Source organism: Marinimicrobium alkaliphilum, from assembly GCF_003259155.1.
Classification (GTDB): domain Bacteria; phylum Pseudomonadota; class Gammaproteobacteria; order Pseudomonadales; family Cellvibrionaceae; genus Marinimicrobium_A; species Marinimicrobium_A alkaliphilum.
The window spans coordinates 460568-575910 of the sequence record NZ_QGMQ01000001.1 but is presented as its reverse complement, the minus strand read 5'-3'; the positions used below and the strand labels follow the sequence as shown (position 1 = coordinate 575910).

General features: G+C 58.5%; 94 protein-coding genes, 1 tRNA gene and 1 riboswitch (1 of these 96 cut by a window edge). Of the genes, 32 read left to right on the top strand and 63 right to left on the bottom strand.

The genetic code is table 11. The features are described from left to right. A protein-coding gene (locus DKW72_RS02615; RefSeq protein WP_232522288.1) for an efflux RND transporter periplasmic adaptor subunit crosses the window boundary here: on the bottom strand, positions 1-310 show its start. Its footprint begins 878 nt before the window's first position; only the first 310 of its 1188 coding nucleotides appear in the window; its start codon is at positions 308-310; its stop codon lies beyond the left edge, outside the window. Positions 311-680: 370 nt separating this feature from the next. Here DKW72_RS02615 and DKW72_RS02610 point away from each other — a divergent pair, with 370 nt between their 5' ends. Next, positions 681-1613 (top strand): pirin family protein, encoded by a 933-nt coding sequence (locus DKW72_RS02610; RefSeq protein ID WP_111640737.1) that lies wholly within the window; start codon positions 681-683, stop codon positions 1611-1613. A gap of 423 nt (positions 1614-2036) precedes the next feature. On the opposite strand, the gene DKW72_RS02605 is transcribed toward DKW72_RS02610, so the two are convergent. The 14 genes from DKW72_RS02605 to adk form a co-directional block, all read right to left on the bottom strand. Further along, positions 2037-2591, bottom strand: coding sequence for a flavodoxin domain-containing protein (locus tag DKW72_RS02605; RefSeq protein WP_111640736.1), 555 nt, complete (start codon positions 2589-2591; stop codon positions 2037-2039). Positions 2592-2611: 20 nt separating this feature from the next. Further along, positions 2612-3439, bottom strand: a complete 828-nt coding sequence (locus DKW72_RS02600; RefSeq protein WP_111640735.1) for a DUF4198 domain-containing protein — start codon at positions 3437-3439, stop codon at positions 2612-2614. Positions 3440-3610: 171 nt separating this feature from the next. Further along, complete coding sequence (locus DKW72_RS02595; RefSeq protein ID WP_198411191.1) at positions 3611-4129, bottom strand: DUF2271 domain-containing protein; 519 nt, start codon at positions 4127-4129, stop codon at positions 3611-3613. 9 nt (positions 4130-4138) lie between these two features. Continuing rightward, a complete protein-coding gene (locus tag DKW72_RS02590) occupies positions 4139-4714 on the bottom strand; it encodes a PepSY-associated TM helix domain-containing protein (RefSeq protein WP_232522287.1) in 576 nt (191 codons plus the stop codon). 55 nt (positions 4715-4769) lie between these two features. Next, positions 4770-7130: a TonB-dependent receptor domain-containing protein gene (locus DKW72_RS02585; RefSeq protein ID WP_111640733.1), complete on the bottom strand. Its 2361-nt coding sequence runs from the start codon at positions 7128-7130 to the stop codon at positions 4770-4772. A gap of 407 nt (positions 7131-7537) precedes the next feature. Beyond that, positions 7538-8548, bottom strand: a complete 1011-nt coding sequence (locus DKW72_RS02580; protein WP_111640732.1) for a tryptophan--tRNA ligase — start codon at positions 8546-8548, stop codon at positions 7538-7540. Positions 8549-8607: 59 nt separating this feature from the next. After that, positions 8608-9720, bottom strand: coding sequence for a tRNA-queuosine alpha-mannosyltransferase domain-containing protein (locus DKW72_RS02575; RefSeq protein WP_111640731.1), 1113 nt, complete (start codon positions 9718-9720; stop codon positions 8608-8610). 12 nt (positions 9721-9732) lie between these two features. Continuing rightward, entirely contained in the window at positions 9733-10746 is a 1014-nt protein-coding gene (locus tag DKW72_RS02570) for a cyclic nucleotide-binding domain-containing protein (protein ID WP_111640730.1), read from the bottom strand. Positions 10747-10829: 83 nt separating this feature from the next. Next, a complete protein-coding gene (locus DKW72_RS02565) occupies positions 10830-11489 on the bottom strand; it encodes a hypothetical protein (protein WP_111640729.1) in 660 nt (219 codons plus the stop codon). Positions 11490-11518: 29 nt separating this feature from the next. Beyond that, positions 11519-12862 (bottom strand): magnesium transporter, encoded by a 1344-nt coding sequence (mgtE, locus tag DKW72_RS02560; RefSeq protein WP_111640728.1) that lies wholly within the window; start codon positions 12860-12862, stop codon positions 11519-11521. Between the two features lie 42 nt (positions 12863-12904). Next, positions 12905-14212: a M18 family aminopeptidase gene (locus DKW72_RS02555; RefSeq protein WP_111640727.1), complete on the bottom strand. Its 1308-nt coding sequence runs from the start codon at positions 14210-14212 to the stop codon at positions 12905-12907. 32 nt (positions 14213-14244) lie between these two features. Continuing rightward, complete coding sequence (tsaB, locus tag DKW72_RS02550) at positions 14245-14946, bottom strand: tRNA (adenosine(37)-N6)-threonylcarbamoyltransferase complex dimerization subunit type 1 TsaB (RefSeq protein WP_111640726.1); 702 nt, start codon at positions 14944-14946, stop codon at positions 14245-14247. Positions 14947-15117: 171 nt separating this feature from the next. Beyond that, positions 15118-15831 (bottom strand): hypothetical protein, encoded by a 714-nt coding sequence (locus DKW72_RS02545; protein WP_111640725.1) that lies wholly within the window; start codon positions 15829-15831, stop codon positions 15118-15120. 235 nt (positions 15832-16066) lie between these two features. Continuing rightward, positions 16067-16720, bottom strand: coding sequence for an adenylate kinase (gene adk / locus DKW72_RS02540; RefSeq protein WP_111640724.1), 654 nt, complete (start codon positions 16718-16720; stop codon positions 16067-16069). A 248-nt stretch (positions 16721-16968) separates the two neighbouring features. On the opposite strand from adk, the gene DKW72_RS02535 reads away from it, so the two are divergent. Together DKW72_RS02535 and DKW72_RS02530 are read left to right on the top strand one after the other, a co-directional pair. Next, a complete protein-coding gene (locus DKW72_RS02535) occupies positions 16969-17304 on the top strand; it encodes a pilin assembly protein (RefSeq protein WP_111640723.1) in 336 nt (111 codons plus the stop codon). Positions 17305-17401: 97 nt separating this feature from the next. After that, positions 17402-17866 carry an Lrp/AsnC family transcriptional regulator gene (locus DKW72_RS02530; protein WP_111640722.1) on the top strand — a complete coding sequence of 155 codons (465 nt, stop codon included), beginning with the start codon at positions 17402-17404 and terminating at the stop codon, positions 17864-17866. A gap of 28 nt (positions 17867-17894) precedes the next feature. Here DKW72_RS02530 and DKW72_RS02525 read toward each other — a convergent pair whose 3' ends face one another. Beyond that, positions 17895-18425 carry a shikimate kinase gene (locus DKW72_RS02525; RefSeq protein WP_111640721.1) on the bottom strand — a complete coding sequence of 177 codons (531 nt, stop codon included), beginning with the start codon at positions 18423-18425 and terminating at the stop codon, positions 17895-17897. Positions 18426-18469: 44 nt separating this feature from the next. Continuing rightward, entirely contained in the window at positions 18470-20185 is a 1716-nt protein-coding gene (locus tag DKW72_RS02520; protein ID WP_111640720.1) for a potassium/proton antiporter, read from the bottom strand. 124 nt (positions 20186-20309) lie between these two features. Here DKW72_RS02520 and DKW72_RS02515 point away from each other — a divergent pair, with 124 nt between their 5' ends. Together DKW72_RS02515 and DKW72_RS02510 are read left to right on the top strand one after the other, a co-directional pair. Further along, positions 20310-22340 (top strand): VacB/RNase II family 3'-5' exoribonuclease, encoded by a 2031-nt coding sequence (locus DKW72_RS02515; RefSeq protein ID WP_111640719.1) that lies wholly within the window; start codon positions 20310-20312, stop codon positions 22338-22340. Between the two features lie 2 nt (positions 22341-22342). Further along, on the top strand, positions 22343-22804 hold the full coding sequence (locus DKW72_RS02510; RefSeq protein ID WP_111640718.1) for an EVE domain-containing protein: 462 nt from the start codon (positions 22343-22345) through the stop codon (positions 22802-22804). Between the two features lie 278 nt (positions 22805-23082). Here the strand turns inward: DKW72_RS02510 and guaA are convergent, their stop codons facing one another. Together guaA and guaB are read right to left on the bottom strand one after the other, a co-directional pair. Beyond that, entirely contained in the window at positions 23083-24660 is a 1578-nt protein-coding gene (gene guaA / locus DKW72_RS02505) for a glutamine-hydrolyzing GMP synthase (protein WP_111640717.1), read from the bottom strand. 108 nt (positions 24661-24768) lie between these two features. Beyond that, positions 24769-26244 (bottom strand): IMP dehydrogenase, encoded by a 1476-nt coding sequence (gene guaB / locus DKW72_RS02500; protein WP_111640716.1) that lies wholly within the window; start codon positions 26242-26244, stop codon positions 24769-24771. A 124-nt stretch (positions 26245-26368) separates the two neighbouring features. Here guaB and xseA point away from each other — a divergent pair, with 124 nt between their 5' ends. From xseA to DKW72_RS02455, 9 genes are all read left to right on the top strand, one after another. Beyond that, a complete protein-coding gene (xseA, locus tag DKW72_RS02495; RefSeq protein ID WP_456298941.1) occupies positions 26369-27736 on the top strand; it encodes an exodeoxyribonuclease VII large subunit in 1368 nt (455 codons plus the stop codon). A gap of 240 nt (positions 27737-27976) precedes the next feature. Further along, positions 27977-28093: riboswitch (TPP riboswitch) on the top strand. Between the two features lie 72 nt (positions 28094-28165). Beyond that, a complete protein-coding gene (thiO, locus tag DKW72_RS02490; protein ID WP_111640715.1) occupies positions 28166-29266 on the top strand; it encodes a glycine oxidase ThiO in 1101 nt (366 codons plus the stop codon). Further along, on the top strand, positions 29263-29481 hold the full coding sequence (gene thiS, locus DKW72_RS02485; protein ID WP_232522286.1) for a sulfur carrier protein ThiS: 219 nt from the start codon (positions 29263-29265) through the stop codon (positions 29479-29481). The genes thiO and thiS overlap by 4 nt, the downstream gene beginning before the upstream one ends. Position 29482: 1 nt before the next feature. Beyond that, complete coding sequence (locus tag DKW72_RS02480; RefSeq protein ID WP_111640714.1) at positions 29483-30289, top strand: thiazole synthase; 807 nt, start codon at positions 29483-29485, stop codon at positions 30287-30289. A gap of 375 nt (positions 30290-30664) precedes the next feature. Then, positions 30665-31681, top strand: coding sequence for a DUF2515 family protein (locus tag DKW72_RS02475; RefSeq protein ID WP_111640713.1), 1017 nt, complete (start codon positions 30665-30667; stop codon positions 31679-31681). Continuing rightward, positions 31665-32561, top strand: a complete 897-nt coding sequence (locus DKW72_RS02470) for a hypothetical protein (protein WP_111640712.1) — start codon at positions 31665-31667, stop codon at positions 32559-32561. The genes DKW72_RS02475 and DKW72_RS02470 overlap by 17 nt, the downstream gene beginning before the upstream one ends. A 187-nt stretch (positions 32562-32748) precedes the next feature. After that, positions 32749-33012, top strand: coding sequence for a DUF2515 family protein (locus DKW72_RS02465; RefSeq protein WP_111640711.1), 264 nt, complete (start codon positions 32749-32751; stop codon positions 33010-33012). A gap of 109 nt (positions 33013-33121) precedes the next feature. Next, entirely contained in the window at positions 33122-33931 is an 810-nt protein-coding gene (locus tag DKW72_RS02460) for a hypothetical protein (protein WP_111640710.1), read from the top strand. A 53-nt stretch (positions 33932-33984) separates the two neighbouring features. Further along, on the top strand, positions 33985-34770 hold the full coding sequence (locus DKW72_RS02455; protein ID WP_111640709.1) for a fatty acid desaturase family protein: 786 nt from the start codon (positions 33985-33987) through the stop codon (positions 34768-34770). Here the strand turns inward: DKW72_RS02455 and DKW72_RS02450 are convergent. From DKW72_RS02450 to trmJ, 20 genes are all read right to left on the bottom strand, one after another. Further along, on the bottom strand, positions 34767-35666 hold the full coding sequence (locus DKW72_RS02450; RefSeq protein WP_111640708.1) for an AEC family transporter: 900 nt from the start codon (positions 35664-35666) through the stop codon (positions 34767-34769). The genes DKW72_RS02455 and DKW72_RS02450 overlap by 4 nt on opposite strands. Positions 35667-35679: 13 nt before the next feature. Beyond that, positions 35680-37161 (bottom strand): ribosome biogenesis GTPase Der, encoded by a 1482-nt coding sequence (gene der / locus DKW72_RS02445; RefSeq protein WP_111640707.1) that lies wholly within the window; start codon positions 37159-37161, stop codon positions 35680-35682. A 70-nt stretch (positions 37162-37231) separates the two neighbouring features. Then, on the bottom strand, positions 37232-38374 hold the full coding sequence (gene bamB / locus DKW72_RS02440; RefSeq protein WP_111640706.1) for an outer membrane protein assembly factor BamB: 1143 nt from the start codon (positions 38372-38374) through the stop codon (positions 37232-37234). Beyond that, positions 38374-39081 carry a YfgM family protein gene (locus tag DKW72_RS02435; RefSeq protein WP_111640705.1) on the bottom strand — a complete coding sequence of 236 codons (708 nt, stop codon included), beginning with the start codon at positions 39079-39081 and terminating at the stop codon, positions 38374-38376. The genes bamB and DKW72_RS02435 overlap by 1 nt, the downstream gene beginning before the upstream one ends. A 65-nt stretch (positions 39082-39146) precedes the next feature. After that, the gene (hisS, locus tag DKW72_RS02430; protein WP_111640704.1) at positions 39147-40415 is read right to left on the bottom strand and encodes a histidine--tRNA ligase; all 1269 of its coding nucleotides are present in this window, start codon (positions 40413-40415) and stop codon (positions 39147-39149) included. Positions 40416-40448: 33 nt separating this feature from the next. Then, entirely contained in the window at positions 40449-41573 is a 1125-nt protein-coding gene (gene ispG, locus DKW72_RS02425) for a flavodoxin-dependent (E)-4-hydroxy-3-methylbut-2-enyl-diphosphate synthase (RefSeq protein WP_111640703.1), read from the bottom strand. Between the two features lie 40 nt (positions 41574-41613). After that, on the bottom strand, positions 41614-42513 hold the full coding sequence (locus tag DKW72_RS02420; RefSeq protein WP_111640702.1) for a RodZ domain-containing protein: 900 nt from the start codon (positions 42511-42513) through the stop codon (positions 41614-41616). 14 nt (positions 42514-42527) lie between these two features. Then, entirely contained in the window at positions 42528-43295 is a 768-nt protein-coding gene (pilW, locus tag DKW72_RS02415; protein ID WP_111640701.1) for a type IV pilus biogenesis/stability protein PilW, read from the bottom strand. A 34-nt stretch (positions 43296-43329) separates the two neighbouring features. Further along, positions 43330-44484 carry a 23S rRNA (adenine(2503)-C(2))-methyltransferase RlmN gene (rlmN, locus tag DKW72_RS02410; RefSeq protein WP_111640700.1) on the bottom strand — a complete coding sequence of 385 codons (1155 nt, stop codon included), beginning with the start codon at positions 44482-44484 and terminating at the stop codon, positions 43330-43332. Positions 44485-44508: 24 nt separating this feature from the next. Beyond that, positions 44509-44937 (bottom strand): nucleoside-diphosphate kinase, encoded by a 429-nt coding sequence (gene ndk / locus DKW72_RS02405; protein WP_111640699.1) that lies wholly within the window; start codon positions 44935-44937, stop codon positions 44509-44511. Positions 44938-45042: 105 nt separating this feature from the next. Beyond that, on the bottom strand, positions 45043-45468 hold the full coding sequence (locus tag DKW72_RS02400; RefSeq protein ID WP_111640698.1) for a SufE family protein: 426 nt from the start codon (positions 45466-45468) through the stop codon (positions 45043-45045). Positions 45469-45600: 132 nt separating this feature from the next. Beyond that, positions 45601-46140, bottom strand: a complete 540-nt coding sequence (gene sufT, locus DKW72_RS02395) for a putative Fe-S cluster assembly protein SufT (RefSeq protein WP_232522285.1) — start codon at positions 46138-46140, stop codon at positions 45601-45603. Between the two features lie 2 nt (positions 46141-46142). Next, entirely contained in the window at positions 46143-46508 is a 366-nt protein-coding gene (locus tag DKW72_RS02390; RefSeq protein ID WP_111640697.1) for a HesB/IscA family protein, read from the bottom strand. Positions 46509-46975: 467 nt separating this feature from the next. Beyond that, complete coding sequence (locus DKW72_RS02385; protein WP_111640696.1) at positions 46976-48235, bottom strand: aminotransferase class V-fold PLP-dependent enzyme; 1260 nt, start codon at positions 48233-48235, stop codon at positions 46976-46978. After that, on the bottom strand, positions 48228-49532 hold the full coding sequence (sufD, locus tag DKW72_RS02380; RefSeq protein WP_111640695.1) for a Fe-S cluster assembly protein SufD: 1305 nt from the start codon (positions 49530-49532) through the stop codon (positions 48228-48230). Before sufD ends, DKW72_RS02385 begins: the two co-directional genes overlap by 8 nt. Positions 49533-49535: 3 nt before the next feature. Continuing rightward, entirely contained in the window at positions 49536-50285 is a 750-nt protein-coding gene (sufC, locus tag DKW72_RS02375) for a Fe-S cluster assembly ATPase SufC (RefSeq protein ID WP_111640694.1), read from the bottom strand. A gap of 383 nt (positions 50286-50668) precedes the next feature. Further along, positions 50669-52108, bottom strand: coding sequence for a Fe-S cluster assembly protein SufB (sufB, locus tag DKW72_RS02370; protein ID WP_111640693.1), 1440 nt, complete (start codon positions 52106-52108; stop codon positions 50669-50671). Positions 52109-52219: 111 nt separating this feature from the next. Further along, positions 52220-53401, bottom strand: coding sequence for an IscS subfamily cysteine desulfurase (locus DKW72_RS02365; protein WP_232522284.1), 1182 nt, complete (start codon positions 53399-53401; stop codon positions 52220-52222). 14 nt (positions 53402-53415) lie between these two features. After that, positions 53416-53889, bottom strand: coding sequence for a Fe-S cluster assembly transcriptional regulator IscR (gene iscR, locus DKW72_RS02360; protein WP_111640692.1), 474 nt, complete (start codon positions 53887-53889; stop codon positions 53416-53418). 424 nt (positions 53890-54313) lie between these two features. Beyond that, a complete protein-coding gene (gene trmJ / locus DKW72_RS02355) occupies positions 54314-55111 on the bottom strand; it encodes a tRNA (cytosine(32)/uridine(32)-2'-O)-methyltransferase TrmJ (RefSeq protein ID WP_111640691.1) in 798 nt (265 codons plus the stop codon). A gap of 172 nt (positions 55112-55283) precedes the next feature. Here trmJ and DKW72_RS02350 point away from each other — a divergent pair, with 172 nt between their 5' ends. Further along, positions 55284-56087: an inositol monophosphatase family protein gene (locus tag DKW72_RS02350; protein WP_111640690.1), complete on the top strand. Its 804-nt coding sequence runs from the start codon at positions 55284-55286 to the stop codon at positions 56085-56087. A 175-nt stretch (positions 56088-56262) separates the two neighbouring features. On the opposite strand, the gene DKW72_RS02345 is transcribed toward DKW72_RS02350, so the two are convergent. The 5 genes from DKW72_RS02345 to queA all read right to left on the bottom strand — a co-directional run bounded on the left by DKW72_RS02345 (position 56263) and on the right by queA (position 63840). Next, positions 56263-58263: a hybrid sensor histidine kinase/response regulator gene (locus DKW72_RS02345; protein ID WP_111640689.1), complete on the bottom strand. Its 2001-nt coding sequence runs from the start codon at positions 58261-58263 to the stop codon at positions 56263-56265. 21 nt (positions 58264-58284) lie between these two features. Further along, positions 58285-59451, bottom strand: a complete 1167-nt coding sequence (gene secF, locus DKW72_RS02340; RefSeq protein WP_232522283.1) for a protein translocase subunit SecF — start codon at positions 59449-59451, stop codon at positions 58285-58287. A gap of 13 nt (positions 59452-59464) precedes the next feature. Next, the gene (gene secD, locus DKW72_RS02335; protein WP_111640688.1) at positions 59465-61342 is read right to left on the bottom strand and encodes a protein translocase subunit SecD; all 1878 of its coding nucleotides are present in this window, start codon (positions 61340-61342) and stop codon (positions 59465-59467) included. 143 nt (positions 61343-61485) lie between these two features. Continuing rightward, positions 61486-62601, bottom strand: a complete 1116-nt coding sequence (gene tgt / locus DKW72_RS02330; protein ID WP_111640925.1) for a tRNA guanosine(34) transglycosylase Tgt — start codon at positions 62599-62601, stop codon at positions 61486-61488. A 183-nt stretch (positions 62602-62784) separates the two neighbouring features. Continuing rightward, positions 62785-63840 carry a tRNA preQ1(34) S-adenosylmethionine ribosyltransferase-isomerase QueA gene (queA, locus tag DKW72_RS02325; RefSeq protein ID WP_111640687.1) on the bottom strand — a complete coding sequence of 352 codons (1056 nt, stop codon included), beginning with the start codon at positions 63838-63840 and terminating at the stop codon, positions 62785-62787. Between the two features lie 214 nt (positions 63841-64054). Here queA and DKW72_RS02320 point away from each other — a divergent pair. From DKW72_RS02320 to DKW72_RS02295, 6 genes are all read left to right on the top strand, one after another. Further along, positions 64055-64141, top strand: a tRNA-Leu gene (locus DKW72_RS02320). Positions 64142-64240: 99 nt separating this feature from the next. Next, positions 64241-66790, top strand: a complete 2550-nt coding sequence (locus DKW72_RS02315; protein WP_111640686.1) for a hypothetical protein — start codon at positions 64241-64243, stop codon at positions 66788-66790. A 242-nt stretch (positions 66791-67032) separates the two neighbouring features. Continuing rightward, the gene (locus tag DKW72_RS02310; RefSeq protein WP_232522282.1) at positions 67033-68676 is read left to right on the top strand and encodes a pectate lyase family protein; all 1644 of its coding nucleotides are present in this window, start codon (positions 67033-67035) and stop codon (positions 68674-68676) included. 154 nt (positions 68677-68830) lie between these two features. Beyond that, positions 68831-69460 carry a CDP-alcohol phosphatidyltransferase family protein gene (locus DKW72_RS02305; protein WP_111640684.1) on the top strand — a complete coding sequence of 210 codons (630 nt, stop codon included), beginning with the start codon at positions 68831-68833 and terminating at the stop codon, positions 69458-69460. Positions 69461-69466: 6 nt separating this feature from the next. Continuing rightward, complete coding sequence (locus DKW72_RS02300; protein ID WP_111640683.1) at positions 69467-70063, top strand: lysophospholipid acyltransferase family protein; 597 nt, start codon at positions 69467-69469, stop codon at positions 70061-70063. Continuing rightward, entirely contained in the window at positions 70060-71004 is a 945-nt protein-coding gene (locus DKW72_RS02295; protein WP_111640682.1) for a phosphatidate cytidylyltransferase, read from the top strand. The genes DKW72_RS02300 and DKW72_RS02295 overlap by 4 nt, the downstream gene beginning before the upstream one ends. Positions 71005-71056: 52 nt before the next feature. On the opposite strand, the gene DKW72_RS02290 is transcribed toward DKW72_RS02295, so the two are convergent. The 3 genes from DKW72_RS02290 to DKW72_RS02280 are packed head-to-tail and all read right to left on the bottom strand — an operon-like array spanning position 71057 to position 75434. Next, positions 71057-72310: a sensor histidine kinase gene (locus DKW72_RS02290; RefSeq protein ID WP_111640681.1), complete on the bottom strand. Its 1254-nt coding sequence runs from the start codon at positions 72308-72310 to the stop codon at positions 71057-71059. After that, complete coding sequence (locus tag DKW72_RS02285; protein ID WP_111640680.1) at positions 72310-73014, bottom strand: response regulator transcription factor; 705 nt, start codon at positions 73012-73014, stop codon at positions 72310-72312. Before DKW72_RS02285 ends, DKW72_RS02290 begins: the two co-directional genes overlap by 1 nt. Positions 73015-73025: 11 nt before the next feature. Beyond that, complete coding sequence (locus DKW72_RS02280) at positions 73026-75434, bottom strand: TonB-dependent receptor (protein ID WP_198411190.1); 2409 nt, start codon at positions 75432-75434, stop codon at positions 73026-73028. Between the two features lie 153 nt (positions 75435-75587). On the opposite strand from DKW72_RS02280, the gene DKW72_RS02275 reads away from it, so the two are divergent. Then, on the top strand, positions 75588-75806 hold the full coding sequence (locus DKW72_RS02275; RefSeq protein ID WP_269777873.1) for a phosphatidate cytidylyltransferase: 219 nt from the start codon (positions 75588-75590) through the stop codon (positions 75804-75806). Between the two features lie 172 nt (positions 75807-75978). On the opposite strand, the gene DKW72_RS02270 is transcribed toward DKW72_RS02275, so the two are convergent. The 7 genes from DKW72_RS02270 to DKW72_RS02240 form a co-directional block, all read right to left on the bottom strand. Further along, positions 75979-77523 (bottom strand): tannase/feruloyl esterase family alpha/beta hydrolase, encoded by a 1545-nt coding sequence (locus tag DKW72_RS02270; protein WP_198411188.1) that lies wholly within the window; start codon positions 77521-77523, stop codon positions 75979-75981. Between the two features lie 102 nt (positions 77524-77625). Continuing rightward, positions 77626-80874: a type I restriction endonuclease subunit R gene (locus tag DKW72_RS02265; RefSeq protein WP_111640678.1), complete on the bottom strand. Its 3249-nt coding sequence runs from the start codon at positions 80872-80874 to the stop codon at positions 77626-77628. A gap of 3 nt (positions 80875-80877) precedes the next feature. Then, positions 80878-81993, bottom strand: coding sequence for a Fic family protein (locus DKW72_RS02260; RefSeq protein WP_111640677.1), 1116 nt, complete (start codon positions 81991-81993; stop codon positions 80878-80880). A gap of 130 nt (positions 81994-82123) precedes the next feature. Then, positions 82124-83500 (bottom strand): restriction endonuclease subunit S, encoded by a 1377-nt coding sequence (locus DKW72_RS02255; protein ID WP_157960371.1) that lies wholly within the window; start codon positions 83498-83500, stop codon positions 82124-82126. Continuing rightward, positions 83497-85599, bottom strand: a complete 2103-nt coding sequence (locus DKW72_RS02250) for a type I restriction-modification system subunit M (RefSeq protein ID WP_111640676.1) — start codon at positions 85597-85599, stop codon at positions 83497-83499. The genes DKW72_RS02255 and DKW72_RS02250 overlap by 4 nt, the downstream gene beginning before the upstream one ends. A 158-nt stretch (positions 85600-85757) precedes the next feature. Continuing rightward, positions 85758-88397 (bottom strand): AAA family ATPase, encoded by a 2640-nt coding sequence (locus DKW72_RS02245; protein ID WP_111640675.1) that lies wholly within the window; start codon positions 88395-88397, stop codon positions 85758-85760. Then, on the bottom strand, positions 88394-89542 hold the full coding sequence (locus DKW72_RS02240) for a metallophosphoesterase family protein (protein ID WP_111640674.1): 1149 nt from the start codon (positions 89540-89542) through the stop codon (positions 88394-88396). The genes DKW72_RS02245 and DKW72_RS02240 overlap by 4 nt, the downstream gene beginning before the upstream one ends. A gap of 266 nt (positions 89543-89808) precedes the next feature. On the opposite strand from DKW72_RS02240, the gene DKW72_RS02235 reads away from it, so the two are divergent. Further along, positions 89809-90711: an adenylate/guanylate cyclase domain-containing protein gene (locus DKW72_RS02235; protein WP_198411187.1), complete on the top strand. Its 903-nt coding sequence runs from the start codon at positions 89809-89811 to the stop codon at positions 90709-90711. Between the two features lie 29 nt (positions 90712-90740). Further along, the gene (locus DKW72_RS02230) at positions 90741-91217 is read left to right on the top strand and encodes an RDD family protein (RefSeq protein WP_111640672.1); all 477 of its coding nucleotides are present in this window, start codon (positions 90741-90743) and stop codon (positions 91215-91217) included. On the opposite strand, the gene lptG is transcribed toward DKW72_RS02230, so the two are convergent. Next, a complete protein-coding gene (lptG, locus tag DKW72_RS02225) occupies positions 91214-92272 on the bottom strand; it encodes an LPS export ABC transporter permease LptG (RefSeq protein ID WP_111640671.1) in 1059 nt (352 codons plus the stop codon). The two genes, DKW72_RS02230 and lptG, sit on opposite strands and share 4 nt — an antisense overlap. After that, entirely contained in the window at positions 92265-93392 is a 1128-nt protein-coding gene (gene lptF / locus DKW72_RS02220; protein ID WP_111640670.1) for an LPS export ABC transporter permease LptF, read from the bottom strand. Before lptF ends, lptG begins: the two co-directional genes overlap by 8 nt. A gap of 303 nt (positions 93393-93695) precedes the next feature. Between lptF and DKW72_RS02215 the strand changes: the two genes are divergently transcribed. Genes DKW72_RS02215 through DKW72_RS02205 form a run of 3 tightly spaced genes read left to right on the top strand, consistent with a single transcriptional unit; the run spans position 93696 to position 96098 of the window. Next, a complete protein-coding gene (locus tag DKW72_RS02215; protein ID WP_111640669.1) occupies positions 93696-95192 on the top strand; it encodes a leucyl aminopeptidase in 1497 nt (498 codons plus the stop codon). A gap of 1 nt (position 95193) precedes the next feature. Then, on the top strand, positions 95194-95631 hold the full coding sequence (locus DKW72_RS02210; RefSeq protein WP_111640668.1) for a DNA polymerase III subunit chi: 438 nt from the start codon (positions 95194-95196) through the stop codon (positions 95629-95631). A 23-nt stretch (positions 95632-95654) separates the two neighbouring features. After that, positions 95655-96098, top strand: coding sequence for a hypothetical protein (locus DKW72_RS02205; protein ID WP_111640667.1), 444 nt, complete (start codon positions 95655-95657; stop codon positions 96096-96098). Positions 96099-96118: 20 nt separating this feature from the next. Here DKW72_RS02205 and DKW72_RS02200 read toward each other — a convergent pair whose 3' ends face one another. Then, complete coding sequence (locus DKW72_RS02200; protein WP_157960370.1) at positions 96119-98059, bottom strand: carboxypeptidase-like regulatory domain-containing protein; 1941 nt, start codon at positions 98057-98059, stop codon at positions 96119-96121. 984 nt (positions 98060-99043) lie between these two features. On the opposite strand from DKW72_RS02200, the gene DKW72_RS02195 reads away from it, so the two are divergent. Next, positions 99044-99946: a hypothetical protein gene (locus DKW72_RS02195; protein WP_157960368.1), complete on the top strand. Its 903-nt coding sequence runs from the start codon at positions 99044-99046 to the stop codon at positions 99944-99946. Between the two features lie 14 nt (positions 99947-99960). Here DKW72_RS02195 and nfuA read toward each other — a convergent pair whose 3' ends face one another. From nfuA to DKW72_RS02175, 4 genes are all read right to left on the bottom strand, one after another. Beyond that, positions 99961-100548, bottom strand: coding sequence for a Fe-S biogenesis protein NfuA (nfuA, locus tag DKW72_RS02190; RefSeq protein ID WP_111640664.1), 588 nt, complete (start codon positions 100546-100548; stop codon positions 99961-99963). A 105-nt stretch (positions 100549-100653) separates the two neighbouring features. Then, positions 100654-101538: an ArsA family ATPase gene (locus DKW72_RS02185; RefSeq protein ID WP_157960367.1), complete on the bottom strand. Its 885-nt coding sequence runs from the start codon at positions 101536-101538 to the stop codon at positions 100654-100656. An 8-nt stretch (positions 101539-101546) separates the two neighbouring features. Continuing rightward, positions 101547-101831: a cory-CC-star protein gene (locus tag DKW72_RS02180; protein WP_198411186.1), complete on the bottom strand. Its 285-nt coding sequence runs from the start codon at positions 101829-101831 to the stop codon at positions 101547-101549. After that, the gene (locus DKW72_RS02175; RefSeq protein ID WP_111640661.1) at positions 101824-103515 is read right to left on the bottom strand and encodes a carbon starvation CstA family protein; all 1692 of its coding nucleotides are present in this window, start codon (positions 103513-103515) and stop codon (positions 101824-101826) included. The genes DKW72_RS02180 and DKW72_RS02175 overlap by 8 nt, the downstream gene beginning before the upstream one ends. Positions 103516-103683: 168 nt before the next feature. Between DKW72_RS02175 and metH the strand changes: the two genes are divergently transcribed. The 3 genes from metH to DKW72_RS02160 all read left to right on the top strand — a co-directional run bounded on the left by metH (position 103684) and on the right by DKW72_RS02160 (position 108368). Further along, positions 103684-107394, top strand: coding sequence for a methionine synthase (metH, locus tag DKW72_RS02170; protein ID WP_111640660.1), 3711 nt, complete (start codon positions 103684-103686; stop codon positions 107392-107394). 110 nt (positions 107395-107504) lie between these two features. Then, on the top strand, positions 107505-107885 hold the full coding sequence (locus DKW72_RS02165; RefSeq protein WP_198411185.1) for a DUF6152 family protein: 381 nt from the start codon (positions 107505-107507) through the stop codon (positions 107883-107885). Positions 107886-107891: 6 nt separating this feature from the next. Next, a complete protein-coding gene (locus DKW72_RS02160) occupies positions 107892-108368 on the top strand; it encodes a DUF6644 family protein (protein WP_111640658.1) in 477 nt (158 codons plus the stop codon). Positions 108369-108414: 46 nt separating this feature from the next. Here the strand turns inward: DKW72_RS02160 and DKW72_RS02155 are convergent, their stop codons facing one another. Next, positions 108415-108852, bottom strand: coding sequence for a GFA family protein (locus DKW72_RS02155; protein WP_111640657.1), 438 nt, complete (start codon positions 108850-108852; stop codon positions 108415-108417). Between the two features lie 272 nt (positions 108853-109124). On the opposite strand from DKW72_RS02155, the gene DKW72_RS02150 reads away from it, so the two are divergent. After that, positions 109125-111836 carry an exo-rhamnogalacturonan lyase family protein gene (locus tag DKW72_RS02150; RefSeq protein ID WP_111640656.1) on the top strand — a complete coding sequence of 904 codons (2712 nt, stop codon included), beginning with the start codon at positions 109125-109127 and terminating at the stop codon, positions 111834-111836. Positions 111837-111951: 115 nt separating this feature from the next. On the opposite strand, the gene DKW72_RS02145 is transcribed toward DKW72_RS02150, so the two are convergent. Next, positions 111952-114924: a TonB-dependent receptor gene (locus DKW72_RS02145; protein ID WP_111640655.1), complete on the bottom strand. Its 2973-nt coding sequence runs from the start codon at positions 114922-114924 to the stop codon at positions 111952-111954. Positions 114925-115343: the final 419 nt, after the last annotated feature.

The following is a 115343-nucleotide window of genomic DNA, read 5'->3' as shown; positions in this document are numbered from 1 at the left end:
CATCCACGCGGGCGGCGTAGACAGTCGCATCAATCTCTGCCAGCAGGTCACCCCGGCTCACCCCATCGCCCACCTCGACATGAATGCGATCCAGTTGCCCGGAAACCTGTGCGCCCACATCCACAAAGTTACGCGGCTGAAGCACCCCGGTGGCCGTCACCAGTACCCGGATATCGCCGCGCTCGACGGTGATGGCGTTTACGCCTTGCGCCTCGTCATCGGTGCGCGTCAGCCAGAAGACGGCGGCCACAAGGGCGAGCAGGGTCAGGCCCGATAACAGGGCGTTTTTGACGCGTTTCTGGGTGAGCAAGATTGAATTCCTTTTGTAGTTTGGATTTTCGGTGTTGTTTAGTTTAGTGCGGTGCCTCACTGTCGGATTACGCTTCGCTAATCCGACCTACTCGAACAATGGCACGCTCCATCGTGTAGGGCGTAATCCGACAAAACGGCACCCAACCCAAAATTGCACCACCGCTCATGTAGGTCGGATTAGCCGCAGGCGTAATCCGACACCTGAGGCACCCAAGACAACATCAGACTATCACCCCATTCTTGCAAGCTCATCCGTCACTTTCAGCCCTTTTTACAGGGCTTTACACAACCCCCGGATCATGCAGAAAATGTGCAGATGCCCCCTACCGTGCCATACTTTACCCACAATTGCCCCGTCTGGAGTCACAATGAGCACCACCCAAGCTAACGCCGATAGCGCCGACCGCGAATGCCCCCTGATCGATGGCCGCCGCGAAATCCAGAAACTGACCGCCCGCAGCTCCGATGTGGGCGGTATTCCTGTAGCCCGGATGCTGCCCTCCCGTCATCGCAGGACCATCGGCGCCTGGTGTTTTCTCGACCACGCAGGGCCGGTGCGTTTTGCCCCCGGTGAGCAGGGGTTACAGGTGGGTCCACACCCGCACACCAGCCTGCAGACGTTTACCTGGATGATTACCGGCGAAGCTCTGCACAAGGACAGCCTGGGCTCGGAGCAGGTCATTCGCCCGGGCCAGGTCAATTTGATGACCGCAGGCAAAGGTATCACCCACACCGAGCAATCCCTCAATCCCGAGCTGGGTCTGCACGCCGCGCAGTTGTGGATCGCCCTGCCCTATGCCGAACGCCACTGTGAGCCGCGTTTTGATCATTACCCGGAGCTGCCGCGCTTTGCCTTGGGCGAACTTGAGGCGACGCTGCTGATGGGTGAGTACAACGAACGGCAGGCACCCACTCTGGCTTACTCACCGCTGGTCGGGATGGACCTCCAATGGCAGCAGGCGGGCTCACAAATCCTTGAGCTTCGGCCAGATTTTGAATATGGCGTGGTGGCACTGGAGGGGGATCTCGAACTCGACGGGCATGCGCTTGCAACGGATGAGTTAGCCTATCTCGGAATCAACCGGGAGTCCGTGACACTGACCGTGAAAGACCGAGGCCGGGCGCTGTTGATTGGCGGCACCCCGCTGGAGAAAGCCCCGGTGATCTGGTGGAATTTTGTCGGTTACAGCAAGGATGAGGTGAGTGAAGCGCAGCGGCAGTGGGAGCTCGATGATGGGCGGTTTGGTGCGGTGCATGATAATGCGTTGGCACGGATGAATCCGCCCGCGATTCCGTGGTGATTCGAGGCACGGTTTAGGTTTGGGTGCCTCAGGTGTCGGATTACGGCTTCGCCTAATCCGACCTACGCAAACAGTGGCACGCTGCATCCAGCAGGTCGGATTAGCCCGCAAGGCGTAATCCGACAATGTGGCACCCACCCCAAACAACGGCACGCTGCACCCAGTAGGTCGGGTTAGCCCGCAGGGCGTAATCCGACAGTGTGGCACCCACCCCAAACAACGGCACGCCGCATCCAGTAGGTCGGATTAGCCCGCAGGGCGTAATCCGACAATGTGGCACCCACCCCAAACAACGGCACGCCGCATCCAGTAGGTCGGATTAGCCCGCAGGGCGTAATCCGACACCCCAAACAACGGCACGCTGCATCCAGTAGGTCGGATTAGCCCGCAGGGCGTAATCCGACAATGTGGCACTCACTTCTATCACAAGCACGTGAGAAGGTCTTCCCATCCGGCCAGTGCGTCCGGATCTTCACGATCTACACAGACCAACGCGAACTCAGGTACGGCTTTTCGGGCCTTGAGACCGTCGTAGAGCGCATGGCCAAAAGCGCAGTAGGCGCTATAACGTTTGTCCCCCAACGCCAGTACCGCAAAGCGCAGCCCGGGCAGGTCTTCCGCCCGGTGCAGACTGCGCCGGGCAAACACCGCGCCATTGTCCGGGGGCTCGCCTTGGCCATAGGTACTGACCACAAAAATCACGCGCTGCGCCCGCTGCAACTGGCGTTCGCGCAAGCCGTTGGCCGTCAGCAGCCTGACGCTGTGGCCATTGGCTCGCAACGTGTCGGCCGTTCCCCTGGCATGGCGCTCAGCAGCACCGTTCTGGCTGGCATAGCAAACCAGACAATCCGGCCCGCGCCCGGACGTCGCAACACCTTCCGTCTCCGAAACGCCGGCACGATGACGCCGCCAGATATGTGCACAGAAAATCGCATAGCCCAACAAAATACCGAGGGTCTGCAATAACGGTGAGGTCATGACGGCTCCTCAATGCTGACTTACAGCGGCAGCACTTCAAACACGGCCGTGTAATCGCCGGTACGGACCGTGGCGGGCGCCTTGGCCTGTTCATCGCGGTAGCTGGCGTTGAAGTAGTACATGCCCGCACGCGGCCAGTCGATGGTGACTTTGCCCTGGGCATCGGTCGTCAGCTCAATGGCGTCCTGAGCGTTGCGATAACGCATGGCATCGGGGATCACGGTCACGCTGGCGCCTACGGCCGGTTCACCGTCGATCAGGATTTGAAACTGCGCGGCTTCGCCGGCAAAGAGATCGTTGGGGTGTGTGATGGCTAGCAGCTCGATTCCTTCGCCGCTGGGCTTGAGCGTCTCCTTGGTGGGCGCGCCGGCGGTGACAAAGGTTTCTATACGACGAGAGAACTGGGTCACTTCGAGATTAGCGGCATTTTCGGGTACCGCCTGGGCATAGCCTTCAGGCGTGTAGGCCTGGCCACGGCCGGGATAGCCGCGGCGCTCGCCGTTTTCTTCCCAGCGGGCGCGCAAGCCGTTGCTGGCGTTGGCGATTCTGTAAGTACCCGTCGCCGTCAGGTTGAGATCGAAAGTGGTGCGGAAACGCCCGGTGTGCAGATTCTGGACATCGACCGTTTCACCGCCAGGCGCAATGACCTGGAAGTTACCGCGCATCGCGTGATAGTCGGTGTAGAAGATGTCATTGGAGATGGCCGCGTCAAAAGTGACCCAGGCGTCTTCCGCGGAATGTACCGTTGCCCCCGGTTGAATCCAGGCGCGGTGGGCGTGAGCCGTCGTGGCCAGGGCGCCCATAAAGGCGACGACCAGGAAAAGTGGAATGGATTTTTTGAGAGTCATAGCGTTTACCCGTTTTTGGTGGATGAATATTTTGTTGGTGGTGATTCTTCGGTTGGGTGCCTCAGTGTCGGATTACGGCTACGCCTAATCCGACCTACGCCGACAATGGCACGTTGTTTCCCGTAGCTTGGATTAGCCCGAAGGGTGTAATCCGATACTGAGGCAGCGAACTCAATCGGCGTTGATAACCAACCGAATGTTTCCCAGCTCCTCGCTGCCGCTGTCGGCATAATCACCGGACGCGGGCCAGGTGAAGGGAATGGACAACAGCTCGCGGCCGCCCACTTCCCGGGCGGCCTCGACCCAGAGCACATAGTCGCCTTCAGCGAGATCACCCAGGGGCGGCTCGCCACTGACAAAGGTCAACTGATGTGTGCCCGGAGCGCGGGTTGCGCCGGTCACGCCATCGATGGGCATGGTTTGGCTGCGACCGCTGCGGCGCCACCATTGGCGCATATCCTTGAGCCATTTTTCCCCTTCGTTGTTACGCAGCTCAAGGTCGTACCAAACGGCCAGGTCGCGCACCACCTGATGGTTTTCCCGCGCGATCCACACGGCCACATAGGGACGGTGATACTCGGCGACTTGCAGTCGCGGAATGTCGAGGGTAATGGTCATCTCTGTTGCGTGCGTGCCCATGGTCACGAACAACAGGATGCACACGGCCGCTAATTTTCTTACGGTGTTCATGATTAATCCTCAGTGCAGTAAAAACACAATTAGTATCCAGGGAATAACGAGTCCCAATCCGACAAGAGGCCAGGTTGTCGGCCGATTTGCCGCGTGACGTTTGAGCAGCACTAATCCAGTGATCGAGAAGATCACGCAGGCGACCGCAAAGATATCGATAAACCAGGACCAGGCTGTGCCGGTATTGCGCCCCTTGTGCAAGTCATTGAAGAGCGCTATCCAACCGCGATCGGTGCGCTCGTACAACACGTCACCGGTCACCCGATCGATACTCAACCAGGCATCCCCGCCGGGGCGAGGCAGACTGAGATAGACTTCGTAGCCATCCCATTCGGCGGCGCGCGCTGGCAAGCGCAGCTGCCACTCATCGGCAAACCACGCCCGCAAGTCATCGGGCAGCGGCGCGCGTTCAGCGTGAACTGCCTCAAGGGACAGCAGGCGCTCCGACGGCAACTCTGCCTCGAGGGTCGTCACCTGCGGGCTCGCCTCGATACGGCCAGCGTGGTTGAGGGTGATCCCGGTCAGGGCAAACATCAGCATTCCCACCAGGCACACCGCTGAACTGATCCAATGCCACTGGCGCACACTGCCTATCCAGTTCAGCGGGCTTATGGCGCTAACAAGGCTCCTCATGCTCGCGTCAGAAACTCATATCTGCCGAGAGCCACAGGCTGCGCGCCTTCTCCGTGGTGTTGTAATCCGGAATGCAGTTGTAGCCACTCTGGGTATCGTTGAGGTTACAACTGCGCCCGGACAGGTCATCGTTCAACACATTGTTGATGCGCGCGTTGATCGCCAGGGAATCGCTGGCCTGATAGCGTGCGGACAGGTGGAAGAGTTCGTAAGCTTTGTAGTAATGCCACTGCTCCATTTCCTGCCCGGTGCTGGTGACGGTGCGGAAGCGTTTGCTGCGCACTTCGCTCACCAATGACAGCGTCAGAGGCTCCAGTGCCTGCCAACTGAGCGTGGCGTTCGCCATATGCTCGGGTGTATTCATGATGGGGCGACCGGCGTTGTTGCCACTTTTTTGCTCACTGTCGGTCCAGGTGTAGTTGGCGCGCAGCATGACGGATGGGGTGAACGCGATGCGGGTACCCACCTCGACACCGGTAGAAACCGCGCGGTCGATGTTGGTGCTCTGACCGAAGCTGGTGAAACCCAGCTCGGCCCAGCCCGGACCGATATCTACGCAGCCGGCGTCATTGACGCGATTACCACTGGCGTCGAAGCAGTTGGGTACGGCGTCGGCACGGGCAATTTTGTCTTCAAACTCGGTGTGGAAGACAGTGACGTTGGCGCTCAGGCCGCGCTGATTATCAAAGTAAGCCGCGACTTCGTAATTGAGGCTGGTTTCTGGCTGCAGATCCGGCGACCCCACAAAAGGACTGACGCCCTGACCACCAAAGCCAGTGATACCCGGGTACAACTGATCCGGGCGCGGGGCAATATAACCGGTACTCACACCGCCTTTTAATGACCAGTCGCTGCTGGCCTGCCAGTTGATATAGCCCCGGGGACTGACATTGCCACCGAACATATTGTGGTCGTCATAGCGCGCGCCCAGAGTCAATGTCAGGTCGTGTCGGAGGCCCCAGTGGTCTTCGGCAAACAGCGCCCACTGGCGATGAGGTTGAACCACGCCCTCCTGAAAACCCGCACCGTCCATACCAAAGGTGCCGTCTTTCATTTCGGCATCAATATACTGGGCACCAAAGGCGAGCGTATGGGCTCCCAACTGGGTGTCCAGACGTGTATCAACCGTAGTATTGCTGCTTTCCAGCGTACGCAGGGGCCGAGGCAAAAACACTTCCGCCAGCGTATTGGCCACGCCCTCCGGCATAATGAACTGACTGTTGGAGACCCGACAATCATCAAGGGCCGGGCAGCTGTCATTCCAGATCTGTTGCAGCGCCTGGCGCTCGGCAATGGTCAACGGCAGCGAACGACCCAGGTTGCTGCTGGTGAGCCGGGAAACCGAGGCCTCTGTACGGCCAAAATCCCAGCGCCCTCTGTGGGTTAACGCCCATTGTTCGCGCTCAAACCGTTGGTACTCTGTGTAACCCACCCGGGGCTGGACGATACCGGCGTTGGAAACACGCCACAGACTTTCAACACCATCGAGTGTGCCGGTCTGCCCCTGGGTGTTGTCGTAACGCTGTTTGGCGACGTCGTAATCAAGCAGCAGCTCCTGCCCTTCGCTCACGACCCATGCCAGGGTTGTGCCCAGATTCCAGGTTTGCGCTTCAACAATCTTCCGATCGCCAAAGCTGCCCGTGTCTTCCCAGAACGGCGGGTTGGGATTGCCGTCTACATCGGTTTCCGGCAGCGGCAACCGGTCACTGTATCCCGGGTCACTCTCTTCGCGGTTGTAGAGGCTACCGCGCACGGTCAAACCCAGATGGCCATCGATAAGCGGACCACTGGCATAAAACTCGGTTTTGCGGTCATCGCCAAATTGTGAATCTTCTTGCAGGTTCAGGCTGGTGGTGATGGAGCCAGCCCAGCTCTCGCTCACCGTGCGGGTGATGATGTTGATGACGCCGCCAATGGCATCCGAGCCATACAGCGTCGACATGGGGCCTCGCACCACCTCGATCCGCTCAATGGCCGACAGAGGCGGCATGTACATAAACTGACTGTTGCCAAAATTGTTCGGCCCGATGTTGCCGACGTCGTTCTGGCGCCGACCGTTAATCAGTACCAGGGTGTAATCCGCAGGCAGACCGCGCAGGGTAATGGACATGTTGCCGTTCTTATCCAGACTGCTGCCAACATCAATACCCTCAACATCGCGCAAGGCGTCCGCGAGACTGGTGTAGGGTTTGCTTTGCAGCTCTTCGCGGCTGACCACGCTGACGCTCGCGGGTGCATCGGCGATTTTCTGTTCAAAACCGGCGGCCGAGATAACGGTGCGGCCCAGGTCGATGGTCTCTGCCGAAGCCCCTGCCCCCAAGCTGGTCACGACGGCGGCGATAAGTCCCAATGAATGTTTTTTACGCATATTTCCCCCTTTTTTTGGGTGCGACGATGGCCGCACCGCGTTAACGCGAATGATAATACATCTCATTAGCGGGAAATATCAACAGTAATGAGAATTATTTTTATTTGCAGAAAAGGGAGGCTGTGATTTTTTTGGGGGGGGAATCGTGTGTAATGGCTTTGGGGTTTGGGTTTGGGGTGCGGGTGTGCAGATGGTCGGGATGGTTAGATATAGATCGCTGCCTCAGGTGTCGGATTACGGCTGCGCCTAATCCGACCTACGCAAACAGCGGCACGTTGCATCCAGTAGGTCGGATTAGCCCGAAGGGCGTAATCCGACAATGTGCCACCCACCCAAACAATGGCGCGTTGCATCCGACAATGTGGCACCGATCCGAATCAATGTGCCATCACTAAAAGCGCTCGGTTTTACCCGTGCAGCGGCCGAATGCCAACGGCGGCACGGGCTTTCGCCAACAACGGGCGGCTGACGGCGCGGGCCTTCTCGGCACCAGCCTGGAGCACGGCTTCGATCTGTTCGCCGTCGGCGAGCAAAGCGTCATAACGTTCGCGCGCGGGGGCAATCTGCTCGTTGATCAACTCAAACAGCTGCTTCTTGGCCTCGCCCCAGGCGATACCGTCAGCAAAAGCCTGGCGCATCTCGGCGGTCTGTTCATCCGTCGCAAACGCTTGCCAGATCTGAAACACCGTGGAGGTATCCGGATCTTTCGGGTCGCCCGGCTCCAGCAGGTTGGTTTTGATTTTATTGATGTGTTTCTTCAGTTTTTTCTCGGGCAAAAACAGCGGAATGGTATTGCCGTAACTCTTGCTCATTTTGCGCCCGTCGAGCCCCTGCAGCACCGCTACTTTGTCGTCCACTTGGGCTTCGGGCAGCACGAAGGTGTCGCCATAAATGTGATTGAAGCGCGCGCCGATGTCACGCGCCATTTCAATATGCTGAATCTGATCGCGGCCGACCGGCACTTTGTGCGCATTGAACATCAGAATGTCCGTCGCCATCAGCACCGGGTAGCTGAACAGGCCCATGGAGACGCCGTAGTCCGGATCTTCACCCGCCTCACGGTTGGCATCCACTGCCGCCTTGTAGGCATGGGCGCGATTCATCAGGCCTTTGGCAGCGACACAGGTCAACAACCAGCAGAGCTGGGGAATTTCCGGCACATCGGATTGGCGATAGAACACAGAGGTGTTGGTGTCCAACCCCAGAGCCAGCCAGGTGGCCGCAATCTCACGGGTTGACTGGTGAACCAAGTCGGGCTCCTGACACTTGATCAGCGCATGGTAGTCGGCAAGAAAATAAAAGGTTTCCACATCCTGACGCTGACTCTCGGCAATTGCCGGGCGGATGGCGCCTACGTAGTTGCCCAGGTGCGGGGTACCGGTGGTGGTAATACCGGTGAGAATCCGTTGTGTGCTCATGGTCTGTCACTTATTCCGGTGCTTGCGATAAAGGCGGCTATGATACAGGCTCGCGCCGCTCACTGCACCTGGGCGACAGCACTCAGGCAACGCCGGTACTCCGGTTCGAGAGCCTCCCAGCTTAACGCCGCCACCGAGGGTTCGCTGGGCAGGGTGCCGCTATACCACTGACAGGCTCGCCGGTACAGCTGTTCGGCGGCAGCTTCAGCTTCACGCTCCGGGTGTTCGAGATGACTCGCATAGCACCAGGGTTCGGCAAACCAGTCCGGGTAGGCCAGGCGAGCGGGCACCAACGGAATGCAGCCCGCCGCCACGGCTTCGAGCACCGATAGCCCCTGAAAGTCATGCACCGCTGTGGACAATACCCCATGACTCCGGGCCAACAGTTGCCGGTACTCCCCTGCCCCTTCGACATACCCCCAACGTCCGAGCGCCCTATGCTGCTCAAGCAACTCGGCCACGGCCGCGAATGCCGGCGGTTGCTGTCGGAATTGCTGACCTACCACATGCACGTTGAGCGCAGGCGCATTGGGCCGTGCAAAGTAGGTGCGCAGTAAGCTCAGCAACCGCTCGGGCCCCTTGTCGTACTCCCAGCGGTGGTTCCACACCAGGGAAAAACAGGTTTCTGACGAAGTTTTATCCGTAAAACAGTGATCCGCCAGGGGCACGGGAATAACCGCCGATTTGGCTTTGATCTGATCGACAACCCCCTCTGGCACCTGGTCTGGCAGGCGGTTGAGCAGTGCCTCACAGCCCTCAAAAAAGGACTGACTGTTGTAGGGCGAGTTAAACAGCACGCGGTCGGCACAAAGCGCGCTGTACAGGGAGATGACTTGCGGCTCCACCGGACTCAACTGCGTCTGCCGCACAGGGTAGGCGAACTGATTTTCGTGGAAGTAAAGCACCGTGGGAATACTCGCCAGCGCTGGTACCAGGCCGCGCAGGGCCGACAAGTCAGTCATGGAGGTGGCGATAATCAGGTCATAGCCAGCGTTCAGGGTCTGCGCGTTTTCCTGAGACCAACTCAGGCTGTTGCCCCGCACCCGCCAACGAAAGTGACGTGGGGGTAAAGCCAATTGGGTCCAATGCCAGTCGTCCAGGTGGCGGGCAAGATCCAGACGCCAGCGGCGGTGGCTATCGGCGTCATAGGCAGAGAGCAGCAGGACCCGCACGCGCCCGCCTGGCTAGTAATGCTCGCGGGCGTTTTGCAACACCAGGGTTTCAAAGCCACCTTGGGCGAGTAGCTGCGCGGCGACGTCGGTGCGCCGGCCGGCATCATCGGTGACCACATAACAGGTGTTGTGGTCCAGGTCGGGCAACGCATTGCGCAATTTGCTGAGCGGGATATTGCGGCTATTGGCGACCTTACCGAAGCGCCGCTCTACCGCCAGGCGGACATCAATCAACGCGTAGCCACGCTGCTCTTCATCGCGCTGCTGCAGCGCCTCCAGAGAGGTGGCACGCACCACCGGCGCTAGCAACAGATTCTTGAAATCTTCTTTCCCCAGGCGCATCAGCCGCCCGGCACGGGTCATCAACACCGTGGCATTGCGGGTGGTATCGCCCACCAGGGCCTCCTCGCCAAAATACTGACCGGGAATCAGCTCCGCCAGGGTAGCACCAGCCTTGTCCACAACCTTGGCCCGGCCGGTTTCGAGCACATAAAAATAATCGCCCGGCTCACCCTCGCGCACCACCGACTCGCCCTTCTTGAACTCCACCGACTCAAAACGCACGAATAGCTGCTGAATATTGCCCGGCGGAATTTTAGTGAACAGCGGCGCTTCGAGCAGGTTTGACATCCAGTCGTGCTCTTCCTCGTCGCCTTCCGCTTTGTTACCGCTTTCGCTCCAGGCCATGACCAGGTCAAGAAAGTCGTTTTCCAGACAAAGCAGTTTGACGTTGGATTTGGCAACGGCGGACATTTGCGTGGGGTTGCCCACACTGACGGTTAACGGGTGGCGGCGCAGGTCAGCGTCTTTATGGTTGACCGAGGTTGTGGAAAACTTGGCATCAATCAGGTCGACCTGGCCCTCGAGCAGATACAGGGCTTCAGTCAGGCTTTTGCCGCGCTGGAAGATCAAGGTGCCCTTTTGCACCTCGCGCAGCTGCACTTTGTCCCCGACTTTGGCGAGGTACTCGTCGCTAAGGCTATCGAAGGGGGACAGGGCGCGCAGGGCGCTTTGGCTGATGCTCATAGGCTGGGGGTCTCTCCGAATACAACGCGGGATAGCCCCCGAGTATAGCAGATCAGGCGCTATCCAGTAGACCGTGGCTTGGGCTAGAACAGGCTCGGAATGTTCAAGCCCAGCGTATAGTGGTTGTCTCCGGGGCCCGTGTCATGGGCAACGCCCAGGTCCAGGGTCCAACTGGTACTGCCGATATGGTAGCGCAGCCCCGCCGCAACGATCGGGTCGCCCTCTTCCTCATTATAGACTTCGGCAATCAGACGCGGGCCGGCCAGGCGAATATTCAGAGCGGCGCCATAGGTCAGATAGGTATCTTCGAGCACGCGGTTGTGTTCAACGCCGCCATTGAGGTGCAGCACTACGCTCTCACTCAAATGAAAGCTCACGGGTACATTGGCATACACCGCGTCGAGCCCGTCGCGGCTCAGGCTGTACTCGGCCCCCAGACTGAAGGCGATAGCCGGACCCCGCAGTGGCCGGTAAAGCATGGCTTTACGCTCAATACTCACGGAATCAAATTCATCGGATTGGAAGTTGTATACCAGCGGCATTGACCACTCGGCACCCATGAAGTTACACCCCGGACTCAGGGTGCCCCAGGTCGTCGGACTGGAGCGGGTCGCCCACAGCTCAAGCTCGCAGGTGCCTCGCGGCACAATGCTGGCATCGTCCACCAGAAAGTGGCCGCCGCTGGCACTGGCGGTGAGCGGCGTCAGGGCCAACAGCAGCGGCCCCATCAAACGTTTATACATAGCGGTTCCTCGTCCCTCCGCCCTGCCCCTCAGGGAAACAGGACCAGGGTGGCAATGCTGAAATAAATAATCACACCCACGCCGTCGGCGATGGAGGTCACCAGCGGCGCTGATGCCGTCGCCGGGTCCCAGCCCAGGCGGTGCAAAATGAAAGGTAGAATCATACCAACCAAACTGCCGATAATCACAATGGCAACCATCGAAAATGCGACCACCTTCACAACATCCACTTCCGTGCGCAATACCCCGATGACTGATACCGCCAAGGCCATGCTGAGCCCCAGACCGGTAGCAACCAGCAGCTCACGCCCGAGTAAGCGACCCCAGTCGCGCCCACCGACATCACCGGTGGCGAGACCGCGCACCATCAACGTCGCCGCCTGGGCCCCGGCGTTACCGCCACTGGCGATCAGCAGGGGCAGGAAAAAGAGCAGTGCAATGTAGGCCGAAATGGTCTCTTCAAAGTGGGCGATCCCTGCGCCGGAAAAAATGTTCACAAACACCAGCAGTACTAGCCAGCCGATGCGCTTGCGATAGAGCATAAACAAGCCCGACTCACCGACCCCGGTCTCGAGCTTACCGACGGTGGCACTTTTGTGGATGTCTTCAGTGGCCTCAGCTTCGGCCACGTCCATGGCATCATCGTAGGTCACAATACCCACAAGGCGCTCGCGTTCATCGAGCACGGGCAGCGCCAGAAGGTCGTAGCGGGAGATCAGCTTGGCCACCTCTTCCTGGGACATGTCGGTAGGCGCGCTGATGATCTCGGTACTGATCAGGTCGTGGATGCGGGTATTGGGGCGCGCGAGAATAATATCCCGCAGCGAGACTACACCCACCAACTTGCCCACACCATCGATCACATACAACTGATAGATGGTTTCCGCTCGGGGCGCAGTGTAGCGCAGAATTGCCAGCGCATCGGAGGCCGCCACACGGGAGGGAATGGTGACATAACCGCTGGTCATGACCGCCCCGGCCGTTCCTTCCGGGTAGCTCGACAAGTGGATCAGCTCTTCCCGGGACTGGTAGGTCATAAACCCCATGACGGGCTCGCGCCGGGGAGCGGGCAGCAGATTGAACAAATCCGCACGTTCATCCGCATCCATGTTATCGAGCAACGCCGCCAAATCATCATCGGGCATCAGGGCGGCAATAGAGAGCTGCTGTGTGATCGACAGGTGCCCCAATACCAAAGCCCCGTGGCGCGCCGGCAAGAGCGCCAAGGACTCCAGGGCATCTTCCGGAGCCTGCATCTGTAAATAGTCTGCAAAGTCCGCCGGTTTGAGTTCATCCAGCAGCGCCTGCAAGGCGTCGGCGTCTTCATTCTGCATGGCAACATGCAGATCGGCAATTAGGTTCTCATAACTCATTGCCCGGAATCCTCACTCGGGTTGTTGGCGTTTACGGTCACGTTAAAACGTCAGCGCGTCGGAGTAGTCATAAAAGGCATCAAGCACCTGATTGAGGTACCAGGCATCCTTGTCGCCCGCCAGCTCTCGAATGGAGTGCATGGCATAGGTGGGGACCCCGACATCCAGGGTCTTAACCCCGACCTCGGAGGCGGTAATCGGGCCGATGGTGCTGCCGCATTCCATATCTGTGCGCGTAACGAAGGCCTGCACGGGCACGCTCCGGGACTCACACAACCAACGGAAGAAGCCACTGGTCTCACTGGTGGTTGCGTAGCGCTGGTTGGCGTTGACCTTGATCACCGGGCCGCCATTGAGGCGTGGGCCGTGGTTTTCGTCGTGCCGGTCGGCAAAGTTGGGGTGCAGCGCGTGCGCATTGTCCGCGGATATCAACAGGGATTTATCGAGCATGCGCAGCCGGGCCTCGGTGTCGGGTACCAGGCGCTGCAGGAACTGCCCGAGCATGGGCCCGCGCGCGCCGCAGGCCGAGGCGCTGCCCACTTCTTCATGATCGTTGCACACCAACAGACAGGACTGCTCGCCGTCGGCGTTGATCAGCGCCTCCAGGCCCACAAAACAACTGAGGAGATTGTCCAGGCGCGCACTGGCAAGCAGTTCGCGCTGCAAACCGATCTGCGCCGGGGCCTGGGTATCGTAAAAGCACAGATCGTAATCGAGCACCGCACTGTCGGTGTCGAGCCCCAGGGTGCTGGCCAGTAGTGCACGAAAATTGGGTTTGTCGCCACTTTCAGGGAGAAACGCCAAGAGCGGCGGCAATTCTTTTTGGGGATTGATGCTGCGGCTGCGATTGGCCTCCCGGTCCAGGTGAATGGCCAGGCTGGGCACGGTGGCGATGGGCGCTTCAAAATCCAGCAGACGACTGTAAAGGCGCCCCTCACCGTCGCGGCAGGTCACCCGCCCGGCGAGCGAAAGGTCGCGATCAAACCAGGGCGCCAGCAGTGCGCCGCCATAGACCTCCACACCAAGCTGAAAGCAACCATGCTGATGACGCTCCGGTGACGGTTTCACTTTCAGGCAAGGGCTGTCGGTGTGCGCACCCACCAGGCGAATACCCCGCTCCGCCAGGGACTGCCGACCGTAGACAAACGCAATGATCGAGGAGTCGTTGCGGGTGACGTAGTATCGCCCCCCGGGTTTGAGTGACCAGTGCTCGCCCTCGGCCAGGGCGGTAAAACCGTTTTCGCGCAGTCGCTCAGCCATCTGCGCCACCGCGTGGAAGGGTGACGGCGAACGCTGAATAAACGCGAGCAGGCGCGCGTTAAAGGAATCGGTAGCACTGGGTTGAACCATAAATCGGCCTCGATCAAAGTTTGTCATGCCTATTAACGACGAATACGTTCACGCTTTTTCCAGGACACGGTATCGCGCAAGTACAGCGGCTCAGCCTGATCTGCCGCCTGAACCGCTCCTTGCGCCAGTGCGCGAGCGGCCAACACCACCAGTGCCCGCGCGTCAGGATACCACTGTTGCTCACAGGAGAGCGGTTTGAGTGACTGCAATGGCGGATAATGCCAGCCGGCGCCGCAACCCGTGAAGGCATCCAGAGACTGCCCTTGAACGGCGTCGACGACTGCCTCGGGAGCGCTGACCGCCTCCTTAACCATAGCCTCGGCCACGCCGTCATGCCACTGATAAAGCCCCCAGTACACTTCGCTCATGCGCGCGTCCAACGCTGGCAGAACCGGCCACTGTTGGCGCTCTGGCCGAGCCGACAGCCAACCTTGAGCCATGCCCTGCAATGTCGACACCGGCACCACCGGAAGATCAGCACCAAAGGCGAGCCCCTGCACGACCCCAAGACAGATGCGCAAGCCCGTGAACGAGCCCGGCCCTCGGCCATAGGCAATCGCGTCGAGCTGGCTCAAGCTCAGACCGGCTTCGGAAAGTACCTCATCGACCATCGGCAACAGACGTTGGGTGTGGCTTTTGGCGGCCAGTTCAAATTGTCCTTCGACCCGCCCATCGCACCAGAGGGCGACGGAACATGCATCGGTGGAGGTATCGAGGGCTAGAATCCGGGACATAAGGAGAACCTGGTCGATGATCAGATGTCGGAGGACGGCTGCGCCTGATCCGACTTACATGGGCGCTTATCAGCGCGGGGCATTATACCTAAAAACAAAAACCCCCCGCGACCCGGTCGCGGGGGGTTTATGAGCCAATACCCCACTAACGGGGCGTTGAATCAGCGGCACTTACTTCTTGCGGGTGCGCCGACGCGTCGTGCTCTTGGCCTTGGCGGTTACCTTGCGGGCCGTCGCCTTGGCTTTGCGCGCTGCCGGTTTGGCCTTACGCTTACCGCGCGTTGCGGCCTTTTTGGCTTTAGCGGCGGCTTTTTTCTCCAGGGCCATGACCTTGCTTTTGGCTTTTTTAGCTGCTGCTTTGGTCTTCACAGCCAGCTTCTTGGCTTGGGCACGCACCTTTTTGGCATTGGCAGCGGCACGCTGTTTACGCCATTTGACCTTATAGGCCGCCAACGCCTTCTCCAGATCCTCCTCGGATTTGGCCTCCAGACGGGCTTCAACTTCCTGGAGTTTGGCGTTCGCCGCTGCTTCGGCTTGCTTGATAGTGCTGATGGCCTTGGCCTTTTGCACATCCAGCTTGGCCTCAGCCAGCTTCACGCGCGCATCGCGCATTTTGTCGGATTGGGTCATCACCGCTTTGGTGGCGTTTTCCGCCACGCGGGTATCCGTCACGCGCTTGCTCTTGCGAGCCTTGGCTTTGGCGGATGAGGCTTTTTTGCGCGCGGCGTCAACTTTCTTCACCTGCGCGTCCAATGCCCGCTGCAGTTTCTCGACTGTGGCCTCAGCCTTCGCAACTGCGGGCTCGACAACGGTCGTTGCTACAGAACGTTTGGCAGCAGCGCGTTTTTTCGCCGGTGCCTTTCTCTTTTTCGCAACTCGTGCCATAAAAATTCTCCTCGCTTTCCTAATAAAAGGTGTGCCTAGTTAACGTTAGTTTCGGATGCACTTTTATTAAGCACCAAGGGTGCTAACAAGATACTATTTAATTATTCGTCGTTTTGCACGTTTTTTGGCCGTTTTTTTTCAAAAAGTGTACTGAATAGGCAAAAAAAATCCCTCAGCCGTTTCCAGTCGAGGGATTTTCGTGCGCTAGTGCGCGGTGACATTCACCGGCGTGCGCTCAACGCAAAACCGCGAGCAATTGTTCACGAATGCTGTCAACGCTGCCGACACCAGCAATTGAGGTGTATTTCGGCGCAGACTCATCACCCGCTTCAGCGAGTTTCTGGTAAAAACCCACCAGCGGTTTGGTTTGCTCGTGATAGACCTGCAAACGCTTGCGCACTGTTTCTTCCTGGTCATCAGAACGCTGCACCAGGGGTTCACCGGTAGCATCATCGAGACCTTCTTCTTTCGGCGGATTATGTTCGACGTGGTACACCCGGCCAGAGGGCTCATGCACACGCCGGCCACTCAAGCGCGCGACAATTTCTTCGTCCGCGACATCAATTTCAATAACGTGATCGATATGAATGCCGGCTTCGAGCAACGCCTCCGCCTGGGGAATCGTGCGCGGAAAGCCGTCAAACAAAAAACCTTTGGCGCAATCGGGTTGGGCGATCCGCTCTTTTACCAGTGCAATGATCAGATCGTCGGAGACCAGGCCACCCGCCGCCATCACATCTTTGGCTTTTTTACCTAACTCGGTACCCGCTTTTACCGCAGCCCGGAGCATATCGCCGGTGCTGATCTGGGGGATGCCAAAGGTTTCCATAATCAGTTGCGCCTGTGTGCCTTTGCCGGCGCCAGGCGCGCCCAAGAGTATGATTCGCATGGGGTTTTGCTCCTAAATAGAGACGACTGCTGAACGGCCGGCGGGCCCGCTTTCGCGCACCCGGTTCGGTCTGTTGCCGCCATAATGTCGATTAAAAAGGCGTTACCTTACACCGGCGGCCCAGCAATCACAATAAGGGCGGGCGATGCTGGCAAGTCGGCCCAGATCAGCTATACCTTTAAGTAGGGCGCCGTCGCGCCCCGAATGCCCCCACGAGGGATGAATGCTAGCCATTGTGAGGTAACGCTATGAAGGTCAATGAGCTGATGAAAATGTGGGACCGGAACGCCAGCGGCGAACTGGCAGAAAACCACTACACCGTGCGCCTGCCGGTGGAGGACGCTGCCAGAATAGCCGCTCTGTGCGAAATGTACCCCAAGCGCTCAGCCGAAGACTTTATCACCGATTTGCTGTCAGCCGCGCTCAGTGAGATCGAAGGCGGTATGCCCTACATTAAAGGCGATGAGGTGATCGCCGAGGACGAAATGGGTGATCCCATTTATGAAGACGCCGGTTCCACCCCCCGCTTTCTGGCCCTGAGCCAGAAACACCTCAAGCGTCTAAAGGCCCAGCGCAACGGTTAACAGTATTTGCTCTGGGCGCACGCGCTCCCTAGAATAGCGGCTATTCAGGCCGCTCACATGACCGTCGGCGGCGCCTACCGAGGAGACCCTCAGGCTTATGGCCCTGGAACTCGACGATTTTGACCGCAACATTTTGCGCATCTTGCAAGAAAATGCCGATTGCTCCATGGCCGAGCTGGGCGAGAAGGTGGGTCTGTCACATACCCCCTGCTGGCGCCGCGTCAAACGCCTGGAAGCCGAGGGTATTGTGCGCCGCCGGGTGACTCTGCTCGACCCGCACAAGCTCGGTCTGGGGGTCACTGTGTATGCTTACATCATCATTAAAAGCCATGACGAAGAGTCGCTCAACGCCTTTGAATCGGCGGTGCACGCGATTGCGGAGATCGTGGAGTGCTACTCCACCAGTGGCGACAAGGACTATGTATTGCGCATTGTGGTGGACAGCGTGGAGCACTACGAACAGCTGCTGAAGCGCTCGCTGGTGCACCTGCCCAATGTGGCCTCGGTCAACTCAACGTTTGCACTCAAACAGGTGAAGTACACCACACAGCTTCCCATTTAGCCGTCCCCTTTACGGGGCTGAGCCTGTATCAGGCATCCATGTCGGCGTAAGTATCGGCCTCGGCGGCGATGATTTCACCGAGAATCTGTTCCGGAGGTTTGTCCCGACAGTTAATGGTGATGTCGGCATAGCGCTGATAGAGCGGACGGCGCTCGGCGAGCAGTTCGCTAAAGCTTTGACCCGGCTTACAGGCGACCCCACGACTGCCAAAATTGTTTATCCGCGCCTGAAGTTCCGCCTCGGGTACATCCAGAAACACCGCCGGACCAAAGCGCTTCAGGCGGCGCATTCCGGCATCGCTGTAGACAGCACTGCCCCCGGTAGCGATGACATGGTTGGGGTAGTCGGCACCGAGCAGCACCTGCTCCTCAATTTCCCGCAACTTCAGGTAATCGTGCTCGTAAATGATTTCCTGCAATGCTTTACCTTCGCGATTCTGGATCAGAATGTCGGTGTCAACAAAATCCTTGACCAACATCTTGGCCAATAACAGGCCAATGGTGCTCTTGCCCGCGCCGGGCATACCGATCAGGATCAGGCTGTTGCTAAAATCTGTCATCTGAGTCTCCAGGTCTGGCTTTGGTCAATCGCGCCGGGCGCTGATTATTTGTGCAGCTTCAGGCTGACTTTGAGCAGGCGATTATCCCGCATTTCGAGCACCACGAATTCCACTTGCCCAAGCTTCACCCGGTCACCTACCACCGGGTAGCGATATTGGCTGTAAATATAGCGGGCAATACTCCAGCTCGCCTTGTCGCTGGGCACCTCAAAACTGTACAGCAAGGCCAAATCAGCCAATTTGGCGCGCGGCGTGATCACAAATTCACCGAAGAAAGCCTGCGCGCTCAAACGTTCGGGCTCCGCCACCCCGACAAAGATTTTGTCCAGAGAATCCAGCTCCAGCGGCGTCGCCAGCAAGTAGACGTGGTCGCCCTCGGCAAAGGTATCCCCGGCTTCGAGTGTAGCAGGCTGGCCGCCGCGCATCACGCACAGCAGGCTGGCCCGGCCTGGCAGCGGTAAGGTCGCACTGGTGAGCTTGAGTGCCGGACTGTCGTGCGCGAGCTTATAGCCCACAAATTCGTAATGATCCTGTCCCGGTACGCCCAGCTCGACCCGCTGGACCCGACTGGACGTGGTAGGCACATCCAGATTCAGTCGGCGCGCCAGGGGCGATACCGTCCAGCCCTGCAGCACCAACGACACCAGCACCATGACAAAGGCGATATTGAAAAAGAACGGCCAATTCTCAAAGCCTGCCAGCCAGGGGAACATCGCCAGCACGATGGGCACTGCCCCGCGCAGCCCCACCCAGCCGATAAAAAGCTTTTCCTGCCAAGAAAACTGGAACGGCAACAAGCACAACCACACCGCCAGGGGGCGTGCGACAAAAATCAGGAACAGTGCCACCAGCAGAGCCGCCGAGGCGTAGCCAATCAGCGATACCGGCGACACCAGCAAGCCGAGCATCAAGAACAGGCTGATCTGTGCCAGCCAGGCGATACCGTCGTGGAAGCGCTGGATGTTATAGAGGCCTTTGGAGACCCGGTTGCCCACGACCAGCCCCGCCAGATAAACCGCGAGGAAGCCACTCGCCTGAAGAACGGCTGCCGCACCAAAAATGGAAATACCGCCAAACAGCGCCAACAACGGATAAAGGCCCGGGCTGAGGGCCAGACGCCCTACCCCGAGGGCCAGCAGGCGCCCGCCGAAAATACCTATGGCCGCACCGGCACCCATTTGCCAGAAGAACTGGGTCAACATCATCCAGCTGAAACCGGACTCCTGGGATACCATCAGCTCGACCAACAGAATCGTAAGGAAGATGGCCATGGGGTCGTTCAGGCCCGACTCGATTTCCAGGGTTGCACCAACCCGGGTCTTCAGGGCCAACCCCTGCATATTGAGGACCGAGAACACCGCGGCGGCATCGGTGGAGCCCACAATGGCCCCAATCAACAACCCCTCCAGCCAACCGATGCCCAGAACCCAGGCCGCAAAAGCACCGCATAAGGCGCTGGTGGCCACCACCCCAACGGTGGCCAAGCTCAAGGCCGGACGTAGGCCCACCCTGAAATTGTGGATATCGGTGCGCAAGCCGCCGTCGAACAGGATCACAGCCAGTGCCAGCGCCGCCAGAAAATACGCGGACTCGACATCGTCAAACTCGATGCCGCCAATACCGTCCTGCCCGGCCAGCATACCGATAATAAGAAACACCAGCAGCAGGGGCATACCCACCCGCGGCGACAAGGTACTGGCAAGAATACTCACTAAAAAGAGCACCCCGGCCAGTAAAATCAATTGATTGAGAACGTCCATGCCCCTAATACTACTACACATTTCCGCGCGCAGTGAGCACTATGAGGGCATCCGTCAGTAACGTCGGGCGGCTTTTCCTGCTATGATGTCCGCTCAATTTTTTAGATGCCGACAAGTAGTTTTCATGCTGAATTCCGATGCCCTGCAACAGCTCTCCCAGCTCAAAACCGATATCCGCTCCGAACGCGACCTGGCCCAGGGGCTGGTACGTGGCACCACCAAACGCTTCGGCTTTGTACGCCTTGACGATGGCCGCGATGCGTTTCTCAACCCGGAGCAGATGCAGCGGGTACTGCCGGGCGACCGGGTCGAGGTTGCACTCAAAACCAATGCCCGCGATCAGCTGGAAGCCGAGCTGGAACGGTTGCTGGAAACCGAGCTGGATACCTTTGTCGGGCGCTATATGACCAAGGGTCAGGCCCACTTTGTCGAGCCGGACCTGCCGTTTTTTAACCGCTGGATGTTTGTGCCTCCACGCGAGCGCGCCCAGTGCGCCGAGGGCGACCTGGTGCTCTGCCAACTGCTGCGCCACCCCTACAAAAACGAGGGTAAAACCCAGGTCAAGATTCTGGAACGTATCGGTCGTAGCGATGAACCGGGTATCGAAGGCCGCTACATTGTCGCCAAACACCAGCTGCCCCATGCCTGGAGCGACGCTGCCAGCGCTCAAAGCCATGACATTCAGGCCATTGAGCCGAGCAGCGATGAAGCCCCCGAAGACTTGAGCACGTACACCTTCGTCACCATTGACGCCGAAAGCACTCGGGATATGGACGATGCCGTTTATGTAGAGCCCCGCGACGACGGCTGGCACCTGATTACGGCGATCGCCGATCCCACGCGCTATATTCCCGTGGACAGTCCCCTGGGGGAGACTGCCCGCACCCGGGCCAGCACAGCCTATCTGTTGGGCCACACCCTGACCATGCTGCCACCGGAGCTGTCCCACGACACCTTTTCTCTGGTGCCGGAACAGCGTCGACCGGCCCTCCTGTGTCATATGGACATTGCCAGTGACGGCAGCATTACCGATTGCCGCTTTCGCGAGGGCATTGTCTGCTCTCACTACAAGCTGAGCTATCAGGGCGTTACCGACCTGATCGAGGGCACCAGTGACTACGATGTACTGCCCGATGCCATCAAGGAGATGCTGCGCCAGTTGCATGAGCTGGCCCTATTGCGCACCGAGTACCGGCGTGAACATGCGCTGGTGATGGACGACCGCGCCGATTATTTTCACCAGCTCAACGACCAGCGCAAAATCGAGCGCATCGATAAGCGCGAGCGCAACCTCGCCCACCGCATTGTCGAAGAGGCCATGCTGGCCACCAACATCTGCGCCGGTGAGCTGCTCGCCCAGTACCCGGGCTACGGCATTTTCTCGACCCACGCGGGCTTCCGCAGCGAGCAGCTGGAAGAGATCCAGTCACTGCTGGACGAGGACCTGCCGGAACAGTTTGAGAACCAGGATTTTGGCGAGCTGAGTCACTTTCAGCAGTTGATGCGCCAGCTGCGCGAACACAAGGCCGACAGCGAAACCCACGCCGCCCTGCTGGCTCTGCTACAGCGCAAACTGCAACCGGGCGAGCTATCCCTGACACCGGCACCGCATTTTGGCCTGGGCTTCCGCTATTACGCCACCGTGACATCGCCGATTCGTCGCTATAACGACTTCCACAACCACCTGGCAATCAAAGCCATTTTGCGCAAGCACAGCGGGCCTAGTGTGGACGACGAGGCTATTGCCGCACTGCAGGCGCAATTAATGCGCGGACGCCAGGCCTGTCGCCAGTTGGAACAGTGGCTGTGCTGTCAGTATCTGGCCGATCATATCGGCAGTGTTCATACGGGACGCATTACCCAGGTCAACGCCAGCGGCATCGGGGTGCGCCTGGACGACTCCGGTATCGAGGGCTTTGTCATGCTGAAAAAGCGGGAGAAGTCGCCGGATGCCACACCGAAAAAACTCGAATTTGATGCCCGTCGCCTGACCCTGAGCACACCCGAGCAGCGCTTCCGCCTGGATGAAACCGTGGCCGTCATGGTTGCCGAGGTCGATGTCGCCAGCCGTCGGGTGAGTCTGGAACTGGTGGATGAAGCCACCGCCGAGCGCCTGAAGGTCTGGCAGGAAGCCGACCTGCCCAAGGATGCCTGATCATGGCCCGGGGCTACTGGCTGTTGAAAAGCGAGCCGGATGTCTACGGTATTGAGCATCTGGCCGGGGAGCCCAAACAGACTGCGCGCTGGGACGGCATTCGCAATTATCAGGCGCGCAACTTTTTACGCGACCAGGTACACGAAGGCGACCGCGCCTTTATCTACCACAGTCAGTGCAAAACCGTAGGCATTGCGGGCACCGCCCGTGTGGTCAAGGCCGCCTACCCGGACCCGGCCCAGTTTAACCCGGACAGCCCCTACTACGACCCCAAGGCCACCGAGGACAAGCCCCGCTGGTTTGCGATTGATATCGCGCTGGATGAAGTGTTTGATGCGGTGATTCCGCTCAAGCGGATCAAGCAGCAGGCAGCGCTGGAGGACATGGTGCTGCTGAAACAGGGGCGACTGTCGGTACAGCCGGTGACCCCGGAAGAATGGAAAGAGATTCATCGCCTACGCTAAGGTGCTTTTGCTGCCAGCGATGGAGGTTGGGGCGGCGCTTCCGGCACCCGCCGTAAATACCTCCCTGTAGGCTCGAGCGCAGCATCCCTGCTGCGCACGGTCCCGGAAGCACCGCCCCAACCTCCTCCAACATCTCAGTGGGCACAGAGGGCGGTGAAGCCGGAGGCGCCTTTGGCAACCCTCGCGTCATGGATGACGCGTGGGAGCTACAGGGATGTATTCACCGCGTTTGCCAAAGGCGCCTCCGGCTTCACCGGCCGACGACCTACTGGCATCACCTACTCCCACTCAATCGTGGCGGGTGGTTTGCTCGACACGTCGTAGGTGACGCGGGAGACGCCGTCGATTTCGTTGATGATGCGGTTGGAGACTTTCTCCAGCAACTCGTAAGGCAGGTGTGCCCAGCGGGCGGTCATAAAGTCGACGGTTTCTACCGCACGCAAAGCGATGACCCACTCGTAGCGACGGCCGTCACCCACGACACCCACGGACTTGACCGGCAGGAACACGGCAAAGGCCTGGCTGGTTTTGTGGTACCAGTCCGCCGCGCGCAGCTCCTCGAGGAAAATCGCATCCGCCTCACGCAGGATATCGGCGTATTCCTTTTTCACCTCACCCAGAATACGCACGCCCAGGCCCGGCCCCGGGAAGGGGTGGCGGTAGACCATATCGTAGGGCAGACCCAGTTCCAGGCCGATGGCCCGGACTTCGTCTTTAAACAGTTCGCGCAGGGGTTCCACCAGTTCCAGGGCCATATCGTCCGGCAGGCCGCCGACATTGTGATGGGATTTGATCACATGGGCTTTGCCGGTTTTGGCGGCCGCCGATTCGATCACGTCCGGGTAGATGGTGCCCTGGGCGAGCCACTTCACGTCTTTGATGCGGGTCGCTTCGATGTCGAAAATATCAATGAAGGTGTTGCCGATGATCTTGCGCTTGCGCTCGGGATCGTTCTCACCTTTGAGCTTGCCCAGAAACTGCTCTTCGGCATCGACGCGCACGACCTTGACACCCATGTTCTTGGCGAACATGTCCATCACCTGGTCGCCCTCTTCCTTGCGCAGCAGACCGTTGTCCACAAACACGCAGGTGAGCTGATCGCCAATGGCTTTGTGCAACAATGCCGCCACCACCGAGGAATCAACGCCACCGGACAGGCCCAGAAGCACCTTATCGCCGCCCACCTGTTCCTGCACTTTGCGGATCGCGTCTTCGACAATATTGGCCGGTGTCCACAGCGCCTCGCAGCCGCACAGCTTGAGCACAAAATGCTCAAAAATACGCTTACCTTGTAAGGTGTGCGTCACTTCCGGGTGGAACTGTACCCCGTAAAAATCTTTCTCGTCACAATACATGCCGGCAATCGGGCACGAAGGCGTCGACGCCATCACTTCGAAGCCGGGGGGCACTTCACTGACCTTGTCGCCGTGGCTCATCCAGACGTCGAGCAGGCCGCCGCCGTCGTGGTCAACGTGATCTTTGATCTCGTGCAGAAGCGCGCTCTGACCGTGAGTTTTGACCTGGGCATAACCAAATTCGCGAATGTTGGAACCCTGCACTGCACCACCGAGCTGTTCGGCCATGGTCTGCATGCCGTAACAGATCCCCAGCACCGGTACACCCAGGGTGAAGACCAGCTCCGGAGCTCGCGGCGACTTACCGGCCGTCACCGACTCGGGACCGCCGGCCAGGATGATACCGCTCGGATCGAACGCGCGAATTTCTTCGTCGCTCATATCAAAAGCGCGAATCTCCGAGTAAACGCCAATCTCGCGCACGCGGCGCGCGATCAATTGGGTGTACTGGGAGCCGAAGTCGAGAATGAGAATACGCTGAGCGTGAATGTCCTGAGTCATGAATACTTCACTGTCGCAAGTGGTTCGAAAAGTTTATCGGAAAAGGCCGTGCTTTAACGACAAGGGCGGCACTGCTGCCGCCCTCGCCGCGCACTGATCAAACCCCGGTTAGCGGCTGCCCACAGGATAGTTGGGCGCTTCTTTGGTGATCTGTACATCGTGCACGTGGCTCTCGCCCATACCCGCCGAGGTCACACGTACAAATTGCGGCCGGGTGCGCATCTCTTCCATAGAGGTGCTACCGGTGTAACCCATGGCCGAGCGCAAACCGCCCATCAACTGATGCACGATGGCGGCAATCGGGCCCTTGTAGGGTACCCGGCCTTCGATGCCTTCGGGCACGAGCTTCTCGGCACCTTCACTGGCATCCTGGAAGTAACGGTCGCTGGAGCCTTGTGTCTGGCTCATCGCGCCGAGTGAACCCATACCGCGGTAGGCTTTGTAGGTCCGGCCTTGATACAACTCCACTTCACCCGGCGCCTCTTCGGTACCGGCAAACATGGAACCCATCATGACCGAGTCGGCACCCGCGGCAATGGCTTTGGCCAGGTCGCCGGAAAAGCGAATACCGCCATCGGCAATCACCGGGACGTCGGTGCCCTTGAGTCCGTCAACCACGTTAGCGATGGCACTCATTTGCGGCACGCCAACACCGGATACAATGCGGGTGGTGCAGATGGAACCTGGGCCGATGCCCACTTTGACCGCATCCGCACCGGCGTCGGCAAGTGCTTTGGCCGCCTCACCGGTAGCGATGTTGCCACCGATGACCTGAACGTCAGGGAACTGCTGCTTGATGCGCCGCACCCGCTCGATCACATTGCGTGAATGACCGTGCGCGGTGTCAACGACCAACACATCAACACCGGCTTCCACCAATGCCGCAACGCGTTCGTCAGTTTCCCCGCTGGTGCCGACGCTGGCTCCCACACGCAGGCGCCCTTCCGGATCTTTGCTGGCGTTGGGGTAGCGCTCAGCTTTGTTGATATCCTTGACGGTAATCAGGCCACGCAACTCAAATTTGTCGTTGACCACCAGCACTTTTTCGATGCGGTGCTTGTGCAGCTGCGCGCGCACTTCGTCGGCATCAGCGCCTTCAAGTACGGTCACCAGTTTTTCTTTCGGGGTCATGATGCTGGACACGGACGCATCCAGGTTGGCTTCGAAGCGCACGTCACGACCGGTGACAATCCCTACCAGGTCACCCTTGTGCAGCACCGGCACACCAGAAATATTGTTTCTGCGCGTCAGTTCAAGCAACTCGCGAATGGTGGCGTCCGCATCGATGGTGATCGGATCTTTGACCACGCCGGACTCGAACTTTTTCACCGCCCGCACTTCCCGCGCCTGCTTCTCGATGGACATGCTTTTGTGGATGATGCCGATGCCGCCCTCCTGGGCCATGGCAATGGCCAGACGCGCTTCGGTGACGGTATCCATTGCCGCCGACATCAGGGGAATGTTCAGGTGAATGGCGCGCGTCAGCCGGGTCTTCAGGGAAACATCCTTGGGAGTCACCTCCGAGTACCCGGGTACCAGCAAAACGTCATCAAAGGTGAGAGCTTCTTCAGCAATGCGCAACATAGACCTGCTAACCTCTATCCACAGAGAAATAAACGCGAAATTATACGCTTTTGGCGCTATCCGGTAAACCAGAATCGGCGCCGAAGGGCAACCATCCGACCACATTGGCACGCTTTCCGCTACAATGGCCACCATGATCACAGACAACACCCCAAATCCGGGCGCCGAGCGTCGAATTTTCTCCGTCAGCCAACTCAACCGCCAGGTGCGCCAGCTGCTGGAAACCCACCTGCCCCTGCTCTGGGTGGAAGGCGAAATCTCCAACCTCGCGCAACCCTCTTCCGGGCACTGGTACTTCACCCTCAAGGATGATCAGGCCCAGGTGCGTTGCGCCATGTTCCGCAACCGCAATCAGCAGGTGCGTTTTCGTCCGGGCCACGGCCAGCAGGTGCTGGTGCGCGCCCGGGCAGGCCTGTACGAAGGTCGGGGCGAATACCAGCTGGTGGTTGAGCACATGGAGGAGGCGGGCTACGGCGCCTTGCAGCGAGCCTTCGAAGCGCTCAAGCACTCGCTTGCCGAGGAGGGCCTGTTTGCCCCGGAGCGCAAACGTCCCCTGCCCAGCCTGCCCCGCCATGTGGCCCTGATCACCTCACCCACAGGGGCCGTTATCCGGGATATGCTCACGGTCTTCAAACGCCGCTTCCCCGGCATTCCTCTGACCGTCATTCCCGTCGCTGTACAAGGCAAAGAGGCCGCACCCCAGATCGTCAAGGCCCTGACCCTGGCCAATGCCGCCGGGCTCTTTGACGCCATCATTCTGGCGCGCGGCGGCGGCTCCCTGGAAGATCTCTGGCCCTTCAACGAGGAGATGGTAGCGCGCGCCATCGCCGCCAGCGAACTGCCGGTGGTGAGTGCCGTCGGTCACGAAGTGGACGTCACCATCGCCGATTTTGTCGCCGACATGCGCGCCCCGACACCCTCGGCCGCCGCCGAACTCCTGGCCCCGGACGCCAGTGAGTGGCAGGCCCGCTTTGCCCACTTCCAACACCAACTCGGCGCGACCTTGCAGCGCCGCCTGCACCTGGAGCGCCAGCGGGTGTTGCACTTACGCCAGCGCCTGCGCCACCCGGGTGAACGCCTGCAACAACAAAAACAGCACCTGGACCAACTGGAACTGCGCCTGAGCCGCAGCATGGCCCGGCAACTGGTGCGCCAGCGCACCCGCCTGGACAACCTGGTCGCCCGCCAAAAGCCCCTGCGCCCGGCCCGACGCCTGGCGCAACTGCGCGAGCAATTGCAGCAACTGCACTCCCGCCTGACGCGCGCCGAACAGCAACAACGGCAACGCAAGCAACAGCGCCTGAGCGAGGCCGCACGCCTGCTCAACACCGTCAGCCCGCTCAATACCCTGGAGCGCGGCTACAGCATCACCCGCACCCCGGAGGGCGCCGTACTGACCCACCACGACCAGGTCAAGACCAATCAGGATCTGGTGACCCACCTGGCGCATGGGAAGATCTACAGCAAAGTCACCTCCGTAAAACATGACTAGCGAGCCGAATCGCACCGAACTCTGAGGTCAGGAGCGGGCACCTGCTCCTACTAGTCTGATAGCAACGCCTGAGTCGGGTATCCCTGTCCGGGACACGCCGTGAACCCATCCCTGGGGGCTCGACTGCCGCCGTCCAGGCGGCAGACGGTCCCGGACAGGGATACCCGACTCAGGCTAGTGCCAACTGCAGACCCCCTGCCCTCGACCGATTGAAGTTACATTCGCTCACGAGTATATTAGGGGTTCTTGTCGGGGCGCCTTGGCAGCGTTTGCTGTTCGGAGGCTGAGATCGGTACGGCCGAACCCGTTGAACCTGAACAGGTTGATACCTGCGGAGGGAACAAGGCCGTGTGGACACCCCCGCCCTGACCTTGCTACCTCCCTGCCGAATCCGCCTGTATCACTCGACTGATTTTGTTGCGAGGTGCCATGACACTCACAGCACATGCCCGCATTGCCGTGGCCGGCGGCGGCCTGCTGGGTCGCCTGTTGACCTGGCAGCTGCTGCGCCGGGGCCACAGCGTCAGCCTGTATGAAGCGGGCAGCCTGAGCGAACCCAAAGCCGCGGCCTGGACCGCCGCGGGCATGATCGCCCCGCTGAGCGAGGTGGTGGTCTCTGAGCGCTCTGCCTATACCATGGGTCTCTACGCCCTGGCCCAATGGCCCGAATGGCTGGCCTCCCTACCCGCGCCCGACACCGGCAGCCCCCTGTTTAGCCGCAATGGCAGCCTGCTGGTGGCCCACAGCCAGGACCTGAGCGAGCTGCGCCAGTTTGAACAGGAACTGCATCATCAGGTGCAGGATGCCCGCTACCGGCGCCTGTACGGGCGCGAACTGCTGGACCTGGAGCCGGATCTCAACCCCCAGTTTCAACAGGGGCTGTTACTGGAAGATGAAGGCCATCTGGACAACCGCAATGTGCTGCGTGCGCTGCTCGCGGCACTCACGGCATTGGGCGCCGAATTGCACGAGCATACCCCTGTCAGTCTCGCACCCCAGTGTGTCACCACCGAGCGCGAAACCCATCGCTACGACCTGGTGCTCGATTGTCGCGGCGTCGGTGCCAAGGCTCAGCATTCGGCGGTGCGCGGTGTGCGCGGTGAAGTGCTGGGCGTGCAGACTACGGAAGTCACCCTGCAGCGCCCGGTGCGCCTGATGCACCCGCGCTACCAACTGTATGTGGTGCCCAAGCCCAATCACTGTTTTGTCATTGGTGCGACGCAAATTGAAAGTGAAGATCTGTCGCCGGTGAGCCTGCGCTCATCTCTGGAGCTGAGCAGCGCCCTCTACACCCTGGCGCCGGCGTTTGCCGAGGCGCGAATTATCGATCAGGGGGTTAATTTACGGCCCGCATTTATGGACAATATGCCGCATGTCACCAAGTCCGAGGGCCTTATCACCGCCAACGGCCTGTTCCGCCACGGTTACCTGCTGGCCCCTGCGGTGGTCAATCACATCCTCGCCTACCTGGACGGCGAACCCGAGCTACCTTTTGCCGACGATCTGACGCCGGCACCGGAGAACCCATGACCGAGAGAGCTATGATAGACGTCAGCCTCAACAATGAACGCACCCAAGTCGCCCCAAAGCGCCTGCTGAGCGACGCCCTGAACGATTGGGGCTACGGCGGCCAGAAGGTTGCCATCGCCATCAACGGCGAATTTGTCCCCCGCTCCCGCTACGCCGAGCAGGAGCTGACTCAGGGCGACAAAATTGACATCGTAAAACCCATTGGGGGCGGCTGATATGAATACCGAAATCCAACACGATCCCTTGGTGCTGTACGGGGAAGCCTTCGAAAGTCGTTTCCTGTTGGGCACGGCGCTGTACAGCTCGCCGGATATCATGCGCGATGCCATCGAACGCTCCCGTTGCGATATCGTGACCCTGGGCCTGCGTCGGCAGAACCCTGCCAATCGCGACGGCGATACTTTCTGGCGCCATATCGAGGCCAGCGGCTGTCGCCTGCTGCCCAACACCGCCGGCTGCAAAAGCGTGAAAGAAGCGGTCACCCTGGCGGAAATGTCCCGGGAGATGTTCGACACGCCGTGGGTCAAACTGGAAGTGATCGGCGACGACTACAACCTGCAGCCCGACCCCTTCGGCCTGGTAGAGGCGGCGGCGGGCCTGATCAAAAAGGGCTTCAAGGTACTGCCCTACTGCACCGACGACCTGATCCTCGGGCAGCGGCTGCTGGATGTGGGCTGCGAAGTGCTGATGCCCTGGGGCTCACCCATCGGCACCGGCCAGGGACTGCTCAATCGCTACAATCTGCGCACCCTGCGCGAACGGCTGCCGACAGTGCCGCTGATTGTCGATGCCGGCCTGGGCGCACCGTCGCAGGCGGCGGAAGCCATGGAAATGGGCTTCGACGGTATCCTGCTCAACACCGCCGTAGCCAAGGCGAGCGAGCCACCACTGATGGCCGAAGCCTTTGCCGACGCCATCGACGCCGGGCGCAAAGCCTACAAAGCCGGCCTGATGCAGACCCGCCAGACCGCCAGCCCGAGCACACCCACGCTGGGCCAGCCGTTCTGGCATACGACTTCGTAGCTGAGCAGGGAGCAGGGGAACCTGTCCCGGACACGCCGTAAACCCATCCCTGGGGGCTCGACTGTCGCCGTCCAGGCGACAGACGGTCCAGGACAGGTTCCCCTGCTCCCTGCTTAATCGCCATCATTCCCGAGGCCCGCATCGTCCGAGTTTACGGCGTGTACCGGAAAGGTCTCCCCCCTCGCGGCGGGCTCTGCCGGCCGGCACTCGCGCCGGAAACGTGACCCTGATCACGCTTTCGGCACTGCGACGCGTGTTTATTTGCCTCTTCTGCGCATATCCCTTATCTTCGACAGCCTGTGAACCACACCGGTGGCTCGCAATGAGCAAGTGGCACAAAAAGCATCAAGGAAACGTCATTGAAGGATCACGCGCATGCCCACTGATGAACCTATCGCTATCTGCAACGACACCCCCGCGCAAGAATACGAAGTTACCGTTGGCTGTAGCCTGCTCTGGTCGCAGGCGCAGGAATTTTCCTATCTGCGGCTTTCGGATAAGAATGGCGACAACGAATACGAACTGATCGGCCTGTATGCCGTGCGCGCGCGTCGGATCGCCGCAACTTACGCACGCTTTTATCTGGAAACCGAAGACGGCGGCGACCCAAGCAAACTCGGGCGCTACTACTGGATGGCACTGGGAGCATTTGCCAGCAAAACCGTTGCCTGCTTACTGGAGCTTCGACGAGTCCGACTCTCCAACACCCTCGGAAGACGATCCATGGGCACATTCGAAGCCCACGAGATTGCAGAAGGGCTGGGCAAAGGCAATCTCTGGCTATTCAGTGACATCGCGCCTCCACACTGGTTTTACAACCACTACCCTGAACATTTTTTCGACGGGATGGCGTGTATCCATGAGCGCAGCGCTGATAGTTTGGAAGAGCCAGTGCAGAGCACGCTCTACGAGCTTCCATGGGCAAGTGAGTCACTCAAACGAATTCAGCAACTCAATGCTTCAGATGACCTTATCAAAGGCTTTGAATACGTTGCTGATTTGGAGCAAACTCGGGGAAGACAGCAGCGCCTCGAGTTACAGTTTGATCATCTCATGGCTATCGCCAACCACGAGCAGGGCGAAATTTTGCAGCCGCTGATTTATGACGACGAAATATTCAGCAGCTGGACAAAAAGACAGCGAGAGAACTTCATCCTGAGGTGGGCGTCCCCCAAGTTTGAGCTAACCTTTACGCATCAGTGCACAGAGAAAGATGAAGATCTGAGATCAGAAGCCCCGAAAGGCATGGTGGTAGAAGACTTCGAAAGCCGTATGACCTGGATTGAACAGGTGGCAGAAATGTTCCACAACCTTATGCAAAATAGAACTGATTACATGACTTCAGAGCTGACGTCAATGAGCGAATGGGTAAACTATGGTGGCGCTGATTAGCTTTCTTCGGAATGCAGTTATTATATTTCTGACACTCGGAATGCTATTTGGCTGCCAGCAGGAAAAAGGGCATAAAAACATGACATCAAATGAGATCACAATCGCGCTCGGAACCCCCACCCAAGAACTCATCGACAAACATCCGTCTAAAGGTTACAGTCGAATTGACAAACAACCAGCCGGATTAAACTTCTATAAAATAAACTGGAACACCAACGACCGGGGCACGGTCCATATTAATCACGGTAACCACAGTCTTACGATACCCTACGCAACCAGCGTCACTGGAACAGAAGATACAGATCGACCAGAGCTTGGCATTCAGGACTTCCTCATCACCGCAGGCTTAAACAGTAGCGGAGAAATCAGTCACGACGACGCACTCAAAACCCTCAGCTCGCTTATATCTAATTTATTAGACGTCGGGTGGAAGCCTTTGTTATGGTTTGACGATCCACGCTTAAGCGGCGCAGAGGCTTTCAAGTACTATCAAAAAAATCCATCCTACGGCATCCCTCCTGACTACAGGTTGTGCCTTGATGAATGGATGGCTCTGAGGCGCTCAATCCGTTGGCGATTGTTTGCAGGCGACGCAACACTGTCTATACGTTTCCAGCGCGACAGCCAAAGATTGGATATCGAGCAGCCTGGCAGCTACCTGATTAGCTTCAACCTCTCTACAACGGAGAAGCTGGCAAAGAATCACTTTGAGCAAAGCGAGCAAAACGACTGGAAGGCGCTCTGGCCAGACATGATCAAATCCCTTAAGCGGCAGCGCTACGCCAAAGAAGCCATTCTCGAAGAAAAAGGCTTTACCATTAATCATGACTACCAGGACCCAATTATTCACCCGGATGACCCTATTGAAGTGGAAGACTGAAGGAAGCGTCATTGAAGGATCACGCGCATGCCCACTGATGAACCTATCGCTATCTGCAACGACACCCCCGCGCAAGAATACGAAGTTACCGTTGGCTGTAGCCTGCTCTGGTCGCAGGTGCAGGAATTTCCCTATCTGCGGCTTTCGGATAAGAATGGCGACAACGAATACGAACTGATCGGCCTGTATGCCGCGCGCGCGTCGGATCGCCGCAACTTACGCACGCTTTTATCTGGAAACCGAAGACGGCGGCGACCCAAGCAAACTCGGGCGCTGCTACTGGATGGCACTGGGAACATTTGCCAGCAAAACCGTTGCCTGCTTACTGGATACCTGGCAGCTGAACGCCTCCTACGCCGAGCACTTTTTCGACGGCATGGCGTGCATTCACGAGCGCGACGCCAACGACCTTGAAGACACGGTACGGGAAACTTTCAACGACTTGCCTTAGGCCAGCGCTGGCTACTGCTTCGCTGGGTTTACTAGACGTGCGCGCACTTATTGCCATAGGTTTACTGCTCTCACTATCAGCGTGCGAGCAGGTTCACGAGGATACACAGATGGAACCGAATACTGTTGCCGTTGAAATAGGCATGACAGGAGAGCTGTTTCTGGAGAAAAACGGTTTATCCCCAGAAGACAATGTTGATCGGCAACCGGCTGGTATCAATTTCTATCAGCACAGATGGAGGCAGGACGACTTAGGCATCGTTCAAATCCATCATGGTGATTACGGATTCAGAATTCCTTTTGTTTTGGGCTTTACCGGTGCCGAAAACACCGAAAGGCCTGACAACGGTATCGGCTCTTTCAGCGTCAGAGCAGGCATTACTGAGTCTTCAGATGTTTCCCACGACGAAGCGCGCATCACGTTAATGAGATTTCTTTCCGCCTTACGTAAGAAAGGCTGGCGACCCCTGATCGATTACAACCAACCCCGACTGGGCGGGGAGGAGGCCTACCAGTACTTCGCAAAAAACCGGAGCTTTGGTACGCCTGCTGATCATCACCTGACCCTTGAACAATGGATGGCCCTCGGGCGCTTTGCCAATTGGTACCTGTACGCCGACGACATCACCCTTACCATCCGCTTTAACCGCGACAGAACGCGGATGGACCCCGATAAGGCGGGGGCCTATCTTTTCAGCTTCGATTTATCAACAACCGAACGCAGAGCCAAAGGTTACTTCAGTCCCGAAATACGGGACGACTGGCAAGATCTATGGGCTGATAAAATCCGTGGTTTCAAAAGAGAAAGGCTGGCGAAAGAGGCCATTCTCGAAGAAAAAGGTTTTACCATCAACCGGGACTACCAGGACCCGATTATTCACCCGGCTGATCCCATTGAGTTAGAAGAGATCACACCGTAATCACGTACCGCCGGCGCGCCCGGCGGCAAGCACAAGATTGATGGAGGCGTGCGTTGCACATTCAAGGGAGAAGTCACTTCAAAGCCGTTCAGTGGCGAGATTTACTGCACCTCAACCGTCGGGAAATTATTGTCGAGTTGTCGCTCTCACTGCCTTGGCTCCTTAGCTCCTGCTTGGCGGCGGCTTGGGGGTACTATCCGATTGCCCTCCTCTGCTCCTTTATGTTTTTCCTCACCGGCCTGCGCCAGGTTCACAATGCCTACCACTATGCGTTGGGGCTATCGCGCCCGATGACGGAGTGGGTGATGTTTATCCTGAGCATTCTAATGCTCGGCTCTATGCATGCGGTCAAGGTCAATCACCTGCGTCATCACCGTTACTGCATGGAGGAAGAAGACGTCGAAGCCATGAGTGCGCGGATGCCCGGCTGGAAGGCCATACTGATCGGTCCCTGGTTTCCACTACGGCTACACCACAAGGCGCTACAAGTGGCTAACCTAACTGAGCGGCGGTGGATTCTCAGTGAACTCCAGGCCAACCTGCTTTGGTTCTGGCTGGTATTTGCAGTCTTTGACGTTAGCTGGCTGAAATACCATGTAGCAGCCATGGCCCTGGGACAATGCCTCACCGCGTTTTTTGCCGTCTGGACCGTTCATCACGATTGCGACCCCAGCCAGGCACGCACCGTTCGAGGAAGGTTCAAGGCGCTGGTCACCTACAATATGTTCTTTCACTTGGAGCATCACTTGTTCCCCGCAGTGCCCACCTGCAAACTGCCATCACTGGCTCAGCGTTTAGATCAGCAGGCGCCTGATCTGTCGAGCAAGCGGGTTATTTAGAGGGGTACAACCCAGTGCCACAGGGGCACGGTCACCAGGCCTATAGCCAGTCCGTAACCGACGACGGCGGAGGACAGGCGCGGCGCCAAACCGTAGATGGTGGCCAGGGCACCGGCGGAGATCATGGCGGGCATGGCGGCTTCCAGTACGACGACGCGTGCCGCCAGGCCTTCGAAGCCAAACAGCAGAAGTGCACCCAGAGTCACGGCCGGGATCAACAATAATTTGAAGCCCAGGGCCATGAGAAAAGGGGTTGCCGTTTCACGCTCCAGGCGCAGCTTCCACTGCATCCCCACCGCCACCATTACCACTGGCACCAGGCTCGCCGCAATAGTGGCAAAGGCCGAGGCAAGCCAGTCCGGGTAGTCCAGGGGGTAAGTCGCAAATGCGAGGCACAGGGCGAGAAACGAGGGAAAAGTAAGAATATTGCGCACCAGGTCGCCAGCACTGGCGCTGCGGCCGCTGTAATAGGCGGCCACCAGGATGCCGTAGGTGTTAAGCGCGATAAACGTCCCCAGATTGTCGTAGAGAATCGCGTAGGGAATACCTTCGCGCCCCACCAGGGTGTCGATCAGCGGCAGCCCGACGAAGCCGGTATTGCCCAACGGCACGAGTAACATCAGTGAGCCGGTGACCGGTTTTGACCAGTCCAGGGCCCGGGCCGTGAGCCACGTGAGTCCGGCGCTGAAAGCCATCACCAGCCAGACTGCAATCACCGGCAGCAGCGCTTCGCGGTTGAGCATCAGATTGGGAATTTCACTCAGCACCAGCGCCGGCAGCGCCACATAAATCACATACAGATTGAGCGTGACCGCCGAGCCCTCGGGAAAGCGTTTGACCCGCTGGAGCATCAACCCGACGGCGATGCACAGCAAAATGACGGTATAGTTACTCACTACCGAGTCTCAACTAGCCTTTGCCCTTGGTGGGCCTTGCGGGTTTGCCCGGTTTTGCGGACTTTCCCGGCTTGCCGGGCTTTCCGCCACGAGCGGGCTTACTGGCTTTACTTTTTGCCAGACTGCGCTCGCGCGCCTGCTGCCGATCGTTGTGCTTACCTGCCACTTTGGGGTTGCGCCCGGCAAAGGGGTTTTCACTGGACTTGAATTCCAGACGAATAGGCGTGCCGTGCAGGTCCAACACCTTGCGGAAAGTTTTTTCCAGATAGCGCACGTAATGCTGCGGGATAGCGTGAACCTGATTGCCGTGGATCACGATGATCGGTGGGTTGTGACCGCCGCTATGAGCATAGCGCAGTTTGATGCGTCGACCGTGGACCATGGGCGGCTGATGCTCCTGCACCGCATCTTCGAGGATCCGGGTCAGGAAGTTGGTGGAAAACTTGTCCGTGGCGGCACTGAAGGCCTTTTCCACCGATTTATAAAGATTTCCCACCCCGGTGCCGTGCAGCGCCGAGATGTAGTGAATATCGGCGAAATCCACAAAGCGCAGGCGCCGGCCCAGTTCATTGCGCACATACTCCTTGTGAGTATCTTCCAGACCGTCCCACTTGTTGAGCGCGACCACCAGGGCGCGTCCGGCGTCGATGACGTTACCGAGCAGGTGCAGATCCTGATCCACCACGCCTTCGCTGGCGTCCATTACCAGCACCACCACATTGGCGTCTTCGATCGCTTTGAGGGTTTTTACAATGGAGAACTTCTCCACCGTTAGCGACACGTTCTTGCGTCGTCGGACCCCGGCGGTGTCAATCAGGGTGTAGGGTTTATCGTGGCGCTCGTAGTTGATGTAAATACTGTCGCGGGTGGTGCCCGGCAGGTCAAATACGACGACCCGATCCTCGCCCAGCATGCGGTTGACCAAGGTCGATTTGCCGACGTTGGGCCGCCCTACCACGGCAATCTTGATGCCCTTGGCGATATCCTCCGGCTCCGATTCGACCTCTGGCAATTGCGCCAGCACATCTTCCATCATGGACGCGACACCCCGGCCGTGAGTGGCCGTGGTCGGGTATATTTCACCCAGACCCAACTCATAGAAAGGTGCCAGCGCCACGTCCGGGTCGAGACCGTCAATCTTGTTGGCCACCAAATAAACCGGTTTGCCCTGCACCCTCAGATGCTGAGCGATGGCGTAGTCCGCAGCCGTCAAGCCGGCGCGGCTGTCGACCAGAAACAGAATGACGTCCGCTTCTTTGATGGCCTGCAGGGACTGGCCCGCCATCAGGCTGTCGATTCCCTCTTCCTCGCCGCTGATACCACCGGTATCTACCAACATAAAACGACGGCCGTCGACGTTGCCCTCGCCGTACTTACGGTCCCGGGTCAGGCCGGCGTAGTCGGCCACGAGCGCGTCGCGGCTGCGGGTCAGACGATTAAACAGCGTGGATTTACCCACATTCGGGCGGCCCACCAGGGCGATGACAGGAATCATATTGCGTGCTAACTCTGGAATGGAGAAGAGCCGCCATTATGGCGGCTCGGACAACCGGGCTCAAGCCGCCTTAGCGCGGCTCGACCTGCAGGGCACGTAGGCGCCCCCGGTTAGTATAGACGAAGAGGGTGTCACCATCGGCAAGCATCGGGGCGCGTACGCCGCGACGATCGATGCGGGTACGAGCTACAAACTCACCGTCGGACTGGTTCATCACGTGCAGGTAGCCTTTGTAATCCACCACCGCGACATAATCGCCGAAGGCCGTCGCCGCCCCCAGGTTGCGGCGCAGCATCTGCTCGTTGCTCCAGCGTATTTCGCCGCTGCTCAGGCTGTGCGCCGTCACCCGACCGTCGCTGTGGCTGGCAAAAAGCGTATCACCGCTGATGCTCATGTTCTCGTGAATCGACGCCTCCTGGCCCCAGATGTTGCGCCCGGAGTTACGGCTGTAAGCGGCTATCTGTCCCTGGAAAGCGGCCACATAAACGGTGTTTTCACGCAGTAACGGAGAGGCATCGATATCGATCATGCGTTCAATTTCCGAGCGCCCCTGAGGCAAAGCCACCCGCTGCTCCCACTGGATAATACCGTTGCGGGCATTGAATGCCATCAATTTCCCGTTCGCGAAACCAGCATAGACCATGGAGTCGGTGACCAACGGCGAGGCGTTGCCGCGCAAGGTCAACACCGGCGGCGGGCTGTCGTAATTCCACAATTCGCTGCCATCGGCGACCGAGCGCGCGTACAGGCGGTCGTTCACGGTCATTACCGCTACCACTGAGGCGTTGGCCTGGGGCACCGAGAGCACCTCGCCGCTCAGGCGCGTGCGCCACTGCTCGGCGCCATTTTCAATGTCCAGGGCCACCAGGTCACCGTTGTAGGTGCCGTAATAGAGACGACCATCACGCACGCTGACACCACCGCTGATGTCATCGTCTACCCGCACCTGCCAATGGCGACGGCCGGTTTCTGCGTCCAGTGCGCGTACTCGGCCATTGGCCGCCGCGACATACAGAGTACCGTCCGCCAAGGCGGGCACGAGTTGGGTGTACCCGACGTCCTGACCGCTACGCACGCGCTGGCGCCACTCGGTCGAGAAACGGTGGGTCTGGTCAAAGCTGACCAGCTCCATGGGCTCGGTGCCGTCTTTTTTACCGAACAGCGAACAACCTGAGGCCAACAACACCAGGGCCAGCAGTGGCACAAATCTCATCAAACAGTCTCCTCGCCGGCTGTCACCGGCGTATGGGCGCCGGCGCCCGAGGCGGCCTGAACATCGTCCAGCTTCATTTGCAGCAGCATGCTGCGCTGCTGCTGATCCGGGGTCAGGGCATCGAGCGCCGACTGATAGGCGGCACGGGCCGCTTCTGCATCACCCTGCGCGAGCAGGATGTCGCCTTTCAGTTCAGCGTATTTGGCCGCAAACTGGGACGTATGTTCCCGCTCAATCAAGGCCAGAGCAGCATCGTGTTCTTCCTGGGCGTAGAGCACACGCGCGAGACGCACCCGCGCAAGCTGCTCGACAGCCTCGTCACGGTTGTTGTCCAGCACCCACTCCAGCTCGCGCTGGGCGCGCTCCAGCTCACCGTTCTGGACGGCAATCCGCGCCATCAGCATAGCGGCGTTCTGGGCGTAAAGGCTGCGGCTGTTGTCAGCTTTGATCTGCTCGACCAGCTCCGCAGCCGCGGCCTGGCGCTCCTCGGTCATGCCCCGCTCATCGGCGGCATCCATGACATTCAGCAGTTGCTCAAAGCGCGCTGAAGCGGCTTCGGCCTTGGCCTCACGCTGATCTTGCCAGGCGCCCCAGGTGAACCAACCACCCACGCCGAATACCACGGCCAAGACCAGGAATTTGCCGTTCTCTTTCCACCAGCGTTTGATCGCTTCTAGTTGTTCTTCTTCAGTCAAAGTATCGCTCACGTTCTGCTCCTGTTTTACTCACGCTGTTATGTGTAGCTGTCGGTTAAAGGTTTTTCGATCGGGTATTAAAGCTCTTTCAGGGTCTCGATCAGTTGCGCGCGCGCAACGCTTTGCTGGGCTTCGCCCGAGCGCAAGGGTTTGACGATCACCTGGTTGTTCTTGATTTCATCCTCGCCCAAAATCAGGGCAACATCGGCCTGGCTTTTATCCGCCTTTTTCATCTGGCTTTTAAAGCTGCCTCCGCCGCAATGTGTCTGCAGCCGCAGGTGCGGCAGGGCTTCACGCACCTGCTCGGCCAAGATCAGGGCCTGGCCCTGAAGGTCGCCGACCGCCACCAGATAGAGGTCAATGGGCTGATCCAGGCCTTCGGGCAGGCACTCCAACTCTTTAAGCAGCAGTACCAGGCGCTCCAGGCCCATACCAAAGCCGATCGCCGGGGTGGGTTTGCCGCCCAATTGTTCCACCAGCGTATCATAGCGGCCACCGGCACAGACAGTGCCCTGGGCTCCGAGCTTGTCTGTGACCCACTCAAACGCGGTTTTCCCGTAGTAATCGAGTCCGCGTACCAGGCGCGGATTCACCGTATAGGGGACCCCGGCGGCATCAAGCATCGCTTTCAGCTGCTCAAAGTGCTCCCGGGATTCGTCATCCAGGTGGTCCAGCAGCATCGGTGCGCCGTCAAGCAAGGCCTGGGTGTTGGGATCCTTGCTGTCGAGGATGCGCAGCGGATTGCTGTCCAGACGCCGCTGGCTGTCGGCGTCCAGTTGGTCCTTGCGCTCGCCCAAAAAAGCCACCAGCGCGTCGCGGTAGGCGGCGCGCGCCTCGCTGCTGCCCAGGGAATTGATCTGCAGGGTGACCGCATCGCTCACACCCAGCTCACGCAGAATGCGCGCGCTGAGCAACAGGATCTCGGCGTCGATATCCGGTCCGAGCATTCCAAAGGTCTCCACCCCGATTTGGTGGAATTGGCGATAGCGACCCTTCTGCGGGCGCTCGTAGCGGAACATCGGGCCCTGATACCACAGCCGTTGCACCTGGTTATACAGAAGCCCGTGCTGTTCGCACGCCCGTACGCAGCTGGCGGTACCCTCGGGACGCAGGGTTACGCTGTCGCCGTTGCGGTCATCGAAGGTATACATTTCCTTCTCGACAATGTCGGTGACCTCACCAATCGAGCGTTTAAACAACTCGGTGGTTTCCAGTATCGGAAAGCGGATCTCCTGGTAGCCGTAACGCTGCAAAATATCGGCGACGGTAGCTTCGACGTACTGCCAGTAGACGGACTCGCCCGGCAACAGGTCGTTCATTCCGCGGATGGCTTGAATCTTTTTCAAAACAGTTCCTTAATCACTTGCGACGGGTCGGCCTCAGCCTCTGGCGATGACCGACTTTTGTTCTTCTTCAAGGCGCGCCGCCTTGGCCTCAGCGGAGCGGCGGATCAACTTCTCGAGCTCATCCACCAGATTCTCATTCCCGAGCTTGTGGTTGGGCTGACCGTCGACGTAAATCAGATTGTTGGGCGTGCCCCCGGCCAGACCCAAGTCGGCCTCCTTGGCTTCACCCGGACCGTTGACCACACAGCCAATCACCGCCACATCAAGCGGAACGGTAATGTCTTCGACCCGCTGCTCCAGCTCGTTCATGGTTTTGATTACATCAAAGTTCTGGCGCGAGCAGCTCGGGCAGGCAATAAAGTTAACGCCCTTGCTGCGCAGCTTGAGGCTTTTGAGCAGATCCCAGCCCACCCGTACCTCTTCCACCGGGTCGGCGGCGAGCGAGATGCGAATAGTGTCACCAATTCCGTCCATCAGCAAGGCGCCCAAGCCCACAGCGGACTTGACCGTGCCCGCGCGCAGACCGCCGGCCTCGGTGATGCCCAGATGCAAGGGCTGCTCTATGAGTGCTGAGAGTTTGCGATAAGCGCCCACGGCCATAAACACGTCGGAGGCTTTAACGCTGACTTTGAAGTCGTGGAAATTGAGTTGATCGAGAATTTCCACGTGGCGCAAGGCTGACTCCACCAGGGCATCCGGGGTGGGTTCGCCGTATTTCTTTTGCAGATCCTTTTCCAGGGACCCGGCGTTGACACCAATCCGAATCGGGATATTGAGGTCACGGGCTTTATCCACCACCGCGCGAATGCGTTTTTCCCGGCCGATATTGCCCGGGTTGATACGCAAACAGTCGACACCGAGGTCCGCCACCCGCAAAGCGATGCGGTAATCGAAATGGATATCCGCCACCAGGGGCAAGGTCACCCGCTTGCGAATTTCGCCAAAGGCCTCGGCCGCCTCCAGACTCGGAACGGACACCCGAACGATGTCAGCGCCAGCGTTCTGCAGGCGCTCAATCTGGCCCACGGTCGCGGCAACATCGGTGGTTTCGGTATTGGTCATGCTCTGCACGGCGATGGGCGCATCACCACCCACCGGCACATTGCCAACCATTATTTGACGCGTTTTCCGCCGTTTGATCGGGGAAGCACACTGCATATTGTTACCTGCTCATTCCTGAAATCACGGAAAATGGGGTCTAGGACTCACCGACGGTGACCGTGCGCAGACGCACGTTCGCCGGGATGTTCAACTCTACCGGCTCGCCGTTAAGCTCGACGCTGACGGCTTGGGCATTGCCCATTTTTACCTGGAACGGCGCCCTGCCCTCCAGGGCCAGTTCGCGCCCGGGTTGTACCAGATCGGTAAACAGGACATCGCCCTGAGCGTCGGTCACTTCGAGCCAACACTCATCACTGAAACGCAGCCCGAGTTGATCCAGCGTCGGGGTCTCCACCTGCTCAACCACCCGGGTCGCAGCCAGCACTTCGGCGCTCGGCGTCGCGACTTCGGCACTCTCGCTCTCGGCGTCTTCCCGAGACGCGTCACCGACACGCTCATCACCCTCAAGTATCTCAGGCTCTGTCGACAGCGGCGCATTGGCAACGCTGTCGCTGTAGGCCACAGATTCCGACGGCGGCACCACGCTACTGGCGGGGACATCAGTGCTGGCACGATTGCCAAAGAACCATGAGGACACCAGCCAACCAGCGACAATCAGGGCAACAACTACCGCCGCAGGGCGCCAGAACGGCCGGTTGCCCGCGCCATTATCGGCGCCACTCAGCACGGCAGCTCGCTCCTCCTGGTCACCCACTTGGGCCTGATAAATGGCCAGCAGGGTTTCGGGGTCGGCCTCAAGCAACTTGCTGTAGGCCCGCAGATAGCCGCGCACGAAGGTGCGTGAACTCAAGCGTGCAAAATCATCGGCCTCCAAAGCCTGAATTCGGCCGAGCGGCATACACAGTTGCTGCGCCACAGCCTCTTGGGTCAGGCCGGCCTGCTCGCGTGACTGGCGCAAGGTTTCGCCGACACTGACCGGCATTTCGTCGATCGCAACAGCGTCGTTATTTTCAGGCGTGGAGTGCTCGGCGGTCATCGGAACCTCGGTTATTACTGCTCTTTACTCTGGATATATTCCAGGTGCTCACGGGAATAGGGGTAACGGTTACGCAGGGCGAGCGCGTAGCTGGCCTCCTGATCTTCGTTGCCAAAAATCTGCTCAATCCGAATACCCAGCCACAGGCTGCGCGGACTATGGTTCGCCCGCTCGGCAAACAAGTCGAGGAAACGCTTGGATTCGGCGTAGTCCTCCTTCTGGAAATAGAGATCGGCCAGCTCAATCATCGCAGACGGCAAGCTCCGATCGAGTACATGGGCGTGACGAAAGGCCGATTCGGCCCGCTCAGTATTGCCCAAATGCAAAGCCGAGCGCCCCAGGTTCACCAGCGCCCGCGCGCGATTGTCGTAATCCAGATCCTGCACCACCCGTTCGAGCTCTTCGTAGGCATCCTGATAGCGCCCTTGCCCGAACAGAAATACCCCGAAGTTGTTGCGCGTGCGCGTGTGATCGCGATCCCGGCGCAAGGTTCTGCGAAAGTACTCTTCGGCCAGCTCGGGCTCGCCTTCGAGCTGATAGAGCATGGCCATAGCGCCCATGGCATCAGGAGAACGCCGATCGATATCAAAAGCCCGGCGCAGGTGGTGGCGGGCGGATTCCCGATTGCCGGATTCAATATAGGCGTAGGCCAGCTGTATGTGATTTTCGAGGGCGCGATCCTTGTCGACATGGGTGCGCGAATTGCCATCGGTGGTCACACAGCCACTGACCAGTACCAGGGCCAACAGTAGCGTCCACCAAACTCGGGTTGTACTGACCATGGTTAAACTCCTCATTACCAGCACTTGGCTATTTTTATGGGGCGAGAATTCGCACAGGCTCAGCCTTGGTAAACTGCGCCCGGTAGCGCTCGCTGCGCTTGGTTTTATCGTTGACCGTACCCGCCAATTGCCCGCACGCCGCCGCGATGTCGTCCCCGCGCGTCGTGCGCACGGTGGTGATATAGCCCTCTTCCATGAGGATCTCCTGGAACCGACGCATGGCATTGTTGCTGACCCGTTTGTAGTTGGACAGATTGAACGGGTTGAATGGGATCAGGTTGATCTTGACCGGCACATCGCGCAGCAGTTCCGCCAGTTCCCGGGCATGGTGCGGACGGTCGTTAACCTGATCGATCAGCGTGTACTCAATGGTGATTTTGCGATGATTGTCCGGCAGCGACTCGATATAGCGTTTGGCCGAATCGAGCAACATGGCAATCGGGTACTTTTTGTTGATCGGTACCAACTCGTTGCGCAGTTCATCGTTGGGCGCATGCAGCGAAATCGCCAGGCAGGCATCGGTGTACTGATTGAGCCGGTCCAGCGCTGGCACCACGCCTGAGGTACTCAGGGTCACCCGACGCTTGGAGATGCCATAGGCGTTGTCCGCCATCATCAGGTTCATGGAATCAACCACGTTGTCGAAGTTCATCAGCGGCTCGCCCATGCCCATCATCACCACGTTGGTGACCTTGCGCGGACCACCCGGGCGCAACTGATCGAAAGACTTGGCGGCAATCCACACCTGGCCAATGATCTCGGCGGCGGTCAGATCGCGGTTGAAGCCCTGCTTGCCGGTGGCGCAGAAGCTGCAATCGAGGGAACAGCCCACCTGAGAGGACACACACAGGGTGCCCCGCTCGCCGTCCGGGATGAACACGGTCTCCACCACGCTGCCGCCTTCGACCCGGATCAGGAACTTGCGGGTGCCGTCGCTGGAATCCATCTGCTCGACCACTTCGGGCGCGCGAATTTCGGCGCACTCGACCAGTTTGGCGCGCAGGGTCTTACTGACATTGGTCATCTCGTCGAAGCTTTCAGCGCCGAGTTGGTGAATCCACTTCATGACCTGAGTGGCCCGGAAGCGCTTTTCGCCCAGGGTCTCAAAAAAAGCCACGAGCTTCTCCTCGGGCAAGCCGAGCAGATTGACCTTGGCGGTCTGGGCGTGGTTGGCGATGGGCGCACTCATGGTTGACCTGTTCCTTCCCGACATTTACTGGCGGGCAAAAATTTCGTTGGTTTTAAAAAAGAAGCTGATCTCGCGCGCGGCGGATTCCGGCGAGTCTGAGCCGTGCACGGCGTTAATCGAGACACTTTCGGCAAAATCCGCCCGGATGGTGCCGGGATCGGCCTTGGCCGGGTCTGTGACCCCCATGATCTCGCGATTGCGCGCGATGGCATTTTCGCCGGCGAGCACCTGCACGCAGACCGGTCCGGAGACCATAAATTCCATCAGGAGCTCGTAAAAGGGCTTGCCTTGGTGTTCGGCGTAGAACTCAGCCACCTGATCCCGGGTAAGCTGGACCATCTTCAGCGCTTCTACGCGCAGCCCTGCGCGCTCAAAGCGGCCAATGATTTCACCGATCAGATGCTTGCCGACCGCGTCGGGCTTGATAATCGACAGCGTGCGTTCCTGACTCATTCAGTTCTCCCACAGGCATAAATGCGGGAATTATACGCAGATCGGGGGGACTTTTGTATGGATAAACGCACAGATTCGGGGCCAGCCGGCCCCTTTTTAGGGTGCTCAGGCCACTTTGGCCGCAGCGGTGTCCTGAATCCGCTTCACCATGGCCCGCAGGCCGTTGCCACGAGTGGCGCTCAGGTGGTTGAGCAGGTTGAGATTGTCGAAGTAGCCCTCGATATCGAAATCGAGCACCTTCTGAGGAGATTTGCCGTTGTAGGCCGCCAAAACCACGGCCAGCAGACCTTTGACGATAAAGGCGTCACTGTCGGCGTCGAAGTGCAATTGGCCACCGGTCTCATTGGCCACCAGCCAGACCTGGCTCTGGCAGCCGCGCACCAGGTTGTCGTCGGTGCGGTAGGCCGGGTCCAGTGGGGGCAGCTCCTTGCCCAGGTCGATGATGTACTTGTAGCGGTCTTCCCAGCTGTCAAAAAAGCTCAGGGTGTCGAGAATATCATCGGTGGTTACATCGATACCGAATTGGGTCATGAATCGTCAGTCCAGTTTTCAGGTTAAGGGCACGCGTGCCGCACGATCAAAATCGGTGCCTCAGGTGTCTACCATTGTTCAAGTAGGTCGGATTAGCCCGCAGGGCGTAATCCGACACTGAGGCACCCAAACTCAATAAAACATCCCGGTTTCGAGCTGCGCCTCTTCGCTCATCATCTCGCGGTTCCACGGCGGATCAAACACCAGCTCCACCTCAACCCGCTCAACATTGGGCACCTTGCCCACGCGGTATTCCACGTCGCCTACCAGCACCGGCCCCATACCACAGGCCGGCGCCGTCAAGGTCATGGTAATCATCACTGTGCGCGTGACCTGGTCGACCTTGACCTCGTAGATCAGGCCCAAATTGACCAGATCCACCGGAATCTCGGGATCGTAGACAGTACCCAAGGCCTTCCACACCTGCGCCTCGCTGATACCCTCCCCTTCGGCCTCGCCAAAATCCAGCTCTGGCGGCTCCAGTCCCAGGGCGGCGGCATCGCTGCCGTCCACGCGCACCATCTGACCGTGGTAGGTGAGGGTGTAATTGCCCCCAAGCGACTGGGTGATGGTCACAAAGGTGTCTTGGGGAATGGTCAGGGGCGTGCCGTCGGGTACGCGCCGGGCCGGGCAGTCACTTTGGGTAACCACCATCTGTCGTTCGACTGCCATAGCTATGACTCGCTGACGTTAAAGCTTTCGCCGCAGCCGCAGTAATCCTTGGCGTTGGGGTTGAGAAATTTGATCTGTCGGTTGACGCCCTCGGTCACAAAATCGATTTCTGTACCGTTAACCACCGAGAGGCTGCTGTTGTCGATCAACAGCTCCAGGTCGTCATCGAGTTTCAGGTGCAGGTCGTCCGCCTGGGGCTCGTCGACCAGGTCGATCACGTACATAAAGCCGGTGCAGCCGCTTTCCTTCACGCTCAGACGCACAGCGCTGGCGCTGTCGTGGTTGCGTACCTGACTGCGAAAATGCGCCACGGCGGCCGGCGTAACCGAGACCGCCTGTAGCTTGGGGTCGAATGATGCTACTGCCATGACGTTTGACTCCTGATTCAATCTGGCACCCGACGGTGACTGGCTTGACCTTGTCGGGCTTGGGTGCCTCATTGTCGGATTACGGCTGCGCCTAATCCGACCTACTTGAGCATCTGTGCTCTGTGCCTGGTTTGGTGCCTTACTGTCGGATTACGCCCTGCGGGCTAATCCGACCTACTTGGGCATCTGTGCTCTGTGCCTGGTTCGGTGCCTTACTGTCGGATTACGGCTGCGCCTAATCCGACCTACTTGAGCATCTGTGCTCTGTGCCTGGTTTGGTGCCTTACTGTCGGATTACGGCTGCGCCTAATCCGACCTACTTGGGCATCTGTGCTCTGTGCCTGGTTCGGTGCCTTACTGTCGGATTACGGCTACGCCTAATCCGACCTACTGGGAACAATGTGCCGAGGTTTGAGTAGGTCGGATTAGCCCGCAGGGCGTAATCCGACAATGAGGCACCTACCCCGCTATAACAAAAACACTTTGGCTTTTTCGAGGGCGGCGAACAAACGATCGACGTCCTCGAAGGTATTGTAAAAACTGAAACTCGCGCGCACAGTACCGGGAATGCCAAACTGTTTCATGATCGGTTGGGCGCAGTGGTCACCCACACGCACGGCGATGCCCTGCTGATCCAGCAGGGTCCCGACATCGGCGGGGTGCGCGCCGTCCAACAGAAAACTGAGCACGCTGGTTTTGTGCGCCGCGGTACCCACCAGACGAATGCCACCCAACGCCTCCGCTTTTTGCAGGGCATAGGCCAAGAGCGCCTGCTCGTGGGCTTCGGCACCGGCGCGGTCCAGTTTGTTCAAATAGTTGATCGCGGCGGCCAGGCCAATGGCACCCGCAATGTCCGGCGTCCCCGCTTCAAACTTGTAGGGTAAGCCCTGAAACGTCGTGCCATCGAAACTGACGGTCTCGATCATCTCGCCGCCACCCTGATAAGGCGGCATCGCTTCAAGCAATTCGGCCTTGCCGTAAAGCACGCCAATACCCGTGGGGCCAAACAGTTTGTGGCCGGAGAACACGTAAAAATCGCAATCGAGGGCCTGGACATCCACAGCCCAATGACCCACGGCCTGCGCGCCATCAATCAGCACTTTGGCGCCTGCGGCGTGCGCCAACGGAATCATGGCTTCAATGGGGTTGATGGTGCCCAACGCGTTGGACACATGCCCGACCGCCACCATTTTCACCTTGTCGCTGAGCAGTGCCTTGTAGGCGTCTAGATCAATCGTGCCGGTGTCGTCCACGGGAATGGGCACCACCTCGGCACCTACCGCGTTGGCGACCATCTGCCAAGGCACAATATTGGCGTGATGCTCCATGGCCGACACCAGCACCTGATCGCCTGCTTTTAACTGCGTGCGCCCCCAGCTGGCCGCGACCAGGTTGATACTTTCGGTAGTGCCGCGGCTCCAGAGCACCTGGCTCGACGACGGGGCGTTAATAAAGCTCGCCACCGCCAGTCGTGCCTGTTCAAACTTTTCCGTTGCCCGATCTGCCAAAGCATGGGCGCCGCGATGGACATTACTGTTGTCCTGCTCGTAGTAATCCACCAGCGCCTGTATCACCGCCCGGGGCTTTTGGGTGGTGGCGGCATTATCCAGATACACCAACGGCTGCCCGTTGACCTGCTGATGCAGAATCGGGAAGTCGGCGCGCACCGTTTCAACAGCAAAAGCTGTCGGCGCGGCACTGGCTTGACGGGTCACGGCATTACTCATAACTGATGTGTCGCAGCAGTTCGTTGTCGCGGCTGAACAGACGCGCCAGACGCGGACCCAGATAATTCTGCACCGCCGGCTCCTGAACCTCCTGCAACAACTCGTTGATAAAACCAAAGCTCAGCATGATTTCCGCTTCCTTGCGTGAAACACCCCGGCTCTGCAGATAAAAAAGTGCGCCCTTGTTGATCTGGCTGACCGTTGCCCCGTGGGCACACTTGACGTCGTCGGCGTAGATTTCCAGTTCGGGCTTGGTATCCACTTCCGCCTTATTGGACGTGAGCAGGTTTTTATTGCTCAGCTCCGCCAGGGTTTTCTGGGCATCCTGATGAATATGGATACGGCCATTGAACACCGCCCGGGACTTGTCCGCGAGAATCCCCCGAAACACTTCCTTGGTGGTGCAGTGGGGTACGCAATGCTCGATATTGGTGTGGTAGTCCACATACTGACTGTTGCGCGGCAGATAGATGCCCTGCAGGTTGAGGTCAGCGCCCTCCCCTTTGTGATTGACCTGATAGTCGACCCGCTTGAGGCGGCTACCCTGGGCAATGGTAAAACCGCGCAGGCGGGCACTGCGATACAGATCGGCATGCACACCGCCCAGATGGAAGATGTTTTCCTCTTCCATATTGATGCGGTAATGCTGCATACCGGCATTGTCCTTCAGCACCACCTCGGTCAGGCTGTTCACAAACCCGTTCTGCTCGTCCGCCGTGGAGGCGTAGTGCTCAATAAGGGTAGCTTCGGCGCCGTCTTCCAGTACCGCCAGCACGCGACTGTTGGCAGTGGCGGGCTCGGCCGTGGGCGTGGAGACATGGAGCACGTAAACCGGCTTCGGCAGGCGCTGCCCGCGGGGCACGTGTACCAGAACCCCCTCGGCAACCCAGGCGTTGCTCAGCGCGGCAAACAGGTGGCGTTCGGTATCGACCACCTTGCCCAGGTGCTCGCTGATGACTGCCTTCTGCTCGGCGCTGGCATCGCCAAAGCGCACCACTTCAGGAGGCAGCTCACTGGAGGCTTCAGGGTCGAAAACGCCATTGACGAAAACCAGGCGCGTGGCATCCAGGTCAATCTGTTCGATATGATCCTGCCAGCCACCGGCGGGCTCGGCCCAGCGCTTGAAGTCGCCGTTCTGCAGCGGTACCAACGGCGTGTACTTCCACAGTTCGGTACGCCGGGTCGGCCAAGCGGCGCTCTGCCACTGCTGAGCCCCCTGAGCGCGCAAGTCATTCAACCAGTCCGGGCTGGACTGGGCGTCGGCCAGTTGTAACGCGTGTTGCTGAAAATCCGTCATAGCTTACGCCACCTCACCTTCCAGCCAGCTGTAGCCCCGGGCCTCGAGTTCTTTGGCCAGCTCTTTGCCGCCGGATTTGACGATGCGCCCGCCGGAAAGCACGTGCACATAGTCGGGAATGATGTAGTCGAGCAGGCGCTGGTAGTGAGTCACGACAATAAAGCTGCGGTCGTCATTACGCATGGCGTTGACGCCGTTGGCGACCACCTGCAGAGCGTCGATATCCAGACCCGAATCGGTTTCGTCCAGAATGCACAGACTGGGTTCGAGCAGCATCATCTGCAGAATTTCGTTGCGCTTTTTCTCGCCGCCGGAAAAGCCTTCGTTAACGCCGCGTTTAAGGAAGCTCTGATCCAGACTGACATGTTTGATCACGTCACGAGCGGTTTTCATAAACTCGACTGCGGACAGGTCGGACAGGCCCTGATGGTGGCGTTTGGCATCGACTGCCGCTTTCAGGAATTCCATATTGCTGACGCCGGGGATTTCCACCGGGTACTGGAACGCCAGGAACAGACCTTCGTGGGCACGCTCTTCGATGCCCAGATCAAGCAGGTCTTTACCGTTGAAGGTCACCTCACCCTGGGAAACGGAGTAACCTTCACGGCCCGTGAGGACGTTGCCCAGGGTGCTTTTACCGGAGCCGTTGGGGCCCATGATCGCGTGCACTTCGCCCGGCTTGACCTCAAGGCTGAGGCCTTTGAGGATGTTGGTCTCTTCAACGCTGGCGTGTAGGTCTTTAATGCTCAACATAATCTCTGTTCCAGTTTGATAGTCACAAATTTTGTTCGTTTGTAGGTGCTCTGTTCTGTCTCGGTGCCGTTTTGTCGGATTACGCTGCGCTAATCCGACCTACTTGCGCATTGGCGCCCTGTTCTGTTTGGGTGCCGTTTTGTCGGATTACGCTGCGCTAATCCGACCTACTTGTGCATTGGCGCCCTGTTCTGTTTGGGTGCCGTTTCGTCGGATTACGCTGCGCTAATCCGACCTACTTGTGCATTGGCGCCCTGTTCTGTTTGGGTGCCGTTTTGTCGGATTACGCTGCGCTAATCCGACCTACTTGAACATTGGCACTCTGTTTCGAGTAGGTCGGATTAGCCCGCAGGGCGTAATCCGACACCTGAGGCACCGGGCTCTTAGCCCACCGAACCTTCGAGGCTGACTTCCAGCAATTTGCCCGCTTCGACCGCAAACTCCATGGGCAACTCTTTAAACACTTCCCGGCAGAAACCGTTGACGATCATAGAGACGGCTTTCTCCGCATCCAGGCCGCGCTGCTGGCACAAAAACAACTGGTCTTCACTCACCTTGGAGGTGGTCGCCTCATGCTCCACCACGGCGGTGGGGTTTTTACTTTCAATGTACGGAAAGGTGTGCGCGCCACAGCGATCGCCAATCAGCAGCGAATCACACTGGGTGTAGTTGCGCGCACCTTCAGCACCCGGGTTCATGCGCACCAGACCGCGATAGGCGTTCTGGCTGCGGCCCGCCGAAATCCCCTTGGAGATGATGGTCGAGCGGGTGTTTTTACCGATGTGGATCATCTTGGTGCCGGTATCGGCCTGCTGATAATTGTTGGTCAGCGCCACCGAATAGAACTCGCCAACACTGTTATCGCCGCGCAGAATACAGCTGGGATATTTCCAGGTAACCGCCGAACCGGTTTCCACCTGAGTCCATGAAATCTTGGCGTTGGTATAAGCAATACCGCGTTTGGTCACAAAGTTGTAAATACCGCCTTTGCCTTTTTCGTCACCCGGATACCAGTTCTGGACCGTGGAGTATTTGATCTCTGCATTATCCAGAGCCACCAGCTCGACCACTGCCGCGTGCAACTGATTCTCGTCGCGCATGGGCGCGGTGCAACCTTCGAGATAGCTCACGTGGGAGCCCTCTTCAGCCACAATCAGCGTGCGTTCAAACTGGCCGGTGTTCTGTTCGTTAATACGGAAGTAGGTGGACAACTCCATGGGGCAGCGTACACCCTTGGGGATGTACACAAAGGAGCCGTCGGAAAACACCGCCGAGTTCAAAGCAGCGTAGTAATTGTCTTTCTGTGGCACCACGGAACCCAGGTACTTTTTGACCAGCTCCGGATAGTCGTGCACTGCTTCGCTGATGGAGCAGAAGATGACCCCGGCCTCCTTGAGCTTGGCCCGGAAGGTGGTGCCCACAGAGACGGAATCGAACACCATATCCACAGCGACCCCGGCGAGCACTTCCTGCTCGTGCACGGGGATGCCGAGTTTTTCATAGGTGCGCAGCAACTCAGGGTCTACCTCGTCCAGACTTTGGGGACGATCGGCCATGCTCTTGGGCGCAGAAAAATAGGACAGCGCCTGAAAGTCAATGTCCGGGTATTTGACGTGCGCCCACTCCGGCTCCACCATCTCCTGCCAGGCACGAAAGGCCTGCAAGCGCCACTCCAGCAACCACTCGGGTTCGCCTTTCTTGGCGGAAATAAAGCGCACGACGTCTTCGTTCAACCCTGGCGGCAGGGTGTCGGAGTCGATATCGGTATGAAAACCCGCGGCGTACTCTTTGCGGATCAGGTGTTCCACTTCTTGCTCGGCCATCTCTTCACCTCGAATCGGATCGCTGTCCGATGTCTGGCGCGGGGCGTCTGCCACCGCGCTTTCGCTAAATCTACGGTTGTGTTCTTTGTACTCCGTTGCCGCGCCAACTGATCAGTGCAGCAACTTCTTCACCACCGAACGGATATGCTCTACGGCAAAATCCACTTCCTGCTCGGTGGTGTAACGACCCAGACTCACGCGTAAAGACGCCTGAGCCTGGGCATCGCTCAAGCCAATGGCTTTGAGCACATAACTGGGCGACAGACTCGCCGAATTGCACGCCGAACCGCTCGACACTGCCAGCTCGCGCAGTGACAGCAGCAACAGCTCACCATCACAATCGCCGAAGGCCATATTCAAGTGGCCACAGGCTCGCTCAGTGGCGTGTCCGTTCAGCCTAATCCCGGGCAGATCGGCGATGCCGCCCCAGAGTCGATCGCGCAGGGCAGTAATACGCGCTGGCTCTGTCTCCAGATGGGCGCTCGCCTGCGCCGCCGCGACACCCATCCCCACACACTGGTGGGTGGGCAAGGTCCCCGAGCGCATGCCGCGCTCGTGGCCGCCACCGTGAATCTGTGCCGCGATGCGTACCGACGGATCGCGGCGCACGTACAGCGCACCAATGCCCTTGGGTCCATACATCTTGTGCGCTGAAAGCGACAAGAGATCAATCTGCTGCGCCGCCACGTCCAGCGCCAGCTTGCCGGCGCTCTGGGCCGCGTCCACATGAAAAGGGACGCCTTGAGCCCGACAAATCGCCCCCATGGCTGCCACATCGCTCACGGTGCCCAGCTCGTTGTTGATGTGCATGACGCTCACCAGGCAGGTATCCGGGCGCAGCGCCGCGCGCACCTGCTCGGGCTGAATCTGGCCGCTGGCGTCGGGCGCCAGGCGGGTCACGCTGAAGCCCTGCCCTTCCAGCCACTGCACCGGATCGAGCACCGCTTTGTGTTCGATCGCCGAGGTGACGATATGCCCACCGGTAGGATTATCTTCCCGCCAGGCCTGGGCCGCGCCCTTGAGCGCCAGGTTATCGGCCTCCGTGGCGCCGCTGGTCCAGACGATCTCGCGCGGATCAGCGTTCAATAAAGTCGCCACCTGGCCCCGGGCCGTTTCAACGGCCTCCTCGGCCTGCCAGCCGTAAAGGTGCGAGCGCGATGCCGGATTGGCGAACACGCCGCCGCGGGTCAGGTGTTTTGCCATGGCCTCCGCCACCGCCGGGTCAACTGGCGTGGTAGCGGCGTAGTCCAGGTAAACAGGGGTCTGCAGCGCGGATGGCTGACGTTCAGTCATGGGCCGTACAAACCTCAGGAAACTTGGCTGCAAGCGATGCGATCACCGTCGGCATGACGGTCCTGACGCTCGCGCACTGCCTGAATATCGCGCCGGGCGACCAGGTCAGCCAACGAGATATCGTCGAGAAACGTGTGGATCTGTTGACTCAGGTCCTGCCACAGATGATGGGTAAGACATACCTCACCATCCTGGCAATTGCCCTTGCCCTCGCACCGGGTCGCGTCCAATGATTCACTCACCGCGTCCACGACTTGCGCCACGGAGATCTGATCCACCGGCACCGCGAGGGAATAGCCGCCGCCGGGGCCGCGCACGCTGTTGACCAACTGACTGCGCCGCAGGCGCGAGAACAGCTGCTCCAGGTAGGACAGGGAAATGCCCTGACGCACGGATACATCCGCCAGACTGACGGGTCCCTGCACCTGGTGCAGAGCCAGATCAAGCATTGCGGTCACTGCGTAGCGGCCTTTGGTGGTCAGTCGCATGGGGTAAACCTGTGGTTTGCGCCGTGGGTTGCTGTGTATACCTGACTATTTTACTCAACTATTCGCCTATTGTTCAAGCGGCGCTTGAATTTGGCGCCCGCCGTGACGGATCTAGGGCACCGCACTCAGCAGCTTTGGGTGCCTCAGGTGTCGGATTACGCTACGCTAATCCGACCTACTCGGACATGGGTGCGGATTGGCGACCCGCGACCACACCAAATCCCTGGCGGAGCGCCACACCCTGCGGCTAGTCGGCTTCGGGCTGGAGCACACTCTTGGGACCGTCTCCAGCAGGGATGCTGGAGTCGAGCTTACAGGGATGTACTTGCAGCGTGTCCCAAGAGGGTGTTCCAGCCCGACGTCGACGCTCCCAGACCCTAAGCGGAGCCTCAATGTCGGATTACACGCTTTGCGCTAATCCGACCTACTCGGGCTTGGGGTCGGTGTCGGAATTGGCCAACTTTTTGTTGGTGTGGAAAATATAGTTCTGGGTCGCGGTCAACATCCCCCGGAGGATGCTCAGCTCCATCTCGTCCAGCCGTACCCGGTTATACAGGCGCCGCAGGCGGGTCATCGTCTGACGGGGGTTGTCGGGCGACAGGAAGCCCAGCTCCATCAGCGTTTCCTGTAAATGGTCGTAATAGCGCTCCAGCGCCTCCGCCTTCGCCGGCGGTAAATCCCACTCGTTGAAATCGATCAGCTTGCCACCTTCCGAGCGCTCCGCCTGCAAATACGCCATACGCAGCTCGTAACACAGCACCTGTACCGCCGTGGCCAGGTTGAGGGAGGTGTACTCGGGATTGGCCGGAATATGCACATGGTAATTGCACTTGTGCAGCTCCTCGTTGGTCAGGCCGCGATCCTCGCGCCCAAACAGAATGGCCACCTCATGCTCGGCCGACTCACTCCAGGCGCGTTCGCCGCACTCCCGGGGATCCAGCAGCGGCCAGGGAATGCGTCGCTCCCGGGCGCTGGTGCCCACCACCAGGCCGCAGCCCTCAATGGCTTCATCGACAGAGTCCACCACCACCGCGTTATCCAGTACATCGAGTGCACCGGCAGCCCGCCACAGAGCCTTCTCCGAGGGATACTCCTTGGGTGCAACCAGATAGAGTCGGGACAGGCCCATGTTCTTCATGGCCCGGGCGGCACCGCCGATGTTGCCCGGGTGGGAGGTACCCACCAATACAATCCGGATCTGTTGAAATTGTTGCACGCTCATGAGGGAGTCTCCGCTGGCTCGGCTCGGGATTTGAGGGCGCGCAGTTTACCACCACCGGCGGGCATCTGCTAACGCCCCGAACGCCCACGGCACTAGAGCCTGAGCGCCATAGGCGGTATACTGCGCTCCCGTTTTTCGCTCCTTAACTGAATTCCCTGATATTGGTGCCCTGATGGAACCCATGGTAAACATTGCCCTGCGCGCTGGCCGCAAGGCAGCTGAACTGATCGAACGCGCCTTCGAGCGTGTGGATCTCCTCACAATCGAGACCAAAAGCCCCAACGACTTCGTAACCGAAGTCGACAAAGCGGCCGAAAAAGAAATCATCTACCACCTGCGTAAAGCCTATCCGGATCACAGCATCCGGGGTGAAGAAGGCGGCAGCCAGCCCGGCCAGAACCCGGACTACGAATGGATTATTGACCCGCTCGACGGCACCACCAACTTTATCCACGGCATGCCCCACTTCTCGGTCTCCATTGCCTGCAAATACCGCGGCCAATTGGAACACGCGGTGGTGATCGACCCGGTCAAGCGCGAAGAATTTACCGCAACCCGCGGCCGCGGTGCGACCCTGAACGGCCGCCGGATCCGGGTGTCTTCCCGGCGCGGCTTCGAGGGTGCCCTGATCGGCACCGGCATTCCCTTCAACGGCTACGCGCTCGACAACATTGACGCCTACCTGGCCTGCGTAAAAGAAATCGCCGGACAGACCGCCGGTATCCGTCGCGCCGGCTCAGCAGCGCTGGACCTGGCCTACGTTGCCGCTGGCCGCTTTGACGCCTTCTGGGAAATGAACCTGAATGAGTGGGATATCGCCGGTGGACTGCTGCTGGTAAAAGAAGCCGGCGGACTCGTCAGCGACTTTAATGGCGGCTCCAACTATCTGGAAACCGGCCACGTGGTATGCGGTGGACCCAAGGTGTTCAAGCCCACCCTGCAGGTGGTGCAGAAGCATATGGGCCACATTAAATAGACTGGGCTTCAGACTTCGAACTCAAGCGTCGAGGGCGCGTATACCTTTCCGAGACACGCCGTAAACCCATCCATGGGGGCTCGACTGCCGCCGTCCGGGCGGCAGACGGTCTCGGAAAGGTATACGCGCCCTCGACTTGCAGTAACCGGACGCCAACGACTCCGCAATTTGGCAGTTAGCCCAATACTTCGTTGAGGGTGGAGATCAACTCATTGATCTCCACCGGCTTGGTCAGATAGTTATAAAAGCCTGCCTTTTTGCCCCGTTCGATATCGTAAGGCATCGCGTTGGCCGACAGGCCAATCACCGGAATATTCTGGGTTGCCGAGTCGCGCTTGAGCACCGACAAGGCTTCATAGCCGTCCATGCCCGGCAGGTTGATATCGAGAATGATCGCGTCGGGCAGCTCACTGCGGGCTTTGAAAATCCCAAGAAAGGCCTCTTCCGCCACCTGCAATTCCAACTGCGGGTAGCGGTCGAACACCTGCTCCAGCAGACGGATATTGGAAAGATTGTCTTCAATATACAGCAGGCGTTTGGTGCTACTGACGGCGAGCGCTACCGGCGAGTTAGACACTCGGGTCTTCTCACTGACCAGATCCTGATACTGCTCACTCGCCAGAGGGAGATCAATCCAGAACTCGCTGCCCATACTCTCGACACTGGTGAAGTCCAGTCGGCCATTCATCATCTCCACCAATTGCTTGGTGATGACCAGACCTACACCCGAGCCCTCGACCTTGCTGTACTCGGCATTCAGACGATTGAAAGGCTCGAACACTTCGCCGCGCCGCGCTGCCGCAATGCCTTTACCGGTATCGCGCACTGAGATCCGCAACTGATTCCCCGGCTGCGCGCTCAGTTTAACCTCAACGTCGCCACCTACCCGGTTGTACTTGACGGCGTTGTTCATCAGGTTGATCAGCGCCTGCTTCAGGCGAATATGATCCGCCACCACGTAAATGCTCTCCAGTTGGTTGAGCACCGTAGTAATGCGGATACTTTTTTCGTCGGCCTGGGGCTGCACCAGCGTCAGACAATCCGATATGACTCGCGATACCAGCACCGGCTCAAGCGAGACTGTCATCTTGCCCGATTCGATTTTCGCCAGGTCGAGCACATCGTTAATCAGCTGCAACAGATGTTGGCCAGCCTTGCGAATTTCGTGCAGGTTGTCGAGCTGCTGTTCGTTGATATTGGTATCGTACTCAAACAACTGGGCATAGCCGAGAATGGCGTTGAGCGGCGTGCGCAACTCATGGCTCATGCTGGAAAGGAATTCGGACTTGGCCTGGTTGGCCCGTTCGGCGGCTTCTTTGGCCTGCACTACCCGCTCTTCAGCACGCTTGATGTCGGTGATATCCATATTGGTGCCGGACATCCGCGAAGGCTTCCCCTCGTCGTCAAAGCTGGCTCGACCGCGAGCTCGAATCCAGCGCAGCTCGCCCTGCTTGCTGTAAATTCGGTACTCGATGTCAAACATGTCTCCACCGTGCATATGATCACTGAGCGCCTGATCAAATTTGGAGACATCTTCCGGGTGGATGTGCGAGCGCCAGACCTGCAACCGGTCCTGACCCTCGTTAACAGCGTCATCGCCCTGGCTATACCCGATGTGCTCCCAGCAGCGACTGGAAAAATGAAAGCCCTCGCGCCCAGAATACCACTCCCAGATACCATCATTGGATGCGCGGATAATCCGTGCCTGGCGCGCTTCACTTTCGCGCAGCGCGGCTTCGACGTTTTTCAGTTCAGTGATATCGAAATTGACCCCGGAAATGAACATCGCCCGCCCTTCGGCATCGCGAATCGAGTCGGCCCGGGCCTGGGTCCAGATATAGCTGCCATCTTTGGCGAGAACACGGTAGGTAATATCGAGTGGAATACCGGTGCGCAAATGTTCGCGCACCGCTTCTTGCATGGCTTCGCGGTCGGCCGGGTGAATAAAATTCGGCAGCAAGGCCGGATCACTTACCCGTTTGTAGTCGTCTTCCCCGTAGCCCAGATACTCCCAAAAGCCCCCAGACCAGTCCAGCGTCTGATTGACCAGGTCCCACTCCCAGAAGCCATAGCCACTACCGTTGAACATACGCCGGTAGCGCCCGGCCAATTCCCTGAGCTCGGCCACATCCATTTGCTGTAATTCTGCGTCACTAACGTAGATGCGGTTGGCCATAATCGCGGTTCCTGACGAGTCTTAGGGCACCAGCTCTTCCTGCTCTTCGCCCTCTTTGGGTGGCGGGATCAGGTCTTCGCGATCGATGTGCAGTGCCAGCAAGGTATTGGCCGATACGTAGATCGACGAATAGGTACCGACCAGAACACCCACAATCAACGCTGTGGCGAAATTGTTGATCAGCTCACCGCCGAACAGGAACAACATCACCAACACCAACAAGGTTGTCAAAGACGTAATCAAGGTGCGCTCGAGAGTTTGCGTCAGGGAGAAGTTGACCACTTCCTTGGGGCTTCCCCTGCGCACGAGCCGGAAATTCTCCCGAATGCGGTCGAAGACCACGATGGTGTCATTCAGGGAGTAACCGATAACTGCAAGCACGGCCGCCAGCACCGTGAGATCAAAATCGAGTTGAAACAGGGAAAAGAAACCGAGCACCAGAATCACATCGTGAATCAATGCGGCCACCGCACCCAAAGCAAACTTGTACTGGAAGCGGAAGGCGATATAGAGCATCACCAAAAACAACGCCACCAACATGCCCAGGCCACCCTCATCACGCAGCTCTTCCCCGATTTGCGGCCCCACGAATTCACTGCGACGCAGTTCAACATCGGTATTGGCGTGCTCGCTCAGTGCCGTCAGCAGACGGTTGGTGTACGCCACGTCGAGGGAATTTTCCAGGGTAACGGCAAGACCGTCCTCAACCTGGGCGAACTCTACGTTGCCGAAATAAGTGCGATCAAAAATATCCGTATCGCGCACCTGAGCCGCGCTGACACCGTCGAGAACGATGACTTGTGACAACCCAGCCTGTCCTGCCGCGGGGCGCTCGACCCGCACAATCTGTGCGCCAGGTTCAAGCGCTTCCAGGCGGTTGCCAATCAGCACCAAGGCGCCGTCCTGCATGGCACCCTGGGTGCGTATCAGTACTTCGGTTTCGGAGCCAAAGTAGACGGCCGTGGGATTCTCCAGGCCCTGCTCGACCAGCAGGGTGCGAATCTCACCGAGATTGGCCGGCTCGGCAAAACCCACTTCGATCTGGGTGCCGCCGGTAAAGTCCAGCCCCAAACGCAGGCCGTTGACCGCCAAAGAAACGATGGAGACGAGCAACAGCAATATGGAGATGGCGCCAATGGTTTTGCGCCAACCCATGAAGTTGATACTTTTCAGTTCTTCCTGTGCCATAGCGATTGCTCTCTTAAATCCAAATCTTCTGCAGGTTGCGACGACCACCGTAAGCCAGGTTCACCATAGAGCGCGTCACGAGGAGCGCGGTAAACATGGAGGTCAGGATACCGATCGACAGGGTGACAGCGAAGCCTTGTACCGGCCCGGTGCCAATGGCGTAGAGGATGATCGCCACAATCAAGGTGGTGATGTTGGCATCCATAATGGTCACGAAGGCTCGGTCATAACCGGCCGCGATGGCTGACTGAGGCGGCGAGCCCGCCTTCAGCTCCTCGCGTATACGCGAGAAAATCAGCACGTTAGCATCTACCGCCATACCCACGGTAAGCACGATGCCGGCGATGCCCGGCAGGGTCAGAGTGGCACCGAGCAGCGACATGACCGCAATAAGCAGCACCAGGTTAACCGTGAGGGCAATGTTGGCGATGACGCCAAAAGCTCGGTAATACAGCAGCATAAACAGCAGCACCAGCGCCAGGCCCCACTTCACGGAGGTGACACCCATCTGGATGTTCTCGGCCCCCAGGGACGGGCCAATGGTACGCTCTTCAACAAAGTACATGGGTGCCGCCAAGGCACCGGCGCGTAGCAGCAGCGCCAACTCGGAAGCTTCCGCCGGGGAGTCCAGGCCGGTGATGCGGAACTGCACCCCGAGCGCAGCCTGCACGGTGGCGAGGCTGATGATTCGGCGGTCGGCCTCTTGCACCGGCACCTGAACCTCTTCGCCAAACTCGTTTTCACGGGTTTCAAAGGTAGTGCGATACTCAATAAACAACACCCCCATACGCCGACCGATATTGCCACGCGTGGCTCGGTGCATCATGGCGCCACCGGCGCTGTCGAGGGTGATATTCACCTGGGGCTGGCTGGTTTCGTGATCAAAGCCGCTGGAAGCGTTGGCGACGTGGTCGCCGGTCAGGATCACCTGACGCTCAAGCTCGGCGGTGCGCCCGGCATCGCTCTCGCTGCGGAACTCAAATTCGTCCCTCATGGACACCAGCGAATCCGGCAAGGCCTCCAGGCGGAATTCCAGGTTGGCGGTTTTGCCGATAATGCGTTTGGCTTCGGCGGTATCCTGTACGCCCGGCAGCTGCACAATGATGCGACTGCGCCCTTGGCGCTGGACCACCGGCTCGGACACCCCCAGCTCGTTCACACGATTGCGCAGGGTCACGAGGTTTTGGCTCAGCGCGTAATCTTCAATTTCGCGCACGGCAGTATCACTGAGCACGGCGTTAAGACGGTAGCTGGCACCCTCTGACTGCGGATCTTCGGTCGAGAACTCCAGATTCTGGTATTCCCGGCGCAGCTCGCGCAGGGCCTGATCGCGCAGGTCGGCGTTGCGAAAACGACCAATAACCACGTTGTCGTCGCCGACACTGACCGAGGAATAGCGAATGCGCTCATCGCGCAGGCGGGCGCGCATGGCATCGGAGTTGATCTCCTGGCGCCGATGAATCGCGGCCGCGGTGTCCACCTCCATCAAAAAGTGTACCCCGCCCGCCAGATCCAGCCCCAGGCGCATGGGTGAAGCCCCCAGGCGTTCAAGCCAGCGCGGTGTGGTCGCGGCCAGGTTCAGGGCCACGATAAAGTCATCACCCAGCTCCTCCTGGATATAGCGCTGGGCGCGCATTTGGGAGTCGGCGGTATTGAGTCGGATCTGCGCCCGTGAGCCGTCCGCTTCGGCACCAAAGTAGTCGATACCCGCTTGCTCCAGGGCGCGCTCGACCCGACGCAGCACACGCTCGTCAATGTCCATACCGCTGGACTGACCAGAGATCTGGACCGCAGGGTCCGGCGCGTAGAGGTTGGCGGAGGCATAAACAAAGCCAAACACCACCACCAGCAAGATGAGGAGGTACTTCCAGAGCGGATAACGGTTTAACATAGTGTGTTCCGTGACCAATTTGGGCAATTAGGCAGCACTTTGGCCACCCCTACCTGTTATCAATAGCGTTAAGAGGCTGGGATTATACCGATTTCAGCGTCCACAACAATGAAAGCCGCCAATTTCGCTGGCGACGCGGCCCCTCAGGGCGCCGGCGGCACGGGTTTGCCCATGCGCCCGTAAAACTCACTGACGTAAGTTTCCAGCTCTCCCCCGGCGATAGCGGCGCGCAGCTCCTCCATCAACTGTTGATAGAAATGCAGGTTGTGAATGGTATTGAGCTGGGCGCCAAGCATCTCCCCGCATCGATCCAGATGGTGCAGGTAGGCGCGACTGAAGTTGGCGCAGCTGTAGCAGGCGCAGTGGGCATCCAGGGGGCTGGTATCGTGCTTGTGTTTGGCGTTGCGGATTTTAATGACACCCTCGCGGGTAAACAGATGACCATTGCGGGCGTTGCGAGTGGGCATCACACAGTCGAACATATCCACGCCCCGACGCACCGCCTCGACGATATCCTCGGGCTTGCCCACCCCCATCAGGTAGCGGGGCTTGTCCGCAGGCATCTGGGCGGGCAGGCTATCGAGAATACGGATCATGTCCTCTTTGGGCTCGCCCACCGACAGGCCGCCGATGGCGTAGCCGTCAAAACCGATCTCGGTCAGGCCTTTCAGGGATTCACTGCGCAGATCCTCGTACATCCCCCCCTGGACGATCCCGAACAGCGCCGACGGGCTGTCGCCGTGGGCGTCTTTGGAGCGCTGGGCCCAACGCAGGGACAACTCCATGGACGCTCGCGCCTCGCGCTCGGTAGCCGGATAAGGGGTACATTCATCGAAAATCATCACAATATCGGCACCCAGGTCGCGCTGCACCTGCATGGAGACTTCCGGGTCCATAAAGATCTTGTCACCGTTGATGGGCGAACTGAAAGTGACACCCTCTTCGGTGATTTTGCGCAGCTTGCCCAGGCTGAATACCTGAAAGCCGCCGGAGTCGGTCAGAATCGGCCCCTGCCACTGCATAAAGTCGTGCAGGTCGCCGTGGGCCTTGACCACCTCGGTACCCGGGCGCAGCATCAGGTGAAAGGTGTTCCCGAGGATGATGTGCGCGCCGATGCTCTCGATATCCCGCGGCAGCATGGCTTTGACAGTGCCGTAGGTGCCCACCGGCATAAAGGCCGGGGTTTCCACGGTGCCACGCGGAAAGCGCAGCCGCCCCCGGCGCGCCCGGCCATCGGTGGTATCCAACTCAAAGTCCATAAAGCAATTGTCGGTCACAGGTTGATCCCTATTGATTGTCGTTTCTCGGGTTGGACATGGGGTGCCTCATTGTCGGATTACGCCCTGCGGGCTAATCCGACCTACTGGACACAACGCGCCACTGTTCGCGTAGGTCGGATTAGGCGAAGCCGTAATCCGACAATGAGGCACCCAACTCAACGATTATCGGCCTACAGGCTCATCCACCGCCTGCGGGTTGCGACTGATAAACATCGCATCCCCATAGCTGAAAAACCGATAGCGCTCGGCCACGGCCGCCCGGTAAGCCGCCAGGGTGTGGCGATACCCCGCAAAAGCGGACACCAGCATCAACAGGGTCGACTCGGGCAGGTGGAAGTTGGTAATCAGCGCGTCCACCACCTTGAAGGTGTAACCCGGGTAAATAAAGATATCGGTATCGCCCTCATAGGGCGCAATCTCGCCGCCCTTGGCCGCGGTCTCCAGGCAACGGACACTGGTGGTGCCCACGGCGATCACCCGCTTGCCCGCAGCGCGCGTGGTACGCACCTGTTCGGCTACGGCCTCGCTCAGGTGCATCACCTCACTGTGCATCCGGTGCTCACGAATATCGTCGGCGCGCACCGGCTGGAAGGTGCCAGCACCCACATGCAAGGTCACAAACGCCGTCTGTACGCCCTTGTCCGCCAACTGTTGCAGCAGTTCATCGTCAAAGTGCAGACCCGCGGTAGGGGCGGCAACCGCACCTTTATTGCGCGCATACACCGTCTGGTAACGCTCGCGATCCAGGGCTTCATCTTCCCGGTCGATATAGGGCGGCAGCGGCATATGGCCAATGCCCTCAAGCACTTCCAGTGCGCTTTGGCCGGCGGGGAATTCCAGCTCGAACAGAGCGTCGTGACGAGCCACCACCGCAATCTCGGTGCCATCCTCCAGAATAATCTGGCTGCCCGGCTTGGGCGACTTGCTCGCCCGGGTATGGGCCAACACCCGCTGGGTATCGAGCACCCGTTCGACCAGTACCTCGACCTGACCGCCAGTGTCCTTGCGACCGAACACCCGCGCGGGGATCACCCGGGTATCGTTGAACACCATCAGGTCTCCCGGCTCAATCAGCGCCAGAATGTCGGGGAATTGCCGGTGCGCCACCTGCCCGTCCGGGCCGTTGAGGTGCAACAAGCGGCTGCCGCGGCGCTCGCTGGCGGGCACACGGGCAATCAGTTCGTCGGGGAGCGAGTAGTAAAAATCCTGGCGGCGCATAGGGAAGGTCTGGGATCAGTCATTTCAGGGAGCGCAAGGGTAGCGGAATTTGGCCAAAATCGCCATGGGGTTGGGTGCCTCACTGTCGGATTAGTCCGCGCAGCGGGCGTAATCCGACAATCAGGCGCGGTTCTCTATTGACGCCTCAAGAACCGCTGTTATAATCACGCCCCACTGATGCCCTGCCCCACCCTACCTCGGGTATCAGCGCAATGCCAGAGTGGCGAAATTGGTAGACGCAGGGGATTCAAAATCCCCCGCCCGCGAGGGTGTGCCGGTTCGAGTCCGGCCTCTGGTACCATCTTTTCAGGCTTCCCTGCCGACGAACAAACAGCCCCACCAACAACAGCAAACCCAGGAACGACCAGGCCCCACTGCTACGGCTTTCCGGCTGCACCGGTTGCTCCGGTTCTGCATCCCCCGCTACCGGCTCACCAGATACTTCCGGGCGTCTGACCGTCTCTACACTGCCGACACACGCACCCTCGGGTACCGTATCCACAAACACACCCTTGCGCTGGGTCATGCTGTCGCCTTCGGCATCTTCCACCCTGAGCGTGAGCGCCGCGAGGCCGCAGCTGTCCGGGGTAAATACCAGCGTCGTGCCATCCCACTCGGTGGTGCCACCGCTCACCTCAACGACGCTGTACTCCGGGGCTTCGGTATAGCCGCGAAACATTCCGGCAACATCGATGGCCAGGGTTTCTTCCTCGTTGATAAAGGCATGGGGCTCGGCCATCCACTGCAGGTAGTGATCGAGCTGGCTGTAGCCATCGGCATAGAAATCGGCGTGGGCGTCGCTCAGGTCACCCATGGCCGAGTTGGTATTCAGGCCGTGGAGCCGCTCCCACCAATCCGGCAGGCCATCGTTGTCGGTATCCCAGTCATCCGGACGGTAGGTGATCGGGAAATCTTCGTAGCCGCCGACATCGTCCTCGTGGTCAGGCAGCCCCGGGAGGTTAGTGACGCTGCCTCTATAATTGAAGTTGCCTTCCTGAGTTTCACGAATCATGCGCGCGTCATGGTCATCGCGTACCGGCTGGCTGGCACCGACATCGGACAAGACGTTTTTGTAGGCGTGGGTTGCGGTATGAATGGTCGCATGAGACGGGAAAAACGGCTCGCTGACAAAGGCTTCATAACCATTCGGGCGCCCCGCCGATACCCGGCACGCCTGACGCTGGTCCTCGCCCTCCACCCGACCGGGGATAAAGTTACCGGAGCAATAGTAACGCTGGGTGCCGGGGAATTGATCGTACTGGGCATTAAGCGCAAAATACTGCTGTGTCGCCGGGCCAGGCTTGTAATAATTGTTGACGAAATTGACCTCGTGCGCGCCACCGTCAGTGGTCCGGTTGCGCCAGTTGTAAACCACGTTGTTAAAGATATCCAGGCGCCCGGCATAAAAGCCGTTGGCATCCAGCCCCCCCGCCAGCGACCAGTTGCGGCCATCGTTATGGGCCAACAGGTTGTGATGGAAACTGCCCACGTCACCGCTGATACTGGCGGCGAAACCGTGCATGGTACCTGCGGGGTAGTTGCTGTGCCCGGCGGCGTTGAGCGCTTCCGAGATCAGGGTGCGCTGCAGGCTAATGTTGCGCGCGTTGCGGGAAGAGAAGGCCTCGTCGAGCGTCCAACTGATGGAGCTGCGATCAACAATGGAATGGTTACTGCCCGCCATGCCAATGCCATCCGCGGTATCACCCGCCCCCAGGCGCACACGCACATGCTGCAAGACCACGTCCTCGGCACCGCTCAAGCCGAAAGGCGCGCCGCGGATCAGGATGCCCTTACCCGGCGCCGTCTGGCCCGCAACAGTGACGAAGCCATCACCAATGACCAGGCGCGACTCGAGCGAGATGGTGCCACCGACATCAAAAATAACCGTGCGCGGGCCGGTGGTTTGCTCTACCGCTTCGCGCAGAGTGCCCGGGCCGCTGTTTGCCAGGCTGGTGACTTTGACAACCTGACCACCACGCCCGCCAATGGCAAAACGGCCATAACCTTCGGCGCCCGGGAATGCCAACTGGCGGGGCTGAAACGACCACACCTCGCCGCGAGTCACCAGGCCGTCGGCATCCACCTGGTCTACCCGCCAATAGTAACGATCCCGGCTGTAGGTATTTTCCAGTCGATAACCGATGGAGGCTTGACGCCCCTGAAACACCTGAGCGTCTCCGGCACGCACCGCCGCTTCATCGGTACCGAAGTACAACTCGTGTGCCACAGCACCGTCCGCCGGCGTCCAACTGATGACCAACTCGCCCTCATCAGTCGTTACATGATAATCGCGATCAGCCGGCACCGGCGTGCGCGCCTGCCTGGCTACATCCGGGGTATTGATCTCAAAACCGTTGATGATGACGTTCTTCTGGCTGGCGTCGCTGTCCATATCGGGTTCTACCAACACCACCACATCCTCGCTCGATACGGTGAAGGCCAGAAATGCCGAGGTCGCATCGGCGTTGTCATACACACGGTTGCTCGGCACCAGTCCGTTCACGACACGCTCGCCATTCACGCTGATATGTACCGGGGAAAAGGTGTTGTTTGCCGGGTTGGCAACAGTGCTGATATACAGTTGCAAGCTGTGCTCGCCTGCCGGCAGTCCGGACAGGGTCATCTCAATCGCACCGCCGTTTTCACCGTTATTGACGGTGACGCCATCGCTGGCCAGGCGCACGTGACTATCGATGCCGGCCTTGTACCAATCGGTGCGCAGGCCGGAGCCACTGCCCTGCTGGCTCAGGGTAACCGTAACACCCTCAAAGGTTTCGCTGGCACTGGTGCCGCCGCTCACGGCCCAAGGCAGGTAGCCGGGCTCATTGACTTCGGCCTCCTGGCGGCCAGCCTGGTTAAGGTCGACTTTAATTTCAGGAAGGCCAGAACTTTGGCCATAGGCGGGCAACGCCGCAACAGCCACCAAGGCCGCACTCGCGCCCAGGCGTGACAGGGTTGAAAAAAGCATGATATCCACCGTAAATCGTTGTTATTGGTTGGGTGCCGCGCTCTATAAGGCGCAGTCTCTCTCAGGTCCGATGCCAGTATAGGCCCAAACCCATGGGCGAGGGAAGCGTGTGTAAAGATGCACCCGCCCACCGCGAAAGCGGCTTATACTCGGCGCAACCGCTTGCCAGAGCCCTCTACTGCCGCGACGGCATCGGCCACATAATCAATAAACGAGAGACCACCATGAAAACCCAAACACTCTTGAGCGCTGCCTTTCTGGCTGCGCTCCTGGCAGGCTGCGGCAGTTCCGGCAGCGATGCCAACGATGACGATCCAGGCAGCCAGAGCTCCAGCTCTTTGAGCTCAGAATCCAGTCAGGACAGCAGCAGCTCATCCAGCTCCAGCTCCGACTCAAGCTCCAGCTCTTCGGTGAGCCCGCCCAATACCGGTGGGCTGAGCAATGACTGTATCAACCTGGCCACCAACCCCTCGGTCAATTGGCGGGACACCGGACTGCAATCCGACCAGGACATTGTCGAATGCCTGTCGGCCACCTTGGGGCGCGCCCTGGGCTACGGCGAAGACGCCACTGGCGGTTACGACCCCGCCGGTAGCAGTGCCTTGACCATTATCACCACCCAGGACAGCCGCCCAGTGGAGCAGCAAATCGTCGAGGCCATTGCAGGCAACGACCACAACTGGATCGTGTTCGACAAGTTTGATTTTGCCGAACCTCACGAGATTGGCCTGTACCGTAACTACTGCAACAACAGCACCGTGCTGAATCGTCTGAACGCCACGCAAGAAGAATGCGTGGACTATCGCCTTTGGTGTAGTAACCGCGGCATAAGCGACAGCGCCGCCTGTATGGAGAGCTTTTTCAACGACCGCCTCAACCTGGGCAGCCTGCCCATTCGCAACCCGGTCATCGGCTCCAACACCACCATCGATGGCCGGATGAGCCAGGCCTATTTCCGCTTCAGTGGTTTTGCCATCGGCCGTGACAGTTCCGGCAGCCCCACCCAGACCTCCAACAATGTGATCCTGACCCACCTCAACTTTCAGGGTGCGGGACACACTGAAGACCACGGCCTGGACCCGGATATGATCCGTTCCACGGGCGCCTCGGCCGATATCTGGATTCACCGCAACACCTTCGATTTGACCGGTGACTCCGCCTTTGACGTCAAGGTCGGCGCGCGCAACATTACCCTGTCCTTCAACCGGGTAACCGACGTTGTGCGGGCGGCGTTGCACGGCTCAAGTGACAGCCGCACCATCAACGAGCACATCACCACCACCTTCCATCACAACGCGTTTATTACCCGGGACGAGCGCTACATGACTTTTGGCAACACCGGGCGACGGGTACCGCTGATCCGTCGCGGCACCAGCCACATGTTCAACAACGTGTTTATCAACTATCGCAAAGACGTGTTCAGTGCCCGCGTGGGTGCACGCATTCTGTTCGAAGACAACGCTTTCGTGATCAACCAGATTCACCAAGAGAAAACGTCCGTGGAGGCGTCCTTGAGTGAGCTGAAAAACAACCTGTTGCGCGATGTGCGCACCGATGCGTCCCTGCGCGCCGAAGGTAGCCACCTGTGGTTTTCCGACGGCCTGTGTGCACTGATTGATAGCACGCAAACGGATCTCTCCACCACGTCCGGCAACGACATTCCCGATCTGGGAGCCACCTACAACACCCACTCGCGCACGCTGCGCTCGGAGCATCACCTCGACGCCGGTCAGGATCTTGTGGACTATGTCTACGCCACCGCCGGCCACGACCAGGTACTGCCGTTCAACTCACCCTTGGCGGGCGATGTGCATTATGTGCTTGCTCTGGAGCGTTGTTCAGGCACCACCAGCGCGGACTCTATCTGAATACTCTGATTAGCTGCCAACGACACAGGCGCCCCTGACCAGGTCGGGGGCTGACCTCCCTAAAATGTGACCCATACGGTAGACACCGCCCAAGGTCGGCCCTTACTATTTGCGCTCTAATCAGGATCAAACAATAACCAAGGATTTCGTCGCCATGGCCGCTCTTGACCGACGCCCCATCAAATCCCGTTCGCTGGCGGTTTTCCAGCGCCTTGCAGCGTGGCTTTCACGCACCTTTGTGACACCCAACCAGATCTCTGTGGCCAGTATCGGCTTTGCCGCACTGGGCATCCTCGGGCTCTTAGTAGTGCCCGGCTGGCCCGGGCTGGTGCTGTGTGCGCTGGGCATTCAGCTGCGCCTGCTGTGCAACCTGATCGACGGTCTGGTGGCGGTTGAGGGCGGCAAACGTTCGCCAGTGGGCGACCTGTACAACGAAGTCCCCGACCGGATCGCAGATGCGGCTCTGCTGGTGGCGCTCGGTTATGCCACAGGCCTGGACTGGCTGGGGTGGCTGGCGGCCTTGCTGGCGGTGCTGACCGCCTATGTCCGGGTGCTGGGCGGCGCCCTGGGCTTGTCTCAGGACTTTCGCGGGCCTCAGGCCAAATCCCACCGGATGGCGGTGATGACGGGCGCCTGCCTCATAGGGGCGATACTGACGCCCTGGGGCTGGGAACTGCACGCTTTGACGGTGGCACTGATCGTAATCACCACGGGTTCGACCTGGACCTGTGGCGCCCGCCTGAGTGCGATTTCCGCGTTATTACACCAGCAGGCCAGGGAGTAACGCGCGATGTTTCTGTCCCGCTGCCTCGTCTTTCTGGTGCGTCTGCTGATGGGCGCTACGCCGCGCTGGTTGGGGTGCGAACCCCATCCCCGCCAGCGTATCTATTTCGCCAATCACACCAGCCATATCGACACCCTGGCCATCTGGTCCGCCCTGCCTCCGGCCCTGCGTAAACACACCCACGCGGTCGCCGCCGCCGACTATTGGGGCAAGACGGCGCTGCGCCGCTCGATTGCGCTCAAAGGCCTGAACGCGGTGCTGGTGGAGCGCCAACCCGGTCAGGGCGGCAACCCCCTGACACCCCTGATTGACACACTGAAGCAAGGCGACTCGCTGATCATTTTCCCGGAGGGAACCCGTCGCCCCCAACGCCTGCCGGGCGAATTCAAGTCCGGCCTGTTTCGTCTCGCCCAGCAGTTTCCCGACGCGGAACTGATCCCGGTGTATCTGGAAAACCTGCACCGCTGCATGCCCAAGGGTGCCCTGCTGCCGGTGCCACTGATTTGCACCGTACGCTTTGGCGAGCCCCTGGGCCGTTTACCCGAAGAACATAAAGACGCCTTTCTGGCCCGCGCCCGACAGGCTGTGGAGGAGCTGGCATGACCCCAATGGAAAAGTTTGTCTGGTTAATCGGCGGCATCGTCGCACTACTGACCCTGGCGTCACTGATTGGCTTCGTACTGAAACGCCGGGTCCGCAGTGAGAATGGACTGGAAACCGTGCTCAATCTGCAGCAGCGGGTCAATGCCTGGTGGGTCATGATCGGCATTTTCTCGATCGCGTTTCTGCTCGGGCCCACCACCACGATCGTCCTCTTCGCGCTGATGTCGTACCTGGCCCTGCGGGAATTTCTGACCCTGACGCCCACCAGCCCCAATGACCATCGGGCGCTGTTCGTGGCCTTCTTCGTCATTATTCCTGTGCAGTTCTGGTCGATTTACGACGCCTGGTACGGCTTCTTTACCATCTTCATTCCGGTGTACGCGTTTTTGTTGCTGCCCTCACTCTCGGCCCTGGCCCAGAACACCGACCAATTTCTGGAGCGGACCGCCAAGATCCAATGGGGTGTCATGGTGGTGGTTTACTGCGTCAGCCATGTACCGGCGCTGTTGATTCTGGATATTCCCGGCTTTACCGGGCAAAACGCCCTGCTGCTGCTGTACCTGCTGCTGGTGGTCCAAATCAGCGACGTCCTGCAATACGTCTGCGGCAAACTCTGGGGCAAACACAAAATCGCCCCGGTGGTCAGCCCCTCCAAAACCGTCGAGGGCCTGGTGTTTGGCGGCGCCCTGGCCGTGGGCGTGGGCACCGCCATGTGGTGGATTACCCCCTTCGCACCCGCCTACGCCGCCGCCATTTCCCTGGTGATTGTCATCATGGGCTTCCTCGGCGGACTGGTCATGTCTGCCGTCAAGCGCAGCCTGGGCGCCAAAGACTGGGGCAGCATGATCAGCGGCCACGGCGGCATGATGGATCGGCTGGATTCGGTGTGTTTTGCAGCGCCGGTGTTTTTCCATCTGGTGCATTATTTTTATGTGCCTTAGCACGACAGCTGTTGACGCACAACCGAAACGACGTGGACAGGTACCTATCCGGTCACCAAGAAAAGCGGGCGTTGACACGCGTCCCGTCTACGTGCAGCGAAAACGACCAACCATTGCGCTCACACAGCCGTTGAACGATACCCAGACCCAGACCATACCCGTTTGGCGGTGAGGTCTCGATCGGTGGATGCTGCTTATCAGCTTCGCTGCGCACTTTGTTAGTAATAACTAACGCGTGCTCTTCGAGGTAAATCGTGATCGGACCCTGTCCATCGAGCGTGTGCTCGAACGCATTACGCACGAGATTATTGACCGCGATAGTGAAAGCCTGCGCATGTCCGCACGCGATGGGGCTAGGTCGATCATCGGTGTCGGCATTGATAAAGTCGATATCGACATCGACAGACTTGTCGTTCAACAGGTAACGCTGCTGATCTATCGCCTGCCTGACCAGTGGCATCACTAAAAATTGCTCCTGGTACAATCCTTCGTCGGTTTCGCGAGCAAGACACAAGAACATCTCAATCGTGGTTCGCATGTCTTTGGTCGAACGCCTCACCCGATCGATCACCGCCATATCAGCCGCCGACAGATCGCTTTTCTCCAGCAACTCAAGCGCGCCTGTTATCACTGTAATCGGCGTGCGCAATTCATGACTGGCTGAGCCGGTAAAGTATCGCTCCCTGGCAATAAATGCACCGATACGCTCAAGGGTCTTCTCAATGGTCTCTGCGAGCATGCGAACCTCATCATCCCCGAACCGACTTAACTCAATACGCTTATGATCGCCAGACGACAGATTTTCCAGGTCAATGCCCTCGACTATTTTCGCGAGCTGTGCGACAGGAGCGACCGCCTTACGCATCACAATCATTCCCAGCCCGAAACCAAGCGCCCCCAGCGTACCCACGACACTGGTGATAAGGAGCAGCCACCACCAATCTTCTGAAGACTCTGCTTCAATCCCGGCAACATCGAAAACCACAAATGCGCGTTGCTGTTCATTGTCGACAGCGATTACCGCAACATGCAGATCCTCGGTCGTAAACTCGTACACTCCCTCATCAGGTGCAGCCTCCCCCCACTCACGGATTGATTCCGGCAGGCTACTAGCCTCAGCATATCCACGAGGGTTCATCGTCAGAGCAGGATAACTCTCAACAGCACGCTGTAGCTGATTCACCAGCACACGGTCTTCGCTCAATCTGATCGCAGCAAAAAAAGCGAACCCCCAGACCACGCTGAGCACTGCGACGCATATCCCAAATGCAACCGCAACCCGTTTACGCAAACTGCGCCGGTACATTACTGCTCGTCCTCTGCAATTCGGTACCCGATGCGATGCACCGTATGAATTAACGGCCTGTCGAACGGGCCGTCGATAGCCTGACGTAGCCGGTAAAAGTGCGAGCGAAGCGCATCACCATCGGGTCGTTCGTCAGCCCACAACAAGGTTTCGAGATCATCGCGGGTCACGACAGACGGCGCCTCCTCCATCAGTCGCTCTAGTAGCCTCATTCCCGCAGGAGTGAGATCGACGCGCCGCCCCCCGCGATGCACCTGCCGCGTGGACCGGTTCATCGTCAGGTCACCCACCGTTAACAGGTTGTCCGAATTTCGGTGGCTGCGTTTGCACAGCGCCTGTAGTCGCGCATGCAGCTCTTGCAATGCGAATGGCTTGATCAGATAGTCATCGGCTCCGGCCTCAAACCCCTTGAGCTTATCGTCAAGCGTGTCTCTCGCCGTCAGCATAAGCACGGGCGTTCCTACCGCGCCTTCAGCGCGCAGTTTTTGGCAGAAACTCAGACCATCCATCCCTGGAAGCATCAAGTCCAGCACAATAACGTCGTACCTATTCGATAACGCCAGGTGCATGGCCCTTATGCCGTCATAGGAGAAATCAAGCACATAACTGTGTTTTTCAAGGTACGCAGCAATGTTCCCGGAAATATCGCGATTGTCTTCGACAATCAACGCTCTAATCGGAACTTCACCAAGTTTTCGCACCATCCCCTACCCCCTTACCAAGCATAGTCCAGCCGCAGACCAATCAGCGGCTCGGCTTCACTTTCGTCTTTCACCACAACGCCTCGGCGGTAGTCAAATTCGGAATCGTCACTCGAGGACGATGCGGTTACGTTAATAACATCGAGAAAGGTTGTAACATCAACGGGACCGAATGCGCGTCGATAGTCAACCCGCACGTTCAGCAAGCTGTAACCGCTTCTGCGACCGACATTGCTCGCTGTGATCTCTTTTGAGTATCGCATGGGCTGTCCGGGCCCCAGCACGTCTGAGTGAATAATAAATTCTTCGTCTGGCCTGCCAGAGAGATATTTGTAACGCCCCGCAACCTTCAAGCGGTCAGTAACCTCCCAGGTCAGGCCCAGGGTCGCGACATGCTTCCGGCTGAAGTCGGCGGGCAGAGCGCCACGACCATCCTGCCGATCTATGACGATATCGTTGTAGGAGTAAGTGGCGGTCGTGTAAAGACCTTCGCGAATCGCACCGTTCACCACAAAATCGACACCGTACGATGTACCTTCACCAATGTTAGCGAAAGTACGGTTTGTTCGATCAAGGTCCACTACCAGGTTATCGAGGTCTTGGTGATAGGCCTCCGTCAACACCGACCAATCGTTGTTCAGGAAATATTTTAAACCGATACTTTTATGCATAATTCTTTCGGCCCCGAGGTTGTTTGACTCGTTAGCGGCGAGTTCTAAAAACCGTGGCGATTGATGAAAGAGTCCGGCGGTCGCAAAATATCGAACCTTTCTGCTCGGCTGCCAGTTAACGCTGAACCTGGGTGACGCGAAGCTTTCATCGGAGAAACCGTCCCGCTCGACCCGCAAGCCGGCTCCAAAGCTCCAAGCATCAAGGTCGAAAACCTGGTTTACGTACCCAGCATAGCTGGTTTCTTTCCGATTCACTGAAGCGTTGATATTCTCAGGCGTCAGGACAATAAAGCGCTGTTCGGGGTCCGGCCTAAAATCACCGCTATCGTAAACAAATCGGTTCCAATCGCCATCCAGGACAGTGCTATAACCGAGCTCTATTTGGGTTAACCGGACACCGGTACTGAAGACACCCCATTGATTCACTGTCTCCAAATCACTTCGCCAGCCGGTTTCCGTTTCACTTTCACTGATGGTAATAATGTTCTCGCGCACAGGAAAACTGGACGCGGGCGCCCCCTCGGGCACGAGATCAGGAAACGCTTCGCCCTCAGAGCTTATCTTGTCGCTATTCCGGTAATAAATTTTATTGGTCAAAACCGATGATTCACCGATCAGTGATCGCAATGTCAGCCCGTAAAGGTCACTATCCTGTTCAGAATCTTGAAGTGAAGTATCTTCAAAGTTGGGTGATTCAAAAACATGAGTCACGTCGCGAGTATAGTCTTCGTGCGTATCTATCAGTAAAACTTCGAGCGTGTGGTTCTCATTAATGGGAATGACCGACTTTACGATAATGTCTCTTAAAATGGGCTCACCAATATCCAGTTCGTCGATCGTTTCAAATAAAGCACCGAAGTCCAATCGTCGAGCAGAAACGAGCATCGTTGCGCCTTCAGTGATACCTGCGGGGCCGTCGTAGCCAATCTCATAGCCTGCAAGGTCAAGGCGCAGGCTTGCTGAAGGGCTTGGGTTACCGCCGGCGACTTCCAACTTGAGTAGCGATGCCGATCGACCACCATAGGCAGGGCCCCACCCGCCCGGCGAGAACTCGGCACCACTAATAACGTTCGGCGCGAAAATCGAGAAACGACCGCCACCACTGACATCTTCGTTTTCACCTATCGATGCATCAAAGTGCATCACTTTATCAAAGGGAAAGTCGTCCACAAATAACAGGTTATCTCTTGGCCCACGGCCGCGTACGCTAAAGCTCGCGAATTCACCGGTGGACGCCAGGCCGGGCAAACCGTCCAGCGAGAGGAGCGGGTCTGCGCCACCGCCAACAGCACTTCGCAAGGATTCTCTATCGATATAAGTGCTGGAAGCTGATAGAGCGGCAGACCTATTTACCTGCCGTGCCCGAACCAGCACTTCGTCAATAGTCTGCGGCCTGAGCGCGAAGCCAACCTGGACATTTTTGCGGGTTAGCACACGTATGCTGGGCTCAAACGCCGTAGCAAACCCGCTGCTATCGACGGTTACCGAGTAGAGGCCGGGGTCGAGCTGTTCTACGACGACACGGCCTTGTGCGTCGGTCTCCACTGACTGCGTGGCGCCGGTTTCCCGTCGCGTTATCGTAACTTCCGCGGCGGAAAGTGGCCGCTCGGTCTGATCCCTCACAATGATCGTCAGCGCCCCGGGCGCCTCGGCGGCGTGAGCCACCAGTGAAAATCCAACCAGGAGCATCGACAGGGTTAACCACAATACCTGTCTCAAATGTCTCCCCATACTGCTCAATAGCCTGCTCATATTGCTATCCCTCCGAGAATCGACCGCCATTGATTAATGTAACGGTGGGAGGTTAACAGCACCCATGTGACTAAAACGTCGCTAAAAGGTGAACACACCATGGCCGGTGGGCCGGACAGGACGCACCTCTTCTGATCCACGCATTCAGTATAGCTGGAGAACAGGTCGGCGCACGCCGCTGCCATTTCCCTGGTGATTGTCATCATGGGCTTCCTGGGCGGACTGGTCATGCCCGCCGTCAAGCGCAGCCTGGGCGCCAAAGACTGGGGCAGCATGATCAGCGGCCACGGCGGCATAATGGATCGGCTGGATTCGGTGTGTTTTGCGGCACCGGTGTTTTTCCATCTGGTGCATTATTTTTATGTGCCTTAGCACGACAGCTGTTGACGCACAGCCGAAACGAAGTGGACGAGTACGCTCAAGGGTCTTCTCAATGGTCTCTGCGAGCAAGCGAACCTCATCATCCCCGAACCTCAAAGAACACCGCCAGTTGCCCGACACTTTGATGGCATAGATGAACAAGTACTCTCAAATGGGCGGCTCTCTACCGGCACTCATAACTATCGGCCGATGCCTCGTCCCCACCGGTATAGTGCGGGTACTCCGGATAGGCGCAGAGCTTGCGGCTGGCGGGCTCCGGCTCTTCTCGCGAGGCGATGACATCGCCCGGCGCTTCGCCGTTTTCCACCCAGTCGACGACAGCGCTCAGCAGATCAAAGGAATCGTAGGTATTGGCCCCACCGGCGCAATGGCCCATGCCGGGTACGTGATAGTACCGACTGGCATCACTCCAGCCCTCATTGGCTTCGCCGGCCCGCTGATAAAACCCGAGGGTGTCGAAGGCCGAGAACCAGGCGTCACTGACGCCGTGATAGAACAGGACCTTTCCACCGCGATCGAGGAAGGTAGAAAAGTTGGTCCAGTTATAGCTGTCAGTGCGCCCCTGCATCGGATCATCGCGTAGCCGTGCATCTTCGGCATCGATATCGATCTCGGTTTGCTGGGCGCTGGCGCCGGGCGAGAAGAAATTCTCACCCGGAATATAGGTCATGTTCCCCTGGATCATGCCGGTATCGACGGGAAAGGCGGGATAGATCTCGTAGCCGGCGCTGTTGACCAGTGGCGCGAAAGCCTTGTCGAGCGCGTCGGCCTGGGCCTGTGAGATACACGAATCGTCTCCCTCTTCCTCGCAGACCAGCAGGTTGGGGTCGAAGTCACAGCCACCGACATTGGAGACCACTCCGTCTTCAAGGCCATCCAGACCGTCGCATTGCGCCAGAAGCCCGTCATGCGCCGCGCGGCGTTCTGCAGTAGAAAAAGCGCGGCCGATCTGCGGATTTCCCTCGTCGTCACGGGGCGCTATCTCGTTAAAGGCCACGACCGCCTTACGCAGGGCGAAATTCGAATGCCCCGTGCGCATGGCCGGCGCGCCGACCACAGCGCCGTCGAACAGCATGGGGTAGCGCTGCGCGGCCAACATACTCTCGCGCCCCCCAGTCGAGCAGCCGGAAATATAGGTATGATGCGCCGCCTGCCTGTAATAAGCCTGCACAATCTCCTTGCCCAGTTCGGTCACCTTGGCCACCGACTGTCCGGCAAAATCGAGCGCAGCCTCCTGATCGGCCATAAAAGACGCATCGAAACCGCCCTGCCCCTTATGTCCACCATCGGTGGAAATCACCGCAAAACCGCGCACCAACGCCGGCGTGTCACCAGCGGCATTGGCGCCAAGCGGGGGGTGCACGGTGCCATTCAGCCCGCCGCCACCCTGAAACAGGAAGCGCCCGTTCCAATCCGCCGGCATGGCCAGCGCGAAACCGAGGCCATAGGTCTTGCCATCCGCCCCTGTGCGCTCATTGCTAATGCCCTCGACATAACAATGGTCGGGCAGCTCAACCCCGGCGCTATCGGGACCGGCGCCGAAGCTGAATGAACCGGCCGGTTTTTCCTCTGCGTTGGTGATTTCGGTGTTCGCCATTTCAAGCCCAGTCAATGCCGAGCAGGAGTTCTCGGCCGCCGTTGTGTCGCCGCCGGAAAAGCCGTCTACCCCACATCCCACGACAGCCAACGCTGCTAGTGCAATCGTCAATCGGTTCATTAACTTCGTTCCTTATTATTGCTGCTTCACATACCTCAAGGCAGAGCGCAGGCATTTCTTCTCATTGGCTAGGTTTGTCAGATATGTTGACCGCTATGCCGCCCACCTTTGGTGATTGATAGCCAGGTCGAGAGTCAATTCAAAAACGCGGTCACGCTTCTGTGTAAATAGGTTCTTGTCATAGCTCTCTTCTGGAAGGTGTTCATCCAACACTGCACCCACTTCATCACGCACAGCAAGCCTGGTCTGACTGTCTTTGTACCAGTCTTGCACTAGTACTTTTGGCTTTTCCTCGGTAAGGCGCTTGAGTAACGCTCTGGCAGCGAGGCGCACTCTCTTCTCCTCGGCTTTGGTCATATTTTCTTTACAGAGAAGGTCGTATATTTCCAGTTCATCTTCAGTAAGCCCTTTACGGATATGTCGACTTTCTTCTTCCTTTAAGGATGCCATCTCTTCCATCAGCTGGGCGTAAGACTCATCCGCCGAGCTACTGCCCGCATTATAATTATCGATGATTTCCTGCAGGCGCTCGGCAAAATCGCGGCGGGTGCGGTTTTGATTGAGCATGTCCTGCAGTTTCTTTTCCAGAAAGGCGCGCAAATCGGCAATCTCGATGTTTTTGTACTTGGCCTGCTTGAAATCCTCTTTGAGTTTGTCGAAGTCGACTTTGCTCAGATCCCAAGTCCTGCCTTTCTGTTCGATCTTCCAGTCTGCCGGATTCTCTTTGACTTGGCCAAATTTCTGGCCATCAACAACCAGGCTTTCATCAAGTAATTCGTTGATTTTCCGGGTGGCCGAGTCAATGTCCTGTTGCTCGATAATGCTATCCAGAACACCACGAAGGTATTGGAACAGGGCCACTTTCCGAACAACAGGGTCACCCAAAATCTCCGGCTTGCAGGCTTCATAAAGCGCCGTAATGGTGTTCTCAAACACCTTGAAGGATTGCCGCCATTCGTCCTTCACAAGCAGTGTATCTGCCCATTCGTTAAACAGCCCGACCTGTTTGAACACATCGTCGGCTGCCAACGCCGTGTCGATAATAATATCCCGCTCGGCACAAAATAGGCGTGCCTGCTCGATCGCATCGGTTAACAGCGTGAATAGTTCGTCCTTATCCTTGACTGGCGGCTCGTCTCCCCCGTCATCCCCCTGACCATAATCCTTAATGGCCTTTCTCAGGCGACCAATCACGCCATAATAATCAACAATCTCTCCGTTGGTTTTTTCCACACCGTTGATGCGGTGCGAACTCACCCGGTTGGCGCGGGCGATGGTCTGCATTAGGGTGTGGTCTTTCTGGGGCTTATCGAGGTAGAGCGTGGAGACGGTTGGAGCATCGAAGCCGGTCAGCCACATGGCGCACACAAAAACCAGCTGAAGTGGGTGCTCCGGGTCCTTGTAGTTGTATTCCAGATCGTGCCCGTGGGCATCAAGTTGGTCCATCCGCTTTCGGTGCGGCCGAATATCCAGCTTCTGGGCGTCGAACTTTTCTTCCTCGCCATTTTCGGCGCTCACCACCACCGCCATTTTCACCTTGCGCATCCACTCCAGGCGCTTTTGCAGGCGCGCCTTGTGGACCTCATCTGGCGTCTTTTTAATTTCGCCGCGCAGCGCCTTGATGTCTTCTTTCCATAAGCGCTGCACCTTGTCATACATCTTCACAGCGGTGAATTTGTCCACTGCAATCAGCATACCTTTACCCAGATAGCCCCGGCGTGGAAAGTGGTAGACTAAATCCCGGGCGATGGTCTCCAGCCGGTCATCGCGCTTTATCACTTGCAACTCAGTGGCAAAGCGCCGCTCCAGTTTTTCCTGCTGCGCCTCTTCAAGGTTTTCGTCTTCCAGAATTTCGTAGAATTCGTCGCTCAAATCCTCGTTCTGATTCAGCACCTCCGGCACACGCTTTTTGTAGAACAGCGGCACCGTGGCGCCATCGTCCATGGACTGACTGAAGTTGTATTCCGATACATAATCACCAAACCAGTCATTGGTCTTGCGTTCGCGCCCCAGCAGCGGTGTGCCAGTAAAGGCCAGGTACTGAGCATTGGGAAGGCCGGCGCGCATGTTCTCGGCTAGGGATTTGTACTGGGTGCGGTGCGCCTCATCCACAATTGCAATAATATCGTCGCGGTCCGACAACACCGGATAGCGCTTGCCCTTGGGCCAGCGAAACTTCTGAATCAGGGTAAACACCAGCTTCTTGTTCTGGCCAAGAAAGGCGCGCATTTGTTCGCTATTTTTAGGCTGGGCGGCATCGGCCTTTTTTACGGTTTCGGTATTGAGGAAGTTACGATAAATCTGCCGGTCGAGGTCGTCGCGGTCGGTTACCACCACAAAACTATAGTTACCCGCCACCTTGCGGATAATCTTGCGCGCATAGAAGATCATGGAAAAACTCTTGCCCGAGCCTTGGGTATGCCAGAATACGCCAAGCTTGCCCCCGAACTCACCCCGGCGCAGAAATTTGTCGAAGCCCTTGTTCACCCCAATAAATTGGTGGTTCTGGGCAATGATTTTCTGCGTGCCCTTGTGGTAAATAACAAAGTTTTCCACATAGTCCAGCAGCTTTTCCTTGGCGCACAAGCCCTGAAGGAAGCGCTCGGTACTGGTGCCCTGCTCGCGAATCTGCTCGCGGCGTATCTTTTCCTTCTCGTCTTCCGGGCGCAGCCAATGGAAAAAGTGCTCCCACTCGGCGCTCAGGCTGCCCAGGCGTGTTTCGAGTCCGTTGCTGAATACACAAAACACATTGGTGAGAAACAACTGCGGGATGTCGGCCTTGTAATTGGTCAGGTTATCGTCGTAGGCACTGCGCAGTTTGACGTTGGAGTTCTTCAGCTCAATAAACACCAATGGCAAGCCGTTGATATACAGCAGAATATCCGGCCGCCGATAGCCCGCCTTGGCCGCCGCGCCGGTGCTTTGAATCCATAGCTGGGTCACCGCGAGAAAGTGGTTGTTCTCCGGCGCCTCAAAGTCAATCAGCGTGACTCGCTCTTTGCGGTTACGACCGTAATTGTCTTTGAAGTCGACCCGCACGCCGTCCCGGATCAGGCTGTCCAGATCGCGGTTGGCCACCATGATGGCCATGGCCTGGCGTTGTTCACAGACCTGGTCCAGCGCATCGTCGATGGCGGTTTCGGGTATGTCTGGGTTCAGATGCACCGCCGCGGCTTTCAGGCGATCGCGCAGGATCACTTCGCGCTTGTGCGCGCGCCCCGAGCCATCATTCAGATCCGCGGCATCGCAGGTGTAGCAGTCCAGCACGTCATAGCCATACAGGTGTTGCAAACGCTGCACCATGGCCTGTTCAATGTTGTCTTCAGACAGGAAGTTCGGCATCGGCTAGGGCGCTCCCTTTATATCCAAAGGTGGCATGTCCAGGGGCGGCAGGTTGAACAGCAGTTGCACCAGCTCGCGGTTGATGTAGTAGTTTTCGCGACCCAACCGGTGCTTGTCGAGAATGCCGCCTTTGGCCAGCTCATCCAGATAACGGGTGGCGGTGGCGCGCGACACGCCCAGGTCGTGCTCGACAAAAGCCACTTTGGTATAGGGGTGATAAAAAATATTGTTGATCAGATCCTGGCTGTAAAACCTGTAACGGGCACGAATGTCATGCTTTTGTTTCTGCAGCAAACGGGCGATCTGCTCCACCAGAGCGGTGGTGTGGCGCGCCGTTACCGCCACGCCACGCAAAAGGTAGAGCAACCAGCCCTCCCATTCGCCGCTGTCCCGTACCTTTTGCAGCTCGGCGTAGTAATCCGCCTTGGTCTGGCTGATGTAACGACTCAAATACAGGATGGGCGAATCCAGCAGGCCGGCACGCACCAAAAACAGGATATTGAGAATGCGCCCGGTGCGTCCATTGCCGTCGTAAAACGGGTGGATGGTCTCAAACTGATGGTGCATCACCGCCATGCGCACCAGCGGGTCCAGGTCATTTTCAGCCGACGTATCGGCGGCATGAATCCAGTTCACCAACTCGTCCATCAGGGCGGGCAGCTGCTCCGGCGAGGGCGGTTCATACACCACCTTGCCGCTGCGCTCGTTCTTCAGCACGGTGCCGGGGGTGCGGCGCAAGCCGGCGTCGTTGCCCTCCAGTGTGGCCTGCACTTTAAGAATGGTGCTCAGGCGCAGCAGGCCGGAGGCGCGCACGGCCTGAAAACCCACCTCCAGGCTCTGGGCATACCAGGCCACTTCTTTGCTGCCCGGGTCCACCGAGCCGGGCTGTACCTGATAGCGGTAGAGCGCATCCTGGGTGGTGATGATGTTCTCGATTTCCGAGCTGCTTTGCGCCTCCTGCAGGGACAGGGTGGACACCAGCAGCCGCTCGTTGGGAATGCTGCGGGCCACGCCTTTCAGCTCCGCCAAATGCCGATGGGCCGCCACCAGCGCCCGCAACACCGCCGGGGTCTCCAGCGGCCCCCGGGGTTGAAAGTGTTCGCGGATGCTCAGCGCCATGGCAGCACTCCCGACGGGTTAGAAGATAACTCGCTCAAAAATCGCCTTTTTTGAGCGATTCATAAGGCATCTTCTCAGATTTACGCGGTTTTGAACAGTCACCGGGCCTACAGCCGCACTTGTTGGCGCTCTAGGCATGGTGGGCCCCCGATAAGGCATCTTCTTCGACCGGGGCGGCGCCCTCGTCCTGCTGCATGCTGGGTGGGAACTGGATATCCAGGTCTTCCACGGATAGCTTGCCGGAAATTAGGCGGGGGAGGAGGAGGTCGCGGGTGTTGGTGAGATTTTTGTCTTGCTCCAGCATATTTTCAATTGATTTAAGGATTGGGGCAGACCGCTCAGTGAACTCCTTAACTATTTCTTCGCTTGGCGAGAGAATTTCCAGCTTCTTGAAAGTGCCTTTTGTTAACTCTGGGAATGTTGCTCCTCCACACAACTGCTCGAAGTACGGCTTTGCCGATTTTAGCCATTGATAAAGATAAGGCAGAGGATATTTCTCGTTAGGTATGCAAGTGATAAAGCCCTGATTGGTACAGGCAGGAGTCGTATTTATGCCAATCGCACCGATGGTTGCGCGACTCGTCATCATTACTGAATATGAGGGAAACAGTCTTGCTGAACTCCGAGCTAGCCCCTCTTCAGAACAGCGATCTTCTGAATCTGGAAGAAATATACCCGAAGAACCAGTAATATCCGAGGGCGTAAACCAGTTTACTGTCCCATCAGTCCAATAGCTTGGCACCGCTTTTGATGGAGTGCCACCGCCGGTAAAATCGAATGCATCTTCAATTTTCTGCATCGCCCAGCCCTCCGGCACACCTTTCACAAAACGGGTATTCTGATGACCGGGAAAGCGCAGGCGCACAAACCATTCGCGGTAGAGTTCCTCAGCCATTTTTTCCAGCAGCGCGATGCGGCGCTTATTGATTTCGATCAGATCGTCATAGGCCGTCAGGATGGCGGCGATTTTGCGTTGTTTATTCTTTGGAGGAACAACAACTGGAAGCTTACCTTGGCCTGTAATCCCCAAATAAGCCCGAGTCGCGCCACCTCCAGCCCACATTGACAAAGTTTGCTGAAAAAGACTGCTATCGAAATAGTGGCGCAAATAGCGTTTATCTACAACTTCAGGATTCTTGATTCGGTAGTAAGTCACCTGTGGAGTGAGCATTATATATGGGTTAGCCTCATCTCCCACCAAAGCGGTTCTACCAATGGTTGCTTTATGAGTTACTAAAACATCACCCGACTTGGCGAACCCTTTTCGAAGTCCATCAGCTTGTTTTTTAGTTATAAAGCTGCAAGAGTCATAATTAATCCGGCCTTGTACGAGGTCATTTGCCATAATGAATGGAATCCCCTCGGAGACATAATCAGCAACCTTAGGGTGCTGTTCTCCATGATTGCCATCCATCGGGCGATATAGCACCCCCTCAGCTACTAGTTGCTCGACTGTCGTAAACCGGAATGTGTCGTCAACGATTCCTATTTTCTTGAGATCACTCATTCATTGGTTCCAGTAATCGCAATCACGTTAGCGGCAATTGTTTTCTGTAGATCCACAGAAGAGTTAAAAAGCTCATTTAATTCATCATTCATTGACATTGTTTCAGCAATAAACTCCTCCTCCGTCTTTCCATCCTCCTCAATCACCACACCCACATACCGCCCCGGATTTAACGAATAGTCCTGCTCTTTCACCTCCTCCAGATCGGCCAGCTTGCACAGGCCGGTAACGTCCTCGTATTTTGCCTCGGGGAAGCGCTCATGCAGCCAATGGATATGGCCGAAGCTGCTTTCGGCGTTCTTCACTTCTTTATGCAACTCTTCCAGCGCGGCTTTCAGTTGCCGGGTGGCGCGGTCGGCGCTCTGGCGTTTGCCGGCCTGTTTGGCGGCCTCCGCCAGCGTTTTTTCATGGCGGCGTACGGCCTTGTCGATTTGCTTTAGGCTGTCGTGCAGGGTGGTGAAAAACGGGTCGAAGGTGGCGCGCAGGGTGTGCTGAGCACGGTTCTTCTTAGCGGCGGTTGCGTTGTCCGTGTGTTTTTTCTGGTAGGCGGCCCAAGCTTTTTGCAGGGGCGCGAGACCTTTCCAGGTATCCACCAGACTGGCTACGGCTTGTTTGCCGACCTTATCATCCAGCACCGCCAGCAGTTGTTCAGCCACTGGCTCCACCTGCTGGCGATTGTCCGTCAGCCGCGCCATGCCTTGCTCGAAGTAGTGGTCGATGAGTGCAACAAACTCATCCCGCCGGCCCTTGTGCAGGCGGCTGATAATGGCGATATTCTGGATCTGTTCTTCCGAGAATTCCCGATGGGAGCTATCGATGGGGGTAAAGATATTACGCGCGTCGATAAACAGGATGCGCTCGTCCGTCTTGCCCTTATCGAAGAACCACAGGGTGGCGGGCAGGGTGACGGTGTAAAACATGTTCGACGGCAGGGTGAGCATGCCGTAGATCAGGTTGTTTTCGATCAGGGTCTGGCGAATGTCGGCCTCGGAGTGGCGCGCATCCGAGGCGGAGTTAGCCATGACCATCGCGGCGCGGCCACCGGGGCATTTGTCGTCCGGCTCCCGCAGCGATGTGGCGAACAGATTGATCCACAGGTAGTTGGCGTTGGGCACCGTCTCCTTGCCCTGTTCGGATTTTTTCGCCTTGGTCTTTTTGCGCGGGACGCCGTAGGTGTTAAAGCGCGGGTCTTTTTCCACGCCGGAGAGCGACACTTCATCGACGTTGAACGGCGGATTGGCCAGCACATAGTCAAAGTTGCCGAACGAACCGAAGTGATCGTCGTAGTAGGAAATGCCCTGCAAAATCTGCCCACGCAGGCCGTTGACGGCCAGGTTCATGCGCGCCAGCTTGACCGTTTCCGAGCTTTTTTCCTGCCCGGAGACAAATACGCTGGTGTCCTCGCCCTGGGCTTCATATTCGGCTTTGTGCTTTTCAATAAACTGCGCGGATTGCACAAACATCCCGCCGGAACCACAGGCGGGGTCGAACACGGTGCCGCCGTGAGGCTCGATGATTTCCACCATCAGCCGCACCACCGAGCGCGGGGTGAAGAACTCACCGCCGCCCTGGCCTTCGGACAGGGCAAACTTGCCCAGGAAGTATTCGTAGATCTGGCCGAACACATCGCCGGTGGCGTCGTCCGGGATATTGTCGAACTGGCGCAGCAGGTCGAAGGGCAGCAGTTTGGTCTCTTGAGTGCGGGTCAGCCGATAATACTCATCCTTGGGCAGGCTGCCCTGCAGCTCGGGCTTGTACTCCTCGATGGCCTCCATCGCCTTTTCAATGGCCTTGGCGATGTCCTGTTTCTCGGGCAGGTTCAGCAGGTGGCTGTAGCGGGCGTGATCCGGCAGGTAAAAGCCGCACTTGGCCACTGCGATTTCGTTCAATTTCTTTTCCCGGCGCGTGCCCTTGAGCTTCTGGTATTCCTTGAGAATGGCTTCTTCATGGCGCCGGTAATTGATGTCGGCAAACTTGAGGAAGATCAGCCCCAGCACGGGTGTGCTGTATTCCGAGGCTTTGAGGTCGGAATTGGCACGCAGATTGTCGGCGGCGGCCCAAAGGTCGTCTTCCAGTTGTTTCAGTTGCTCTTTGTTCAATTTGTGTCCTGCATTCTGGTTGTGAGGGATCGCGTTACACTATTTTCAGCAGGAACCTTTCCTGATCTAAAGCAGGAAAGGTTCCCATGTTTACTCTGGCGGCCGTTATAACATGCGTGCCGGCCGCTGTCATCGAATGCGCTGCTCCAGCTCCAGCCCTATCCCAACTTCAACCCCTGCAAATCCCTAGGCGTAGCACCCAAATCCCTCCAATTCTCCGGATGGCAGGAAAACAACAGCACCTGGTGTCGGCGGGCGGCGTCGAACAGGATGCGTTTCATCTGGTCCAGGCGCTGGGCGTCGCTGTGGACCAGGGCATCGTCCAGAATGATGAGGGTGGGTTTGCCGGCTTCGCGCAGCAGGTCGGCGTAGGCCAGGCGGCTGATCAGGCCCATCTGTTCGCGGGCGCCGTAACTTAGGGACGACAGGTCGCCCCGCTCTTCCCCGGTGCCCTGGGGGCGCGTCAGGGTGGTGGGCATCAGGTTTTCATCCACACTCAGGTGGGCCTGGGGAAACAGCAATTTCAGGTAGTGGTTCAGGTGTTTCTGCAGGGGCGCCTGCAACTGACGGGTCAGGGCCTGGCGTTTGTCTTTGAGCAGGCTGAGCAACAGGTCCAGCGCCTGGGCGCGCCGGGTCAGTTCGTCCCGGCGCTGGGCGAGGCGCTGGTTGATCTGCGCTTCTTCATCGCGTTTTTCTTCCAGGCCTTGGGCGCCCTGCTCTTCCAGTCGGACTTGCAGGTCGCGTATGCTTTGCGCCCGCTCTCGCGCCTGGGTTTCCATCGCCTGGGCGGAGGCGGTGAAGCGTTCGATGTCCTGCTCAAGCACTTCGGGCTGCGCTTCATCAATCTGGCGTTGTCGGGCTTCGATGGCGGTGGTGAGCTGGTGCTCCCGGGCTTTGAGATCGGTCAGTTCCTTATTGGCGCCTTCTTCGCGCGCTTTACGATCCGGCGCCTGCAGTTCGGCGTTGAGCTTGTTCCATTCCGCGTGGGCGTTAGCGCTGGCCTGCTCCGCCAGGCCATGCTGCTGTTGGTGTTGGTTGAGGGCGTCTTCGGCGCGCTTGAGTTCAGCGCGGGCCGCATCCAGGTCGGCCTCGGCGTTTTCTTCCGAGGTCACGTCCGCTTGTACTTCGGGCAATTGCTCCAGCTGTGCGCGCAGTGCTTCCAGGCGTGCGCCGTCCTGCTCAGCGGCCGAGCGCAAGGCGTCGACGCCTTTGGGGGCGAGGATATCCAGCCGCGCCTGATCGCGCTCTATAGCTTGCGCCAGCCGCTGACTTTCAGCGGCGCGCTGCTCGCCCTCTTCCAGGCTGGCTACGTCGAGGCGGCGCAACAAGCTGTTCTGCTCGGACTGCAGAGCTTGCTGCTGACGCTGCAGGTCCGCCACGTCGGTGCCGCCGGGCTGGATGTGCAAGCGGCCGACGCCGGGAATGCGCAGTTCTGTGGCCTCTACCAGCAGGGTTTCTCCCTGCCCGGTGACCGTCTTGTCGCCGACGGTGATGGACTTTTCCGGTTCCAACTCATAGTTCAAGCGGGTAGCGAGTGCTTTCTGTCGGATGGCCAGCTCCGCCAGCGCTTGCTCCGTGCGTTTCAGTTGGCCGAGTGCGGTCGGGTCAATGTCCTTGGAGGGCTGTTGTGCTTGCAGCCCCTTTAAGGTCTGATGCAGTTCGGTGGCCTGCTTGAGCGTATCCGCTTGTTGGCTTTGGCGTTCGGCCAACTGATCGATCTGCTGTTGCAGCCGTCCTCGCTCCGCCTGGTGGCGGGCTTGCTCGCGTAAGTTCCGGGCGCGCTCGTAGGCTTGCTCTGCGTCGGCGCGGCGTCGTTCCAACTGTGGCCGACGGTCGCGGCATTCCTGCAATTGGGCTTCGGCCTTGGCTTTGTCCTCGGCGCGCTGTGTCAGTTGGTGCTGCTGGTTTTCAAAGTCTTTCAGTTGCTGGCGATACACCGCCTGGCTTTGGCGGCAGGCGTCCAGTGCCTGCTGGTCCTGTCGCTGTTCGCTCTGCCAGCGTTGGACTTCGCTCAGTTGGCTTTTCGCGGTGTCGGCTTTTCGGCGCTGCTCTTCCCAGGGGCGGGCGGCATCAATGGTCTGTTTCTGTTCAATGAGTACGCCGAGCTGATCCACCTGTTGGCGATACTGTTCGACGGACTGGTTGAGTGCATCGAGGCGTTCCTGACTGTGTCGGTAGTCCTCCTGCACTTTTTTGTATTCTTTGGTTTCCTTGCCGGTGCCGGTCAGCAGTTCGGCGCGCTCTTTTTCCACCCGGGCGATCAGCTCGTCGCCGCCGCTGCTGGCCACTTCGCCCAGGCTCTGGCCCAGCGCCGACTGGAGGTGTTCGCCGGCGTGGTTGACCGGCCCCTGGATATCCTGCACCGCGCCCTGCTCCACCCACAACAGCCCGGGGATGCCCCAGTGTTCGGCTTTGCTGGCGCCGCGCCCGGGGAATTGATAGCCGAGCATCTCGGCCAGCTTTTCTTCTGCCTCTTCGCCACTGAAGTGTTGGCTGCCGACTTTGAGGTCGCAGCGCTTTTTGCCAAGGAAACGTTTGTTGAGCGCCCAGTGCTCGCCCTGCCAGTCGAATTCCAGTTCGATTTCCGGGGTGGCCGAGGTGTCGCCCCAGGGTTGCAGGTCATCCACGCTGCTGGATTTGTAGCGCTCGAAAAAGGCGGCGCGGATGGCGCGCACCAAGGTGCTTTTACCGGACTCGTTGGGGCCGACAAACAGGTTGATGCCGTCGGTCAGGTCACGGATTTCCAGCGGCTGCCGAAACTGTTTGAGTTGGTCCAGCTGCAGACGGGTCAACTTCATTGGGCGGTCTCCGTCGGTTCACTCTCGGAAACCAGGCGGGTGTCGCGCAGCATGCCGGCCAGTATCGCCAGGGCCGCGCGTGCGGTGTCAGAGCCTTCGCCCTGGCCTTCCTGACGCTCGCGCAGCTCGCCAATCACCTCGCCAACATAACCGTCGGCGTGCAGTGCGGCGATGTCGTCTTCGGTGGGTATCAGGTTCAGGCCGGACAGGTGTGACTGAAAGCTGCGATGGCGGGCCTCGGCCCCACCGAGGTATTGCAGCAGCGTCTGGTAACCGGCCAGATCCACTTCGCCGTCCAGGGTCAGGTCCACCACCGAGCGCGGCGGCAGTGCGTCCAGCTCGGCGATCAGCCGCTCTATATCGCTCGCCACGACCAGGGTGTCCTGGTGCTTAATCCACTGGAACTGGCCGATGCTGTGGGGCTGCACCTGGGGTTCGGCACCGGGCTGCTCAATATCGACAACCAATGCCTGGCCGGCGCCGTTGTCCTTGAATCGTTCCTGCTCCGGGGTGCCGCTGTAGCGGGTACGGGCATCGATGGTTTTGTAGCCGTGCCAATCCCCCAGGGCAAGATAGTCCAGCCGTGCAGTGGCGGCCCGGTCTGCGGCAATGGGGTTGGTGGAGTCGATTTCTTCGGCCAGTTGGCCCTCGACACTGCCGTGGGCCAGGCCGATGCGCACCAACCCCTTGGGAGTCTCAGCGCGATCAAACCATTCGGTGAGGTCGTCGTAGGTTTGTCGTTGGGTCAGGGGCGCCGGTATGACCGCAAAGCCCAAGTGCTCATAAACCCGAACCTCGGGCGCAAGCAGTAGGTCGACATGCTCCGGCACCGCACCCAACCGCTGGGCGCGGGTCCAAACGCTTTCGGCGAGGGCGGCGTCGTGGTTGCCGGGTAGTAGCAGCCAGGGTCCGGTAAAACCGGCCATGGCCTGGAAGGTGCGATGGATGGTGCGGTCTGACACGGTCTGGGCATCGAACACGTCCCCGGCGACCAGCACGGCATCCACGGCCTGCTCGGTGGCCAGCGCTGCCAGTCGCTCGATCGCGGTAAAGCGGGCGTCAGCCAGTATCGAGGCGTCTTCTTCCGCGAAACGGCTGTACTGGCGGCCGATCTGCCAGTCGGCGGTGTGGAAAAAGCGGGGCATGGTGCCGGGTCCTGTAGTTGGACTGAAGAAGCGGTGCCGCTAATTACGGCACCCGCTCTTTTGACGGGTTGGCCGTGAGGTCTTTCAGGGAGCCAGAATTATACTTATGGATAATGCTGGACACAAAAGTTTGATACGGAATCCCCTCTCGCAACGCCCTACCGGGTAGGCCAGTCATTAAGCTGCCCAGGATGCCCACTGAAAAGTTGCCCGTAACAGGGCCCGGTGATAGGCTTGCGGCTCCGTTTTACCTACCGTTGGTAATAATGTCCTATTTACCCGCTCAATATGCTGTCCTGTTTGCCGATGTGGCGGGTAGTTCGTCACTGTACGGCAATTTGGGCGACACCCATGCCAAGGCGTCCATCGATAAGTTGATGGCGCTGATGCTGGACACCACCGGGCAGCATGGCGGACGGGTGATCAAGACCATTGGCGACGAGGTGATGGCCTGTTTTGAAGGTCCCGAGTCCGCCTGCCTCGCAGCGCTGACCATGCAACGGGAGTGCGCGCGCGCCAGCAATAGCCCCGCCGGGCGCCTGCGCATCGGCATTGCCTTTGGGCCGGCCCTGGAGGATCGCGGCGATCTGTTTGGCGATACGGTCAACGCGGCAGCTGCCATTACCCATATTGCCCGCGCCGGGCAGATTCTGATCAACCCCGACACCTTCAGGCAGCTACCGTCTGCGCTCTGCAAGCAATGCCAGGCCTTTGATCAAGTACCCCTCAAGGGCAAAGAACAGGCGCATCTTATCTACCGCTTGCTGTGGGAGACCTGTCCCGAAACCCAAAGCGCCACCACGGTGATCTCGCTCGATGAAGTCAACCTGCGCATGCACGGACTCTCGATAACGCTGACATTGGGCGATCAGACAATCACCATACAGCCGGAAGATACACCCTACCTGATTGGCCGGGATCCCAGCCGTGTGCACCTGCACGTGGATACACCCCTGGCCTCGCGCGAGCACTGCCAATTGCTGTTTCGCCGGGGCAAGTTTGTGCTTGCCGATCACAGCACCAACGGTACTTATGTATCGGGCATTGACCAACCGGAAATCTATCTGCGCCGGGAGGAACTGCCCCTGACCGGTGCCGGGCGTATTGCGCTGGGCGAGTCAGTAGAACAAGCTTCCGGGCCGCTACTCTTCTACAGCACCTCGCTTTAACCCCTTAGAGAAAATGTACACGAGAAACTATGACTGACACCACCACCCCTGCCCCACTGCCGCAAGCCGGTCTGCTCCGCCGCCTCGCCGCCATGATCTACGATGGCCTGCTGTTGATCGCGGTAATCATGGCCTACACCGGTCTGGTCACCTGGATCAATCACTTGCTGCGCGGACCGTTAGAGGACGATATGCCGGTCTACCCGGGGCTTTGGGGGTTGGTGGTGTTTGCCGGAATGATCGGCTGTGTGGTGGGCTTTTTCTGCCTGTTCTGGCGCCGTTCCGGCCAGACGCTGGGGATGAAATCCTGGCGCATGGTGCTGGTCGACGACGACACCGGCAAGGTGCCCAGCCTCAAGCGCTGCCTCTGGCGTTGCACGCTGGCAGGCCTGTCGTTTGCCACCCTCGGGCTGGGTTATCTCTGGCAGTGGTTCGATCCCGAGCGCCTGGCGCTGCACGACCGCCTGAGCCGCACGCGCCTGCTTGTGGTGCCCAAGGGCCGCTAACCGGCCCGTTTGAGCAGGTACAACCCAAGCCCGAAACAGAAAACGATCGGGGCCAATACGGCGAGAATGGGCGGAAAGCCGAACACCAGACTCGACGGCCCCAGCAGCGCCTGGGACAGGCGGAACACAATGCCGAAGACCACCCCGGTAAAGATGCGCTGCCCCATAGTCACCGACCTGAGCGGTCCAAACACGAAAGAAATGGCGATCAGTACCAGACTCGCGGTCGCCAGCGGTTGCAAGGCCTTCTCCCAGAACGCCAGACTGTAATCCGAGGCATCCAGGTTCTGCTCGCGCAGGAAGTTGGTGTAATAAAAGAGGTTGCTGATCGACAGCCCCTTGGGCGGCAGGGCCATGATGTTGAACAGGTTCGGGGTCAGGCTGGTGTCCCAACGGCGCAACAGAGTTTCACCGGTGCGGGTACGATCGCCGTCAAAATAGGTGGTCGCTACGCTCTCTTCTTGCCAATGCCCCCCCATATAGGTGGCCTGGCGGCTGTAGCTGGCCTGCTCCAACTCCCGATCCTCGTTAAACCGGTAGCGGGTCACGCCGTAGAGCACCCCGTTGGGCAGAATCGCGTTGACGTGCAAAAAGTCGTCTCCTTCGCGACTCCAGATGCCCTGCTGGTGCTGAATGGTCTGCCGCTCCAGTGCGATTGCCCGGCGGCTCTCGGCCACTTGATCGGTGTAGGGCGTGACATACTCTCCGAGCAACAGCCCAGCGGCGATAAAAATGAACACCGGCTTGAGCACCATCCAACTGATCCGGCCGGTGGACACGCCAGCCGCGCGCATGACCACCAACTCACTCGACCCGGCCAGAATCCCCAGCCCCACCAGGCAACCGATCAGGGTCGCGTAGGGCATATACTCGTAGACCTGCCCCGGTGTGCTGTAGAGGACGTAAATCAGCGCCTCGTAGACGTTGTAGTTGTCGCGCAGACTGCCGAGCTGGTCGATCATCGAGACCACAAAGTCGAGCGAGAGCAGCACGATCAACACCATGGCGATGGCGCCAGCCACCGAGCGCGCGACGTAGCGATTGAGCTTACGCATGGGCGGCCCCCTGGGCACGACGTGCGCGCCGCTTGCCCTGCCAGAGCTTGAAGTTATCCCAATTGAGCATCACCAACGCCAGGCCCAGGAAAAACGGGTGCACCACCCACAAGCCCGGACTGAGCGGCCAGCGGCCGGATTCGGTCGCCCCGCGCAGGGTACTGAGAATCCCCAGATAGAGCATAAAGGTCACCACCGCCGGCAACAGTTTCATGTAGCGGCCTTTGCGCGGACTGGTGTGACTGAAGGGCACCGCCAGGATGGCGGCCACCAGCACCAGGAGCGGCAAGGATAAGCGCCACTGCAAGGCCACCAGGCTCTCCAGGCTGCCCTCGTCCATCAATTGGCGCGTGGTCTTGGCATCGGCGCGGTTGCGCAAACCCGCCTGGATGTTGGGCGGTTGCATATAGTGACCGTAGAGGTCAAACGCCGTCACCTGAAAGTCGTGACTCCCAGGAATACCCTCGTAGCGTCTGCCGTTGTAGAGGTTGAGGTAGCGCTGGCCGTACGTCTCGTGGATTTCCTGCTGGCCATACTCGGCCACCACAATCGCGGTGCGCTCCTCACCCACTTCATCCGCTTCCGAAAAGGCCACAAACAGGTGGTTCAGGCGCCGATTGTTGTCGCTCAGGGTTTCCACATACATATCCGCGCCGCCGCTCCCGAGCCCCTGGAAGCGTCCCGCCTGCACCCGCTCAAAATCGCTGCGCACCCGCTGTTCGGCAAGCAGGGTCTCCGCCTGACGGATCCCCAGGGGGCTGATCCACAGACTCAACGCCGCCACCATGCCAGCGATAAACAGCGCCGGTATCAGCGTGTAGACCACCAATTGCGCCCGGCTGACGCCACAGGCGGAGAGCACCACCATTTCACTGTCGGTGTAAAAGCGGCCGTAGGCCATGAGAATACTCAGGAAAAAACCGAGCGGGATCACCAACTCCATAAAGCCCGGCAGGCGGTAGCCCATGATGGTGAAGAGCACATTCACCGCGATGTCACCTGAGGCCGCATCGGCCAGGTAATTCACAAAGCGACCGCTCATGATGATCAGCAGCAAGATGCTGGTCACCGCCACGGTGGTAACCATGACTTCGCGGCTGAGATAGCGGAAAATAATCAACGTTCGCCAATCCTATTGCTTCGAAACGAGCGCGGCCCCACACCAGGGCGCGGAAAAGTGTGGCATTATCCCGCACTTGAAGGCGTTTGTCTCGACCCCCATTGAAGAGTAGAGTACTAAAATTTGGGACTCAAGCTGGCTCGCCGGTGTCGGGTATCCCTGTGCGGGACACGCCGTGAACCCATCCCTGGGGGCTCGACTGCCGCCATCCAGGCGGCAGACGGTCCCGCACAGGGATACCCGACACCGGCTCACACCGAGCTTTCGGCACCCAACTTTTTACATTGAAACCGGAGAATTTTCATGCAGCTGCACGCCAAAGTGATCGACCCCGTCAAGCACCGCACCGACTGCCTGCTGGTGGGCTGTTATCAGGATGGCACTCTGCTCCAGGACGCTGACACTGTCGACCGCGCCGGCGACGGAAAAGTCCGCGCGCTGATCAAACGAGAAAAATTCCAGGGCAAAGCCGGACAGACCCTGCTGATCCATGACCCCGCCGGCCTCAAAGCCGAGCGCCTGTTGCTGGTGGGTTTGGGCAAACCCGAGTCCGACGGCCAGGTGGGCCCGGACAACTACCGCACCGCCCTGACCAAAGCCCTGGCCCAGCTCGGCAGCAGCGCCTGCCGGGACGTGACTGTCGCCATGAGCGAGATCGCCGTGAACGGGCGCGATATCGAATGGTGCGCGCGTCAGGCCGCCGAGCTGCTCGGCGCCCAACTCTATTGCTACAGCCACACCAAAAGCCAGAAACCGGAAACCCACTTCACGCCCAAGAGCCTCACCTTTACGTGCCTGGACAAGCGCCAGTGCGCCAGTGCCCAGCGCGGCCTTGAGGTGGGCAGTGCGATTGCCGAGGGCCAGAACTACGCCCGTGAACTGGGCAACCTGCCGGGCAACATCTGCACCCCGACCTACCTGGCCAACGAGGCCAAACGCCTGGCCCGCAACCAGCCCAAGCTGAGCGTCAAAGTGCTGGACGAAAAACAGATGAAAGAGCTGGGCATGGGTGCCCTGCTCTCGGTATCCGCCGGCAGCGAGCAGCCGGCCAAACTGATCGTGATGGAATACAAAGGCGCCGCCAAAAGTCAGGCCCCCATCGCCCTGATCGGCAAAGGCATCACTTTTGACACCGGTGGCATCAGCCTCAAGCCCGGCGCGGGCATGGATGAAATGAAATTTGATATGTGCGGCGCGGCGAGCGTGCTCGGCACGGCCAAGACCCTGCTTGCGCTGCAACCGGCGTTGAATGTGGTGATGGTTGTCGCCGCCAGCGAAAACATGCCCAATGGCCGCGCCACCAAGCCCGGCGATGTGGTCACCTCCATGTCCGGTCAGACCATCGAAGTGCTCAACACCGACGCTGAAGGCCGTCTGGTGCTGTGCGATGCCATTACCTACACCCAGCAGTTCAAACCCAAGGCCATGGTCGATATCGCCACCCTCACCGGGGCCTGCGTCATCGCCCTGGGCAACCACGCCACCGGCCTGTACAGCAACCGGCAGGAACTGGCAGACACACTGCTCAAAGCGGGGATAGACGCCAACGACAAGGCCTGGCAGATGCCCCTGTGGGACGAGTACCAGAAGCAGCTGGACAGTAACTTTGCCGATATGGCCAACATCGGCGGGCGCGAGGCCGGCAGCGTCACTGCCGCCTGCTTCCTGTCGCGCTATGCCAAGGACACCCCCTGGGCGCACCTGGACGTGGCCGGCACCGCCTGGAAGTCCGGCGGCGCCAAAGGTGCGACCGGTCGCCCGGTGCCCCTGCTGGTGCAATACCTGCTGAGCCAGTCGTAATATGACCCATATCGACTTTTACATTCTGCCGGAAAGCTCCCGGGACGCCCGGGAGCAATTTGCCTGCCGTCTGGTCGAAAAAGCCGCAAGCCTCGGACGTCAGGTGCTGGTGGCGGTGGATACCGAAGACCAGGCACGGACCCTGGACGATGCGCTCTGGTGCTTTCGCCCGGAAAGCTTTTTGCCGCACCGGTTGATTACCGACAGCGATGCGCCCGAAGCCCGGATTGAAATTACCTGGAACGGCCAGCCCAGCGGCGAGCATCACGACGTGCTGGTCAACCTGAGCGACGAAGTACCGGAGTATTTCAGCCGCTTTCAGCGTCTGAGCGAAGTAGTGGTACAGGATGAGACCGTACTGGCAGCCACCCGCCGCCACTACGGCTTTTATCAACAACGGGGCTATCCCATAGAGCACCGCAAGATTGGACAGGCGTAACCGCGACGCGAGCGACAAGGGCCATGACTGAACAACCCAAAGATACCAAAACCGACCTGCTCGACGAACTCGAGTCCATCAAGCACCTGCTTGAGGATGACGACATTCCGTTACTGCAGGAAGTGATCGACGATATCGAAGCCGGCCCCGCCTACAGTGAGCAGAGCCACACCCCACGGCGCAGCCCGGTTACCAAAGCCAGTGGCGAGAATCCTTTTTTGCCCAAGCATATTCGCGAGCGGTTGAAGAGCTATCAGCAGGCAACGTTGCCGTTGGAGGCGGATCTGCCTGCCCCCAAACAGCAGGCCGCACGCACAACGCCGCAGAAAAATCAGGTAAAGATCGACAAAGAGACCCTAATCGATAACGTCATCAAGGCACTTCAGCCGGACATCGAGAAGCAGATAAGACGACAACTTGAGGCACTGGACCCCGAGGACCTTACCCGCTTGCTCCGTCACAAATGATTTTCATATAAACCAACAGATCAAAGATCTTCCGGGTCCACAATCTGGTAGTGAAAAATTTCGTTGCGCATGATATGTCCATCAGCGTTTTTTACCCACACCTGAATCATCAATTGACTCATGTCGGCGTCGATGTGAACGGCGTCAGATACCAGCTCCCCTTCTAGCTGCCCGACCGGAAGGCTCACGAGCTCCTCCGCGCCAGCCATATCGAAGGGGTCCATGTAACTCATACCCAGCTGCACATCGGGCTCCGTACCACTGTAACTGACCACTGCACTGAAGACCTGCTCGCCACCTGGGGGCAACGTGCCGTAGGGGAGCGTCATACCATCGATTTCCGTTACCGGCTCAGGCATCACCTCGGTGACGGTGAGTTCGCCCGCATCACCACCGTAATCATAGTCATCCGAACCCGACCACAGTGGAAAACTGCCAGACTCACGCGTTATGCGGACATCATCTATCAACCATCCGCGAAAACCGTTGTACAACTCATCCACGGTGTAAAACGCAAAGCGTAGGTACACCTCTTTGCCTGCAAGATCATCCAGGGATACCGGTTCTTGCCACAACCACTGTGGTGCCTGATTGTAGCCCCGGTTGGTGAAGGGTATCGGTGCCCGATTGGTCACCGATACCGGATCCGACATCGGATTCAAACGCGCCAAGGTGCGCCAGTTTTCTTCCGATGCGTCGCGATACTCGATCGCCAACAGATCAAAACCGTTTTCGTTCGGGTTGACGGACTCGATCTCCCACCAGGTTCGGAAGCTCAGCGCCAACGGTGCCGACTCATTGCTGAGGTCAATCAGCGGAGATTCAAGCGCGCCAGCATTAGGCTCCATCGACGTACCGCCGTCGAGCGAGTCCAGCGCATAATCGTCGCCACCCACCGGGTTAATCATAAAGTTGCCGCGGCTTAAACCCGGCTCCGAAACGCCGTACCAACACGCCGCCACGGTGGCCGGATCCGGCACATAGCCATCAGAGTGATCATCAGGCGCCAACGTCACCAATTCATGCACCAGCGCCTCATTCCGAATCGCGCGCCCAATGGTGTGACGCTGCCACAACGAGGGTCCCGGTTCACCACCCACCAGCGGGTGCACCAGCGGCCGGGAGACCCAGCGGCCACAAGTCGCGCCGTCAACCACCTGACTAAAATCATCCCCGTAGACAAGTTCGCCCTGATGTAACTGACCTGTTGTCAACTGCTGATTGAAACCACTGAGTGCGCCGCCGCTGCGAATATCCACACCAGTGACCATGAGCGGAGCGTGATCCTCATGCACTATACGTATCTGCGCCTCCGCCAGCGCGGGGACCAGCACCGCCCCAACATTGATAACCAAAACAAACTCACCCTCTGCATTGGTGACCGCTGTGGCAATGGCACCGTTTGAGGCCTCACCTGCCGAGAGCGACACTTCGACTCCCTCGATCGGCCCATTGCTGTTGAACACGATGCCATTCAAAGCAGCCACCATCCCCTCGTCGCCAATAAACTGCAGCTCGTCATCCTCATCCTGAACAACGGGCATCGCCACCGTGACTGCCGGGCTGGCACTTTCGTCCTGGATCTTCAAAGACGTGTGTACGATTTCACCATCGTCCATGTGCAGTTGCACCTGATAGTCTCCTGGCGCAAGACTGCCAACCTCCAGGCCACCGATGCCATCTGTAGGCGTCCCTCCGGTAGATTGAAGTGAGACAGTGCTGTTGGCACCGTTGGCGTCGGACTCAATACTGACACTGAAGCCCGCCAGCGGTTGCCCAATCGCATCAATCAGGGTGACGTGCTCAACAGGCACCGGCTGCGGCGCGTAGTCGCCGCCAACACTTGAGCTTGAACTCGAGCTGGAACCGGTAGGGTTGTCGTCATTAGGCACGTCACTGGAAGACCCGCCGCAAGCGCAGAGTAGAGTGACAGTCAATAGTGAAAAAAGTAGAGCTCGCATAGTATCTCTCCATAGAACCATGCGCCATACAAACCCGGGTGGGCTCGCGCGCGAGACATTGGTTGAGGGAAGGTATTCTTTTATCGCGTTTGGGCTAGCCTGTCTATTAATTTTCGTCGCTTTGTGACCAGGCTCACACGCTTCCTGCCGTCAATTATCCACTGTCACTGGAAATCTCGAAGACGGGACATTCGGCCTCCAGATAGACTATCACCGTTAAAATGGCGCCTAAATTTTGTTGGGCAACAAAATTTGACCCGGAATGTGATAGAAATCACATCCCCCTGGGCTTCCAACGCTGCCATAATCTGCTAATTTATGAGGTGCGTTTGACGGAAAGTACAGTGACGTATTAATCATCTGCATGGAGCAACTATGGACACCTCTCACAAACTCAATCATCTGCTTTTTACCCACGGCGATATTCAGGCTTCCCCGCAACATGATACACAAGCTGCGCGCTTCCCCCAGACCTTTGGACGGTTACGCATTAAAAGGTAGTTCATCGGTGCACAGCGCAGTAAGTGACTACTACCGGATAGACTATCTGAACGGAGGCAGCACTACGGCCTTTAACCGGCTTCGCCTAAACGGCATTCGGCATCCGGATAAAGGCAGCCTTTTGAACAAGCATAGCGTAACCCTGCACGGCAGTGGAAACAACACACACAGGAGTCGCCGTCTGTTCGACCGAGCTGGGGTAAAATTGGTAGCTGTTCGCGCACACGACTATGACATGGTCCATCAAATCTTGGGGCTAAACACTATTAATCCAAGAAAGCTGGTAGGTTCTCTGATTTACGCCAACCATGTAATGAGCGGAAGCGTTGCCCAAAGTCCACATACCATTTTTCAGTCTCATAAGGAATGGAGCGCCAACATGGAGAGCGGCCCAGGAAAAGGGCGAGGAAGAATTCAATCCGCCTTTCACAGACTTGAAAACAGGGCCAACCGCGCCATCAAAACCATAAACAACTACTTGCCATGAACCATACACTAACACTTAAAATTTTACTGGCTGTCATTATGTTTACCTCAATCTTTCGTGCGTTTGCCATGGACCGGGGACCTTCAACGTTTCCGGGCGCCACAAGGTCCGTCGATATCGACGGGAATATTTTCCAATTCTCCATGCCCGAAAACTTCAGTCGAGACATGCCCGCCAATGACATGATCAAGAAAGTCGACACCCACTCACAGGATTTTAGATATTCCGGGCATGCAAAGACAGTCATCCAGCGCTGGTGGGACGTTAAGGAGCGGGGCTTTTTCGGGAAGAACCTTGGCTCACTCATGATGAATATCGCTATCCACAAAGCCCAAGATCACAGTAGCCAGTGGGGCGCTTTCGACACACAGAGTAGATTTGACTACATAATTATGATTGACGAGCACATGACCCGCCACTACGACGATATAAACAAAAATATCAGTCAACAAGAGTCAGAATTCGATAGGCACTCGTATTCGGGCTTTAGTGTATATGGCGATGAGATAAAAACCAGCTTTAATGACAGGTTATCCAACAACCAGCTCTGGACACACTACGGAAGCACCGGGCCAAACGGGTTGTTGACTGCCTACTATTCAATACCTATAAGTCCCGATGCATTTATCGAGGTTCAGTTTTTGCACGCCCCTAACCATGACTCAGGCAGCTGGGAATTCCTGGATAGAGCGAGAAATATAGTCACCGCAGTCGTCGACAGCTTCCATGTCGACTATGCCAAGAAAAATCCCGTAAAGGCTGCGGTAGAAGAGCATTGGCAAGCCAAAGCAATTGCCGATGTCATCGGAGATAACCAAGATAAACTACTGACGCTTTTCGAACAAAGGGCGCTCGATGGAGGGAATCAAGAGAGCCGCCCCCTGGAATCTCCAGAGTAGCGGCGACCCGATTTCTAAATATAGGCGTTGGTGCGGTCGGTGTGGTCAGTCACGTCGCGGATACCCTTGAGCTCGGGCAGTTTATCCAGGAGCGCGGTTTCGACGCCGTTTTTGAGGGTGACTTCCACCGCGCCGCAGCCTTGGCAGCCGCCGCCGAAGCGGAGGATGGCGTACATGTCATCGGTGATTTCCACCAGGCTGACGTTGCCACCGTGGGAGGCGAGGCCGGGGTTCACTTCGTTGAAGAGGATGTAGTTCACCCGATCTTCGAGCGGGCTGTCGTCGTTGACCTGGGGCATTTTGGCATTCGGGGCGCGAATGGTGAGCTGGCCGCCCATGCGGTCGGCGGAATAGTCCACTTTGGCGCCTTCCAGGTAAGGCAGGCTGCGGTGCTCGAACCAGGCGCTAAAGCCATTGAGTTCGACCTTCTCGTCTTCTTCCTTTTCTTCGCCCGGGCGGCAGTACGCAATACAGGTTTCCGCCTGAGGGGTGCCGGGGCTGGCAACGAACATACGGATGCCAATGCCCTCGTTGTCTTTCTGCTTGTCCAGCAAGCCTTTCAAATACTCCTGGGCGGATTCGGTAATCTCTACATTTGCCATAACAGGACCGACAGACCTCATATACCTGATTAAATTACTCAGGTATTTTACGCTATTCCGAACGGGATAAAAACCGGCGGGCGGGGAATAACACAGATTTACCCACTATACAGGCCCAAACCCGGCGCGGGCCAATGCCTCGGCCATATCGGCCAAACCGCTCAATCCCTGAGGGGCAGGCTCACGCTGCGGCAGCACCCGCACCGGCAGGCCCGGGAATCGCTGCGCCATGGCGGGCCCCAGCTCGGCCTCGGGGCGCAGGGCCCGATTGACGAGTAAGGCGGGGATTGATACGCCAGCGGCTACCAGGGTTTGCCGGGCGCGCTCGCCCTCACTGACGCTCAGCCGGTCGTCATTGACCACCAGCACAAAGCCGCACTGCGCCGGGTCCTGCAGGCGCGCTCGGGTGCGTTGAAACAGTGCCTGGCGAGCCTGGAGCAGCGCCCTCGCCTGCTGGCGCGGATCGTCCCGCTCGGGCAGGTTGCCCTTGGGGGCATCCAACTGGTGGGCCAGCAGCGCCTGGGTCCACGCCTGCATGGATTCCGGCAGGGTGAGCAGGTGCAGGGTATGGCCGGTGGGGGCGGTATCGATAATGAGTTGGTCCCAGTCCGCCTGGGCGTCCAGTTGCTGACACAGGGCCTCAAACAGGGCCGATTCCATAGCCCCCGGGTGCTGCCCGGCCAACTCTACCTGGCGCTCGGCTTCGCGCAAAAACTCCGGCGCCGCAAAGCGGCGGATGTTGGCTTTGACCGAGGCAATATAGGCGGCCCGTGCCACCTCCGGATCGAGCTCGCGCACCCAGAAATTGGGCGCCACCTCCAGCGCTTTATCACCGAGGGGAATATCCAGCAGGTCACTGAGTGAATGGGCCGGATCGGTGGAGATCAACAGGGTCTTGCGCCCCGCCTGCGCCAGCCCGAGGGCAGTGGCTGCCGCCAGGGTGGTCTTCCCCACCCCGCCCTTGCCGCCAAAAAAAGTGATGGGTTGCATCGTCATCCTCAACAGCAGCGGAAGCCACACACCGGGCAGTGTTCCATGCCCATGCGTTGGTGCCAGCGGTGCAGATCTTCCACCACAAAAGGGGTCAGTTCAAGGCAGTACCAGGACGCCGGGCTGGGCATACCCAGGCTTTCGCTCAGCACCAGCAGACGGAAGAAATCGTCCTTCCGGCGCTGCTCTAACGCGAGGGTGCGGCGATAGGGCTGTTCGTAAAACTCCCGATACAATCCGCCCCAGTGGCGCAAACGCGCACCCAACCTACTCAGAGCGGACACCTTAGGCACGCTCAAGCTCCTCTCGCCGGGCCTGGCGCAGGCGCAGGGCCGCGGCCGCACCTTCCAGAATCAGCCAGATGTTCAGGCAAAAGATAATGCCGCCCAGGCACAGCAGCATCCAGTTGCCTGCCGCCAGGTACATGGACAGGTTGTAGAGCATGGCCGAGGCGGTCATGGAAGCCACGAACAGGAAAGGGATCAGGGTGTACCGTACCGGCCGGCGCAGGTGCCAGAGCAACAGGGTCACCACCAGCAGGGACAGGCCCGCCATCAACTGGTTGGTGGTGCCAAACAGCGGCCAGAGCATCATGCCCCCTCCGCCGGGGTTATCCGGATCGGCCAGGAAGGCCAGGGCCGCACAGCTGACGAAGGTGACAAAGGTCGCGATATTGACGTTGGTGAGCGCAGGCATGCGGTAGTCCCGGCCGATCTCCGCCAGAATAAACCGCTGCAGGCGCATGGAGGTATCCAGGGTGGTGGCCGCAAAGCAGACCACCATGGTAGACACCAGGGTGCTGCCTACCACCACCGGCAACCCGAGACTGCTCAACAAATTGCCCGCGCCTTGCGCAAAGGCGGCAATACCGCCCGCACTGGCCTGTGCCCAGGTTTCGTAGTGGGCGCCCCACTCCACGGTCGAGGCAAAACCGGCAGACACCGCCAGCAGCGCCGCCAGCGCCAGCAAGCCCTCGCCGGTCGCGCCCAGGTAGCCGACAAAGCGGGCGTCAGGCTCGCGCTCCAACTGACGGGAGCTGGTACCGGAGCTGACCAGGCCGTGAAAACCGGAAATCGCCCCGCAGGCCACGGTCACAAACAGCAGCGGAATCAGGGGTGGCGTTCCGTCCGGGACGTTGGTGTTGATCATGGGCGCGGTAAAGTCCGGCTGGGCCACAAACAGTCCCACATACATCAGCGCCAGACCGATAAACAGCAGGTGCGAATTGATAAAGTCCCGGGGCTGGAGCAATACCCACACTGGCAGGCGCGAGGCGATGGCGCCATAGCCGAGCATGATCAACACCCACCAGGCGCTGTCAGGTACCCCGGCGATCTCCTGGGGCAGACTCAGGGGCACGCTGGCGCCGACAAAAATCAGACTCACCAGCAGGGCCAGGCCAATCAGACAGGGAATCAACAGCCCGATGCGGGTACGAAAGGCCAGGAAACCGATGGTGATGGCAATGGGAATCTGCAACCAGTAGGGCAAGAGGCTGCCGGGAAAATTGACGAACAGCGTCGCGATGGCGACGGCAAAAACGGCGTTGACCATCAGCAGCAGAAAGAAAATCAACAGCAGAAACAGACTTTTGGCACGCGGACCCAACACCTCGGTGGCGATGCTGCCGATGGAGCGAGCCTTGTGACGGATCGAGGCCCAGAGGGTACTGAAGTCGTGCATCCCGGCGATAAACACCGTGCCCACGAGAATCCAGATCAACGCCGGCAACCAGCCCCAGATCACCGCAATGGCCGGACCGATAATGGGCGCTGCGCCCGCCACCGACGAGAAGTGGTGGCCCAACAGCACAAAGCGGTTGGTGGGCACAAAATCCAGGCCGTCGTTAAACTCGTGGGCGGGGGTTCTGGCATCCGGGTCCAGGCGAAACAGGTGGGCGGCGAGAAAGCGCGAATAGAAGCGCCAGCCCAGATAGAACACCACAAAGCCCCCCAGGGCGACCAGCATCGGGTACATAATCGTCTCTTATTGTCGGCGTGTTTTGACTTGATCTGTGAAAACGGCCGCTATTTTGGCAGTTTTCCCGCGCAGACAAAAGCGCCCGGGACCGCGCCGGACCCACCTCTACCCCTTTTCTGGTACAATCGGCGCCCGTTTCGACCGTGATTTAGCCACAGGATACCCATGAGTAACGATCGCCAATCCCGCCTCGCGGCCCTCCATCAATCCCTGAAAGAACGCATCCTGATTCTGGATGGCGGTACCGGCACCATGATCCAGAGCTACAAGCTCAAGGAAGCCGAGTATCGGGGCCAGCGCTTTGCCGACTACCACATGGATATCGCGGGCAATAACGACCTGCTCAACATCACCCAGCCGGACATCATCCGCGAGATCCAGCGCGGCTATCTGGATGCGGGTGCGGACATCATCGAAACCAACACCTTTAATACCACGCGCCTGTCCATGGCCGATTACGACATGGAAGATCTGGTGCCCGAGCTCAACCGGGTGGCCGCGCAACTGACCCGCGAGCTGTGCGACGAGGTCACGGCCGAGAATCCGGACAAGCCCCGCTACGTCGCGGGCGTCCTTGGCCCTACCAGCCGCACCGCCTCCATCTCACCTGATGTGAACGACCCGGGCGCGCGCAACGTCACCTTTGACCAACTGGTGGAAAACTACACCGAAGCGGTCGCCGCACTGGTGGAAGGCGGCTCCGACCTGATCCTGATCGAAACCGTGTTCGACACCCTCAACGCCAAGGCAGCGGTGTTTGCGGTGCAGCAGTATTTTGATCAGGTGGGTTTTGAATTGCCGATCATGATCTCGGGCACGATTACCGATGCCTCCGGCCGGACCCTGTCCGGCCAGACCACCGAAGCCTTTTACAATGCCCTGGCTCATGCCCGCCCGTTGAGCATGGGCCTGAACTGCGCACTGGGGGCCGAAGAGCTGCGCCCCTATGTGCAGGAACTGTCGCGCATTGCCGATTGCTATGTGTCGGCGCACCCCAACGCCGGCCTGCCCAACGAGTTTGGCGAATACGATCAGACCCCGGAAGAGATGGCGGAGATCGTCGAGGAGTTTGCCAAAAGCGGCTTCCTGAACATCATCGGCGGCTGCTGCGGCACCGCGCCCGAGCACATCAAAGCCATTGCCGACGCGGTCAGTAAATACCCCCCGCGCCCGCTGCCGGAGATCGAACCGGCCTGCCGCCTGTCCGGCCTGGAACCCTTCAACATCACCAAAGACTCGCTCTTTGTGAACGTGGGCGAGCGCTGTAACGTCACCGGCTCGGCGCGTTTCAAGCGCCTGATTATCGAAGAGGACTACACCACCGCCCTGGAAGTGGCGCTGGAACAGGTGGAGAACGGCGCGCAGGTTATTGACATCAACATGGACGAAGCCATGCTCGACTCCGAGCAGGCCATGGTGCGCTTTCTGACCTTGATTGCGGGCGAGCCGGACATTGCCCGGGTGCCGATCATGGTGGACTCCTCCAAGTGGGAAGTGATTGAGTCGGGCCTGAAATGCATTCAGGGCAAACCCATCGTCAACTCCATCAGCCTGAAAGAAGGCGAAGCCGAGTTTATCGAGCGGGCACGTCTGTGCATGCGCTACGGCGCCGCCGTGGTGGTGATGGCCTTTGACGAAGACGGTCAGGCCGACACCGCTGCACGCAAGCGGGAAATCTGCGAGCGTTCCTACCGGGTGCTGGTGGACAAGGTGGGCTTCCCGCCCCAGGACATCATTTTTGACCCGAACATCTTTGCCGTCGCCACCGGCATCGACGAGCACAACAACTACGCCGTGGACTTTATCGAGGCCACCCGCTGGATTCGCCAGAACCTGCCCCACGCCGGGGTGAGCGGCGGCGTATCCAACGTGTCCTTTTCCTTCCGGGGCAACAACCCGGTGCGCGAAGCCATTCACTCGGTGTTTTTGTACTACGCCATTAAAGCCGGGCTGAACATGGGCATTGTCAACGCCGGGCAACTGGCGGTATACGACGACCTGCCCGCGGAACTGAAAGACAAGGTCGAGGATGTGATCCTCAACCGCAACGACAATGCCACCGAAGCGCTGCTGGATATCGCGGAAAAATACAAGGGCGATGGCAGCACCGGCGAGAAAAAGGAAGACCTGGCCTGGCGTGCCCTGCCGGTGAATAAGCGTATCGAACACGCGCTGATTAAAGGCATTACCGCGTTTATCATCGAAGACACCGAAGAATCCCGCCAGCAGGCGAGCAAACCTCTGGACGTGATCGAGGGCCCGCTCATGGACGGCATGAACGTGGTCGGCGATCTGTTTGGCGACGGCAAAATGTTCCTGCCCCAGGTGGTCAAGTCGGCGCGTGTCATGAAGCAGGCGGTTGCCTACCTGCAACCCTACATCGAAGCGGAAAAAACCGAAGCCAGCAAGCCCAACGGCAAAATTCTGATGGCCACGGTGAAGGGCGATGTCCACGACATCGGCAAGAACATCGTCGGCGTGGTGTTGCAGTGCAACAACTACGACGTGGTGGACCTGGGTGTGATGGTGCCCACCGAAAAAATCATCGATGTGGCCGTCAAAGAGAACTGCGACATTATCGGCCTGTCCGGCCTGATCACCCCGTCCCTGGACGAAATGGTGGGCGTCGCCCGGGAGCTGGAGCGCCGGGGCATCAGCAAACCGGTGATGATCGGTGGCGCCACCACCTCCAAGGCGCACACCGCCGTGAAAATCGAGCCGGCTTACACCCTCAATCAGGTGGTGTATGTGGCCGACGCCTCGCGTTCGGTCAGTGTCGCCAGCAACCTGCTGTCCGACGACCACCGGGACAAGTTTGTCGCCGAACTGAAAACCGAATACGAAGCCGTGCGCGTGCGCAACGCCAACCGCAAACCGCGCGGCACCCTGCGCACCTACCCGGACGCCATCGCCCACGGCCCGCAACTGGACTGGGACAACTACACCCCGCCCAAACCGGCGTTTACCGGTGTGCGCGTGTTTGAAGACTACCCACTGGACGACCTGATCGACTTTATCGACTGGACGCCCTTCTTTATCTCCTGGGACTTGGCGGGCAAGTACCCCAAGATTCTCGATGATGAAATCGTGGGCGAAGCGGCGCGCAGTCTGTTCAGCGACGCCCAGGCGATGTTGCGCAAACTCATCGACGAAAAACTGATCAGCGCCAACGGCGTGATCGGCTTCTGGCCGGCCAACACCGTCAACCACGACGACATCGCCGTGTACAACGACAAGGGCGAACAGATCAGCACCCTGCACCACCTGCGCCAACAACAGCAGAAAGCGGGCAACAAGAAACCCAACTTCTCACTGGCGGACTTTGTCGCCCCCAAAGACAGCGGCAAACAGGACTATATCGGCGGCTTTGCCGTGACGGCGGGTATCGGGGCTGAAGAACTGGCCAAGCAATACGAGAAGGCCGGCGACGACTACAACAGCATCATGGTCAAGGCTCTGGCCGACCGCCTGGCGGAAGCCTTCGCCGAACATATGCACCTGCGCGTGCGCAAGGAATTCTGGGGCTACCAGCCCGACGAACACCTGAGCAACGACGAGTTGATCAAGGAAAAGTACACCGGCATTCGCCCTGCCCCCGGCTATCCGGCGTGTCCGGATCACACGGAAAAAGGCAGCCTGTTCAAACTGCTCGACGCCGAAAAGAACACCGGCCTGGAACTGACTGAAAGCTACGCCATGTACCCTACCGCTGCGGTGTCCGGCTGGTACTTCTCCCACCCGGAGTCCGATTACTTTGCCATCGGCAAGATCGAAAAAGACCAGGTCCAAAGCCTGGCCGAGCGCAAGGGCGTGAGCGTGACGGAGATCGAGCGCTGGCTGAGTCCGGTGCTGGGGTATGAGCCTGGGGCTAAGTAATAACAGGGCGAGCCGCTAACAGACAACCTGACGCTGAACGCGGACTGGCACAGTGCCGGCCAGGCTCTATACTGTAGAGTCCGAACCACCCGTATCAGCGAGGTATCAGGATGCGTATCACCGCAATCACACTTTGTGGCGCTCTGGTCAGCCTGCTTCTGTGGGTTTCCAGCGCGAGCGCCCACCACGGCTGGGCCTGGGCAGAGGATGAGCAGGTCGAAATGACAGGCACTATCACGGAGGTTTTTATTGGTCCGCCTCACCCGCGTCTGATGATCGACACCGATGAGGGCCCTTGGCAGGTGGATTTGGGCAATCCGCGCCAGACTCGGGAAGCCGGCTTTGTTGAGGGCGAAGCAGAGGTTGGTGATGAGGTTCTGATCCGCGGACATCGATCCGCAGACAGCGACGAGAACATCATCAAAGCAGTACGCGCCACCATCAACGGCAAGCACTACACCTTCTATCCGGGTCTGCTGCAGGAGGATTGAGGACCGATGCTGGAAGGGCTGTTACTGAGTCTGGGTGATACCACCTTGGCGTCAGCGCTTCGCCAGTCATCCATCGCCTACCCGCTAGTCAGCTCGGCCCATATTTTCGGTATCGGCTTACTCGCGGGTGGCATCGTCATCCTGGACCTGCGACTGTTAGGCGCAATCCGGCGCGGCAGTTTGAGCGAGCTGGCGCCCCTGATGAGCCTGGTGGCTGCAGTCGGTCTGGCACTGGCCATTGTCACGGGTACTCTGCTGTTCAGCGTGCAGCCCGCGCACTATCTCGACAACAGCGCATTCCTACTGAAACAGCTTCTGATCAGCCTTGGCTTACTGAACACGCTGCTCGTTCACCGGCTTCCACAGTGGCGTGCCGTATTGGCCGGCCAGCCTGCTGCTCCCCTACTGAAACTGACCGCCGTCCTGTCACTTGTGCTATGGCTCGCTGTTCTCCTTGCGGGCCGTTGGATTGCGTTTGTTTGAATTGATCCCCGAACGTGACACGGGGCAACCGTGCACCCTGCCTTCCTTAGGATTCCGTAGAAGCATCGCCGGAGAACTGGGCAAACACCTGCGCCTCGGTCAAGTTCTTGGTGGTATTGGCAAAGCTGTAGTATGGGGGTTTGTTGTCAATAAAGACCTGATCGGCAAACTCCCACGGCTGACCGTCGTCAAAAACGCCAACGGGAATGGCGTAGAAGGGCTGCCCCTTCAACCGGTAGAACAGGTGCGTGCCGCAGTTTTTGCAAAAGCCGCGCTCGGCCCACTCAGAGGAGGCGTAGGTGGCAATATGTGATTCGCCGTCAAAGCTGACCCTGTCTTCGCATTCCGCCGCCAGGAGAGGCCCCCCGCCCCACTTCCGGCATTGACTGCAATGGCAGGCGCCGAAATGGCTATTCTTCGGTTCCGCCGTTATCCGAACTGATCCGCACAGGCACTGCCCAGTGCGTGGCTGCTCACTACTCATGGTTTGCCTCCTGTAATCATTCAGGTGATCGTCAACTGAATAAGATAGCGCAATTCCAAATCCGGTCACCACCCGTGTACGCAATTTTACAACTCAGAAGCGGTGAGTCCTGGATCGCCGGTCGCTATCCCACAGAGCGCGACGCACCAAACAACTCCAAATAGTGTCATTTTCGATCACTTTCAATCATTTTTATGGTAACCTGAACGCGCTTGCGCCTCTGCGCACCGAGCGCGCAGACAATCAATAATAGGTACCTGAGAGGACTCAGTATGAATAGACGTGATTTCCTAATAAAGTCAGCCTTTGCGGCTTCGTTGCCGGTAGCCCTGTCCGCATGCCAGCAAGCGCCACTCGCCTATGCTGGCCCACAAACCGCAGCCCAAGAGCGCAAGCCGGGCCGTTTGAGCTGGCTGGACGGCAATGAACCCACCAGCAAGGAAGGGACAACATGGGGTCACCCGTGGGCACAGGGCGAGCTCAGCACCGACCAGGCCTTGCACCTCATCAGTCAGCGGGGTGAAAAAGTCCCTTTGCAATCCTGGCCCACGGCCTATTGGCCCGATGGCAGCGTCAAATGGACGGCGCATGCGGTTCCGGCCAATAGCGAGTTGGGGGAGCAGTTTACCCTCGCCAAAGGACAGGGCCCGGATCCAACATTCAGGGTTGAAGTGCATGAATCGGCTACAGAGGTGCGTATTGAAAACGGCATATTCACCTGTGTCGTGCCCAAAGATGGGCCACACATTGTGCAGCGCCTTGAACGCGACGGAAAAATTATCGGGCAACAGGCGAAACTGGTCGGTTTGGTTCAGGACCAGCCCTACAGCGAACCTGGAGTCACTACCAACGTTGAGCAGTTTGAATCCAATATCGAGAAGGTCGCCCTCGAGCAACAGGGTCCTGTGCGCGCCGTAGTCAAGCTCATGGGCAAACACCGCACCACCAGCGGCCGCGAATGGTTGCCCTTTACATTGCGTCTGTACATCTACTCGGGCGGCGAATCCCTGCAGATCAGTCATAGCTTTGTGTACGATGGCGACGACCAACAGGATTTTATCAAAGGCCTGGGTTTGCAGTTCGACGTTCCACAGCGCGATGAGTTTTACAATCGTCACGTCAGATTCGTGGGCGAAGACGGCGGTTTATGGGCTGAGTCACCTCAGGGAATAACCGGCCTGAGGCGCGATCCGGGTAAAGCCGTCCGCGATGCGCAGATTGCCGGTGTCAAAACGCCGCCTCTCAGCGAATGGGAAGAGCGGGTCAGAACGCGCATGCACTGGATTCCGGTCTGGAACGACTTCACGCTTTCCCAGCTCAATGCCAACAGCTTTGCCATTAAAAAGCGCACCAAGGCCGGACACACCTGGATTGATGCCGATCAGGGCAAACGCGCCCAGGGGGCAGCCTATATCGGCGGCGTTTCCGGCGGCATCCTGTTCGGCATGAGGGATTTCTGGCAACTCCATCCGGTACAGCTTGATATCCGCAATGCCGGCGGAGACAGCGCCCAGGCGACATTGTGGTTCTGGTCGCCGGAAGCGCCCGCGATGGACGTTCGCTTTTATCACGATGGCTTGGGGCAAGATACGCATCAGAAGCAGCTTGATGCGATGAACATCACTTACGAGGATTATGAACCCGGATTTGGCACTGCCTACGGCGTAGCACGCACCACCGATATGCGCTTGTTTGTACTGAACGCCACACCAACGCGCGATCACACCATCGCCATGGCTGATATTATTGCCCAACCGCCGCTGGTGGTTGCCTCGCCGCACGATTATTTGCAAGCCGGCGTATTCGGTTCGCTCTGGACACTCCCGGATCGTTCCAACAAATACAAAGTCGCCATTGAGAACCGACTCGAATGGCAGATCGACTACTACCAGCAACAAGTAGATCAGCGCCACTGGTACGGCTTCTGGAACTACGGCGATGTGATGCATGCCTATGACACCGACCGCCACGTCTGGCGCTACGATGTCGGCGGTTATGCCTGGGACAACTCCGAGCTGTCCCCCGACCTTTGGCTGTGGTACTCGTTCCTGCGCAGTGGTGACCCCAAGGCGTTTCGTCTTGCAGAAAATATGACCCGACACACCCGTGACGTGGACATCTATCACGCCGGTCCTTTCCGGGGCCTGGGCACCCGCCACAATGTTCAGCACTGGGGCTGTAGCGCCAAACAACTGCGTATCAGCACCGCCGCCTACCGGCGCTTTCACTACTACCTGACCGCCGACGATCGCACCGGGGATGTACTCTGGGAAGTGGCCGACGCCGACCAGATGCTGGGGGAGCTCAACCCGACCCGCAAGGTTGACCGCCAGCCCCTCCCCCCGGGCCAAGCCCAAATAGGGGTGGGCACCGACTGGGGCTCCGCCGCGGCCAACTGGCTGACCGCCTGGGAGCGCACCGGCGACCCGCGTTACAAAGACTATCTGGAGCGCTCCATGCGCGTCATCGGGGAGCACCCGCACGGCTTTTTTGCCGGCAGCTTCCTTTACGATGTGTCTACTCGCACCCTCGTTCCACACGCTGATCGTCCGCCCTCCCTATCGCACCTGAGTGCGGTATTTGGCCTGATTGAAATCTGTACGGAACTCAATCAGCTGTTCGATATCCCGGCGTTCAAAGCCGCCTGGCTCCAGTATGGTCGTCTCTACAACGCCAGCGCCGAGGAGCAGCGTGCCGCCTTGGGCGTGGCCTTCGGCAACAACAGCCTGACCAACGCTCACTCGCGCCTGACCGCCTATGTCGCGCATCGGGAACAGGATCGGGAGCTCGCTGAGCGAGCCTGGGCGGAATTCGCGCGGGAGTGGAACCGGAGTCGCAACCTGGAGGTGAAGCAGTTAACCGGTCCGGTGGTGCTCAACCCGACGGAGGAAGCCGCCTGGATGTCCACCAACGAGGCTGCCCAATGGGGACTGGCCGCCATCCAGAACCTGGCTCTGATCGGTTCTGAGGTGCGCTACCCCTAAACCGGTTGGCCCGGGGCACTGACACTGCCCGGGCCAACAGCATGTTTATTCAGAGCCCATAAAAAAGCCCCCGGGGAGCATTCCCCGGGGGCTTTTTAGGTTCCCGCTGTCAGGCTTACATGCGGTAGGTCAACCCTACCGAATATTCGCGACCGGCCCAATCGTAAGTGGACATACGGCCCGGACCTGCGTTGATGGAACGCACTTCACCGGTCAGGTTGCGTCCGTCGACATGGAAGCGCAACTGAGGGGTGATATTGTAGTTGAACTTGGCATCCAGGTAACCGGCACTATCGACAAAGGCCGGGTTGCCCGAACGGTCACGGGCAGCGACCAGATACTCGTCACGGTAGTTGTAGGCCACGCGTGCGCTCCAGCTGTTCGCCTCATAGAAAGCGGTAACGTTGTAGCTGTTCTTGGACTGGTTCGGGAATGGCAGTTCTTCCCCGGTCAGTGCGTTGAACAAGCCCACATCATCAGCTTCCATGTAGGTGTAGTTCACGCTACCGCCAAAGCCATCGAAGGGCGCGGGCAGCATAGTGAACATCGTGGAGGCTTGCAGCTCCAGGCCTTTGACCTTGACGCCACTGCCATTCAAACGCTGGCGCACATCCCAGACTCGACCATCATTAAAGAAGTCCACGTCATAGTTGGTCTCCGGATCGATAATCCAGCTGGTGATGTCTTTCGTGAACAGGGCACCGGACACAATGGAGTCCTGGTTCGGGTACCAGGTCAGAGCCAGATCCATCTGGGTTGCCCGATAGGGATCCAGATTGGGGTTGCCCGCAGTACAGACATTGGCCTCGTTATCAATTTCCGCCTGGGTGTTCTTGTACAGCGTACAGTTGGCATTGACGTTGATATCGCCGATACGCGGACGAGACATCACCTTGGCGGCGCCGAAGTAAAGTATCAACTCATCCTGAATCAAATGCAGGTTCAGGTTCAGACTGGGCAGCACATCGGAGTAGCTGGAACTGATGGTTTTGCGGCCATCGAAGATATCATCATCATCCAGTGACTCCTCCGACAGATAGATACCGGCATCATTCACAATCGGCTCGCCATCTTCATCCAGCTGATCTTCGATCACCCGAATGGTCACATCGCCGTTGGCCTTGGTATCGGTTTCCACGATACGGACACCAAAGTTACCGTTCAGTCGCAGTCCGCCCAGTTCGGTCTCGAAGTTCGCCTGGCCATAGATGGCATTGCTGGCGACTTCCACATCAAAGTTACCGCGCTGCACATCCAGATCCCGACGCTCAGTGCTGTCGGCGCTGACTTCACGCATCGCCTGCATAAAGGCGTGGTTATCGATCGCCTGCCAGGTCCCCAAGGTGTTGACACCCAGGCTGTAACCTTTGAAGAACGGATCCGTCTCCTGGGTACGCCCCTGAATCAGCGCAGTCTGATCTTCAATCGTCCACTCTTCATCGTTGTAAGTGGCACCAACATTGCGGCTGATGTCGTGGCGAAAGCTCCAGTTGGCAAAGGACTCGGTTCTATGCTGGAAACCGGTCATAAAGGACGTAAAGAATCCGTCTTCCGGACTGAACACCAGATCAAACTTGGCCATATCTTCCGAAGTTTCATCCCGGCTCGGCGTATACCTGAACCGGGAACCACCCGCATAGCTGCCCGGATCATTCACATCAAATGTGTTGGAGGTATCACTCAGATCGTCCGGATTGCGAATATAGGCGTTGCTCAAATTGATGTCGGGCAAACCTTTCTCATTCAGATCTACGCGGATCCCGGCAATCCCGTCAGCCCAAGCAGTGGTGTCGCGTGAATCAATGTCTTGCTCCGACTCGGAACGCGCCAGCTGACCGGTAGCTTTCCACTGATCATTTTCAAACTCAAAGCCGGTTTCAAGCATGGTGGTTTTCTGATCCCACGCAAACTGAAGTACCCGGTTACTGACCGAAGCCTGAGCAGTTTCGAAGGAGGCAACGTTCTTGTTGGGACGAACAACCACGCTATCCGGGTCGATTCGGGCTGCGGACTGAGTCTCAAACTGCAAGTTGATATCGTGGGCCGCTTTATCCCGGTGGTTTACGGTATAGCTGACGTGGCTGGAGAAATAATCGTTAAACCGATACTGCGCCATGGCATTCGCGCTCAAGCGCTTTTCATCCCGGCGCCACATCCCGTAGCGCGGCAGGAAGGGGGAGAAATCCAACCACTGAGACTCACAATCCTCGACGCTGGCGGCCGAAGCACAATCAGCTTTGTCAGTCACGCCAGCATAATCCGGATGCACTGTCGTTTTTTCGGGTGAGTTATCGTAGTCGGCAAACCTTGCCCACTCAGTGTTTCTGAGTGCATGAATAATCGTGTTTTTATCTGATGCAGTAACGTTCAGAAGGACGCCAAAGTCTTCATTAAACTTGTATACGCCCGTAACGTTGAACTTGGGCATGATATCGCCAATCAGGTCGTTATACTGCCCTTCACCGGACACGGAAAGAAAGTTCGAGTCAAACTCGTTGGGCTTGCGCGTGTTAACGTGAATGGTGCCGCCGATGCCGCCCTCTGTCAGGCGCGCTTCCGAGCCCTTGATCACATCAAGGGAGCGAACCAGCTCCGAGGCCATATCACGGAAGTCTACAGCACGGCTACCTCCCATACCCATGGCGCCTACACCATTGACTTCTACCCGCAGAAGGTCCGGAGAAACGCCGCGAATACTTACCGTCGCACCTTCGCCGTTGTCGCGGTCAAGCTGAATACCGGGGATACGCTGCAGCGCCTCGCCGATATTCTTGTCCGGGAATTCGCCGATATCCTCGGCGACCAATGAATCAGACATGGTGCCGGATTCGCGCTTGCGATCCAACGCACTACGCTGACTGAAACGAATACCGGAAACTACAATCTCTTCGATAATTTCCTGGCTCAGCTCGTTTTGATTGCCATTGGCGCTTGGCGCCTCCTGCGCAAACACCGAAGCCGGCGATACCATTGCCAGGGAGGCTGTCGCCATTACGACGGACGCAATGCCGACCGACAGTTTCTTGCGTGAAAACGGAACGCTGATTTCGCGCAGAGTCTGTACATGGGGTTGATGAAAATTAGTCATGGTTCCCTCGTTTATTGTTAGCAGATTGTGTCAATTATTTGTGCGTACAACCCCAATACTAAAACGCCTCACGAACCCAGTCAATCATTTTCATTCATTGATAGTCATTTTCTTTCATGGATGTTGACTCATTGTCTCGCCACATCTTGCAGTCCAGGCCCAATCCACCGGTATTTTACACGCGGAGAAAAGCTCTAACGGTCGAATACGCCAAGAGCTGATCTCGTATACCCCTCAGGAAACTGATGTAATATCGCTACTATTTATGGATTTTTGGCTATTTTCACAGGAATTTAAGTCGGTATCCCTTGGAGACCCAGAAACTTGGCCATTTCTTGACCTTGCATCAAAGACGTGCGCAGACCACCCACGCATCAATCATAGGCAATCATTTACAATCAGATCACCCCTCTGTTATT

Bases quoted from the DNA above. Each gene is read 5' to 3' on its own strand.
- DKW72_RS02545 (WP_111640725.1), bottom strand. From the start codon at position 15,831: ATGGCACGAGTTGCGAAAAAGAGAAAGGCACCGGCGAAAAAACGCGCT.
- DKW72_RS02605 (WP_111640736.1), bottom strand. From the start codon at position 2,591: ATGACCTCACCGTTATTGCAGACCCTCGGTATTTTGTTGGGCTATGCG.
- DKW72_RS02600 (WP_111640735.1), bottom strand. From the start codon at position 3,439: ATGACTCTCAAAAAATCCATTCCACTTTTCCTGGTCGTCGCCTTTATG.
- DKW72_RS02145 (WP_111640655.1), bottom strand. From the start codon at position 114,924: ATGACTAATTTTCATCAACCCCATGTACAGACTCTGCGCGAAATCAGC.
- DKW72_RS02175 (WP_111640661.1), bottom strand. From the start codon at position 103,515: ATGTACCCGATGCTGGTCGCCCTGGGGGGCTTTGTGGTGTTCTATCTG.
- ndk (WP_111640699.1), bottom strand. From the start codon at position 44,937: ATGAGTCAGGAACGCACGCTGTCGATTATCAAGCCCGACGCGGTCGGC.
- guaB (WP_111640716.1), bottom strand. From the start codon at position 26,244: ATGTTGCGCATTGCTGAAGAAGCTCTCACCTTTGATGACGTTTTGCTG.
- rlmN (WP_111640700.1), bottom strand. From the start codon at position 44,484: ATGAGTGCGCCCATCGCCAACCACGCCCAGACCGCCAAGGTCAATCTG.
- mgtE (WP_111640728.1), bottom strand. From the start codon at position 12,862: ATGAGTTATGAGAACCTAATTGCCGATCTGCATGTTGCCATGCAGAAT.
- guaA (WP_111640717.1), bottom strand. From the start codon at position 24,660: ATGACTCAGGACATTCACGCTCAGCGTATTCTCATTCTCGACTTCGGC.
- DKW72_RS02160 (WP_111640658.1), top strand. From the start codon at position 107,892: ATGCTGGAAGGGCTGTTACTGAGTCTGGGTGATACCACCTTGGCGTCA.
- secF (WP_232522283.1), bottom strand. From the start codon at position 59,451: ATGGCACAGGAAGAACTGAAAAGTATCAACTTCATGGGTTGGCGCAAA.
- DKW72_RS02150 (WP_111640656.1), top strand. From the start codon at position 109,125: ATGAATAGACGTGATTTCCTAATAAAGTCAGCCTTTGCGGCTTCGTTG.
- DKW72_RS02530 (WP_111640722.1), top strand. From the start codon at position 17,402: ATGGCCCTGGAACTCGACGATTTTGACCGCAACATTTTGCGCATCTTG.
- DKW72_RS02285 (WP_111640680.1), bottom strand. From the start codon at position 73,014: ATGGTGCGAAAACTTGGTGAAGTTCCGATTAGAGCGTTGATTGTCGAA.
- DKW72_RS02185 (WP_157960367.1), bottom strand. From the start codon at position 101,538: ATGCAACCCATCACTTTTTTTGGCGGCAAGGGCGGGGTGGGGAAGACC.
- DKW72_RS02230 (WP_111640672.1), top strand. From the start codon at position 90,741: ATGACTGACACCACCACCCCTGCCCCACTGCCGCAAGCCGGTCTGCTC.
- sufC (WP_111640694.1), bottom strand. From the start codon at position 50,285: ATGTTGAGCATTAAAGACCTACACGCCAGCGTTGAAGAGACCAACATC.
- lptG (WP_111640671.1), bottom strand. From the start codon at position 92,272: ATGCGTAAGCTCAATCGCTACGTCGCGCGCTCGGTGGCTGGCGCCATC.
- DKW72_RS02300 (WP_111640683.1), top strand. From the start codon at position 69,467: ATGTTTCTGTCCCGCTGCCTCGTCTTTCTGGTGCGTCTGCTGATGGGC.
- DKW72_RS02210 (WP_111640668.1), top strand. From the start codon at position 95,194: ATGACCCATATCGACTTTTACATTCTGCCGGAAAGCTCCCGGGACGCC.
- ispG (WP_111640703.1), bottom strand. From the start codon at position 41,573: ATGCAGTGTGCTTCCCCGATCAAACGGCGGAAAACGCGTCAAATAATG.
- DKW72_RS02260 (WP_111640677.1), bottom strand. From the start codon at position 81,993: ATGGCGCTGAGCATCCGCGAACACTTTCAACCCCGGGGGCCGCTGGAG.
- DKW72_RS02310 (WP_232522282.1), top strand. From the start codon at position 67,033: ATGAAAACCCAAACACTCTTGAGCGCTGCCTTTCTGGCTGCGCTCCTG.
- DKW72_RS02470 (WP_111640712.1), top strand. From the start codon at position 31,665: ATGGTGGCGCTGATTAGCTTTCTTCGGAATGCAGTTATTATATTTCTG.
- DKW72_RS02240 (WP_111640674.1), bottom strand. From the start codon at position 89,542: ATGCCCCGCTTTTTCCACACCGCCGACTGGCAGATCGGCCGCCAGTAC.
- thiS (WP_232522286.1), top strand. From the start codon at position 29,263: ATGACCGAGAGAGCTATGATAGACGTCAGCCTCAACAATGAACGCACC.
- DKW72_RS02215 (WP_111640669.1), top strand. From the start codon at position 93,696: ATGCAGCTGCACGCCAAAGTGATCGACCCCGTCAAGCACCGCACCGAC.
- tsaB (WP_111640726.1), bottom strand. From the start codon at position 14,946: ATGTCCCGGATTCTAGCCCTCGATACCTCCACCGATGCATGTTCCGTC.
- sufB (WP_111640693.1), bottom strand. From the start codon at position 52,108: ATGGCCGAGCAAGAAGTGGAACACCTGATCCGCAAAGAGTACGCCGCG.
- DKW72_RS02510 (WP_111640718.1), top strand. From the start codon at position 22,343: ATGGCCCGGGGCTACTGGCTGTTGAAAAGCGAGCCGGATGTCTACGGT.
- sufD (WP_111640695.1), bottom strand. From the start codon at position 49,532: ATGACGGATTTTCAGCAACACGCGTTACAACTGGCCGACGCCCAGTCC.
- DKW72_RS02200 (WP_157960370.1), bottom strand. From the start codon at position 98,059: ATGCGAGCTCTACTTTTTTCACTATTGACTGTCACTCTACTCTGCGCT.
- DKW72_RS02165 (WP_198411185.1), top strand. From the start codon at position 107,505: ATGCGTATCACCGCAATCACACTTTGTGGCGCTCTGGTCAGCCTGCTT.
- queA (WP_111640687.1), bottom strand. From the start codon at position 63,840: ATGCGCCGCCAGGATTTTTACTACTCGCTCCCCGACGAACTGATTGCC.
- DKW72_RS02460 (WP_111640710.1), top strand. From the start codon at position 33,122: ATGGAACCGAATACTGTTGCCGTTGAAATAGGCATGACAGGAGAGCTG.
- secD (WP_111640688.1), bottom strand. From the start codon at position 61,342: ATGTTAAACCGTTATCCGCTCTGGAAGTACCTCCTCATCTTGCTGGTG.
- DKW72_RS02580 (WP_111640732.1), bottom strand. From the start codon at position 8,548: ATGAGCACACAACGGATTCTCACCGGTATTACCACCACCGGTACCCCG.
- DKW72_RS02515 (WP_111640719.1), top strand. From the start codon at position 20,310: ATGCTGAATTCCGATGCCCTGCAACAGCTCTCCCAGCTCAAAACCGAT.
- DKW72_RS02480 (WP_111640714.1), top strand. From the start codon at position 29,483: ATGAATACCGAAATCCAACACGATCCCTTGGTGCTGTACGGGGAAGCC.
- metH (WP_111640660.1), top strand. From the start codon at position 103,684: ATGAGTAACGATCGCCAATCCCGCCTCGCGGCCCTCCATCAATCCCTG.
- DKW72_RS02520 (WP_111640720.1), bottom strand. From the start codon at position 20,185: ATGGACGTTCTCAATCAATTGATTTTACTGGCCGGGGTGCTCTTTTTA.
- nfuA (WP_111640664.1), bottom strand. From the start codon at position 100,548: ATGGCAAATGTAGAGATTACCGAATCCGCCCAGGAGTATTTGAAAGGC.
- DKW72_RS02475 (WP_111640713.1), top strand. From the start codon at position 30,665: ATGCCCACTGATGAACCTATCGCTATCTGCAACGACACCCCCGCGCAA.
- DKW72_RS02235 (WP_198411187.1), top strand. From the start codon at position 89,809: ATGTCCTATTTACCCGCTCAATATGCTGTCCTGTTTGCCGATGTGGCG.
- der (WP_111640707.1), bottom strand. From the start codon at position 37,161: ATGATTCCTGTCATCGCCCTGGTGGGCCGCCCGAATGTGGGTAAATCC.
- bamB (WP_111640706.1), bottom strand. From the start codon at position 38,374: ATGAGATTTGTGCCACTGCTGGCCCTGGTGTTGTTGGCCTCAGGTTGT.
- DKW72_RS02565 (WP_111640729.1), bottom strand. From the start codon at position 11,489: ATGTATAAACGTTTGATGGGGCCGCTGCTGTTGGCCCTGACGCCGCTC.
- DKW72_RS02265 (WP_111640678.1), bottom strand. From the start codon at position 80,874: ATGCCGAACTTCCTGTCTGAAGACAACATTGAACAGGCCATGGTGCAG.
- DKW72_RS02400 (WP_111640698.1), bottom strand. From the start codon at position 45,468: ATGACCCAATTCGGTATCGATGTAACCACCGATGATATTCTCGACACC.
- DKW72_RS02365 (WP_232522284.1), bottom strand. From the start codon at position 53,401: ATGACTGAACGTCAGCCATCCGCGCTGCAGACCCCTGTTTACCTGGAC.
- DKW72_RS02570 (WP_111640730.1), bottom strand. From the start codon at position 10,746: ATGAGCATCAGCCAAAGCGCCCTGCGCGCCCTGTCCCCCTTCGATAGC.
- DKW72_RS02345 (WP_111640689.1), bottom strand. From the start codon at position 58,263: ATGGCCAACCGCATCTACGTTAGTGACGCAGAATTACAGCAAATGGAT.
- DKW72_RS02525 (WP_111640721.1), bottom strand. From the start codon at position 18,425: ATGACAGATTTTAGCAACAGCCTGATCCTGATCGGTATGCCCGGCGCG.
- DKW72_RS02385 (WP_111640696.1), bottom strand. From the start codon at position 48,235: ATGAGTAATGCCGTGACCCGTCAAGCCAGTGCCGCGCCGACAGCTTTT.
- trmJ (WP_111640691.1), bottom strand. From the start codon at position 55,111: ATGAGCGTGCAACAATTTCAACAGATCCGGATTGTATTGGTGGGTACC.
- DKW72_RS02535 (WP_111640723.1), top strand. From the start codon at position 16,969: ATGAAGGTCAATGAGCTGATGAAAATGTGGGACCGGAACGCCAGCGGC.
- iscR (WP_111640692.1), bottom strand. From the start codon at position 53,889: ATGCGACTGACCACCAAAGGCCGCTACGCAGTGACCGCAATGCTTGAT.
- DKW72_RS02290 (WP_111640681.1), bottom strand. From the start codon at position 72,310: ATGTACCGGCGCAGTTTGCGTAAACGGGTTGCGGTTGCATTTGGGATA.
- adk (WP_111640724.1), bottom strand. From the start codon at position 16,720: ATGCGAATCATACTCTTGGGCGCGCCTGGCGCCGGCAAAGGCACACAG.
- DKW72_RS02305 (WP_111640684.1), top strand. From the start codon at position 68,831: ATGGCCGCTCTTGACCGACGCCCCATCAAATCCCGTTCGCTGGCGGTT.
- pilW (WP_111640701.1), bottom strand. From the start codon at position 43,295: ATGGTCAGTACAACCCGAGTTTGGTGGACGCTACTGTTGGCCCTGGTA.
- DKW72_RS02295 (WP_111640682.1), top strand. From the start codon at position 70,060: ATGACCCCAATGGAAAAGTTTGTCTGGTTAATCGGCGGCATCGTCGCA.
- DKW72_RS02280 (WP_198411190.1), bottom strand. From the start codon at position 75,434: ATGAGCAGGCTATTGAGCAGTATGGGGAGACATTTGAGACAGGTATTG.
- DKW72_RS02595 (WP_198411191.1), bottom strand. From the start codon at position 4,129: ATGAACACCGTAAGAAAATTAGCGGCCGTGTGCATCCTGTTGTTCGTG.
- DKW72_RS02390 (WP_111640697.1), bottom strand. From the start codon at position 46,508: ATGGCAGTAGCATCATTCGACCCCAAGCTACAGGCGGTCTCGGTTACG.
- xseA (WP_456298941.1), top strand. From the start codon at position 26,369: ATGGCCACCATGATCACAGACAACACCCCAAATCCGGGCGCCGAGCGT.
- sufT (WP_232522285.1), bottom strand. From the start codon at position 46,140: ATGGCAGTCGAACGACAGATGGTGGTTACCCAAAGTGACTGCCCGGCC.
- DKW72_RS02155 (WP_111640657.1), bottom strand. From the start codon at position 108,852: ATGAGTAGTGAGCAGCCACGCACTGGGCAGTGCCTGTGCGGATCAGTT.
- DKW72_RS02205 (WP_111640667.1), top strand. From the start codon at position 95,655: ATGACTGAACAACCCAAAGATACCAAAACCGACCTGCTCGACGAACTC.
- DKW72_RS02610 (WP_111640737.1), top strand. From the start codon at position 681: ATGAGCACCACCCAAGCTAACGCCGATAGCGCCGACCGCGAATGCCCC.
- DKW72_RS02555 (WP_111640727.1), bottom strand. From the start codon at position 14,212: ATGGTTCAACCCAGTGCTACCGATTCCTTTAACGCGCGCCTGCTCGCG.
- tgt (WP_111640925.1), bottom strand. From the start codon at position 62,601: ATGGACTTTGAGTTGGATACCACCGATGGCCGGGCGCGCCGGGGGCGG.
- DKW72_RS02350 (WP_111640690.1), top strand. From the start codon at position 55,284: ATGGAACCCATGGTAAACATTGCCCTGCGCGCTGGCCGCAAGGCAGCT.
- DKW72_RS02255 (WP_157960371.1), bottom strand. From the start codon at position 83,500: ATGAGTGATCTCAAGAAAATAGGAATCGTTGACGACACATTCCGGTTT.
- DKW72_RS02465 (WP_111640711.1), top strand. From the start codon at position 32,749: ATGCCGCGCGCGCGTCGGATCGCCGCAACTTACGCACGCTTTTATCTG.
- DKW72_RS02245 (WP_111640675.1), bottom strand. From the start codon at position 88,397: ATGAAGTTGACCCGTCTGCAGCTGGACCAACTCAAACAGTTTCGGCAG.
- thiO (WP_111640715.1), top strand. From the start codon at position 28,166: ATGACACTCACAGCACATGCCCGCATTGCCGTGGCCGGCGGCGGCCTG.
- DKW72_RS02420 (WP_111640702.1), bottom strand. From the start codon at position 42,513: ATGACCGCCGAGCACTCCACGCCTGAAAATAACGACGCTGTTGCGATC.
- DKW72_RS02585 (WP_111640733.1), bottom strand. From the start codon at position 7,130: ATGCGTAAAAAACATTCATTGGGACTTATCGCCGCCGTCGTGACCAGC.
- DKW72_RS02195 (WP_157960368.1), top strand. From the start codon at position 99,044: ATGAACCATACACTAACACTTAAAATTTTACTGGCTGTCATTATGTTT.